Here is an 85,131-nt window from a genome sequence, read left to right on the forward strand (position 1 = left end):
AACTACTTAAAAGCCAAGTGAATGGTACAAGATAGTTCGGATCAATCAGTTCATCAACAAGATCCATTTTTTGCTCATTTTATCTCATCGCTTTTTTCATACTCCGAGGCCCCCCCCCCCCCCCCCAGTTCAGTTCCCTTGCACACAGTTGAATCGAAAAAAACAATGTGGGGAACATCAAAAAAATACAATCAAATCATCCCTTCACCTACTGTTCCCCAATTTGTTTCCCAAAAACACCAAAAGAAAAGCAAAACAATTAAAAACAACAACTTAAAAACATAATGCAGATTACGCCAGCTCCACCAAACGTTTGGAAAGGGCCAACTCGAAAGGGTTGGCCCTTTTTGTATCTGCAATTTGTACCTCACCTCAACTCATCGCTTTGATTCCAAGCCAAAATCTCTTAGTCTGTGGTTAAGCATTCATCAATGGACATGAGATCATGCTAAAAGGCAGTGAATACCCTTCTATTCGTGCACTTCGAACCTTTGTTGCGGTTGCCAACCAGCTGAGCTTTTCTCAAGCGGCAGAGAGTTTGTGCGTCACTCAAGGTGCCGTGAGCAAACAGATTGCGACGCTAGAGCAACTGGTTGGGCTGCCTTTAATTCAACGTGGTATCAACGGTATTGAGCTCACCGAAGAAGGAAAACGTTACTTACCCAAGGTAACCGAAGCGCTGGAGATCATCCAACATGCGACGGCAAGCTTGATCCAAACCGACACAGAGCAAGAATTATTGGTAGTCGATGTCACGCCTTCTTTCGCCAGTTTGTGGTTGGTGCCGAACATTGATGCATTCCATCAAATCCATCCTGATATCCGCGTTAAAGTTCGCACCAGTGATGGTCCAATAAATCAGTTAGACGTAGACAGCGACATCACCATCCGTTGCCTTCCTCTTTCTAGTCACTACGAGCATGGTCGATTGTTGCGTCAAGAAACGCTGCTGCTAACGGGCTCAACAAGTTCTTCAACGTGTAACCACAAACAGTCCATTACGGATTTCGCATTTATTCCGCAAACGACACGCCCGCAATTGTGGGAGCAGTTCAAACTAGAACAATCTCTGCAAAGCGCGATTTATTATCACCCCGTCGGTCATGAGCATTTCTATCTTTCTTATGAAGCGGTCAAGCTTGGCAAAGGGCTTGCTCTTCTGCCTGATTTTATGGTGCAACAGGCGATGTCGAGAGATGAGGTCTACCACATCCAACAACTGAGTATGCTTAGCCATTATGGATATTACGTATTTGTGCCGAACTACCGCCTCGCAGCACGAAAAGTATCACTGTTCAATGATTGGCTATTTACTCAGCTTGGGGAAGGCGTCGGTTAAATAACGACTCCGCTTCAATTTTTCAATCTGTGGTTGAAGCCAGCACATCAAAAGATATTCGCGTTACACTGAAGGTGTTGCCAACTGTAATGAGGGTTTATGACGTTATCTCCTGCCTTTCTGCGTAAAATCTGGTACTCCCCTTCTGTCAACCTTGGTCTGCGTGCCACCAGCGCGATTGTTCTGTGCATGGGGTTGGGTGTGTTATTCAACCAAATCAATCTCGCCATGACAGCTTTAATGACCATGCCTGCAGCATTGATCAGCGGTTTAGACACTGCCGGTCCTAGGCGTTGGACACGCTTTGCAATTACCGCTTTCACGTGGAGCATTACGCTCGTCATCAGTTATGCTCTGCTGAATATGGCCTTACCGCTGTGGCTGACTTACGGCGCGATGGGAGCAGTATTGGCGAGTACAGCAGTGAATGGTCCGTTTTGGGGACGCCTTGGCATGTCGAGCTTACTGATCGCGGTCGTGAGCTTGTCACTACATAATTCCAGCGCGGTACTTGGTCTCTATCCTATGTTGGTGTTGGGACCACTCATTTTTGCGCTGTTCAGTTGGCTTTGGTTTGCCTTATGGAAGCATTACGCGCTGCGTGTATGTCTTTCTGCGATTTACGAGACGCTAGCGGACTACATTCAATATCGCCAAGCTTTTTTACTTGGAAGCGAAAACGATGCCCCGAAGCGACGCATCAAATATCATTTGATTGAACTGTTTCAGCAAGCCCTACAATCGGAATCTTTTCGATCGAAACATGAAGACGCAAACTCTCTACGTCAGGCTTTGTTTTTGGCGCTCGATACATTTGAAGTCGTCTTGAGCAGCCATACCAGCAACCCTGATCTGCTTAAGCAATTTCAATCCAGTAAACCGAAGCGAGATCTGCTCTTGGTTTGGAGCCAACACTGTCAGCAAAGATTAAGACACAAAGCCAAGCAGCTTTTGCATAACACGCATGAAGAGATGGAACACTTAAGCTCACTGGAGCAGGAAGCCCATGATTTGATTGAGGCAGTGAAGCTAGAAGACCAACCTCGTTTTCGCTACTGGGCATACGCGGTCAAGCATATTTCTCGTCGTATTGAGCTTAATGAACCTGCTTATGAACGTTCCTTTGAGGTACAACCATTCGAACTGTCTTTCCGTTTACCAAGTCGAGACAACCCGATTTGGCGCCACGTGACTCGCGTTGGTTTGATGTTTGCTCTTGGCGCTGGGATTGCCGAATACTTTGAATTGATTCGCCCGGATTGGGTGTTGATTTCCATGTTGATGGTGATCCAGCCGAGCTTCTTGGCAACCCGAAGTAAAACTTGGCAACGCTGTTTAGGTACGGCGCTTGGGGTATTGTTCGCCACCTCATTGATTCATCTAGGCGTACCAACGACCATCCTGTTTGTGTTGATCGCAGTTCTATTACCTGTCGCAATGCTCAATATTATGCGTCATTATTCGCTGGCGATTGGCTGTATTACCGCACTGTTGATTTTGGTTTATCAGACCATGGCACACCAAGGGCTCGACTTTGCTGCACCGCGCCTGATAGACAATGTCGTCGGTGGTGCAATTGTCTTGCTCGGTTATGGCTTATTGTGGCCGCAGTGGCGAGGTAAAGAGATTCATACCCAAGCATTAAAAGCACTCGATAGTTCAAAAAGCTTATTTGTGTATTGCTATGAGCAGTTACAAGTCGACACAGAGCAACGTGATCACATGGCGCTCACTAAGCAACGTGCCGCTATGCTCACTGCTGAAAGCGACCTTGAACTGATTTACAACGAGATGCAACAAGAGCCAAGGCACACTCGTGCCGATCCGCATTATTATGAAGATATGTTGAGCCATTATCGCTTGTTGAGCCACTACCTCTGCTTGCTGATTCCTCTAGTGAGAACGGGGGCTCATTACCAAGGCTCACCGCAAGTCGAGCGCCTGATTCATGATGCGATGGATGCGTTGATCAGTACGATTCGTGACAATCGCGTGCATGAACTGCCAGCGCTGAGCAATAAAACCGATGCCGATCATCCCTCCTCGACCACAGGACAGCGCTCTGTCGAAGAGATCATCTGGTTAGCATTGATGACCATTAAACAAATGCACGACTTAGTAAGGCGTAACCTAAAAGACTAAATACGCAGCACTATTATCAACGGCGTGTCAGATTTTACTGACTGAGAACAACGTCGATTGACCAAGCTAACTAACAGGAGTATCACTCCAGCTTCGTTCCACTTTTGTTAGAGGAAAGCGTTTGGAACACATAAATGAATTATTGATGGCGATGAAGCCGCTGCTTGAGCAATATGGCTATCTCGCCCTTATCGTCAGCATCTTTCTTGAAGGCATTGGTATTCCGATGCCGGGACAATCGCTGATGATTGCAGCGTCTATCATCTCATCTGAGCATGTCATGAACCTTAGCTTAGTGATGATAGTCTCTTGGTTGAGTTGCTTTTTTGGCAACACGTGCGGCTACCTGATTGGCTACTACTTTGAAGGTTGGTTAGACAAGAAAGGCTATATTTCTGGCCCCAAAATGCAGAAGCTACAAAATACGATTCAGAAGTATGGTCCTGCTTGTTTAGTTGTCAGTCGCTTTGTTGAAGGGATGAAGCAGTTTATGCCTCTTGCTTGTGGTATTGCTAAGATGCCGCGCAAAGAGTTCTTGCTGGGTAACGCCCTTGCAACCACCATTTGGGTTGCCGTATTCAGTTTGCTCACCAACTTTACGTTTGAGCACTTGAGCGTCCTTAGCCAGTTCTATACCGATCATCGCTATGTGGTTTGGTCCAGTGCAGCACTGCTGTTCTCACTGATGATCTTCGCGCTTCTCAAACGAAAAAAAGCGTAAATGCCCTAAATAAATAACATCCCACAAAGGCTCACGGTATCAATAAGATATACTATGTGAGCCTTTTATATTGGTCTTTTACACTTAAAATAACCAGCCATTTAGACGTCTAGACGTTGACAAGTCTTTGGTGTCAGATTAGTCTGCTCGCCTTATTTATTGATTATGTTGTCGTTCACATGTCTGGTTCTAAAAATTCTAATAAAGCAATCGCACCATCAGCGGTCGCACTTTTACCTTTAGTGCTATTCCTTGCGCTGTTTATTGGCGTAGGCACTTATCTTTCTTTTCAGGGTGTCGCTCTGGCATTCTATCAATTCCCAGCACCAATCGCTGCTTTGCCAGCGGTGATTCTCGCTCTTATTCTAAGTAAAGATAAGCTCAATAAAGCAATTGAACATTTTATGCAGGGTGTTGGTCATTCCGACATCATCGCCATGTGCATGATCTACTTGCTTGCAGGCGCTTTTGCATCGGTAGCAAAAGCATCTGGCGGTGTCGATGCAACGGTTAATTTTGGCTTGGCTACCTTACCCTCTGGCTTAATCTTACCGGGTATCTTCGTGATTTCTGCATTTATTGCGACCGCGATGGGTACGTCAATGGGCACCATTGCCGCTATAGCTCCAGTAGCATTGGGTATTGCGCAGTCTGCTGGCATGAGCATTCCTCTTACCGCAGGTGTAGTACTGAGTGGAGCCATGTTTGGTGATAACCTGTCGATAATTTCGGACACTACAATTGCTGCAACACGCTCTCAGGGATGTCAAATGAAGGATAAATTCAGAGAGAATGTCCGCATAGCAATACCAGCAGCCTTAGTCGCTATTGCAATTTTTACTTACTTTAGTACGGAAGCGGTATTACCCGAGACTGGGGCTATTGAATGGCTTAAGATTTTACCTTACATCTCTATTCTTGTACTAGCCGCTTCCGGAGTGAACGTCTTCGTCGTATTGACAATAGGGATAGGCTTAGCAGGAATTAGCTGCTTGACCTTTGTGAAAGATTACGCCGTTGCTAACCTTGCAAATGATGTTTATTCTGGCTTCACTAATATGCAAGAGATCTTCTTACTATCGATGTTAATCGGTGGTTTAAGTGAACTCATGCGCCGCCAGGGTGGCTTAGCATTTCTGACAAATCTTGTAAGTAACATGATAGCTAAATTTAGTTCAAAGCATTCTCTGAACGTCAGTAGCCGCGCAAGTGAGTTAGGTATTGCTGGCCTGGTTGCGATGGTGAATACCTGTACCGCCAACAACACCGTTGCCATCATTGTATCAGGTAGCGTGGCTCGTCAACTGGCAGAAGAGAACAACGTATCACCACGTCGCTCTGCAAGTTTGTTGGATATCTTCTCATGTGTTATCCAAGGTGTATTGCCATACGGCGCACAAGTTCTGCTACTGGGCTCGGTATTTCACCTTTCTCCACTAGAAGTCGTCGCGAACTCTTACTACTGTTTCGCGCTTGCAATTGCAGCAATCGTGGCGGTGTTTATCAAGCATCCAGCGCGTCAGTCTGTAACTCAGGCTGAAAGCTAAAATTAGATTTGAAGAAGGCTCCGATTGGAGCCTTTTTTGTGTCTTAAGAAAAGAAGAGATTCCCTACTCGCTCCTTCGTCGCTCTAGGGAATGACGTGGTGAGGGGCTGAGCATCTAACTGGCGGAGGTAAACGCTGAACCGAAAAGTTGTTAGTTAGAAGAGTAGCCCGCAAACAGATATGACCGACTTGATCCTTCATCGCTCTAGATAATGACGCTATGTAAAACCAAGCATCCACCGAGGCTAATTCCGTCATTCTCGAGAAGGAGGAACGACTGAGTCGGGAATCTCTCTCATGCGCGTAATTATTTAAATCTGCTCGTACAAATCATCCCACTTGGGATTCGTTTCATTTATTAACCTTTCCTTCCAACTCCGATTCCATTTCTTCAATTGCTTTTCTCTACTTATCGCAGTGTAGAAATCATCAAAAAGCTCAAAATACACCAGCTTGTTTGTCTTATGCTTCCTAGAAAATCCCTTCTCAACCGCATTTTTGTGCTGCCAGATACGTTTTTTTAGATTCCCTGTAACACCGATATATAAAGCACTTTTCGTTTTGCATGTAACTATATAAACCGCAGGTTGCTTCATACTTTTAGTCCTCAGCCTTTTTATCGAGCTAAGGCTACAAAAATAAATACAACTCAAGGTGTGATAAAAGAGTGGCGAATTATGAGTTTGAAAAAGATTCCCTACTCACTCCTTCGTCGCTCTAGGGAATGACATGGTGAGGGACTGAACATCTAACTGGCTAAGGTAAACGCTGAACCGAAAAATTTTTAGTGAGAAGAGTAACCCGTAAACAGATATGACCGAATTGCTCCCTCATCGCTTTAGAGAGTGATACCCTGAGAGACTGAGCATCTAGCTGACTGAAGGAAACGTTGAACCGAACAAATCCACAGTTAGAAGAGTAACTCGTAAACAGAGGTGTCCTAATTGCTCCTTCGGTACATTAGGAATGTGACGCTGTTAAGGACTGAGTATCGATATAGCTTAAGCAAACGCTGAACGGAACAAACTCCTACCATGATAGCGCAGGTTGCTAATATGGAGCCGCTCTAGATAATGACGCTATGTAAAAGCAAGCATCCACCGAGGCTAATTCCGTCATTCTCGAGAAGGAGGAACGACTGAGTCGGGAATCTCTCAAATTAACTACCACTCAGGCTAAAGCGAAAACTCTCCACATCATGCAGTGGTACACCTAGCAATTCACTGACCTCTTTTAGTCGTTGTACTTGCTCTGCATTATTTTTAGCGAGTTGACCATCCGAACTCAAATGGTTGTTCTCAAAGCCTACCCGAACATCCAATCCCAGTAACATTGCATGGGTTAAACAGTCTTGCTCTCTCGTGCCAAACGCGCACACGGCACATCTAACGTTCTCTTCGATAAAGCGCTCCAAATACAGTGCCCGTAAATCCCATGGTGAAGATTGTTGAGCCTCATGATATCGACCAAGAACCACTAACGCGTGTTGGTTGTGCTTGGGTAAAACACCTCGATCTCGTAGGGAGAAATAGCGTTCGATGTCTGCCTGATCATACAAAATGATTTGGCTGAGAATGCCCTGAGCAGCGACCCAATCAAAAAAGGCAAAACCTTGCTCCTCACTCTGCTCATCAGGAATCAGTTCACGCAAAGCAAAAGAGGCGGCTTCTGGTTTTACCGCTTTGATCAGCGCCATTTGCTGTTGTGGTGAATACATACCAACAGCCTCAGTTGTGAGCTGAACAATCATCGAATCCCCAACCGCAGCTTTCACCGCGTGGTAGATTTCTAAGTTGTCATCAACCTCTAGAGAATGCCTGCCTTGCGCATCTCTCGCGTGCAAATGGATCATGGTAGCCCCTGCCGTTTGACATGCTTTCGCCTCGGCCACCATTTCTTCAATAGTCATCGGCAATTGATCATGGTCTTGCTTGGTTTTTCTCGCCCCATTGGGCGCAACAATAATCGCGATTCGAGCTATTTCAGTTTGGGAGTTCACTACCATTTCTGCGACACCTCTCTAAGTGTACGAGTGAGCTTTTCCACCAGCTCGTCAATATGGCTTCGTTCAATGATAAAAGGCGGAGCGAGAAGGATATGATGCCCATTTACACCATCAATCGTGCCGCCCATTGGGTAGCACATCAGCCCATTTGCCATCGCTTGTTGTTTTATGTTTTTGTCTGCCAAGGTTGAATTAGACAGCGGTGTTTTACTTAATTTTTCTGCGACAAGCTCAATGCCAAGAAACAGCCCTTTACCACGAATATCCCCAACATACGGGAAGTCTGAAAGCGCTGACTCGAGTTCTCTTTTTAACATTGCTCCTTGTTGATTGACGGCTTGCAGGAGCTTTTGGTCACCGATGGTCTGAATGGTTGCAACGGCAGCCGCGCACGCAACAGGGTGCGCCATAAAGGTATGCCCGTGCTGAAAGAAGCCACTACCAGACGCAATCGCTTGATAGACTCTATCGTTGGCAACAACGGAACCGATAGGTTGATAACCCGCCCCTAATCCTTTCGCCATGCAGACTAAATCCGGGAAGGCCTGCTCTTGTTCAAAAGCAAAAAAGCTACCGCTGCGCCCAACACCACACATAACCTCATCCATGATCAGCAACACATCATAGCGATCGCAAATCTCTCGTATTCGTTTGAAGTAACCTTGAGTGGCAGGTACTGCACCAGCTGTTGCGCCAACAATCGGCTCTGCAACAAACGCCATGACGTTATCCGCACCCAGCTCTAAAATCTTAGCTTCAAGTTCATTGGCAGCTCTCAGTGAATAATCGAGTTCTGATTCGTCTTCTCTTTGATGACGATAGGCATAACACGGCGCAATGTGATGGCTTGGGTGCAAAATGGGTTTAAAAGGCTCACGCCGCCATTCGTTACCACCAACAGCCAACGCACCAAGCGTATTACCGTGGTAGCTTTGTTGGCGGGCAATAAACCGCTTTTTCTCTGGCTTACCGCATTCCACAAAGTACTGCCTTGCCATCTTTAGTGCCGATTCAACCGCTTCAGAGCCCCCACTGACTAAGTAGACGTGATTGAATTGTGATGGCATTTGCTGGCAAATCAGCTCAGCCAACTGCTCACTTGCTTCACTAGTAAAAAAGCCAGTGTGAGCAAAAGATACTTTTTCGATTTGGTCGAGCATGGCTTGTTTAACAGCTTGGTGGCTGTGCCCAAGGTTTGATACGGCAGCGCCACCGCAAGCATCGAGATATTGGTTGCCTTGATTATCGAACAGATAAACCCCTTCCCCTCTGGCGATAGTGGGCAATTTGGCGTGGCAATGACGGTGAAACACGTAAGACATGAACGTCCCTTCCTAGTGACTATTTTCTAAGCATAGTCAGGAAGATACGATTTATAAGCAAGGTAAGAAAAGTGCACCGCCATGAGCATTTGGAATACCATAACCCAAACACTAAAAAAACCTTATAAATAAGAACCTTAGAAAAATATACTCAGCTTTATTCAAGGGAGGACTACAGGTGACCGAAAGCTATATTAATAACGGATAAAGCCCCTTCGCTTCCCTTCTAAAACTAAGCTTCTAAAACTCAGTGCTTGCTAGCAAATTCCACATAAGCATCACTCATTTATCTGATCTGGATTAAAGATCAAATCAACATCGCAACGCTCTTCTTCAATATACACTAGATTGATTAAAGCATATGCCATTACGGAGCCTTTATATGAAATCAACATGGATTCCTTTCGCCCTCTCCAGTCTTGCACTAACGGGCTGTTTTTCAGACGAAACTAAACAAGCAGAAGCCGTTGCCGAGCCAATTAAAGTGACCGCTGCCGATAAGATATTCTTTGGTGGCGATATCCTCACAATGGCCGGAGATACCCCAGAATACGCCGAAGCGATTGCAACATTAGGAGAGAAAATCATCTATGTCGGCAGCAAAGAAGGCGCAATGGAGCATAAATTTGGCAAGACCCAGTTGGTTGATTTAAAGGGGAAAGCTTTACTCCCCGGCTTTATTGATCCTCACAGCCATGTTTATGGTGTTGGCTTGCAGGCAATGGTGGCAAATGTGCTTCCTTCTCCTGATGGTCAAGCAGACACAGTAGATGACATTGTGGCCATTCTAAAGTCGGCCGATCAAGACGATACACAACGCCTGTTCATAGAAAAAACAGGTTGGATCCTAGGATTTGGTTATGACGATGCACAGCTTGATCGCTACCCTACCAAAGCAGATTTAGACAAAGTCAGCACTGACAAACCCGCTCTTATTATTCACACCTCTGGGCACTTAAGTGTCGCGAACAGCAAAGCGCTTGAGTTAGCCGGCATCACAGCAGAATCTCAAGATCCTCAGGGTGGTGTAATTCGTCGGATGGAAGGCAGCCAAGAACCAAATGGGGTATTAGAAGAAAATGCGCACTTTGCTATGCTCTTCGGCCTCACTAAAGTTATTGACCTCGAGCTACAAGACATGATGCTCGAAGCGGCTCAAAAGATGTATGCCGAATATGGTTACACGACCGCTCAGGAAGGTCGCGCGACCACCGAAGGTTATGAAGCAATGAAGCGTGCGTCCAAAGAGAGTAAGTTACTTATCGACTTGGTGGCTTATGCGGATATGGTTTCAAGCAGCGATTTTATGAGCTCTGAATACAACTCTCTCACTTACACAAATCACTTCCGTATTGGAGGCGTTAAACTTAACTTTGACGGCTCACCACAAGGAAAAACAGCATGGTTAACACAGCCATACTTCCATCCACCTCATGGACAGTCCAAAAGTTATCTTGGGTATCCGACCTTCAAAGATGAGCAAGCTTATCAATACGTTGAAACCGCGTTTAAAAACGATTGGCAGGTACTGACGCATTCCAATGGGGACGCCGCCATCGAGCAGTTTATTGATGCTGTAGAAAAAGCGAACGAAAAGCTCGGTAAAAAAGACCGACGTCCAGTTCTAATACACGGGCAAACCATTCGCCAAGATCAAATTGACCGTTTGGCGGAACTGGGGATATTCCCATCTCTCTTCCCAATGCACACATTCTACTGGGGTGATTGGCACGCTGAGTCTGTTCTGGGGCACCCTCGAGCGGACTTTATCTCGCCAACTAAAGCGGTACGAAATGCAGGTTTGATGTTCAGCACTCACCACGATGCACCTGTCGCTCTACCAAGCTCATTCCGAGTGTTAGATGCAACCGTAAACCGAACCACTCGAACCGATAAAGTGCTGGGACCAGATCAAAGAGTAGATGCCTATACGGCACTGCAAGCCATGACGATTTGGCCGGCATATCAACACTTTGAGGAAACAACAAAAGGCAGTTTAGAAGTCGGTAAAAACGCTGATTTGATCATCTTAGATAAAAACCCACTCAAGGTAGAACCTGACACTTTGAAGGACTTAAAAGTCCAACAAACTATCAGCCGAGGTGAAACCGCTTATCAACGCTAAAGCTATCAAACGTTTGAATCAAAACCGCCTCAGATGAGGCGGTTTTGTTTTGTTAAGCAGTTTACATATCGGTTAGCTCGCAATCTACACGAGAGAATGCTGCCCTTTGTTATCTAACCTAATATTTTAGCTAGACTTATTAGGACAAGAACCAAGGCTAGGAAAGGCACATGACAAAAATCGCATCATGGATGATGGGGGCTCTGCTCTTGCTCTGCAGTCATTTAACTCAAGCAAGTGACCCTTTTCCACTTTCTCCCCCAAACTTTTCGACGCCACAACAAGCGATAATAAGCTTCAATGACCTAGTGTCTGAAGCGAATCAAGAGCTCAATCTCATACTGGCTGATCAAAAGCACAACACTGAGCCTAATCGACAGAAAGTGTATGCACTTTTCGATAAAGCAACTCAAGTCTTTGACTTAAGTGATGTGCCTGATTCTAGCCAAAATAGAGTGGCACTCGAGTCCGTGATGCTAATGAAAGAGATTCTCGACCGAGTGCCTCTCATTGAGCTTTCCAAAATTCCAAATAGCAATGCACTAGCACAGTGGAGAGTGCCAGAAACAGGTTTAGAACTAGTGAAGCAGGCCGATGGTCAATATCGCTTTTCCCAGCAAACCGTAAAAGGGTTGTATCGCGACTACCTTCTAGTCAAGCACTTACCCTCTCATTCCGAAGCATCCCTCGACTACTTTAAATACTACTCACTGAGTGCTGGACGTTTAATTCCGCCACACTGGTTTTATCTTATCGAATCCTTGCCGGACGTATTTATGGTCGAGTATTGGAGCCAAGCCCTCTGGCAATGGCTGGGGTTAACCATATCGTTCATGGCAATGAGCGGCGTTCTCATTCTTCTGTTCCACAATGTTAGTGCGCCTGTAACAAGATCAATTCTCGCCGTATTAACCTTGAGCGGTTTTCTATACCTTGCAGACTACCAACTTAATTTAACGGGCACGTTAATGTCGACGTTGAATATAGTTATCGAACTCATCTGTTGGCTCTTGCTCGGCCAAGTCGCTTACCTTGTTATCTATCAAGCTTGTCGCCTACTGATGAAGAAACAACGCTCGAATTCAACATTACGTCATAGCCTGGCACAAATTATTGGTACTCTTTTGGGCTCAATGGCTGCGATCGCTTGCCTCGGTTACGGTTTAAATCGATTAGGGGTACCTGTATACGGAATCGTAACAGGATTGAGTCTTGGAGGGATGGCCATTGCACTCGCAATTCGCCCCACAATGGAGAACTTAATTGGTGGTGTCATTTTGTTTTTGGACAAATCTTTGTCGGTTGGGGATTACTGCCAAATTGGTAATCAATCAGGCATTATAGAGCAAATAGGAGTGCGCTCGACTCGTATCAGGGCAAAAGATAGAACCCAAATTACCATCACCAACGGGGACATGATTAAGCATGAAATCATCAACTTTAGCCGTCGAGACCGTTACCCGTTCAAGGCAACCATTGGATTACGGTATGAGACCAGTATGTCTCAACTCCAAACGATCACGAAGAAGATAGCAAACTTGCTCCAAGAGCACCCTAACGTTTTAGATTCACCTATTCGAGTACACTTTGATACCTTCAATGCCTACAGTTTGGATATTAAAGTTCTCGCTCACCTGAATACAACGAGTAAAGAGACATTTCTTAATTTGCAGCAATCGCTACTGATATCGATTAATCAGATTATTGAAGCGGAAGACGCAAAGTTCGCTTTGCCTTCTCATACCACTTATCTCGCCACCGATTCTGTACAGCCGGCAGCTACAGCCCAAGTTCAAATTAAAGCTCAAGCAATAGATCAAAACACATAATGTAAAACCGCCTCAGACGAGGCGGTTTCTACGAGACTAAAAAGTAGTTTTGAGCGCGGCTTTAACGGCTTTATTCAATTTGCCCAAGACCAACTCAAATACCCAACGAATGAACGAATAGGTAAATTTAATGGCAATCTGGGCAACTTTTCCTGCAAACACCAACATGTGGCCAAGTAAACCTTTCACTCGCTCAGTAAACTCGGTGGAGAGCTCTGAAATTTTGACCATAGAACGCGCCATTGCATCATAGATGGTCGCGATGGCCGCGCCACCACTCTGTAGGGCAAAAACCGTCGCTGCAAAGCCACCATCGATTAACAACGTGAGGATTGCAGCTGAAATCTTATCTGCCCAGTCAGCGGAAGGTTTCGCTTGCAACCGATTCTCGTAGTTCAAAATAACACGCTTAAAAGCTGAGTTTGCAGTTTGAAGTCCTAGACTATCCCACGTTGCTGATTGCGTGTAAGAGCTATATTCCGACATAAAATGTGCGCTGGGGAGAAGCCCCTGCGCGCGACTCAATATGTACTCAGAACCATCATAAGGCACGTGATAAAAAGGCCATACAGGTGCTTTGGTCACTGGGTCTGCACCATTGACGCAACGGTAGTGCGACGAAATACGCGATGATGAATTCATCGAAAAAGCTTTCATACCGACTCTTGGTGAGCCAAAGGTATACAGGTTCACTTTTCCTTTAAACTCTGGGGAGGCCGATATCCAGTTAGCAGCCAACGTAGCTAATGCACCACCTAAGCTGTGTCCAACACAATGGACCGTGCCACTACCAGTTACCGGATTTTCGCGCAGAAAGCGAGTGAGACCTTTTTTCATGGAATAAAAAGTCGTTTGAAACCCCGAATGCACGATCTCTCCGGTGCCCGTTCCTTTTCCACTACACGTTAGGTCAGTAATTCCATCCGCTAAACCCGCAGTGCCTCTAAAAGCTAAAACAAGGTCATTCTTATGGCGCTGACTTTTTCCTTTCCCTAAAAGAGCAAATCCCGTTTCAGGCCGAAAGAAAAAACCACCAGATGTACCTGTAACCATGTTTTGGAAAGAGAAGTCATTTCGAAGCGAAAGAGGAACTTCTAAATCTTCTAAGTTCTTTTTGATGGAGTAAGCTGCTGATGCCAAGTAGCTGGCTTGCTTTGGAGAAATGTCACTCATAACTATTTAGCCATATCCTTTTTTGCAATGTAAGTATCTGAGTCTTCGTCATATAAGTAAGTAGTCACCCTCTCGTGATTCCAATCACAAACCGAGTAAACCGAAATAGGTGCACCTTTTTCCGGAGCGATCTCTACTTCATGGATACGTTCAATATTTTTTAGTTCACAGTTAATATCAGAGAGCATTGATACTAGAGGTTTTCTTCCATCGGTAGGTGACCAGACACCCCAAAGCTTCTTCTGTTCGCCGTTATAATTAAGAAAAACCTTCTGATGAACCCTTAAGCTTCCGCCAAAGATATCTCCTGGTGCACTGGAACGAACGGTGACAGGCTCGAAGGAAAACTCTCCATATTCATTGGTTCGAGTTTCGTCGGTTAAGGTTTTGCCCTTCTTATAGCCTTCATAATAAAGCTCTCGATAAACCGTTAATCCTGCTTGTGGTACGCCATCTAGCTTGATGACACCACGCACTTCTGGGGACATTTCCACATCGTATTTTTTAAACGGCCAAAACATTGCACTTGCTCCTACCGAAAATAGAGCTAAGGCCAATATAAGTAAGGTTCTTTTAGCCATACTCTTTCTCTATCCATTGATTCTTTTTGGGATGATATGGAAAAAGACGAGGGAGTGAGAGGAGTTAATAAACGGGAAGTAATTTGTGGGAAGCAATTCGAAGTATCATGTAATTAAGACATTTGTTTTTATTAATTCTTAAACACTCGTGCCAATTATCTCTCTACATTGATGATTGGACTTGCTGTAAAAGCCAACGTCTAAATCGTGCTGTAGGCTCACTTTTGGTATTAATGATCAGGTAGTAGCCTGCGTTAGCATCCACAGATTCAAATGGCGAGACTAAGCGACCAGATGCTAACTCGTCTTCCACCAGCGCCATGCGTGCCATTGCGATACCCACTCCGGCTTCGGCCGCTGACATTGCCATATCAGTACGATTAAAGAAGTGCCCTACATCTGTTTTAAAATCGAATCCCATACTTGATGCCCAATACAGCCATTCATAGTCACGCGGAGCCTTATCCCATGGCATAGCATCGTGCAGTAACGTCGCGTCTCGCCATTGTTCTGGCGACGCTTTAAGAGTTTTTAGCCACCTATGATCCTCAAGGTATTTGGGGCTCATCACCGGTAGAAGTTGCTCATCGAGAATCCGCTCTGCACTTTTATCTCGATAGGGGTGAGAACCGTAGTCTATCGCAACGTCGTAGTCTTTTAGCTCGCTATTCACCAACGCCCCCTCAGCAAAAATCTGTACTTGGAGATCGGGATTTTCTAGGTGAAAGCTTTCAAGACGTGGGACCAACCATTTAAACGCAAACGAAGGCGTCAACTTGAGGCGAATTTCATTGTGGAGCTTTTCAATCTGTAGCTCTTCAAGTGTCTTCCCGAGCTCAGTGAAGTGAAATTGCGTAGATTGAGATAATTGTAACCCTTTGGGTGTTAGTCGAATGCCACGCGAATGGCGTTCAAACAAAGTAAAACCTAGCTGCTCTTCTAATTGAATGATTTGCTGACTGATCGCACCAGTCGTCAAGTGCAATGCTTTTGCAGCACTGGTGAAACTGCTGTGTTCTGCCACTTGGCTAAATAGCCACAGCCCGCTAACAACACTACTTTTCATTCTTGAGCCTATAGTTTTTCTAAACGCTGAATGTAATTTATATCGATTGTTAACAAAAGGTAAAGAAGACAAACTGCGCAACATAGAAAATGTGTGGAGTGCATCAATGGAAGTCATCGTGTTAGGCAGTGGTGTTATCGGTTTAACCTCAGCTTGGTATTTATCTCAGGCTGGCTATCAGGTCACCGTTATCGATCGCCAAGCAAATAGTGCGATGGAAACCAGCTTCGCCAACGCCGGACAAATCTCTTACGGTTATTCTTCACCATGGGCTGCGCCGGGGATACCACTCAAAGCCATAAAGTGGCTCACTGAAGAGCATGCACCACTTAAAATAAAGCCATCTCTCAGTCCAGATCTAATTCGCTGGGCAACGCAAATGGTGTCGAACTGCACCTTATCCCGCTATCAGATCAACAAAGCAAGAATGCTCTCTATCGCCAATCATAGTCGCGCGTGTTTGGAGCAGTTACGCCGTGATCATGCGCTTGAATACCAAGGACGCCAATTGGGCACCCTGCAAGTATTTCGCTCTCAGCAGCAACTCGATGCTATAGAGAAAGACCTTAAGCTGTTAGAGCAAAGCGGTACACGCTTTCAGTTAATGAATGTCGAACAGTGCATCAAACAAGAACCGGGGTTGGCATTAGTGAAAGAAAAGCTGGTCGGCGGGTTATATCTACCTGATGACGAAACGGGTGATTGTTTCCAGTTCTGTCAGCAGTTAACAGAGCTTGCGAAAGCCCATGGCGTCAGGTTTGAATTCAATACGGAGGTGAGTAATTGGGTTACTGTAGGCAAAAAGATCATGGGTGTCCAAACGAACCGTGGTTTGTTTAAAGCAGACCAATTTGTGCTTGCCTCCGGCAGTTACTCGACAGCATTACTCAAGCAGCTTGAGATCAACATTCCTGTTTATCCCGTCAAAGGCTATTCACTGACGGTGCCGATTAAATGCGAGCAATTTGCGCCACGTTCTACCGTCATGGATGAAACCTATAAGGTGGCCATGACGCGCTTTGATGATCGCATTCGCGTCGCAGGAACCGCAGAGCTAGCAGGCTTTGATCCTTCATTGCCACAAAAGCGCAAGAATACGATTGAAATGGTGATTCGTGATTTGTTTCCGCAAAGTGCCGACTTCACTCAAGCCGAGTTCTGGAGCGGTTTTCGCCCCATGACACCAGATGGTACGCCTATTATTGGTGCAACACCTTACGAGAACTTATTTACCAATACGGGACATGGCACCCTCGGTTGGACAATGGCGTGTGGCTCAGGACAAATACTTGCAGACATCATGCTGAATTCGGATACCAAAGTAACAAATCACTCAGAATTAAGCTTGAACCGTTACGCCTAAACACCTGCAATCCAATTCAAACAGCGTATTACTCCACAAGTTGAATAACATTTAGAAGATATGACTTTCTATATTAGCAGTACATTTTCATGACAATGTGCTGCATATTCAATCAATTCATTGTAATTTCCAATAAAAACCACCCATACACATAACAAGAACCAATTTTTAACAATATTTAAGCATTCTGTGTCCACCATCACGCTACAAAGGATTTTTAGTTAAAAAGGTTAACAATTGCATTACAAAAAAGGGTAATGTGTTGTACGAAAAACAACCACAAACATAACAAACAGGGAAAATACTCATGCAGTCATTAGTTGATTTTCTGAATGGAATTATCTGGAGTCCGGTACTAATTTATTTGTGCCTTGGTGCTGGTTTGTTCTATTCGATCATGACGCGCTTTGTGCAGATTCGTCACTTCTTTGAAATGTGGCGCTTGCTACTTAATGGTAAGAGTTCAACCAAGGGGATTTCATCATTTCAGGCATTGGCCGTTTCACTATCTGGCCGTGTTGGTACAGGTAACATTGCAGGTGTTGCAGCAGCTATCGGTTTCGGTGGTCCAGGTGCCGTTTTCTGGATGTGGGTTGTTGCCTTCTTTGGCGCAGCAACAGCATATGCAGAATCAACACTAGCACAGATTTATAAAGAGGAAGACGAAGGCGAATTCCGCGGCGGTCCAGCTTACTACATTGAGAAAGCGATGGGTCAGAAGTGGTACGCATGGATCTTCGCAATTGCAACCATCTTTGCATGTGGTGTTCTACTGCCTGGTGTTCAATCGAACAGTATTGGTAACGCAGTAGAAGCAGCCTTTGGCTCAGGTGACATGATTGAAACCGCTATTGGTACCTTCAGTTTCGCTAAAATTTTCACTGGTACGGTTGTCTGTGTCATTCTTGCCTTCATCATCTTTGGTGGCGTAAAGCGCATCGCGAACTTCACTCAAATTGTCGTTCCGTTCATGGCGCTGGCTTACATCATCACCGCGTTCGTTATCATCCTACTTAACATCGGTGAGATTCCACGCATCGTTGGCATGATCATTGGTGATGCATTCACGCCGATGGCTGGTATTGGTGCTGCGATTGGTTGGGGTGTAAAACGTGGTGTTTACTCTAACGAAGCAGGCCAAGGTACAGGCCCTCACGCAGCAGCAGCGGCAAGTGTTGATCACCCAGCACAACAAGGTCTGGTTCAGTCGTTCTCTATCTACATCGATACGCTGCTAGTATGTTCTGCAACCGCGTTTATGATTCTTATCACTGGTGCTTACAACGTACAAGGTGCGGTGGAAGGAACATTCCTTGTACAAAACCTACCAGCAGACATCGGCGCGAACGGTCCTGTATTTACGCAAATGGCGATTGAAAGTGCCCTACCTGGCGTTGGTAAACCGTTTATTGCTATTGCACTGTTCTTCTTCGCTTTCACAACGATTCTGGCTTACTACTACATCGCAGAGACCAATATCGCGTACATCCGCCGTACGTTCAAAGTTAACGGCTTAATGTTCGTCTTAAAGCTCGTGCTTATCACAGCCGTATTCTACGGTACGGTTAAGACAGCCAATCTCGCATGGGCAATGGGTGATGTCGGTGTTGGCCTAATGGCGTGGCTGAACATTGTCGGTATTCTGATCATCTTCTTCATGTCGAAGCCAGCCCTAAAAGCGCTGGCTGACTATGAAGAACAACAAAAACGCGGTGTGACTGAATACACATTCAACCCTGTAGCACTGGGCATTAAAGGCGCGGATTACTGGGAAGAGAAGTACAAACGTAAGACAGGCAAAGCACCAACTGCGGACAGCGATGCAACAGAAACGGTAGAGCAACCATCTACCTAATGCTTCACTTAGCGTCCTCCCCCAACAGGTTGGCAGGTATATAAGAAAAAGCAGTGGTCCGAATAACGGACATTAAAAAAGGGTTAGCCAGTGGCTAACCCTTTTCTTTTGCATTCAAATCAGAGCGATTAAGCTGCGATTTCTTGCGTTGCAACTTGAGGCTTTTGCTTTTCGCCGATTGGAAGCACTGTACGACCGTATTCGTTGTTCAGTACTTGAGCCATTGCAAAGTAGATTGCGCTCGCGCCACAGAAGATACCTTCGAAGCCTGCGATAGTGCCGATAAGCGTGCTGCCAGTGAAGTCACGTGCCGCAAGTAGGAAGAACAGGATAGTAAGAGAACCAAACACAACTTGCTTCGCTACTGGGTAACATAGAGAACCAATAAACATGAAGCCAGTGAAGATGCCCCATAGTAGCAGGTACCAACCCATGAAGTGTGCTGGGCTAGCTGGTAGGCCCATGTATGGCATTACGATTAAACCAACCAATGTTAGCCAGAATAGACCGTATGAAGTAAACGCAGTTGTACCGAAAGTATCACCACGTTTGAAGCACATCATGCCAACAATAACTTGGCTAAGACCACCGTAGAAGATACCCATTGCTAGGATCATTGAGTCAATTGGGAAGAATCCTGCGTTATGGATGTTAAGCAGAATCGTGGTCATACCGAAACCCATTAGGCCTAGCGGCGCTGGGTTAGCCAGTTTAGTAGACATGTAAGCGTACCTGTTTTCAAAAATGTTGATAAAAATTGCGCGCGAATTTTAATGGACAAAAAATCAAAAGAGAAAAGACGTTATTGAAAACTTAGATTGCATAAACAGGCAAGCAAACGAATAAAAAAAGACCCTGCTAAAAAGCAGAGTCTTTATAGTTACTTAGACTATTTATTGTTCAATTACTGGCAAGAGATCTCATCCCAGAACCAATTGCTCTGAGTTGGCGTTTCCCATACTCCTGGGCCATTTTTCGCAATAAAGCATTTACCTTGATAAGTCACTTTGTCGCCATTCGCTACTTGAGTGACACCCGGTTCCCATGCAATAAAGTCACCTGATACTGGTGGTTCAGGTTCTGTGACTGGTGGCTCTGTCACAGGCGGTTCAGTAACAGGAGGCTCAGTAGCCGGTGGTTCTGTTGCTGGCGGCTCTGTTGGTGTACCTGAAACTAACTTCCAAGGGTCTCCTTTCGTAGGCTCATTACCTTGTGACCACCACTTCGCTTCATACACAGCACCTTGGTAAGAAACTTGATCACCCGTGTTGTATACCTTGCCTGAATCCCAAGCAGCGATACCATCCACTGGCGGATCAACCGGATCGACTGGATCTAATTTATCGACAACGCGAACTTCAGGCCAACCAGCATGAGATTGGTAGAAGTTGGTAACACATTTCTCGTAATCACCAGCAACCAGTGCCGAATACGCGGTTTGGAAACCAACCAACTCACATTCAAATGAGTGACCGCCCGGGCGATCTGAGTAGTATTTCCAGTTACCATCCCAGTTGGTGTAAAGCACGTCAGTCGCGCCGTTAAGGTTTAAGCTACCGTAAGGCGTTTGTTGCCAACAGGTATTGGTTTCATCAGCTTCGATAGGAATTTGATAGTGCGCCGCTAGACCTTCCCAGTAACGAATGCGGTTAACTGGCTGGCCTTTGTCTTTGTTCTGCTCACCACACTCTATACCGCCATTGATGACGTTGATCGTAGTACCAAAGCCGTAACCAATGCCCGCATCAATTTCACGCTGCGATGGTACCCAAGTACGATCAATTACGTGCAGCATTGCTGGTTTTGGCGCTTGAGGGGTTAAGAAGAACCAAATTGCAGAAGCTAGGTTCAACCATGAGTCAGCGACTAAGCCCGGGTTTTTCAACAACACCGATGCATCGCCATCAAACATCACTTCAGAGAACGCGCCGTAGTTAAAGTGGTAAGAAAGCTGTTTTGCACCACGACCAAAATATCCCTGACCAGGCTCACAAGGCCAACGCTTGTTTTGCCAATCGTTCTGACCACATCCGGTGGTGTAGCCTTCTTGACCTTCAGACCACCCCATTTCACGTACGTGCACGAGTGCCTGCTGCCACTCTTCCAGTGCAAGCGGGTTGTCCGATACGTTATCAACCGCAATGTGGCCACCGGTTTCCTGAGCAAAGTGCGCGAATGCTGTCACGATGGATTTCTTACAAATCGCGTCTGAATCACGCCCGTCTGTGTACTCACCACAGAATGCAGGGAACTTACCAATCGCGCGTAGGAAGCGAGTATATGTGTACTCTGGTGCAGCCATCTGAGTTAAGAAGTCCCACTCAGCTTCAGGGAAAACACGCTCAACACGTTGAACGTTTTCTGGGTTACTTGCTGCGCCTGGAACAATCGCTTCAACAACCGTATTTGGACGAGTCTCTAACGCTTGTGACCAGATAGTATACATAGGGTCAGAGGTTTTACTTTGCTCCATAGCTTGGATGTCACCACGAGCAATCACGTAACCATTTGGATTTTGTGGGTCAGGTTGGATATTCATGCTGGCATGAGCATGTGCAGCAAGTACACAACCTAATGCAAGAGGCAGATGTTTGAGTGCAAACATGTCTAATCTCCGTATTGAACAATACAATATACAAGGAATAACTAGACACATAGTGGATCATGTAGAAAAAACACCGAGCGAAGTGAATTAATTCTGCGACGCAAATTTCATAAATAAATACTGTTACACAGCGAGTATCACAAAAACTGTTACCTCGACTCAAAAGAAAACGGGGGATAATCCCCCGCTCTCATTTATTGCTATTGCTCTGCTATTACTTGCTCTGACATTGGTGAAGATTGCTGCTTAGAGAGCACCAAATAAATGGCAAACTGCGCCACTATTGCCACCAGCACAATCAAAGGAGAAGCCATTACCCCTGCAACAAGGAAGCTTGTCAGGGCGATAGCACCGTTGAGTACCGCATAAGGCAACTGGGTTCTAAAGTGCTCATACTGCTCACAACCTGCACCAGTCGAAGACAAGATGGTGGTTTCCGAAATTGGCGAACAATGATCACCAAATAAGCCGCCAGATAGCACCGCACCAATACACACCAACAATGGCGCATCAATCGCGACAGCGGTTGGAATGACCAATGGCATCATGATGGCAAAAGTACCCCATGACGACCCTGTAGCAAAAGAGATAATACCCGCCAATAGAAAAGCCACGGCAGGCAATAACCAGTAAGGGAAGCCAGCTTGTGCTTGCTCTGCAATGTAAGCCGCAGCGCCAAGCTCTTTACCGACAGAACTCAGTGACCACGCCAACACCAAGATCACCGCAACGGACATCATGTTCGACATCCCTTTCAGGTAAACCTGAATGCCATCAGAGAGCTTTCTCACGCCATAAAACGCCATCAAACTAATTAGGGTAATTGCAGCAAAGAAATACGCCGACGACAATGCAGCACGGAAGGTGGAGCCTGCCACTTTCTGAAATGGAAAACCGTGAGGAACCAATATTGAACAAAGCACAACTAGCATGACAAGCAGCGGTGCCCAGACAAAACTTGTTTTTGCATTTTTATGCTCAAAAACATTCAACGAATCTTGCACCTTTCCAAAATCAGAACCCTGCTCTGCAAGCTGTTCGGCTTTCGCCATTGGTCCAAAATCCAGTTTGAAGAAAGAGACAATCGGCACAATCGCGATCGCTAAAAAGGCATAAAACTGATAAGGAATCGCACCAATAAAGGCATCCCAATCACTGATCCCCACATCCAGGGCTGCGAACTCTTTCTGAATCAATCCCATAATGTAAACACCCCAACCGATGAAAGGAATTAGGATAGCGACAGGTGAAGAAGTGGAATCGATGATAAAGGCAAGCTTCTGGCGAGAGACTTTCAGTTTATCAAAAAGAGGACGAAAGACAGGGCCAACAATTAACGGCGTACCAAGGTCTGAAAAGAAAATAACAACGCCGCCGAACCAAGCAGAGAGCTGCGCTTGGCATTTACTGGCAACCCACTGTGTGACCTTTTTAGCGAACGCCACGCCACCGCCAGATTTCTCCATCAAGGAAACAAAGCCACCAATGAAAACCAAAAGAAGGATGACGCCCGCGTTGTAACTGTCAGTCAGTTGCGGCAACAGGTAACTTTTCATCAGTGCGCTAAACGAATCGAGCGGACCTTTGTCAACGAATGTGCCTTCTAACATAGCCACACCGCTAACAACGCCGGCAAAAAGACCGACGACAACGTTTCTTGTGGTTAGCGCAAGGACTAACGTAATAATAATGGGGATAAGGGAGGTAACTTCTGCCTGTTCCATAGCAATACCAACTTTAATATTTAAACACTAAAAATGAATATACATTCAACCATCTCGCATGTATATATCTGCTAATAAAAAAGTTGAGATCTGCGTTCACACTTTTCAGGCATAAAAAAACCAGCCCGAAGGCTGGCTTTACTATTTTAATCTTTACGTCAAATACGAAAGCTAATTCCCAAAATAGTTGGAGTTGCAACTAGGCGACAAGCCATTTCAGCCCTATGAGCATAGGTTTACTATGTGATTAGGGTGAAATGGAGAAGTCAACAACGTTGCTACTTCAAATATGAAGGGAATATTATTCCCATTCGATTGTCGCTGGTGGCTTACCAGAGATGTCGTAAACTACGCGAGAAATACCGTCAACTTCGTTGATAATGCGGTTAGAAACCTTACCTAGGAAGTCATATGGTAGGTGTGCCCAATGCGCAGTCATAAAGTCGATAGTTTCTACCGCACGTAGAGAAACAACCCAATCGTACTTACGACCATCGCCCATTACACCTACAGAGCGAACTGGTAGGAATACCGTGAACGCTTGAGATACTTTGTTGTATAGGTCTGCAGCGTGTAGTTCTTCAATGAAGATAGCGTCTGCACGGCGTAGCAAGTCACAGTACTCTTTCTTGATTTCACCAAGAACACGAACACCTAGACCAGGCCCCGGGAATGGGTGGCGGTAAAGCATGTTGTACGGAAGACCAAGCTCTAGACCGATCTTACGAACTTCATCTTTGAACAGCTCACGTAGTGGCTCAACAAGACCCATTTCCATGTCATCTGGAAGACCGCCCACGTTGTGGTGTGATTTGATCACGTGCGCTTTACCAGTCTTAGATGCAGCAGATTCGATAACGTCTGGGTAAATCGTACCTTGAGCTAGCCATTTCGCGTTTTTCAGCTTCTTAGACTCTTCATCAAATACGTCTACGAATACGTGACCGATTGTCTTACGCTTCTCTTCTGGATCCGACTTGCCTTCAAGTGCTTTTAGGAAGCGATCTTCAGCATCAACTTTGATGATGTTCAGACCAAACTGGTCGCCAAACATATCCATTACTTGTTGACCTTCGTTTAGACGAAGAAGACCGTTATCTACGAACACACACGTTAGCTTGTCGCCGATTGCACGGTGAACCAGCATCGCTACTACCGATGAATCAACACCACCAGATAGACCTAGGATAACTTCGTCGTCACCCACTTGCTCTTTAATACGAGCAACCGCGTCTTCGATGATAGATTCAGAAGTCCATAGACGCTCACAGCCACATACGCCAAGAACGAAGTTCTCTAGCATTTGTAGGCCGCCTTTCGTGTGCGTTACTTCTGGGTGGAACTGAACGCCGTAGTACTTCTTCTCTTCGTTCGCCATCGCAGCGTACGGACATGTGTCTGTCTCACCAACTTTCACGAAGTCAGCAGGAATTTCTACTACTTTGTCACCGTGACTCATCCACACATCTTGAGTTAGCTCAAGATCTTTAAACAGTGCAGATTCACCAGAAACTTTAACTTGTGCGTAGCCGAATTCACGTTCAGTAGAACCCGCTACTTTACCACCTAGCTGCTCAGCCATAGTTTGCATGCCGTAACATACACCTAGTACTGGCACACCAGAGTCAAATACGTATTGAGGAGCGCGTGGAGAGTTATCTTCCGTTACGCTTTCTGGACCACCAGATAGGATGATACCGTCTGGATTGAATTCACGAATATCCGCTTCTTCAACGTCCCAGCTCCACAGTTCACAGTAAACACCGATTTCACGTACACGGCGCGCTACTAGCTGAGTGTACTGAGAACCGAAGTCCAAGATCAGAATACGTTGGTCATGAATATTTTTAGTCATTTTGAGCAGTCTTATAAGCTAGGTTATTAAAACGGAGGCGAGTGTACTCGCCTCTTATTAATGCTTCAAGGAAAAAAGCAAACGTTTACGTCGGGTATATAGGTTTTATTTTTACAACAGTAAAAAATTAACCGCGACGGTAGTTTGGCGCTTCCTTAGTGATTTGAACGTCGTGTACGTGTGATTCAGCCATGCCCGCACCTGAGATACGAACAAATTCAGCTTTAGTACGCATATCTTCAATCGTTGCAGAGCCAGTAAGACCCATGCTTGAACGTAGACCACCCATTTGTTGGTGTACGATTTCTTTTAGACGACCTTTGTATGCGATACGACCTTCGATACCTTCAGGTACTAGCTTGTCTGCTGCATTGTCAGACTGGAAGTAACGGTCAGATGAACCTTGAGACATCGCGCCAAGAGAGCCCATGCCACGGTAAGACTTGTAAGAACGACCGTTGTAAAGAATCACTTCACCCGGTGCTTCTTCTGTACCTGCGAACATTGAACCAACCATCACACAAGATGCGCCAGCCACGATTGCTTTACAGATGTCACCAGAGAAACGGATACCGCCGTCAGCGATAACTGGAATGCCGAATGAATTCGCCACTTCCGCTGCGTCTGCGATTGCTGTTACTTGAGGAACACCAACGCCCGTTACGATACGAGTAGTACAGATTGAACCAGGGCCGATACCCACTTTCACTGCACTAACACCCGCTTCGATAAGTGCTTTAGCACCAGCACCTGTCGCAACGTTACCGCCGATGATGTCTAGATCTGGGTAAGCAGCGCGAGTTTCGCGGATACGGTTTAGTACACCTTCAGAGTGACCGTGTGAAGAGTCGATAAGTAGAACGTCAACGCCCGCTTCAACTAGAGCAGCAACACGCTCTTCGTTACCAGCACCTGCACCAACGGCTGCGCCAACACGAAGACGACCGCGCTCATCTTTACATGCGTTTGGTTTACGCTCTGCTTTGTGGAAGTCTTTCGCAGTGATCATACCGGTTAGTTGGAACTCATCGTTCACAACCAATACTTTCTCAACGCGTGCTTCGTGCATCTTCTCTTGCACTTCTTCACGTGTTGCACCTTCTTTTACTGCTGCAAGGTTTTCTTTTGCTGTCATTACTGAAGACACTTTCTTAGAAAGGTCAGTAACAAAGCGCACATCACGACCAGTGATAATGCCTACAAGCTCGTTGTTCTCTGTGATTACAGGGAAACCAGCGAAGCCGTGTTTGTCAGTCAGTGCAACCACGTCAGCGATTGTCGCTTCAGGGTTTACTGTTACTGGGTCAGAAACAACGCCAGCTTCAAACTTCTTAACTTTACGAACTTCAGCAGCTTGCTGCTCAATAGACATGTTTTTGTGGATAAAGCCAATGCCACCCTCTTGCGCTAGCGCGATAGCTAGACGAGCTTCAGTAACAGTGTCCATAGACGCTGAAATCATTGGGATGTTTAGGGTGATGTTCTTGGTCAACTGAGTGCGAAGATCAGCTGTGTTTGGGAGAACAGTGGAGTGAGCTGGCACGAGTAGTACGTCATCGAATGTCAGCGCTTCTTTGGCAATTCTTAGCATTTGCAATATCTCACAATTAGAGGAGTAGAAAGAACAATCCAATCTCATCGTTTCGCATAATGAGGGTAACCAATTTTAGGTTGTTGGCTACATTTGGATTAGATATTGCGGAGGGATTATACGGTTAACGCAATCGCTTGACCACAAATTTTTTAATTTTTTTCTTGCAATTACCCCCTTGCTATGTATTATATTGCCGCTAATTTCCATACTCACGTCTACGGAATTAGCTGTGCTCTCCCAGACCAATCAAAACATCTTCACGGTTTCTCGTCTCAATGCCGAAGTGCGTCTGCTGCTCGAAAACGAAATGGGGATCGTCTGGCTTGTCGGAGAGATATCCAACTTCTCAGCTCCCGTCTCTGGTCACTGGTACCTCACTCTTAAAGATTCTCGCGCTCAAGTAAAATGTGCCATGTTCCGTGGTAACAATCGTCGCGTCACTTTCAAACCTGCTAACGGCAATCAAGTTCTAGTTAAAGCACGCCTGTCTTTGTACGAGCCGCGTGGTGACTACCAATTGATTATTGAAAGCATGCAGCCAGAAGGCGATGGTCGTCTGCAGCAAGAGTTCGAAGCACTTAAGATGAAACTGGCAGCAGAAGGTTTGTTTGCTCAAACTAATAAGCAGCCTTTACCTGAGCACCCAAAACGCGTTGGTGTGATCACCTCAAAAACCGGTGCCGCACTGTACGATATCCTAGATGTATTGAAACGCCGAGATCCTTCTCTACCCGTGGTGGTTTACCCAACCATGGTGCAAGGTGAAGAAGCAGCCATTCAAATTGCGCAGGCAATCGGCCGTGCAAACAGTCGTGATGAATGTGATGTATTGATTGTTGGTCGTGGTGGCGGTTCGTTAGAGGACCTTTGGTGCTTTAACAACGAAATCCTTGCTCGCACTATTGCTGCAAGCCAAATTCCGATCATCAGTGCAGTTGGTCATGAAGTTGACGTGACAATTGCTGACTTTGTTGCGGACATGCGAGCGCCGACGCCATCAGCGGCGGCTGAATTGGTAAGCCGCGATAACAGCCACAAAGATCAAGCTTTGGTGACTCGCCAACATAAGCTAGCCAGTGCAATGCGTTACTACCTAGCGCAACAAAAACAGCAATCGGCTCAACTGATGCACCGTTTAGAGCGCCAGCATCCAAGCTATCAATTGCAGCGCCAGACACAACAACTTGATGAGTTGGAGATGCGCCTGCAACGCGCGATGCAACGATTCATCACGACACGCCAACAAGCGGTGGAACGCAAACATCATCGCCTACAACTGAACTCACCAGTAAAGCGCTTGGCTGAGCAGAAGTCGAAGCTTGACCGAGTTGAGCAAAAATTGCTGGATGCGATGGACCGTAAGTTACTGACCATGCGCCATCAACTGGCAATTGCAGCGGAGAAGTTAGATACGGTAAGCCCACTGGCAACGCTAAAACGTGGTTACTCGATTACTCAAACTGAGCAAGGTCAGGTTGTTACCCAGGCGAAAGATGTAAAAACGGGCGACGTATTGGTCACCCGCTTATCTGATGGTGAGCTTCGCTCTACCGTTAACTGATTTTTTGAAACTCAAATCGAACTCGTGATTTCGATTTGAGTTCATTACAACTGTTGCAAAAGTAGTTTGCCGCGCCGCAAGCCTGTAGTTTGTCCAACTCAGCATCACAATCTGGACAAAATCCCACTTTCTTATAATCCGACTCACATTTATTGCAATGGTATTGCCCTGTCCATTCCAATTCGATGTCGCATGTTGGGCAAATATTCGGTTGCATGACTACCCCTAAAAACTTCAATTTACTGACTTACAGTCTAATCATAAGCCAGCTTAGTGCCTTGATCTTAATCACGCTCGTTTGGCGCGTTTGTTCTGATACATAGCAACATCGGCTTGTTGAATAAGCTGCTGTAATACTGCTCGCTCACTGGCAGTACTGCAAGCAGCACCAATACTGGCTTTTACTTTATACTCTTCAAGTTGACACACTTGGTTAAGCTCATCTTCTAAGCGATCGACAAAAGATTGATAAGTATGCTGGTTTGGGAAACAGCAGAAACCAACAAACTCATCGCCACCATACCGCCCTATTACGGAACATGAGCGAAACGCCTGCTTCAAGTGCTCAGCCACTAGCACCAAGACTTGGTCACCAGTCTCATGACCAAAGCGATCATTGATGTACTTAAACTCATCAATATCAACAAAGAAACATCCAACTACAGCATTGCGACCACATTTACCGTTAATTTTTCGGTCAACTTCCGTCAACAACGCTCGTCGATTGAAACAGTGTGTGAGTGGATCTCGACTGGCATGAAAATGCAGTTGCTCTTCTAAACGATACTTCTCTAATGCTACCGCATACAAAGCAGCCAACATTTCGAGCACTTCGAGCTCATAGGGATGCGGCTCAGAAGGCGTATTGCTGTATACAGCGAATGTCCCCAACACATAGCCATCCGAAGCAATGATCGGAACAGACCAACAAGCCCGGAGTTGAGCCTGCTGAGTCAGTTCAAGGAAAGGTGCCCAGTTAACATGGTGATCGATATCGCTGACAACGACGGTTTGCTTCAAAAACGCGGCAGCGCCGCATGAACCGATTTGCGGCCCAATCGCAACCCCTTCAATCGCTTGATTGTAGAAATCAGGTAAATGCGGGGCAAATTCCAAATGCAATGTGTTGGTATCGGGGTGCAATCGTAAAATGGAAGCTTGCCTCTTCCCAAATAGGTGTTCACTTAACTTGATAACTTCATGATTGAGACTATCGCGTTCCATTCCCAGAGCAAGCTTACCTAAAAGACGATTGACTGCTCGGTGAGCATCTAACAGTCTATCTTTGTCCATTGTGGCGTATTCACATCGTTATTATGTTTGTTAGCCTGCAATATAATAAATCTATAAATATGGCACAGGTAACTAAATCACATTATGCGAACGCGACACTATAAAAGATCGTATGCTGATCTTCGGATATTTCCCTTTTGATCAGCGATCACCCCCTAAAAGAATATTTATATAACCACATACCGAAAGCATAAGTTACATATTCTGTCTTTCAATTTAAAACAGAACTAAAAGCTATAGGCTTAATTCAAAACCAAACAAAACAGGATTTAATAAAAAGATCAAAATCTGAATTTAGCGTATTACATCGGTGTGCATTTCAATTGTCTGTGGGTCTATTTCCACCAGTGTTACTTGGATAGAACCAAAGTCACTTAAATGGCTCGCATGCGTTCCCCCACAAGGGATGACCGCGATTTCACCTTCACCTAAATCACACTGCCAGTAACGTGAATCGGTAAGGTGCTCACCATGACAATCGATGGTGATCGCCATGTCTCTTTTTAGCCAATCTTCCAACAGAACATTCACCTGTTGTTCGATGCTTTTCAAGTCAGACAGCATATCTGCACTGTTTAGCCCTCTTTTACGAAGAGTTTTGCCTAAACGATAGGTATCCAGACATTTATCCGGGGTAACAAAGCTGGTCTCTTGGGCGTAGCTATTGAAATCGTAATTACCGTGTGGATCTTTGCGGTCAGCGTCTTTACGCCAATAGTTTTGCGCCAGCACCTTATTGAGCGCAAGGTATGCAATGTGCCCTGCGCTATGTCCACGGCTTAACGACAACTGGTACTCTTTGTCGACTTCCAATAATGCAGTATCACCAACCTTAATAGCATCAGTTCGTGACAATACGTGCACCACCACAAACGCCCATCCTTCCGTATCGCGTTTTACAGGAATTGCTGTACCGACATGCAATTCTCCACTTGCAAGCTCTACCGCTCCAACTTGGCAATCCGCTACTTCATAGCTTATGCCCTTGATAGTGAGCGTACCTTTGTCTGCTGGATGATCAGGCCAAATGTGGCTGACAGGATGGAAAGGTGTGATTTCTGTAAGTACATAAGTCACTTCTTCTGTAGAGTGAACAAGTTGCACTGGCGCTTCCAGTCGCCAAGTTTGATGACAGAAGCGCGTCTTGGTAGCTGTGATGGTCATGGTCTTCATACTTCTAATACATTGCTTAGAGCAAAATTCTGCTTATAAAAAAATACCCAAGTCGAAACTTGGGTATTCATAAAATCTTAGGCGATTACTTGTTGCGGTTCTTCACTGCAGACATCATACGCTTGCGCTTACGCTCTTGAGATAGCGTTAGCTTGTTTGTACGGTTCTCGTACGGGTTGTCGCTGTTCTGGAAGTTAATACGGATTGGTGTACCCATGATTTCCAGAGACTTACGGAAGTAGTTCATCAAGTAGCGCTTGTACGAATCTGGTAGATCGCGAACCATGTTACCGTGAACAACCACGATTGGTGGGTTGTAACCACCCGCGTGCGCATACTTCAGCTTAATACGGCGGCCACGAACCATTGGTGGTTGGTGATCGTCTGTTGCCATCTTCATGATACGAGTCAGAACAGAAGTACCAACACGTGTCGTTGCCGACTTGTACGCTTCTTGAATCGATTCGAACAAGTGACCAACACCTGTACCGTGAAGCGCAGAGATAAAGTGAATGCGAGCGAAATCAACGAAACCTAAACGACGGTCGAGTTCTTTCTTCACGTTCTCTTTCACTTCGTTATCTAGACCATCCCACTTGTTCACTGCTAGTACGATTGAACGACCAGCATTCAATGCGAAGCCAAGTAGACTCAGGTCTTGATCAGAAATGTTTTCACGTGCGTCGATAACCAATAGAACCACGTTTGCGTCTTCTACGGCTTTCAGTGTTTTAACAACAGAGAATTTCTCTACTGTTTCGTTGATACGACCACGGCGACGTACACCAGCAGTATCGATCAATACGTACTCACGACCATCACGTTCCATTGGAATGTAGATTGAGTCACGCGTAGTGCCCGGCATGTCGTATACCACAACACGCTCTTCACCAAGAATACGGTTTGTCAGTGTCGATTTACCAACGTTTGGACGACCAATGATCGCCAGTTTGATTGGCTGGTCTTGTAGACGTTTGAACTCTGCTTCTGCGTCTTCTTCGGTGTAATCTTCAACCGCTAGCTCTTCATCTTCGAACTCAGTCAGATCTTCAATCTCACCTTCTTCAGATTCACTTGCCAGCAGATCATCAAAGAATGGCGCTAATGCGCGTTCTAGCAATGCCGTCACACCACGACCGTGTGCTGCAGCAATTTGGTACATATCGTCAACACCAAGTTGCCAGAAGTCGGCACAAGCGGCGTCGGCATCAATACCATCGATCTTGTTTACTACCAGCATTGCTGGCTTTTCGATTTTGCGCAGATGCGCAGCAATCGCTTCATCCGATGGCGTTAAGCCAGCGCGACCATCAACAAGGAACAGTACTACGTCAGCTTCATCAATCGCAGCGAGCGATTGTTCTGCCATCTTCGTTTCTACGCCTTCTTCTGTGCCGTCAATACCGCCGGTATCAATAACGATAAATTCGTGTTCTTCACCAAGGCGAGCTTGGCCATATTTACGGTCTCGCGTTAGGCCAGGGAAGTCCGCAACCAACGCGTCACGTGTGCGTGTCAATCGGTTAAATAGTGTAGATTTACCTACGTTCGGACGCCCTACTAGAGCAACAACAGGTACCATAACAACCTCTACAATAATCTTTCTTCTGTAGTTATAGGTAACGACTTGCTTGATGCCAAATCAAACCAGCTTTTTACCTATAACCACGTCAGGAATAACGGTTAATAAATAATAATTTCAAACAACAAAACGGCTCCTAACTGTTACCAGCCAGGAGCCGAATGTGAATTATATCACGATATTATTCGTTAATGGTTAGTTTCTTTACATCGCCATTGCGAGTTGTAATCACGTAACCATCAGACAATAACGTCGGACCAACAGCAAAACCACTGTCATCGACATATTGTTGTGCAACGAATTCGCCCGTTGAGCGATCGATCCAGTGTAGGTAACCCAATGTATCACCCACCACTAGGTAGTTATCTACGATAACTGGAGCAGTAAGCTGACGGTATTCCAGCTTGCTGTTTTCCCAAAGCTCAGTACCGCTGCGAGCATCGACTGCCACTACATGATCTTTCTCAGTGATCACGAAAATACGGCTACCATCTGTCGCGATATCGTTCGCCGATGAGTAGTTGCGCTTCCAAATTGGGTTTGCGCTGCGCAAGTCGATAGCAATAAGCTGACCGTTATAGCCGATGGTGAAAAGAGTGCCACCTAGAACAACCGGTGAAGAATCTACGTCTACCAGACGATCGATTTCCGTTGCACCTTTTGGTGTACCTACTGGTTGTTGCCAAATAAGCTGACCACGTTCAACAATCGCTGCTGCCAGTCGGCCGTTTGCCGTACCCCAGAATACACCACCACCGATCGCCGTTGGCGTGCTATCGCCACGTAGCGTTAGGTTTGGTACTTCGGTACTCAGTGCCCAGCGTTGTTCACCCGTGCTTTCATCTAACGCAATCAACGTGCCACGGCTCGTGTTTACGATGATCATGCCCGAATCCGCAACCGGTCGAGCTAGAACTTCACCACCAACTTCGATACGCCAAATGATTTCACCAGTTTCTTGGCTAAGCGCAATAACTTCACCATTTTCAGAACCGATGTACAGGTTACCGTAAGCGGCAGTGATGCCACCAGAAAGACGCGCAATCACATCTTCTTCTAGGTCAATTTGCCATTTTTGCTTACCGTTTTCTGGATCCAGCGCTTTAACTAGACCATCACGGCTTGCAACAAACAAAGTGTCATTTGCCACAACAGGCGACAGTTTTGAGAAATAGTGCCCTACGCCATCACCAATCGACGTCGACCATTTCGCGCTTGGCGTAAACTCGCTGTCTACCTGAGGTAGTGGAGCCATGACAATGGTATCTTCCTCGCCAGCACAACCAGCTAGGATTCCCACTGTTAATGCCCCTAACAAGGCTTTCTTAAAGACTCTTTTCATCCAATGCGGTCCTTATTTCGCCAAGTCGTCCAATTTCATTTGTAGCGTTGGGCTAGCGTCTGCAGCTTGTTGAGCTTCAGTGTACGCTGCGTATGCTGCTTCTTTGTCACCTTGACGAAGAGCGATATCACCACGCAGCTCAGCAATACGACCAGTCCATGCTGCATCAGTCACTTTGCCTAACTCAGCGTTTGCTGCGTCAAAGTTACCCATTTCAGCTTCAATGCGCGCAATACGGTAGCTGATAAGTGGAGATAGCGCGGCATCTTTGGTGTTGCTTTGAGCCCATTTCAGTTGCTCAAGTGCAGCAGAAAGATCTTTCGCGTCCACTTGTACTTTCGCTAGCTGAAGTGCTGCGAGTACTGAGTACTCTTTGACTTCGTTTGAGTCGATGAACGCTTGAATGTCCGCTTGTGCGTCTGCACCTTTGGTTTGCAGAGCGTTCATTACTGTTGTGTAGCTTTGAGAAGCTGCTTCACTCGCCTGAATCACAGAATCCTGGTAGTAACGCCAGCCAAATAGACCACCTAAACCAACAACCGCACCGATGATGACGGCTTTGCCGTTTTCCTTCCACCAGTCTTTAATGGCTTCAACTTGTTGTTCTTCAGTATCGTAAAGTTCCACTTCCTGTCCTCTTAAAACATGTAAATGACAGCGAGGCTGCCATTGTTCCTATTTCGTCGAAAGGCTCCTATCTTGGGAGCCTTACTATTACGAATTAGGATTTAATCTTTAGCTTATTAAAAGACTTAAATCAGTGCTGCGATCTTCTCAGCAACTTCTGCTTGGTTGTAAGTCTCTTGCTCACCACCCACCAAGTCTTTTAGTACTACGGTGTTTTCTGCAACTTCATTTTCGCCCAGAACCAATGCTACTACAGCACCCACTTTATCTGCGCGCTTAAACTGTTTCTTGAAGTTACCACCACCGAAGTGGCTCATCACGCGAACGCCTGGGATTGCTTCACGAAGCTGTTCTGCTAGCTTCATACCCACCATCATTGTGCCTTCGCCTGCTGTCACAACGTAAACATCGACACTGCGACGAACGTCTGTTAGCTCTAGTGTTTCTAGCATCAGTACAAGACGCTCTAGACCCATAGCAAAGCCAACAGCTGGTGTTGCACTGCCGCCTAATTGCTCTACAAGACCATCGTAACGACCACCGCCACATACTGTGCCTTGAGCACCTAGGCTCTCAGTGATCCACTCAAATACCGTGCGGTTGTAGTAATCCAGACCACGAACTAGACGCTCGTTAACTGTGTATTCGATACCTGCAGCGTCTAAAAGTTCACATAGACCTGCGAAGTGTGCTTTAGATTCTTCACCTAAGTACTCAGAAAGACGAGGTGCATCACCTAAAATAGCCTGAACGTCAGGGTTCTTCGTATCCAGAACTCGCAGTGGGTTCGTGTGCATGCGACGCTTACAATCTTCGTCTAGCACATCAATATGTTGCTCAAGGAATGCAACCAATGCCGTGCGGTAGTCTGCGCGGTCTTCTTGAGAACCGATAGAGTTAAGCTCAAGACGAACATGTTCATTGATACCCAACTCACGCCATAGACGTGCTGTCATCATGATAAGCTCAGCATCAACATCTGGACCATTTAGACCGAACACCTCAACACCACACTGGTGGAATTGACGGTAACGACCTTTCTGCGGACGCTCGTGGCGGAACATAGGGCCCATGTACCATAGACGTTGCTCGTCACGGTTAATCAGGCTGTTTTGAATACATGCACGTACACAGCCCGCCGTACCTTCAGGGCGAAGTGTTAGGCTGTCTCCGTTGCGATCATCAAAGGTATACATTTCTTTTGAAACGACATCTGTCTCTTCACCAACCGCGCGGCTGAATAGGTTTGTTTCTTCAACGATTGGCATGCGCACTTCGTTGTAGCCGTATGCGCTCACAGTACTTTTTACTGCGTTTTCAAGTTTCTGCCACAGCGGAGACTGAGTTGGAAGGCAGTCGTTCATGCCTCGGATTGCTTGGATTTTCTTTGCCACAATTATTACCGTCGCTTAGTAACCCGAGCACACTTAGCGTGCTCAAGCTATGAGATTAATCTTCTTGTTTGATATCGATGCGGTTAGCTTGGTCTAATACAGACGCTTTCGCACGGATTTTCGCTTCTAGCTGGTTCACTAGATCATCGTTGTCGAAACGCTCTTTCTGACGTTTGCCGTCTTCGTAGAATGCGCTCTTCTTGTTGCTGCCAGCTAGACCTAGGTGTGAAACCTCAGCTTCACCAGGGCCGTTTACGACACAGCCGATGATAGACACATCCATAGGTGTGATGATGTCTTCTAGGCGCTCTTCCAGTGCGTTCACTGTATTAATCACGTCGAATTCCTGACGTGAACAGCTTGGACAAGCAATAAAGTTGATACCTCGTGAGCGAATACGCAGAGACTTAAGAATATCAAAGCCAACTTTGATCTCTTCTACCGGATCTGCCGCCAACGAGATACGCAGCGTATCACCGATGCCTTCAGCCAAAAGCATACCAAGACCAACCGATGATTTCACTGCACCAGCGCGAGCACCACCCGCCTCGGTGATACCAAGGTGCAAAGGTTGGTCAATCTGTTTGGCCAATAGACGGTATGAATCCACCGCTAGGAACACATCTGACGCTTTCACACTGACTTTGAACTGGTCAAAGTTAAGACGGTCTAGATGATCCACGTGACGCATCGCCGACTCTACCAATGCCTCTGGCGTTGGCTCACCGTATTTCATCTGCAGATCTTTTTCCAAAGAACCGCCGTTTACACCGATACGGATAGGGATGTTTTTGTCACGGGCACAATCAACAACAGAGCGAATACGCTCTTCGTTGCCGATGTTTCCTGGGTTGATACGCAAACAATCAACACCGTACTCGGCCACTTTCAGGGCAATACGGTAGTCAAAGTGAATGTCCGCAACTAACGGCACAGACACTTGCTGTTTGATGAGCTTAAAGGCTTCCGCAGCATCCATAGTAGGAACAGAAACACGTACAATGTCTGCACCCACTTTTTCTAATGCTCGGATTTGTGCGACTGTGGCTTCCACATCAGTCGTGCGAGTGTTTGTCATTGACTGTACTGCAATTGGTGCACCATCACCAATTGGCACATCACCCACATAAATACGCGTCGATTTACGACGAATAATTGGAGATTCGTGTTGCATAATATTTATAACGGTAAAGTGAATCTAGCTACTTTGCCTGAAGTATACCCAGAAAGGTCGACAGGTTCACTTGCAAATGTCATTGTGACGCCTTCAGGTGCGCCTAATATCACTTTAAACGGTGCTTTTCCGGCAAGTTCTACGTCTTGGCCCGGTTTACGAGTACCGCTTACTAACGTTTTGCCATTCGCGTCTTTGACTTGAATCCAGCAATCCGCTTTGAATTTCATAGTTAGCAGTGTCATGCCTTCTGGCACAACTGGGGCTGCTGGTTCTTCTGCCTCTTGCGCATCTTCAATCACCGCAACAGGTTCTTGAGTGGCTTCTTCTGTCACTTCTGCCGCTACTGCAGCAACGACTGGCTCAGTCACATCACCCGCCGCACTCATCGCCGTATCAGCTTCAGAAACCGCGGTTAGCGCAGCCGATACTGGCGCAATCTCAGCAGGAGTGCTGGCAATAAGCTCATCGGCACTCATTTGGTCGATGTCTGCATCATCAGCAACTTGCTCTGTTTCCGCAGTTTCTGCACTTAACTGCGCAAGGCTGTTTTCTTGTTGGTTCTGCCACCACCATGCCCCCGAAATACCGGTGATCACGATAGCAATCGCCCAAGTGAGTAACATGATGCGGCTGTTGTGTTTCTCGTGTTTGGTTTTACGAGAGAAACTCTGCATCTCTGTCTCTTGTGGCTTAACATGCACTTCAGATGTCTGCTCTAAAGCTGCCAAAACAATCTTTTCATCAAGGCCAACAAGCTTGGCATACGAACGCAAATAACCACGTGTAAACGTTGTTACCTGTTGCTCTTCAAATCGATTGTTTTCAATGTCTTCAATAACAGAAACGCGAAGTCTAAGGCGATCAGCAACGTGCTTCTGAGTCATGCCTAGAGATTCGCGTTTGTTTTTAAGTAACGTGCCCGCTTCCATCGAAAGTGGCACTTCATTCGTATTTTCGTGTTCTGTCATAATGGCGGTATTTAATCTGTTTGGTGGCTAACGCAGTTATTTATTTTCGTTTTTGTTCTAATTAAGCCTTACTTAAAGATAGCTAGCCTAAACGCGTTAACCAAAATAATCTTTTAGAAATTCTCAGTAGTCAGAGTAAGAATGCTCGTTTTGCAATGGTTCAGCAAAGCGTATTGGAAAAATACTGAGAATAGTCAGTGTCGTAGTTTTATTTCACTTACCATGATAAGCGAATGTTTAACGAAGACAAAAACTCTTTGCTCTCAAATTAACAGATAGCTCAAGCTTTTGTCCAAAAATTGACACAGTAACGCGAAATAATCGCCGATACGATTGTCAGTGTCAGATTACATTCCACCTTCGAGAAACAAAATAGCCAGAGCAAAAGGCTCTGGCTATTTTTCTATTCTTTGCGAATTACACCGCTTTTACGTCGATGGTTTCTGCACCACGTGCTGCTTTTAAAGCTGCGGTACGTTTTGTGCGGTCAATAACATCACCAACCAACTGACCACATGCTGCATCGATATCATCACCGCGCGTTTTACGAACCGTTACTGTGTGCTCGTATTGCATTAGCGTTTTCTGGAAACGGTCAATGCGCGAGTTACTTGGCTTCTTGTAAGGAGAACCTGGGTACGGGTTAAACGGAATCAGATTGATCTTACATGGGGTATCTTTCATCAATTCAGCCAATTCACGTGCGTGGTCCATGTCATCGTTCACATGATCAAGCAGTACGTACTCAACGGTTACTTTACCGCGGTTCGCATTTGAAGACGCAATGTAACGACGAACAGACGCTAGGAAGTCTTGGATATCCCAACGGTCGTTGATTGGCATGATTTGGCTACGTAGTTCGTCGTTTGGCGCGTGTAGAGAAATCGCCAATGCGACGTCGATTTTGCCCGTCATCTGATCAAGACCAGAAACCACACCTGAAGTTGATACGGTTACACGACGTTTAGAAAGACCGAAGCCCAGATCATCAAGCATGATTTCTAGTGCTGGGATTAGGTTCTTCATGTTAAGAAGTGGCTCACCCATCCCCATCATCACTACGTTAGTGATTGGACGACGGCCTGTTTCTTTCTGCAAACCGATTTCACGTGCTGCACGCCATACCTGACCAATGATTTCAGATACTTTTAGGTTACGGTTGAAGCCCTGTTGTGCTGTTGAACAGAACTTACATTCCAACGCGCAACCTACCTGAGAAGACACACATAAGGTTGCACGGTCATCTTCTGGGATGTAAACCGTTTCTACGTCTTGGTCACCTACCTTCATCGCCCACTTGATTGTGCCGTCTGAAGAGTGCTGAGCTTCTGCCACGGTAGGTGCTTTGATTTCACACTTGTGCTGCAGTTTTTCACGTAGCTTCTTGTTGATGTTCGTCATGTTGTCGAAGTCATCAACACCGAAATGGTAGATCCACTTCATAACCTGATCCGCACGGAACGCTTTTTCGCCTAGCTCATCCGCGAAAAATTGACGCATGCCCTTGCGATCAAAGTCGAGTAGATTGATTTTTTCAGTGGTCATGTTGCCTCTCAATGACTGAAACAAGAATAAGGGCGCGAATTGTACAGCCTTTATGCAGCTACAACAAGGGCTGTAAGACCCTGACTTCGCTAAGGCATTAAAATCTTAATGATTAAATTTTAGCCAATTATTCTTCTTCACTCTTTCTGAGTAACGGATAATAAAAAGCCCCGGAAAAAACCGAGGCTTGGTAATCAAACTAGTACAAGATTAACGAGGGCAAATCTCTGACTCTGGGAAGAAAAACTCGATTTCACGAGCCGCTGATTCAGGACTGTCTGAACCATGAACAGAGTTATGACGCATGCTCAGTGCGTAATCAGCACGGATTGTACCGCATGCCGCTTCTTCTGGGTTTGTTTTGCCCATTAGCTCACGATAACGAGCGATTGCATCTTCACCTTCAAGAACCTGAACCATGATAGGGCCAGATGTCATGAACTCTTTCAGTGCAGGGAAAAAAGGTTTGCCTTCATGTTCTGCGTAAAAACCGCTCGCCTGTTCTTCTGTCAGATGAACCATTTTTGCAGCAACAATACGCAGACCCGCCTTTTCGATACGGTGGTAGATTTCACCAATCAGATTGCGTTCTACAGCGTCAGGCTTAACAATTGAAAACGTTCTTTCTAGAGCCATAAGGTTTCCTTTTTGTACTTGTAATAATAGTTTTATATGAGTGACTTGCGTCTCTCCAAGTTATACCAGTACAGACAGGAGGTCTGCACTGGTAAAAGTGTTATTTTGCGGCTTGTTCGTTCAGGAAACGAGCAAGTGTGCGCACACCCATGCCTGTCGCGCCAGCAGCCCATTTATCAGATGCTGACTTACGGTACGTGCCTGCGCAGTCAAAGTGCAACCAACCTTTCTTGTAATCTTCAACAAAGTAAGACAAGAATGCTGCCGCTGTACTTGCGCCTGGCGAGTAATCACCAGAACTGATGTTAGATAGGTCAGCAAAGTTTGATGGCAGCATGCCACGGTGGAAATCAGCAAGAGGCAGTGGCCATAGACCTTCTTTCTCTTGGTTTGCCGCCGTTAGCGCTTGATGAGAAAGCTCATCATCAAAGCTCATCAGTGCATGGTAGTCATTACCTAGTGCATTCTTCGCTGCGCCCGTTAGGGTTGCACAGTCAATGATCAGCTCAGGGTTCTGCTCACTTGCGTAGATAAGACCATCAGCAAGAACCAAACGACCTTCTGCGTCAGTGTTCATAATTTCTACTGTCTTACCGTTTTTGTAAGTGATGATGTCGCCAAGTTTAAGTGCACGACCCGAAACCATGTTTTCTGCACAGCAAAGGATCAGCTTCACGCGCTTATTAAGACCGCGAAGAATAGCAAGACCAAGACCGCCGGTAATCGTACCTGAACCGCCCATATCCGCTTTCATTGCTGTCATGAAGTTTGATGGCTTAAGGCTGTAACCGCCTGAATCAAAGGTGATGCCTTTACCCACTAGACACGCAAACACTGGTGCGTTTTCATCGCCTGTTGGGTTGTAATCAAGTTGCAGCATTGCTGATGTGCGCTCAGAGCCGCGACCCACTGCATAAATGCCTTCCCAACCTTCTGACAACAGGTCTTTATCTTTAACGATACGAGCCGTTACTGTGCCTTGTGGTGCGATTGATTTGATGAATTCAGCCGCCATGGTTGCCAATTGACGTGGCGCCACTTCTTCAGCTGTTTTGTTGATGATATCGCGAGTAAAGTCCGTAGAAGTGATACGAGCGTGTAGCTCTGCTTGGTCTTGCTCAGAAAGCGCAACCCACTCTAGCGTGCCGTGTTTTTTCGGGTTGCGGTAACCTTGGTGGAATGCCCAAATGCTCTCCAAATCCCAGTTATCACCAGCAAGTAAAATTGAACGAATTCCTTGGCCATCGAGTTGACGCGCTGCACGTTGAATCGCACCAAGATCGTGACCTTCACCTAGGTGAATGGTTGTGCCATTCTCAGCGAAAGAAAGCAGCGCTTTGTCGCCCCAATGTGGTGCCGCTGGTTCTTGGCTTAGAAATACAGACATCTGTGTAGACATGGTTTCTCCTTGTCTTATAACGGCGTTGCCTACGCCTCTTCTTTTTTAATAACTACCGGATGTTAGCATTATGTAGGGTAAAAATGTCAACTTGATAAAAAAACGGACCTTAAGGTCCGCTTTTTTTAGTGAGAATTGTTAACTCTGCTGCGTTTTACCGCCGAATCGAGCATTAATCCGCTTCGTCCATCCAACACAAGATGACCGCTTCTAGAATCTTTTCATTACAATGGTTTGGCTCATCGTCAAACTCATCCAATTCCATGATCCATTGGTGAAGATCGGTAAAACGTACGGTTTTAGGATCTAAGTCGGGAAACTTGTCACAAAGCTCAATCGCGATATCGCGAGAATCTGTCCATTTCATTGCTCATCTTCCTTTTGCTTCGCCCCTATATTGGGGAGATAGTATTAGTGATCTTCCGACGCGTGGTTTAGCGTGTATTTTGGAATCTCAACAACCAAATCTTCATCCGCTACTTTTGCTTGGCAACCAAGACGAGATTCAGGCTCAAGACCCCATGCTTTATCCAGCATGTCATCTTCTAGCTCTTCACTCTCTTCTAGCGAATCAAAACCTTCACGAATGATCACGTGGCAAGTCGTACATGCACATGACTTTTCACATGCGTGTTCAATACCAATGCCATTTTTTAGCGCTACGTCTAGAACGGTGTCACCAGTGTTTGCTTCCAACACTGCACCCTCTGGGCACAAATCTTCGTGTGGTAATACAATAATCTTAGGCATAACTACTTATCTCTTATATATCATTAACTGACTGACCTGACAGTGCAGCTCGAATCGATTTATCCATACGGCGCGACGCAAAATCTTGGCTTGCTTTGTCGGTGTCTTTGATGCCTTGCTCGATGGCGTCTGCATCTTCGCCGTTGCGCAGTTCAATCAGCGCTTCAATCACTTTAACTAGGTCTTGTTTCTCTTGGTCTGATAGTAGTTCATCACCATCAGCTTGCATCGCTGCAATCAAGCCTTCAATCACACGATCCGCTTCTACGCGCTGCTCAGCCAATGCACGAGCCTGCATATCTTCTTTCGCGTAAGTCATCGAGTCACGAAGCATGTTTGCGACTTCATCATCGCTTAGGCCGTAAGAAGGTTTCACTTGGATTTCAGCTTGAACACCCGTGCTCTTTTCCATCGCGGTGACAGACAATAGACCATCAGCGTCCACTTGGTACGTCACGCGAATGTGCGCAGCACCTGCTGCCATTGGTGGAATGCCTTTCAATGAGAAACGAGCCAGTGAGCGGCAGTCATCCACCATTTCACGTTCACCTTGTACGGTGTGTACGCTCATGGCTGTTTGACCATCTTTGAACGTCGTAAATTCTTGAGCGCGAGCCACAGGGATGGTGGTGTTACGTGGAATGATTTTCTCAACCAAACCACCCATGGTTTCAATACCAAGGGACAAAGGAATAACGTCCAGAAGCAACATTTCCGAGTCAGGCTTATTGCCCGCCAGGATGTCTGCTTGAATACCCGCGCCGATTGCAACAACTTCATCTGGGTTAATGCTTGTCAGTGGTGTACGACCGAAGAACTCGCCCACCATTTCACGAACAAGCAATGTGCGAGTTGAACCGCCAACCATAACTGCTTCAAGTACATCTTCCGCATCCACATCCGCATCTTTCAGTGCACGGCGACAAGACATCAGAGTTTTCTTCACTAGCGGACGAATCAGATCTTCGAACTGCTCGCGAGTCACAGAGCCTTTCCAACCAAATACATCCACATCAACACTGTCTTGCTCAGAAAAAGCAATCTTAGTTGCTGTTGCAATGTTCAGTAGTGCACGGTTTTTCTCAGCAGAAAGCGGCGCTTCTAGACCAGCCTGCTCCATTAGGTAATCCGCTAATAGGTGGTCAAAATCATCGCCGCCTAGCGCAGAGTCACCGCCTGTTGCTAATACTTCAAATACACCTTTCGACAAACGTAGGATAGAGATATCGAATGTACCACCACCTAGATCGTAAACCGCAATCACGCCCTCTTGACCAGAGTCTAGACCGTAAGCGATTGCTGCAGCTGTCGGCTCGTTAAGCAGACGCAGTACATGAAGCCCCGCCAATTTCGCCGCATCTTTTGTACCAGCACGTTGAGCATCATCAAAGTAAGCAGGAACAGTAATAACCACGCCAGCTAACTCGCCACCTAGTGTCTCTTCTGCACGTTTGCCTAGTGATTTAAGAATGTCGGCAGACACTTCAATCGGGTTCTTGTCACCTTGCGCAGTTTGCAGAATAGGCAGACCGTTGTCGCTTTCTTTAAATTGGTAAGGCAAAGATGGGTAGCGAGCTTGAATGTCTTTTAATGAACGACCAATTAGACGTTTTACCGAAATAATGGTGTTTTCTGGTTCTTGCTCTGCTTTTGCTTTGGCCTCGTAACCAACTAACGCCGTATCTTGTGCGTAGTTCACCACAGACGGCAAAATGCTACGACCTTGGTCATCTGTCAGTGTTTTTGCGTCGCCGCTGCGAACAGATGCAACCAAAGAGTTGGTGGTACCTAAGTCGATACCCGCTGCTAACTTGTGCTCATGAGGTGCCGAGCTTTGGCCCGGTTCTGCGATTTGAAGTAGTGCCATGATGGGTCCTTGTCGCGCTAACTAGCCGAGGAGTTTATCTTCAACCAGTTCAATTTCGTTCTTTAGCTTGGCAATAAATTTGAGTTTACGAACTCGGTCTGCAGCTTCCGCCCAAAGACCTTGGTCAAGTTCTTGTTCTACACTCGCCAAATGCTGTTTGTACATTTTGCTGACCTTAGAATCGAAGTCAAAAAGCGCTGATTCAGGATCAGAGCTGTCAGCAATGTCTTCCAGTTCTTCACGCAATTCCATTTGCTCCATTAGGAACATCGGGTCTTGCATGGTTTGTTGCTCACCACGAATTTCTGTGCCGTTTTCTGCCAGAATGTATTCAGCGCGAGAGATAGGATGCTTAAGTACTTGATACGCATCGTTGATTTGCGCTGCTTTTTGGACAGCCATCAAGCGGTCGCGCTCAGAGGCGGTCGCAAAATTGTCTGGGTGGAAGCGTTTTTGTAGTTCTCGGAACTGAGAAGAAAGAAGGCTACCATCCAGCTGAAACTGACTTGGTAGCCCAAATAATTCAAAGTGATTCATTAAGATCGGGTCCTAGTAAAGCCTTCTGGACTCGTTTGCCCAGAAGGACAGTCAATTAGACGTTGAAGCTTTCACCACAACCACATTCACTTTTTGCGTTAGGGTTGTTGAATTCAAAACCTTCATTCAACCCTTCCTTAACGTAATCCAGCTCAGTACCGTCTAGGTATACTAGGCTTTTCTTATCAATGATGATCTTCACATCTGACAGTTCAAACACTTCGTCTTCTTCGTTTAAATCATCAACAAACTCAAGGACGTAAGCCATGCCGGAACAGCCTGTCGTCTTCACTCCAAGACGCAAACCGATACCTTTGCCTCGGTTATCTAGGAATGCTTTTACGCGACTTGCCGCTGATTCTGTCATTGTGATGGCCATACTGCACCTTAGTCTGTCTAAATTACGTTTTGGAATGGGAGCATTTTAAGGGCTCCCATTATATACGGAATAATTATTCCTGGTGTTTTTTCTTGTAGTCAGCAACTGCTGCTTTGATTGCATCTTCCGCTAGGATTGAGCAGTGAACTTTCACTGGTGGAAGCTCTAGCTCTTCTGCAATCTCAGAGTTTTTGATAGATGCCGCTTCGTCGATAGACTTGCCTTTTACCCATTCAGTTACTAGTGAGCTTGAAGCGATTGCACTACCACAACCGTATGTTTTGAATTTCGCGTCTTCAATGATGCCTTCTGGCGTCACTTTGATTTGAAGCTTCATTACGTCACCACAAGCTGGTGCGCCAACCATGCCGCTACCTACTGATGGGTCTTCTTTATCGAACGAACCAACATTACGTGGGTTCTCGTAGTGATCAATTACTTTTTCGCTGTATGCCATGATAAATTACCTCGAATCCTCTATTCAGTCCGTGAGATTAATGGTGAGCCCATTCAACAGTGCTCAGATCAACCCCTTCCTTGTACATATCCCATAGAGGAGACATGTCGCGTAGCTTAGTCACTGCAACGCGGATTTGTTCAATTGCGTAATCAATTTCTGCTTCAGTCGTGAAACGACCAAATGAGAAACGTACTGAGCTGTGTGCTAATTCGTCGTCTAGACCAAGAGCGCGAAGAACGTAAGATGGCTCTAGGCTCGCTGATGTACAAGCACTACCAGAAGATACTGCTAGGTCTTTCAGTGACATAAGTAGAGATTCGCCTTCTACGAATGCAAAGCTCACGTTTAAGTTGTGCGGAACACGCTGCTCTAGGTCACCGTTCACCGTTACAGCTTCTAGATCTTTAACGCCATCTAGAAGACGGTTACGAAGTGCTAGCGCGTGATCGTAATCTTTTTGCATGTCTTCTTTTGCTACGCGGAACGCTTCACCCATACCCACGATTTGGTGAGTTGGAAGTGTGCCCGAGCGGAAGCCACGCTCATGACCGCCACCGTGCATTTGCGCTTCAAGACGGATACGAGGCTTACGACGTACGTAAAGTGCGCCAATACCTTTAGGACCGTATACTTTGTGCGCAGACAGTGAAATTAGGTCAACTTTCATTTCTTGAACGTCGATTGGCAGTTTGCCCGCAGACTGTGCAGCATCCACATGGAACACAATCTTACGTTCACGACATAGCTCGCCAATTGCTGCGATGTCTTGAATGACACCAATCTCGTTATTTACGTGCATGATTGAAACTAGAACAGTGTCTTCACGCATTGCTGCTTGAAGTTTGTTTAGATCAACCAGACCGTTTGATTCTGGCTCTAGGTAAGTCACTTCAAAGCCTTCGCGTTCTAGTTGACGACATGGGTCAAGTACCGCTTTGTGCTCTGTTTTACAAGTGATTACGTGTTTACCCTTTTTAGAGTAAAAATGTGCTGCACCTTTAATAGCAAGGTTGTCAGACTCTGTCGCACCAGATGTGAATACGATTTCGCGAGGATCTGCATTTAGAAGGTCAGCAATTTGCTCACGAGCAGTATCTACAGCTTCTTCTGCCTGCCAGCCGTAACGGTGCGAACGCGAAGCTGGGTTGCCAAATGTGCCATCCATTGTCATGTACTGAACCATTTTTTCAGCAACACGTGGATCTACTGGACATGTAGCGGAATAATCAAGATAAATCGGCAGTTTCATTCTCTACTCCAATGTAAAATGCTGACCGCTAAGAGCGGACGTTTACACCGATGGGCGCGGCGGTTGTATTTTTGTTTGAAAGCCCATGAGTTACCGCCAGATCAATGTCCTGACGGTCAGAAATTTCTAAAACTTCGTTGTCTGTCATTAGCTCACCGAGCGTAATGTTGTTCAAGAAGTCGCTAATACGAGAGCTCAGGTCACGCCATAGTGTGTGAGTTAAGCAACGAGTGCCACCTTGGCAATCGCCTTTACCTTGGCATTTGGTTGCGTCTACTGACTCATCAACCGCAGCAATCACAGTGCCAATGGCAATGCTGTGCGCGTCTGCACCAAGTCGGTAACCACCACCAGGACCACGAACGCTGGCTACAAGGCCTGCTTTACGCAATTTTGAAAAAAGCTGCTCTAAGTACGAGAGCGAGATACCCTGACGCTCTGAGATATCTGCAAGAGGTACTGGGTTTTGTTGCGAATGCAGTGCCACATCCAGCATGGCTGTCACCGCATATCTTCCTTTAGATGTAAGTTTCATACCACACCGTATCCACATGGTTTGTAATGATTAGGATTTTTCCATACCCGACTAAAACGGTCAAGTATTTATTTGACTATTTTAGTCAGGTATTCATCCTTACACCTAAAATGGTTATTATTTGTTCAAAGTTTCTTTTCGATCGCTGTCAAAACACCACGCAGAATATTCAATTCTTGCGCCTCTGGTCGTGCACGTGAGTACAAACGACGTAGTTTGTTCATCACCTGACCTGGCTGCTCTTTGTTGATAAATTGGGTATCAATCATCACCTTTTCAAGGTGCTCAAAGAACATTTCTAGCTCTTTATGGCGTGGGTACTCTTCAGGTTCACTTGACGCGTATTGGCTTTGCTCTAGGTTAAGGTGTGCAACACGAACTTCATAGCTCAGCGTTTGTACCGCCATAGCTAAGTTGAGTGAACTGTATTCAGGATTAGCTGGAATGCAAACGTGGTAATGACACTTCTGCAGTTCGTCATTAGTCAGGCCTGTTCTCTCACGGCCGAAGACTAGTGCAACAGGGTGTTTTTGGCCTTCAACAGCAAATTTCTCACCACATTCGCGTGGCTCAAGCATTGGCCATTCAAGTGTGCGTGAACGAGCACTAGAACCGACGACAAGACCACAGTCTTCAATGGCTTCCTCTAGCGTACTTACGACTGTTGCGTTTTGAGCAATATCACCAGCACCAGCGGCTAGAGCAAGAGTTTGGTCATCCACTTCACATTGCGGATCCACCAATACAAGTTGGCTTAAACCCATGACTTTCATTGCTCGTGCAGCTGAGCCAATGTTGCCTGAATGAGAAGTCCCGACGAGTACGATTTTTACTTGATCCAACATCTGTGTTTGCTACCTGAATTAAAACCGAGGGATATTATCATAATTTTCTAATACACCCTAGAGCGAAGCAGGTTTCTATTCGCATTCTCATCAATTGTTTTCCTCTCTATCGAGAGAGCTATCACAACGCCTTTCTCTAACGAGCAAAAAATAACCACTTCCCTTTTGCTTTGACTCTGGTATACTCGCCGCCGCTTTAAATTGTTCTTTAACATCCGTTGGGAAATTCGTATGCATCCAATGCTAAACATTGCTATTCGCGCTGCGCGAAAGGCAGGCAATCACATTGCTAAATCATTAGAAAACACAGATAAAATTGAATCTACGCTAAAAGGCACTAATGACTTTGTTACTAATGTAGACAAAGAAGCAGAAGCTATCATCATCGATACTATCAAGCACTCTTACCCAGAGCACTGCATCGTTGCTGAAGAAGCTGGTCTTATCGAAGGTAAAGATAAAGACGTACAATGGATCATCGACCCAATGGATGGCACTAATAACTTTGTAAAAGGTTACCCTACTTTCGCAGTATCTATCGCGGTTCGCTTCAAAGGTAAAACTGAAGTGGCTTGTGTATACGATCCAATGCAAAACGAGCTATTCACTGCACAACGTGGTGCTGGCGCTCAGCTAAACAACGCTCGTATCCGTGTTACTCAACTTAAAGACCTACACGGTACTGTTCTAGCGACTGGTTTCCCATTCAAACAGAAGCAACACTCTGAGTCTTACATCAAGATCGTAGGTTCTCTATTCACTGAGTGTGCTGACTTCCGTCGTAGCGGTTGTTCTGCTCTTGACCTATGTTACGTGGCTGCTGGCCGTGTAGATGGTTACTTTGAGCTAGGCCTAAAACCTTGGCAAATGGCTGCTGGTGAGCTTATCGCTCGTGAAGCTGGCGCAATCCTAACTGACTTCGCTGGCGGTACTGAGTACATGAAGTCTGGTAACATTGTTGCTTCTAGCGCTCGTGGCGTGAAATCTATCCTTAAGCACGTTCGCGAAAACGGCAACAGCGCGATCCTTAAGTAAGATTCTCAAGTCATACTAAGCCCGTCACGCTGATGACTTTTGAATAGCCCCGCTCATTGAGCGGGGCTTTTTTATATCGAACAATCTGCCTGTTTATAGAAGCGGTCGTAGTCAGATAAGTGGTCTATTTTTACGTGCTTAACCTTCCATACTTATTCCTTCATTAGAAACTGCAACGAGACCGTCACTGGCTGGTATACATCACCAAAGCCGTTTACGGAAAGACACCCAACGCCTCCATCCTCACTGTATGCTTCAAAGTAAGACAGCTCCGTAACCAAACTTGATGGGATGGATGATAAAAATGGGAATTGATGACCAAATTTTATTGGATGAGACTGAATTTCTCGTTTTTCTTTGGCAGAAAGATCTAGCTCTGCAATCACCTTCAACACTTCTGCATATTGCATCTGATACAAGTCGTTTCTGATCGTTAGGTAGGTATCATAAAGCTGCCCAGCAACAGCAGGTGCATTCATGGTAAACAAGCAGAAAGAAAACAATCCGGACTTAACCATCATTTTTACATCGAGCTTTTGGAAGCCCAACTCTCCTATTGGCCTTGAAATAAAGCAACATAGCGATTCCTATTTCACCGTTCAAAATGGGTCATCAGTGCCTCGAAACAGTTCAAAGAAAATTGAAAGGCAGAATTTTGGATACAAAAAAACCGCTGACTGCTCAGCGGTTTTTGTTTGCGATTCTCAATCTGCCTTATGGCATCTCGTCGAACTCTGCACCTTCTTTTTCTACTTGAGGTGGCATTAAGTGCTCTTTCTGGATACCCAGTTTCAGCGCTAGTGCTGATGCTACGTAGATAGAAGAGTAAGTACCTACCGTGATACCAAGTAGAAGTGCGGTTGCGAAGCCGTGAATCATCGCACCACCTTGCATGAACAGTGCAATTACTACGAACAAGGTTGTACCCGACGTAATCAATGTACGGCTCAATGTTTGAGTGATTGATGCATCCATGATGTCTGAAGGTTCGCCCTTACGCATCTTACGGAAGTTTTCACGAATCCGGTCGAATACAACGATGGTATCGTTGAGCGAGTAACCGACTACCGTTAGTAGCGCCGCTACGATGGTAAGGTCAACTTCGATTTGTAGGAACGAGAACACACCCAGTGTGATGATGATATCGTGTGCTAGTGCCATTACCGCACCAGCCGCTAGACGCCATTCAAATCGCATCGATACGTAAATCAGGATACAGATCAGCGATACAAGAATCGCTAGACCACCCGCTTCTGTTAGCTCATCACCAACGTTTGGACCTACAAACTCGATACGACGCATTTCTACGCTTTCACCCGTACCTTCTTTGATAGCACCAATGATTTGGTTACCTAGTGTTTCACCAGACATATCGTCACGAGGACGAAGACGAACCATTACATCGCGAGCACTACCAAAGTTTTGTACTGTCGCATCACCGAAGCCTTTTGAATCTAGCGCTGCACGAATCTCTTCAAGGTTTGCAGGTTGTTGAAAACCTACCTCGATGAGCGTACCACCAGTAAAGTCTAGACCCCAGTTCAACCATTTGGTTGATAGCGTGAAGATAGAAGCAGCGATCATAAAGATAGAGAATACGAACGCGACTTTCGACCAACGCATAAAGCCGATCGTGTTTTCTGCTTTTAGAATTTGAAACATATTAATTCCCAGCCTTAGATCGACAATTTATCAACGCGTTTGCCACCGTAAATCAGGTTCACGATACAACGTGTACCCACAATAGCGGTGAACATTGAAGTTAAGATACCGATAGATAGTGTTACTGCGAAGCCTTTCACCGCACCTGTACCCACTGCAAATAGAATGATCGCAGTGATAAGCGTTGTGATGTTCGCATCGGCAATAGTACTGAATGCGTTTGCGTAACCTTGGTGAATCGCTTGCTGAGGACTGCGTCCATCTCGAAGCTCTTCACGGATACGCTCGAATATCAGCACGTTCGCATCGACCGCCATACCGACGGTTAATACGATACCGGCAATACCAGGCAGCGTCATGGTAGCACCCGGAATCATCGACATAACACCAATGATAAGAACCAAGTTTGCCATCAACGCAATGTTAGCAATCAGACCGAAGCCACGGTAGTAAAGCAGCGTAAACAGCATTACCGCAACCATACCCCAGATACATGCTTGGATACCCATATCGATGTTTTGCTGACCCATTGATGGACCAATGGTACGTTCTTCAACGATAGAGATCGGTGCGATTAGAGCACCAGCACGTAGTAGAAGTGCTAAGTTGTGCGCTTCTGCTGCTGAGTCGATACCAGTGATACGGAAGTTACGACCAAGAGCCGATTGAATCGTTGCTTGGTTGATGACTTCTTCGTGCTTATCAAGGATAACTTTGCCTTCTGGCGTACGACGGCCACTGTCTTTGTATTCTGCAAACACGGTAGCCATTAGCTTGCCGATGTTCTTCTTAGAGAACGCAGACATTTTGTTACCACCTTCGCTGTCTAGCGAGATGTTAACTTGTGGACGACCGTATTCATCAACACTTGAACTTGCATCCGTGATGCTTTGACCACCAAGAATAACGCGCTTCTTAAGCACAACTGGGCGACCATCACGGTCCATCTTGATTTCGCTACCTGCTGGCGCACGACCATTTGCCGCCGCTGACAGGTCAGCTTTATCATCAACTTCGCGGAACTCTAGTGTTGCCGTAGCACCTAGAATTTCCTTCGCACGAGCGGTGTCTTGAACACCAGGCAGCTCAACTACGATGCGGCTAGCACCTTGACGTTGAACCAGTGGCTCAGCAACACCCAGTTCGTTAACACGGTTACGAAGAATCGTGATGTTTTGTTCAACTGCGTAGTTACGTATCTCTTGTAAACGTTGCTCGGTAAAGGTGGCAATCAACGCGTAACGACCATTAGAATCAGAGTCGACAAAGTTCATGTCTGGGTGATTCTTTTCTAGCGTTGCTTTCGCTTCCGCTAGTTGCTCCTCGTTACGTAGCAAGACTTCCACACCCTCTGTACCAGAAGGACGGATTGCACGGTAACGAATCTTAGCTTCACGAAGTTCGCTACGGAAAGCTTCTTCTTGCTGACCAACCAGCTTCTCCATCGCCGCGTCCATGTCAACTTCCATTAGGAAGTGAACACCACCACGTAGGTCAAGACCCAGCTTAAGTGGCGACGCACCGATTGCTTCTAGCCAATCTGGCGTAGATGGAGCAAGGTTTAGTGCAACAATTTTATCTTTGCCAAGCGCTTCGCTGATGATATCGCGGGCACTGATTTGAGTGTCCGTGTCATTGAAACGAACAAGGATTGATCCATTCTCGAGAGCAATGGATTTATGAGAGAGATGCTCTTTATCAAGAGCTTTGGTGACAGCATCCAGCGTTGACATATCTACAGAGGCGCCACGCGCCCCTGTAACTTGAATAGCCGGATCTTCACCGTAGATATTTGGAAGTGCGTATAACGCAGCGGTGATGATGGCAAAAAATACCATCAAGTACTTCCATAATGGATAACGGTTTAGCACAGCGAGGATCCTTTAGCTGTTTTATAGAGACTTCAGCGTACCTTTTGGTAGCACTGCAGTTACGAAGTCTTTCTTGATTACAACTTCATTGTTTGCGTTTAGCTCAATTGAAATGAAATCGTTGTCTTCAGCAATCTTAGTGATTTTACCCACTAGGCCGCCGCTTGTTAGAACTTCATCGCCTTTGCCCATAGAAGACATTAGGTTCTTGTGTTCTTTAACACGCTTAGATTGTGGACGGTAGATCATGAAGTAGAAGATCACCGCGAACATGCCTAGCATGATTAGCATTTCAAAACCGCCGCCTGCTGGTGCGCCTTCTGCTGCTGCGTGAGCTTGAGAAATAAACATTAAAACATCCTCATTATATTTTATTGATAATCCAACAAGTTGGGCTTTCGTAATTTAGATTCAAGTTTGAGATTAAGTAATAGAGATCACCTTCTCAAAAATAACGTACGTTAGCCTACTTTATTAGCAAAAGCCTCTGGCAACATGCCAAAGGCTTTAATTCTTTTAATCTGTCAATTACTGCTCTTTTGCTAGTGGTGGTACTTCACGACCACGACGCTCATAGAACTCAGTAACGAACTCATCGAAACGATCTTCATCAATCGCCTTACGAATGCTTTCCATCAGACGCTGGTAGTAACGCAGGTTGTGGATAGTGTTCAGACGAGCACCTAGGATTTCGTTACAACGCTCTAGGTGGTGAAGGTACGATTTGCTGTAGTGCTGACAAGTGTAACAGTCACAATGCGGATCTAGCGGAGTTGTATCCGTTTTATGTTTCGCATTACGGATCTTGATCACACCACCAGTCACAAATAGGTGACCATTACGCGCGTTACGCGTTGGCATTACACAGTCAAACATGTCGATACCACGACGAACACCTTCAACCAAATCTTCCGGTTTGCCTACGCCCATTAGGTAACGAGGCTTGTCTTCTGGAAGCTGTGGACACGTGTGCTCAAGGATACGGTGCATGTCTTCTTTCGGTTCGCCTACTGCAAGACCACCAACCGCGTAACCATCAAAGCCGATTTCTGTCAGACCTTTGATAGACACATCACGTAGATCTTCGTAAACACCACCTTGAACGATACCAAATAGGTTGTTCGGGTTTTCTAGCTTATCGAAGTGGTCACGTGAGCGTTGTGCCCAACGTAGTGACATTTCCATCGATTTTTTCGCTTCGTTGTGTGTCGCTGGGTATGGCGTACACTCGTCGAAGATCATTACGATGTCAGAACCTAGGTCTTTTTGGATTTCCATCGACTTTTCAGCGTCCATGAAAATCTTGTCGCCGTTTACAGGGCTACGGAAGTGAACACCTTTCTCAGTGATCTTACGCATTTTACCTAGGCTGAATACTTGGAAACCGCCTGAATCAGTAAGAATAGGACCGTGCCAGTTCATGAAATCGTGCAGGTCACCGTGCATTTTCATCACTTCTTGACCAGGACGTAACCATAGGTGGAAAGTGTTGCCTAGCAGGATTTCTGCACCCGTGCCTTTTACTTCTTCCGGAGTCATGCCTTTAACCGTACCGTAAGTACCTACTGGCATGAATGCTGGAGTTTGAACAGTGCCACGTTCGAAGGTCAATTGACCACGACGCGCATTGCCGTTTTTCTTTTTAAGATCGAATGATAATTTCACGATGCCTCCGAGTGTCAGAGAAACAGTCTGACTATGTATCTTGGGGTTTCCCCCACTTTAAGGAGCGGTCGCCTTCCGTGCGAGAGACAAAGCAGAGGTTCTGCTCTGTTTCCTAGCCTACTGCTAGCACTCGTAAATCGTTAGCTTTCTAACCCCTCCTAACCGACCCCCTCACAAGGAAGAGGGCTAGAGAGGGCTTAAAACATTATGCTGTCTTCTTTTTAATAAACATTGAGTCACCGTACGAGAAGAAACGGTATTTGTTTTCCACCGCGTGCTTGTAAGCATTCATGGTGTTCTCGTAACCAGCAAACGCGCTCACCAACATGATCAGGGTTGATTCTGGTAAGTGGAAGTTGGTGATCAAGCAATCCACCAGCTGGTACTCGTAACCAGGGTAGATAAAGATTTCAGTATCGCCAAAGAATGGAACCAGTTCTGTGCCTTTCTTTAGCGCGTCTTGTGCTGCACTTTCTAGTGAGCGAACAGACGTTGTACCAACAGCGACGATACGGCCACCGCGCGCTTTGGTTGCGTTAATCGCATCCACTACGTCTTGCGGAACTTCTACGTATTCTGCGTGCATATGGTGATCGTTGATGTCATCGACTTTAACTGGCTGGAACGTACCTGCACCTACGTGCAGAGTAACGTACGCAAACTCAGCGCCTTTCGCTTTGATTTTCTCAAGCAGAACATCATCAAAGTGAAGACCCGCCGTCGGTGCTGCAACCGCACCTGGCTTTTGGTTATAAACCGTTTGGTAACGCTCTTTATCCGCGTCTTCATCTGGGCGGTCGATGTATGGAGGAAGTGGCATGTGACCAATTTCTTCCAGAATCTCGAGTACCGTCTTATCAGAGTTAAATTTCAGTTCAAACAGTGCATCATGACGAGCGACCATTTGCGCTGAGTATTCATCGTTTTCACCAACCAAGATCGTTGTGCCTGGTTTTGGCGATTTAGAGCAACGAACGTGTGCCAGGATGCTTTTCTCATCGAGCATACGCTCCACCAGCACTTCTAGCTTGCCGCCTGACTCTTTGCGACCAAACAAACGCGCAGGAATAACGCGAGTATTGTTGAAAACCACTAGGTCACCGGCTTGAACTTGCTCCAGCACATCGGTAAACGTGCCATCAATAAGTTCACCAGTATTGCCGTCCATTTGCAGCAGTCGGCTAGCGGTACGCTCTGGTTGAGGGTAGCGAGCGATGAGTTCATCTGGAAGGTCGAAATGGAAATCTGATACTTGCATGTTACTTGTCTTATCTATTGGTCAAATCACGTCAAAGACGACGATAAAATTGCGACGAGTTTTTCGCAGCAGACTAGTATATGTTTACATGCTGCAATAGCAAGCAAATCCCCTTAGATTGACTGTAAAAGCTTTCACTAAGAGTGTAATAAAACGTGAAAGGTGCAGGATACACACACATAAAAAAAGCAGCGAAGTGCGCTGCTTTTTAAAATGTCTAATTACGTTTATCAGTTACTGAAAGTTTAACTTTTGCGTCGGCGCATCCACGCTAGTGGAGCCAGCAAACTAAATAGCCAAGCGCCTAAGCTACCACCGTCGTCTTCAGAGCCTCTGAAATCACAGTTATTGGTCGCAATCCCATCATGGCACTCTTCTTCCCCACCACCATTTCCACTATTCGCTTCTTTGATGAAGTTCGGCTCAATGATGTAACTGCTCGGTGGACCATCGGCGGTGATGTAGGACTGTACCCAATCGTAATATTGCCCCACTTTAGTGTAGAAGCTTGGGATCGTTAAAGAGCCACACGTTGGTAGAATAAGAGGCGCACCACTTACGATACCGATCTGCTTACCCGTTGCGACATCAATGAGCGGACCACCACTGTCACCTTTACACGCGGAGTTACCATATTGAGTATGACTATCCGGCTCCAATACGCGGTTCTTCGTTGGAAGTGTGCAAATTTTGGTTTGGTTTTCTCTTGAATCAATGACTCCCGGAAAACTGCTGCCAATTTCTAAACGCTCATAACATTTGTCGATCGGCAAAAATGTGCTGATGGTGGTTTTGAGCGTATTGGAAGGTTCAGAGGCATCGGGCTGAGTGGTCCCCCACCCAAATACTTGCACGTTTTCGACACGTTGATTCGTCAGATAATTATCGTTCCAATCCGCAGCCAAACGTGCTTCGATATTTTCCATATCAGCTTTATTTGCTAAGTCAGCAACGCGCGCGTTCGCCACTGGGCGCGTGAGGTACAACAACGCGATGTCTGAATCTAAACCAGTTTGGATAGGTTTCACGTTGCCGTTGCTATCAATCTCAGCTTTTGAAATTCGCGTATAGTCAGGGTGAACCACAACGTGAGAGACAGGATAAAAGTTATCAAGCCCTGCTGAATTGAGTTCATACACATTGGCGTTCACCGACAGTTCTCCCGGCGGAGTAACATAATAGCTCGCTTCGTTCGTTCCCTGCCCCATCACCACACAGTGTGCCGCAGTTAATACCCACTGTTCCGTCACCATGGTACCGCCACACAGCGGAAACTCTGCCATGTTACTTGCGCGTAGGGTCACACGATCAACCGGGTCGGTTTGCTCATCTCCTAACACAATCGCTTGAGCGGATTGCACACTGAATGCCGCCACTGCCAAAGCAATGAGCTTGTTGCATGTCGTTCGTTTCATTTAGGTTGTAATCTTCAATCTGGTAAGCCTGAGCGTATCTTCTTCCACAGGCTTATCTTGGAAAATCAAGCAAGTAAAAATGTGCGATTCAACTCATTAGATTACATTCTGACCACATACCTTATCAGTGAAAAATGCAAACTGACTCGCATTGAGTTTTTCAACGGCAAATAGCAATAATTAACAAACCAATCAGTAGTAATTTCTATGAACTATAGTGAAGGTGAGCATTTGCTCTTTAGACATTTATTGAGGTAAGTATGAAGATGTTAACTCTAGCGCTGAGTGCTGCCGTACTCGCGTTTTCATCTGGAGCAATCGCAAGTTCCAGCAATGATCGACTCAAAGTGTTGCAAGATGCCTGTTACCTAAAACAGGTCCCTCGCTTATGTGCCGTAAACCTGCCAGATAAAAGCTACATCGGTCGCTGTGTCGATGCGAAAGCTTATGGTCTTATCTGTGTGCATTTTAAGCAACGTTAAGAGTAACCAAAGCTAAGGTTTAAACGCCTTAGCTTTGGTTATTTATGATAGCGCTTACATCCTAGACTCACCCCGAATGAGTAGCTGGAATTATAGAAAACACCAGTCCATTTTCACCTCTGATTGATCTCCATCTAATCGTTTTATTTTATTAGTGAAAAACGAGTTAGCTCCCAGATATGCAGCAAAATATTCTCTATATTTAAGAGAAGGACAATGCCGCTGGAGGTCTCTATGATCAAGGTTGAAGACATGATGACTCGCAACCCTCATACCTTGCTGCGTGAGCACACATTACGTGACGCAAAAAGCATGATGGAAGCGCTTGATATTCGACATATTCCGGTTGTTGATGCCAATAAACACTTAAAAGGCTTGGTGACTCAACGCGATATTCTTGCAGCACAAGAATCCTGCTTGCACCCAGATGAGGCTGAACAATCTTTTACCCTCGATACTCCGCTTTACCAAATGATGCACACCAACATCATGACTGCCGAACCAAGAGCAGGTTTAAAGGAAAGCGCAATCTATATGCAAAAGCACAAAGTCGGCTGTTTGCCAGTGGTCAATAAAGGTCACTTGGTCGGCATCATCACCGATACCGATTTTGTAACTATTGCAATTAACTTGCTGGAATTACAAGAAGAGACCGAGCCGGAAGAGATCGAAGTGGATTAATTCGCTACTAAGTTTCATTCTCTCAAATCGCAGGCAAAAAAAGAGCGGCTCAATTGCCGCTCAAAGATGTCATTACTAACGTAGTAATTGTGGACTCAATGCTGATTAGAATTGGTCTTCTTCAGTAGAACCTGTCAGTGCTGTCACTGACGAGTTACCACCTTGAATTGTGTTGGTCATTCTATCGAAGTAACCCGTACCAACCTCTTGTTGGTGCGCTACGAACGTATAACCTTTTTCTGCCGCTTCAAACTCAGGACGTTGAACCTTCTCAACGTAATGACGCATGCCTTCGCCTTGAGCGTAAGCGTGTGCCAGTTCGAACATGTTGAACCACATGTTGTGGATACCTGCTAGCGTGATGAACTGGTACTTGTAGCCCATGTTAGCTAGCTCTTGCTGGAACTTAGCAATGGTTTCTGCGTCTAGGTTCTTCTCCCAGTTGAATGAAGGCGAGCAGTTGTATGCCAACAGTTGGTCTGGGTACTCTGCATGAATTGCTTCTGCAAACTTGCGTGCTTCTTCTAGACATGGCGTTGCTGTCTCACACCAGATTAGATCCGCATATGGCGCGTAAGCTAGGCCACGAGAGATAGCTTGGTCGATACCTGCACGTACACGGTAGAAGCCCTCTGGCGTACGCTCTCCTTGAATAAAGTCTTTATCGTATGGGTCACAATCAGACGTTAGTAGGTCTGCTGCGTTTGCATCGGTACGCGCAATTACCAGCGTTGTCGTGCCTGCAACGTCTGCTGCAAGGCGAGCCGCTACCAGTTTTTGCACCGCTTCTTGAGTTGGAACCAGTACTTTACCGCCCATGTGCCCACACTTCTTCACTGATGCCAGTTGGTCTTCAAAGTGAACACCTGCCGCACCTGCGTCGATCATCGATTTCATTAGCTCGTAAGCGTTCAATACACCACCAAAGCCTGCTTCCGCATCCGCTACGATTGGTAGGAAGTAATCAATACCGCCTTCGTCTTCTGGTGACTTACCTGCAGACCACTGAATTTGGTCTGCACGACGGAATGAGTTATTGATGCGTTTTACTACCGACGGTACAGAATCTACTGGGTACAGAGATTGGTCTGGGTACATAGTCGAAGCGGTATTGTTGTCCGCAGCTACCTGCCAGCCAGATAGGTAAATAGCTTCAATACCCGCTTTCGCCTGCTGTACGGCTTGACCGCCCGTCAGTGCACCAAGACAGTTTACATAGCCTTTCTTTGAGCTACCGTTGACCAGTGACCAAAGTTTGTCAGCACCACGTTGTGCGATTGTGTTCGCAGGCACCATAGAACCACGCAGTTCTACTACTTCTTCTGCTGTGTAAGTGCGCTTTACGTTTTTCCAGCGTGGGTTGGTTGCCCAATCTTTTTCCAGAGCTTCAATTTGTTGGCGGCGAGTTAAGTTAGTCATTGGTCTATCCCTCTTATAATGTGCACTTTTGCGTGTGCGTTGAGTTTTCCGTTCTCAGGCAGTACATCCTTATCTGCCTCGAATCCTTCACGTATTGGTTAAATGAACATGTATTAGTTAAATAAATTGAGTGTTTGAAATCTTTGGATTAATCCAAGTAGTCATAACCTGGAATGGTTAAAAAGTTGGTCAGTTCATCACTGGTGGTGAGCCTAGCCATCAAGTCTGCTGCTTCTTCAAATCGACCTGCTTGGTAACGCTGCTCGCCAATTTCTTGCTTCACGACTTCAATCTCTTCTTTCAGATACAGCTCGAACAGCTCTTTAGTGACCTTCAATCCGTTGTCGAGCGACTTACCGTGTTGAATCCATTGCCAAATAGAAGCGCGGGAGATTTCTGCCGTTGCAGCGTCTTCCATCAGTCCGTAAATCGGCACACATCCGTTGCCAGAGATCCAAGCTTCGATGTATTGCAGCGCAACGCGGATGTTGTGGCGCATACCCTCTTCTGAACGTTCACCCTCGCACGGTTCAAGTAACTCTGCGGCGGTGATTGGTGCGTCTTCTGAGCGGCTCACATCCAATTGGTTAGTGCGCTGCCCCAGTGTGGCACTGAACACTTCCATTGCGGTGTCTGCCAACCCCGGGTGAGCAACCCAAGTGCCGTCATGACCGTTGTTGGCTTCTAGTGATTTATCGTTGTGGATCTTATCCAGCACTTTTTGGTTTTCTTGTGGGTCTTTAGCCGGAATAAAGGCTGCCATGCCGCCCATTGCAAATGCGCCACGTTTATGACAAGTGCGCACCAATAATCTTGAGTAAGCATTGAGGAATGGCTTGTCCATGGTCACAACTTGGCGATCCGGAAGTACGCGATCTGGGTGATTTTTCAGTGTTTTGATGTAGCTAAAGATGTAATCCCAGCGACCACAGTTCAAACCAACGATGTGCTCTTTCAGAGAGAACAGAATCTCATCCATTTCGAATACGGCTGGTAAGGTTTCAATCAATACAGTCGCTTTGATGGTGCCTGTATCCAAACCGAAATATTCTTCAGTGAAATGGAACACTTCGCTCCACCACTTCGCTTCATGATGCGATTGCAGTTTCGGAATGTAGAAGTATGGACCGCTTCCCTTTTTCAGTAGCGCTTTATAGTTGTTGTAGAAGTACAGAGCGAAATCGAATAGCGCTCCTGGAATGATCTGACCGTGCCACGTTACGTGTTTTTCTTTTAGATGCAGTCCGCGAACACGGCAGATCAACACCGCTGGGTCTTCTGCCAGCTGATAGTGCTTGCCATTGCCAGGATTGGTGTAGCTGATGGTGCCATTAACAGCGTCGCGCAGGTTGATTTGACCATCCAGAACTTTACTCCACGCAGGGGACATCGAATCTTCGAAATCTGCCATGAACACTTTTACATTCGCATTCAGTGCATTAATCACCATCTTGCGATCGGTTGGTCCAGTGATTTCCACTCGGCGATCTTGCAGATCTTGCGGGATTCCAAGGATCTTCCAGCTTCCTTCACGAATGTCTTGTGTCTCTGGTAGAAAGCCTGGCAGTTCACCAGCGTCGATGCGTGCTTGCTTCTCTTCTCGTGCTTCCAGCAACTGTTCAACACGTCCGGCAAATTTTTCACACAGTAGAGATAAAAAGGTTTGGGCTTCAACAGGGAAAATTGCTTGATGTTCAGGAGCAACGACTCCATTCACCTCAAGCATGCCTTGGGTTTGCTTTAGTTGTTGTGTTTTTTGTTCTGTCTGAGCAAGCATAATCATTCATCCTTAACGTGCTTTATCCATCTTGGGCAGTCAGCCTAAAGCTACATTTGTAAGTTATGAACAACAAATTACATCCTTCGATTTGGTGTTCACTTCGCTTCGTTGTGTCTATACATTGCGCAACCTAAATTGCTTTTTCAATCTAGACATAAGTCTTAAAAGCCTTTAATTAAGCTAACCCAACAAAGGTTTAAGCGAAACCCCTCAAGTAAACAAAACGTTAAATTCAAAGTTTTATTCGGTATCAAACAAGTGTTTGATTTTTGAGTTTAATTTGTAAGTTATTACGTAATTTAATTACATCAATTTTACAGGTCATTTTTGAATTCAAACAAGTGTATGAATAGTGAGGCAAGAGAAAAATCCTTGTATTCACAAGGGCTAGAAAGAGGAAATCAAACGCGACTTAAACGCGTTACATAGGCAGTTGTGTAAAATTAACATTGTGAAATTTCACTATTTTATGAAAGCTTCATGAAAGTTCATCTGTAAAATTTTACAAGTCAAAGTTCACGCGCAGAATAAAATGCTAAAAAGCGCACTATTTCTAGTGCGCTTTTTGATATTAGATCGGGAGTAGCAGGCTAATACTAATAGCTAAAGCAGTTCAGAGACGACTTCCGCCAATTGATTGAAAGTGTTTGATCGTGACGAGCTCGGGCGCCAAACCAAACCAATATCGCGATACGCTTGCTGACCAGGAGGGTCGATCACCACTAAGTTCTGGTTATGTAGCAAACCATGATCAATCGCCATTTGCGGAATAAACGTGGTGCCCAGACCATTCGCTACCATTTGCACCAATGTATGAAGACTGGTTGCGGTGAATGGGTTGATCTTCTCTTTGTCCGTCAACTTACATGCTGAAACCGCGTGCTCTGTAAGACAGTGCTCTTTCTCTAATAAGAAGACGGATTCATCTGGCAAATCTGCATAACGGATCGGCACAGGAACGGAATCCGCTTGATTGGCACTGATCACCATGCGGAACGGGTCTTGTCCCACTACTCGGCTTTCCATTCCCTCTATCTCTACAGGCAGAGCCAGAATCAACACGTCCAACTCACCGTGGCGAAGTGCTTGCAGCAAGTTAGTCGTCGTGTCTTCTCTTAATAGAAGGTTTAATTGAGGGAAGCGGTAGTTCACCTCTTGGACAAGGTCGCACAATAAGAAAGGAGCAATGGTCGGAATACAGCCTACTTTTAGCTGCCCTTCCATATCATCGCCTTGGCATAGACGACCCAGTTCAACAAGATCTTGCCCTTTAGCGAGCAGTTCGCGACCTTGCTGCACGACCATTTCACCCGCTTGAGTGAAAACCAGTGGGCTTTTCTTATCTTTCTTTTCGTAAAGTGGACAACCAATCAACTCTTCAAGGTTTTGGATGCCTTTACTCAAGGTAGATTGACTGACAAAACAACGCTCAGCAGCATCACTAAAATGTCGAGTTTCATGCAGAGTGACCAAATAGTGTAACTGCTTCAAGCTAGGCCATTTATTCATAATTCTATTTGTATCTATTGCTGTTCCAGTGATCGAGATAATAGTTTCGTTATTATCGCTTTTTTCGATGAACTCAATCTATTTATTTCGCTTTTTTCAATACTACAATCTGTACTATAGTTTGTCTCGCACAAACAAGGACCAAACCTAAATAACTGAATGTAGGTTTGGATCAAACCAAATTTTTTAGGAGCAAAAAAATGGTACTAGTAGGTCGTCAAGCCCCTGACTTTACTGCAGCAGCTGTTCTAGGTAACGGCGAAATCGTTGAAAACTTCAACTTTGCAGAATTCACTAAAGGTAAGAAAGCAGTAGTATTCTTCTACCCACTAGATTTCACTTTCGTTTGCCCATCTGAGCTAATCGCATTCGACAACCGTCTAGCTGATTTCCAAGCTAAGGGTGTTGAAGTAATCGGTGTTTCTATCGATTCTCAGTTCTCTCACAACGCATGGCGTAACACTGCTATCGAAGATGGCGGTATCGGTCAAGTTAAATACCCTCTAGTTGCTGACGTTAAGCACGAAATCTGTAAAGCGTACGATGTAGAGCACCCAGAAGCAGGCGTTGCTTTCCGTGGTTCTTTCCTAATCGACGAAGACGGTCTTGTACGTCACCAAGTAGTTAACGATCTACCACTAGGTCGTAACATCGACGAAATGCTACGCATGGTTGATGCACTAAACTTCCACCAGAAGCACGGCGAAGTATGTCCTGCACAATGGGAAGAAGGTAAAGCAGGTATGGACGCATCTCCAAAAGGTGTTGCAGCGTTCCTATCTGAGCACGCAGACGACCTAAGCAAGTAATAGACACTGCCGCCCAAGCTCAACGGGCGTGTTGGTTGGATGTATATATAAAGCAAAAAGCTATAGCGGAAAAACCGCAAACGCCAATCAGTCTAAGTAAAGTCATAAAAAAGCCCAGAGTTCGCTCTGGGCTTTCTTTTTATCTGCGGTTTTGAAAAGCAAAAGAGGCAAGCATCGCGCAAAAAATTTACCTCTATTTCCTTCGCCCTCAGTACAGATTCTCCCCTTTCGTCCTGCTAGTATTTGCTGTAATTACAATAATTCAGGACAACCTCGTGAACACTCAACTTGAAGTCTGTATTGATAACATTGAATCTCTCCATAACGCGATTGCTGGTGGTGCAACCCGCATCGAACTCTGCTCTTCACTTGCTTTAGGTGGCTTAACGCCAAGCTATGGCTTTATGCAGCAAGCAGCTAGACGCTCTACTATTCCGGTTTACGCGATGATTCGCCCGCGCCAAGGCGACTTCTTCTACAGTGAGGAAGAAATCGAAATGATGCGCTGGGATATTGAAGCTGCTAAACAAGCAGGCTTGAATGGTGTCGTGCTCGGCGTGCTCACTCAAGACGGCAACATTCATATGCCTTACGCAACAGCATTGTGTGAATTTGCACAAGCGCTTGGTCTAGGCGTAACCTTCCATCGTGCCTTTGACCAATGTCGTGACGCTGAAAAAGCGTTAGAAGAAGTGATCAGCCTAGGCTGTGAGCGTATTTTGACTTCTGGCCTTGCACCTTCGGCACCGCAAGGTATCGATGTGCTTAGAGCTTTGGTCGAGCAAGCACAAGGACGCATTGCGATCATGGCAGGCGCCGGTGTGAATGCAGACAATGTTGGCCAGCTTGTTGAACAAGCCAAAGTCATCGAAGTGCATTTATCTGGCAAGACAACTCGCCCTAGTCACATGACCTTTATTGCCGAGCAAAGCAAAATGGGCGCTGCCGATGTGGATGATTTTTCGATTCCTGTCACCAACACCGATGCTATCGCGAACATGGTAACAGCTCTCAATTAAGCGCTTTCAAATCCCGTCTTTAGTTATTGAGTGCTAACATATTGATAACTAAGGACGGGAGGAAACATGGCGAAACTAAAGAAAAAGGAATACGAAGAAGCACTAGAACAGCTGCAAATTGAGTTGGTTAAGCTCCAAGAGTGGGTCAAACACAAAGGGCTTAAAGTCGTGGTACTGTTTGAAGGACGCGACGCCGCTGGCAAAGGTGGCACCATCAAGCGCATCACTGAAAAACTCAACCCTCGTGTCTGCCGTATCGCGGCTCTTCCTGCCCCAACAGAAAAAGAAAAAACACAATGGTACTTCCAGCGCTACGTGGCACATCTGCCTGCTGCTGGGGAAATCGTGCTGTTTGACCGCAGTTGGTACAACCGCGCTGGCGTAGAGAAAGTCATGGGCTTTTGTACCCCGGAACAATATGAGGAGTTTCTCCGCTCTTGCCCAGAGTTCGAGCGCATGCTGCAACGCTCTGGCATCATCTTAATTAAGTATTGGTTTTCAGTCTCCGATGAAGAGCAAGAAAAGCGCTTTCTGGAGCGCATCAATACCCCTATCAAACGCTGGAAGTTCAGCCCGATGGATTTAGAGTCACGTAATCGCTGGGCGGAATATTCACAAGCAAAAGACAAAATGTTTGCTTACACAGATACAAAAAACTGCCCTTGGTGGGTAGTGCCTTCTGATGATAAAAAGAAAGCACGTTTGAATTGTATCAGCCATCTGCTCAGTCAAGTCGAATACGAAGAACTTGAGCATCCAGTTATCGAATTGCCAGAGCTGAATAAGGAAGGCTACGTCCGAGCCCCCATAGACGATCAAACCTTCGTTCCTGATAAATACTAGAGATGTACCATGGCGAAAGACCTGTTTCATACCCTTGACCTAAATCTGCTCAAAACCTTTATGGTTTTGATGCAAGAGAAAAACATGCGTAAAGCTTCTCAGCGCTTGTTTGTCTCTCAACCCGCCATCAGTCAAGCGTTACAAAAGCTACGTAATCACTTCGATGAAGAGCTGTTTGTAAAGGTTAAAACAGGTCTTGAACCGACACCTTTCGCAGAATCTCTCGCCAACGATATTACGCCCCACCTCGATGGTTTAGCGGCAGCGGTTAACCGCTCTCATCAGTTTGATCCTGCCGAAGTGGACAACAAAATTCGAATTGCACTGGCACCAATCACAATGACTTGCTTGCCCGGTTTCCTCTTCGAACAAATGAGAGCGTTAGCCCCTAACGCGCAACTTGAATTAGTCAGTTGGTCAAACAGTACGGTTGATGAAATCTTGAAAGGCGAAACGCTGATAGGGGTAAATTACGAGTTACTTCTAGCAAATAAAGAGATCTACACGCCTAAGCTAATCGATTTAAAGGGACGGATTCTTGTTCGTGAAGGCCACCCAATCAAACAGTCTCACGTAAAACCGCATGACTTGAGTGGCTACCCTATCGCATCTTTGATTTCCCCTGGCTGGAACGACAAATTCAGCTATGCTTCGCAGTTACTGACTGATTTAGGGATCGAGCATACTGTTGGATTTCGTTCTGAGTTAGTCATGGCAATCATAGATGTGGTGAAACATACTGATATGTACCTTCCACACTCCGACTTATTCCCAATAGAGCAATTTCAAGGACTAAGAGCTGTCGATGTCACGATTGATGGACAGCCACAAATGAAGTCTGTCCATGCTCATATACATGTTAGAAATCGAAACAACCCACTTGTAAAATGGCTGGTCGATTTAATTCAACAAGGCCTAGTACAGCAAGCTGACAAGGTCTCTTAACGATAAGTTTTAGTTATCACCTAGATAATGATAGCCATTTAGTCATAAACCTTACTTCTCAATAAGATTGTTTATCGCAAGTTAACTGAAAAGGAGTTCAGCTTACCTCGGCAAGGAAGCTTCTGAGTAGATCCCTTGAGAAGTTATATGAAAAAGATCCTCCCTTTACTGACACTCTTCATACCTCTATCGATAAACGCATCTGGGTTATTTGTTTCTCCAGAAGTGAAAGTTGGCTCATTTCGCGGTGCTGGTATTCAGCTTGGCACTAATGACGTCGCTGGCTTTGACGCGCTCTATTTTGATTACTCACGAGTGACCTACACCAGTGGAAACTTTGACGAAACTATCGATGCCTATCGCGTTGGTTTTCAACACATGTTTGACCACCAGCCACAAATGGGATTTCAAGCCAGCCTTGGTATAGCCAGTTATGATGGCACTTATAGAGAGGAAAGAAGAGATACAACAGGATTGAGTATCGGTGGTGCTTATGTGTATCAGGTAAATCCGATTCTCTCAGTCAGAGCAGGGGCGGATTTGGATATCTTTAAAGACGACAAAACCCACACGTTTACCGATACGGCCGTCAACTTCTCTGTGGGTTTTGGTCTGCGCTTATAAGGTTACTTCAGTACGTCATCAATGCTTTGATCGCCAAGGTGGCGTACATCTTTCCCTTTCACGAAGTAGATAATGTATTCACAAATGTTCTGGCATCGATCACCTACGCGTTCAATGGCACGCGCTGACCACATCACTTGCAGAATATGTGGAATGTTTTTCGGATCTTCCATCATGTAAGTCATCAACTGACGAATCACCGCTTCGTATTCCGCATCCAACTTATCATCAAGCTTGTGTACTTCTGCCGCTGCTTCTACGTCCATACGCGCAAACGCATCGAGCACTTGGTGCAGCATTTGGATCGCTTGACGACATAAAGGCTCTAATGAGACTTGGAATTGACGCTCTTGCGATGACGGGCTTTCAATCGCCACATAGGCAATACGCGTTGCAACATCACCAATGCGCTCAAGATCTGTGATGGTCTTAATGATCGCCATGATTAAGCGTAAGTCTTTTGCCGTAGGCTGACGCTTAGCGATGATGCGAGTACAAGCGTCATCAATCGACACTTCCATCGCATTAACTTTGTGATCATCACGTACAACTTTACGCGCTAGTTCGATGTCTTCTTTGTGCAAGGCTTGAATAGCATACGACAACTGCTGTTCTACCAAGCCTCCCATGGTGAGTACATGGGTACGAATCGATTCTAGCTCTACGTTAAATTGTCCTGAGATGTGACGTCCAAAGTGCATGGCTTTCCTTTAATCCTTGAAAGGTCGCGGCTTAGCCGTAACGACCGGTAATGTAATCTTCGGTTTGTTTCTTCATTGGAGAGGTGAAGATCGAATCCGCATCCGAATATTCAATCAGTTTACCCATATGAATGAATGCCGTGTGGTCACTGACGCGCGCCGCTTGTTGCATGTTATGGGTAACGATAACCACAGTATATTGAGTCTTGAGCTCGTTGATAAGCTCTTCAATAGTTAAAGTTGAGATTGGATCCAAAGCCGACGTTGGTTCATCCAATAATAGTACTTCTGGCTCAATCGCGACGGCGCGAGCAATCACCAAACGCTGCTGCTGGCCTCCAGAAAGTCCGAATGCATTTTCATGTAGACGATCTTTTACTTCGTCCCATAATGCCGCAGAACGCAGTGAACGCTCGACCGCATCGTCCAACATGCGACTGTTCTTCACACCTTGTAAACGAAGACCGTAAACCACGTTTTCGTAAATCGACTTGGGGAATGGGTTTGGGCGCTGAAACACCATACCTACTCGGCGGCGCAGTGTTGCCACATCCACACTTGGGTTGTACACATTCTTACCGTGCAAACGTACTTGCCCCGTCACCTTACAACCTTCGACTAAATCGTTCATGCGGTTGATACAGCGCAGCAATGTGGATTTACCACAACCTGACGGTCCGATGAATGCGGTTACGCGCCCTTTCGGGATACGCATGGAGATATCATGCAGCGCCTGAGCCTGACCATAGAAAAGATTAAGGTTCTCGATCGAGATAGCCGTTTGTTCATCCGTCAGGTTATGCACATCCAATGGTGGCTCATAACCTAATGTATTATCAAAGTTAAACATGCTTAATCTTGTCCTAAAGTTCGGTATTTCTCTCGCAGATTATTACGAATACTGATTGCTGTTAAGTTTAGTCCGACAATAACCGTCACGAGTAAGAAGGAAGTCGCGTAAACCAACGGACGCGCAGCTTCGATATTCGAGGTCTGGAATCCAACATCATAAATGTGGAAGCCTAGGTGCATAAACTTTCTGTCCAAATGCACGTAAGGGAATTGCCCATCCACTGGCAAGCTAGAAGCCAGCTTCACAACTCCCACTAGCATCAAGGGTGCAACCTCCCCCGCAGCACGAGCAATCGCTAGAATCAAACCAGTAATGATCGCAGGGGTTGCCATAGGCAAAACCACACGCCACAGTGTTTCGAACTGCGTTGCGCCTAAGGCTAGCGAACCATGACGAACAGAGCTTGGAATACGGGTTAAACCTTCTTCCGTGGTGACAATCACCACCGGTAACGTCAATACAGCTAACGTCAATGCTGACCACAACAAGCCCGGCGTACCAAAGGTTGGAGCGGGTAATCTTTCAGCGTAAAACAGGTTATCGATCGAGGCACCAATGGTGTAAACAAAGAAGCCCAAACCAAATACACCGTAAACAATCGAAGGAACACCAGCAAGGTTAATAACCGCAATGCGAATGACTCGAGTAAGCGCATTGTTCTTAGCGTACTCGTGCAAATAAATCGCCGCCACCACCCCCAATGGCATCACGATGATCGACATAATGATAACCAAGAAAACTGTACCGAAAATCGCTGGGAAAACACCACCTTCAGAATTCGATTCGCGTGGGTCTTCTGAGAGGAACTTCCAAACCTGTTTCCCCCAATGAGCCACCTTTTCAGGCAGTGACATTTGGTTGGGATACCAGTAGTCCAAAATGTCTTCTAACGGAATCGAAACTTGAGTCCCAGTCATGTCTTCAACAATGAGAGCATAATCCGAGAAGCCTAGGCGCAACCCGTCAAGTTGCATGTCTAGCTTGGCTAACTCTGCTTCAATTTCTGCTTTGCGTTGGCTGTTATTTGCCAAAAACTCTTCAGTGATGGTGTCATTAAGCTCATGCTTGCGCTTGTCTAAGCGAAGTTGTTCTAGCTTCCAACCTAAGTCTTTTACTTGATCATCCACCAGCATATCAATTTCATGGTGCAAGGTTTCTGCATCATCGAGCTTCTGGTCCAAAAGCGCTGGAATGTTGTTTTCATAGCGCGTTTCGCCATCTTGAAAAGCAACAAACTTACCGAAGAAGTAGCCACCGCTGCTGCGTTCAATCACCGCCCATTCACCGGGTGTCGTCGGCTCATCCAACTGCATTTTCAGAACCGAGATAAAGTCAGCTGGATACAACTCACGGTTGGCAATTTTGATGTTCAAACGTGTCGCAAATTCTTCGTCATCCGCGAGTTTATTCGCCGCTTCTTCTGGTAGGTAACTTCTTGGCACAAAACTGCGCTCGTAAACCTGACCAACCAGAATCGAGTTTTCATGCAGCACTTCGCCCTGCACCGGAGTCAGCGCAGCAACATTCCATTGATAAAGTGGCGCAGGCCAGAAGTAAGTCAGCCCCTTCCAGCCAATCAATAGCAATAAACCGAGGACAGAAAGCAAGCTGATGCTTACCGCTCCCCCGGTTAACCAAATCCAAGGTGCGCCAGAACGAATCCAATTTAACACGCTATTACTCGCTCTTTCGTTAACTGATTACAACGCACGATATTTATCTCTTAGTCTTTGACGAACCCATTCCGCCAAGGCGTTCACCGCAAAGGTGAAGACAAACAAAATTAATGCCGATAAGAACAACAATCGGTAGTGCGAACTGCCTACTTCCGATTCTGGCAACTCAACCGCAATGGTTGCCGACAAGCTACGTAAGCCTTCTAGTACGTTCCAATCCATTAATGGCGTATTACCCGTCGCCATTAATACAATCATGGTTTCACCTACAGCACGACCAAGCCCCATCATGATTGCCGAGAAGATACCCGGACTGGCTGTCAGTAGGACCACATAAATCAGGGTTTGCCATGGCGTCGCACCCAGCGCTAATGAGCCATCCGATAAGTGCTTAGGTACAGAGAAAATCGCATCTTCTGCAATGGTAAAAATCGTTGGAATAACCGCAAAGCCCATCGCCAAGCCAACCACCAGCGCGTTACGTTGGTCAAAGCCAATGCCATGGTCAGTCAGGAACAAACGCATGTCCCCGCCAAAGAAGGCTTGCTCAAGCATTGGTGATACCCACACACCCAAACCGATCAGTAGCAAAATCAAAGGCATTAATACCAAAGCATGCCACCCGTTTGGCAGGCGATTACGTATCGGTTGTGGGATCAGTGCCCATAGGCCGCCCATCACCATAGTGCTCAAAGGCAAAACAAACAGCATCACCACAACGGTAATTAGATGGTCTTCCACAATCGGAGCGAACCAGAGCCCGGCAAGGAAACCAATGATAACCGTAGGCAAAGCTTCCATTAACTCGATTGATGGCTTCACCACACGACGCATACGTGGCGACATAAAGTAGGCGGTATAAATTGCGCCTAAAACTGCCAGTGGTACCGAAAACAGCATCGCGAACATCGCCGCTTTGATGGTACCAAACGCAATTGGCACTAAGCTGAACTTCGCTTCAAAATCGTCACTAGCTGAGGTGGATTGCCACACAAATTCGGGCTCTGGGTAACCTTCATACCAAACCTTCTGCCACAAGGAGGACAGAGAAACTTCTGGATATGGGTTATCAACAAATGCGACCGTCAGTTTGTCGTTTTGCCATGTGATCAGGTAGCGCTCGTTATTCGACATTCCTGCCATCACTGGCGCTTGTTTGTAGGCACGTTTAAACAACACCAACTTCTCACTGGTGGTGTAGTGGCTTTGCAAAGTACCGTTGGTGTAAAAGCTGTAGAAACCTTTGCGGTGTGAATCGGGAAGTAAATACTTCAGCTCAGACGCCAACTTAAAGTCGCGAATGTGAGTCAAAGTACGCTTGTCGCCCTGCAACGTATCAAACCATTGTGATACACGACCATCGTTATGCGTAACGAGCAAAGAATACGCCCCCGCCAGCAAATCCATCGTTCTCACTGAGTGCTTTTTATCACCCTGAGTCAGATCGATAACCTCGCGCACTGAGAATTTATTGTCACCTTTCACCAAAACAATCAGCTCTGATCCATGTCGCAAATAAAGGTTATTACCATCTGGCGTCAGCAGCATTTGGTCTGGCGCATCAAAACCTGAAGAGAAGGTGTAATCATGGGTAACAGGTGATGCATCTAATAGTTGAGGCACTTGCCAACGCGCTTTTATTACGCCGCTTTGTGTTTGCCAAACAAGGGTTGGAGCTTGTGTGGAAGTACTAAAAACAAACTTCTTAACTGGATCGGATGCATCTGTCAGTTGCATGTCCATTGAGGTTCGAAACGGCACCACTTCTGGTGGACGAGTGTTTTCGCGCAGCGTCGCGTTAAACTCCGGCTTGAAGATGTGCGCTTTACCTTGGCCATCGACTAAACCATACCAACCCAATCCTGGTGCAGACTGAGAAAATGCCACTGGGTTATTAGCTATCTGCTGAGTGTAAAGCGCGGGCTTGCTAGAATCGTCAAGAGGTAGAAAACGCACTTCACCGGATTGGGTTAAAACCAAACCGATTTGGGAGTAATCATCAACGGAAATTGCGAGTGGCTTCCCGCTTTGGGTTGCACGAGCGGCATAATTGGTTTCGATCTCTGCATCAGAAAACAGAGGAATGATCACCATCGCAAGGTAAACGAAGATCAACACAAGAGCAGCAAGAACGCCTACACCACCTGATGTCACTGCAAAACGAACCAAACGATCTTTGATCAATCGTTTTTTATCTTTTTCCTGCAATGAAAACTCGGCTTGTGCCATTGATCTCTCTACCCTTTTTGACTTAGTACTAGAATATGTCGTTAAGATGACAATTATATTACAGATCACATTAAACAACTGAAAAGAATACAACTCTTATGCAGGCCGTGTTATGAAATAAAACTGTAACGTAAACCTCATAGTGTTCAGGCTCATCTTTTTTATCCCACAGATGAGTGCGGATTTACTTCATTTTAGGCTAGGTAAGGTTATGAGCGCAGAAAAACTCTATATAGAAAAAGAACTTAGTTGGTTGTCTTTCAATGAAAGAGTACTGCAAGAAGCCGCCGATAAAACAGTCCCTTTAATCGAACGTATTCGCTTTCTGGGGATCTTTTCCAATAACTTAGATGAGTTCTACAAGGTACGCTTTGCAGACGTAAAACGTCGGATCTTGATCAGCCAAGAACGAGGTGGAAGCGATAACTCTAAGCACTTGTTAACTAAGATGCAAACCAAAGCATTGAAGCTTAACGAACAATTTGACGAGCTGTACGGTGATTTGATCCGAGAGATGGCACGACGCCGCATTTTCTTGGTTAACGAAAACCAGCTGGATGACACGCAGAAACGCTGGATCACCAAGTACTTTCGCAAAGAAGTCATGCCACACATCACTCCGCTATTGATTAAAGATGACATCGATGTGTTGCAGTTTCTTAAAGACGAATACGCCTACATTACCGTCGATCTGCGCAAAGACGATCATTCCCAATATGCTTTACTCGAAATACCAACTGACCACCTGCCTCGCTTCGTTATGGTACCGGAGCAAAAAGGCAAACGCCGCAAAACCATCATTCTGCTCGACAACATTATCCGTTACTGTCTGGATGAGCTGTTTAAAGGCTTCTTCGATTATGACGAACTAAATGGCTACGCGATGAAGATGACTCGCGATGCCGAATACGATTTACGCCTAGAGATCGAATACAGCTTGCTCGAACAGATGTCTGAAGGAGTGAACCAACGCTTAACCGCTATGCCAGTGCGCTTTGTTTACGAGCGTGAAATGCCGCAAGAGATGCTCGATTTCTTGTGCCGTAAACTGCAAATCTCCAACTACGATAGTTTGATTCCCGGTGGTCGTTACCACAACTTTAAAGACTTCATTGGGTTCCCAAATGTTGGTCGTGAGTACTTAGAAAACAAGCCCATGCCACCGATGAAGTGTGCCGACTTCGAAGGCTACGCCAACAGTTTCGATGCGATCAAAGCCAAAGACATTTTGCTTTACTACCCTTATCACACCTTTGATCACATCTCTGAACTGGTTCGCCAAGCTTCCTTCGATCCTAAAGTATTGGCAATTAAGATTAATATCTACCGCGTTGCCAAAGATTCGCGCTTGATGAACTCATTGATCGATGCGGTACACAATGGCAAAAGCGTAACTGTGGTGGTGGAACTGCAAGCCCGATTCGATGAAGAAGCCAATATCGAATGGTCAAAGGTTCTCACCGATGCAGGCGTACACGTTATCTTCGGTGCGCCTGGTTTGAAAATTCACTCAAAACTGCTTCTGATTAGCCGCCGCGAAGAAGGTGAAATCGTACGTTACGCGCATATAGGAACAGGTAACTTCCACGAGAAAACTGCACGTATCTACACCGACTTTGCGCTGCTAACCGCAGATCAGGAAATCACCAATGAAGTTCGTAACGTCTTTGGCTATATCGAGAACCCATATCGCCCAGTCAGGTTTAACCACCTCATCGTTTCACCACGCAATTCGCGTAAACAACTCTACCGTTTGATTGATGGGGAGATTGCCAACGCAAAAGCTGGCAAGAAAGCCGCGCTGACGATCAAAGTGAATAACTTGGTCGACAAAGGCATCGTCAATAAACTCTATGGTGCGAGCAATGCCGGGGTGAAAATCAATATGATTATCCGCGGTATGTGTTCACTCGTACCGGGTATTGAAGGTGTGAGCGAAAACATTCGCATCATCAGTATTGTTGACCGATTCCTTGAGCACCCTCGCGTCGTCATCACTCACAATGATGGTGACCCACAAGTTTACATCTCATCGGCGGACTGGATGACACGAAATATCGATCATCGTATTGAAGTTGCAGCTCCAGTTCGTGACCCACGTTTGAAACAACGCATTATTGATATAACTAACATTCACTTTACCGATACAGTAAAGGCTCGTTTGATAGATAAAGAGATGAGCAACAGCTACGTACCGCGAGGTAATCGTAAAAAAGTTCGATCACAAGTTGCCATCTACGACTATCTTAAAAATATAGAGAAACAAACAAGAAAACAAAAAGCAGATGCCTCAGATACTTGAACAAGATGTACGCCACATTGCAGCCATTGACCTTGGGTCGAACAGCTTCCATATGGTGGTGGCGAAAGTTGTTGGAAGTGACCTGCAATTAGTCAGCCGCCATAAACAGCGAGTGCGCTTAGCTGCCGGGCTCGATTCAGAATTAAACCTCAGTCACGCCGCGATGGAGCGAGGCCTTGAGTGCCTCGCGATGTTCGCCGAGCGCCTGCAAGGCTTTGAAACGTCAAACGTAAGAATTGCAGCGACCCATACCTTAAGGCGTGCCAACAACGCTCATCTGTTTATCAAACGAGCAAAAAAGGTGCTGCCTTTCCCAATTGAAATCATTCCGGGCGAAGAAGAAGCTCGCCTCATCTATCTCGGCGTCGCGCACACCCAAGCGGAGTCTAACTCCAAGTTAGTTGTCGATATCGGTGGCGGCAGTACCGAGATGATCATTGGTCAAGAGTTTGAGCCAGAGCTTCTCAACAGTAAACAAATGGGTTGTGTGAGCTTTACCGAACAGTTCTTCAATAATGGCAAACTGTCACGGAAGAACTTCAGCAAAGCGATTCTCGCCGCAGAGCAGCGTATTGAATCCATTGCTGTAAAATACCGCAAGAAAGGTTGGGATATTGCCCTAGGCTCTTCTGGTACGATTAAAGCGATTCGCGAAGTCTTGATTGGTTTAGGTCATGAAGATGGACTGATCACCAACAAGCGTTTGGGTAAGCTCATCGACACATTGTGCGAGTTTGAGTCCATTGATGATATCGAGCTTATTGGTTTGACCGATGAACGCAAGCCAGTCTTTGCAGCAGGTGTAGCCATTTTGGCTGCCATCTTCCAATCACTAAAAATCAACCAGATGTTTTTCTCGGATGGCGCGTTGCGAGAAGGTCTGCTCTACGAGATGGAAGAACGTTTCGCTCGTTCTGATATTCGTATGCGCACCACAGAAAACCTAGCGAAAAAACATCGCGTTGATATCGAACACGCGGCACGCGTAAAAGGTCATGCAAGAGAGATGCTGTGCAATGTTCGTTCTGAACTTGGTATCAAGAAGAAGAGTGAGCTGTTTGATTTACTGGAATGGGCGGCTTTGCTACATGAAGTCGGCTTGAGTATCAGTCTGCGCGGTTTCCATCGTCACTCATTCTACATTCTGCTGCACTCCAACTTACCGGGCTTTAACCGCGAACAGCAATTGGTATTGGCGACCTTAGCTCGCTTCCAACGTAAATCCCTTAAGCTGAATGAGTTCCCAGAGTTTAACCTCTACAAAGAGAGTGACATCATCAACTTAATTAAGATTCTGCGTCTAGCCATTGTGGTCAACGGTCAACGCAATGATGACCCGTTGCCAGAGCTGACACTATCGATACAAGAAGATAAGTGGGTACTTACCTGCACAGAAGAAGATTGGCTGGAGAATAACAAACTGCTCGATGCCGATTTGCAAGAAGAGCAACAACGCTGGGAAAGCGCAGGATGGACATTGAGCTTCTAACTATGAACTCAGTTAACTATGAACTCAGTGAGACAAAGAAAAAGGTCGGCTTACAAACCGACCTTTTTTAATTCCTCGGCAGCGAAATCAGCAGTAATCGGAACATAACCGTCTTTCGCAACCAGCGCTTGCCCTTGGGCAGAGAACATAAAACGAATGAACTCAGATTCAATTGGGCTTAACGGATAATCAGGATGTTTATTCACGTATACATAGAGATAACGCGATAGTGGGTACTTACCTGAGATAATATTTTCACGCACTGGGCTAACGTAATCTGTGCCTGTTTTCGCAATAGGAACTAAACGAACCCCAGCAACTCGATAACCCACACCGGAGTAACCAACACCGCTAATCGTTGATGCCACAGACTGCACCACTGATGCTGATCCTGGCTGTTCATTCACACGAGTTTTGAAATCACCGCCACACAAGGCGTTACTTTTAAAGTAACCGTAGGTACCCGATACCGAGTTACGCCCAAACAACTGCAAGTTACGTTTTGCCCATTCAGCTTTGATGCCTAACTCACGCCAGTTAGTGATGAACTCACTTTCACCGCAGCGCAATGTCGCGGAAAACATCGCGTCCAGCTGATGGAAGTTAAGCCCTTTGATTGGATTATCTTGGTGCACAAAAATACCAATTGCATCAATCGCAACGCGAAGCGCCGTTGGTTTGTAACCATGCACCCGCTCAAATGCTTCGATCTCTCGCATACGCATTGAGCGACTCATTGGCCCGAATTGCGCAGTTTGCTCTGTTAACGCCGGTGGCGCAGTCGATGAGCCAGAAGCTTGTACCTGAGCATTAATGTTCGGGTAGATAGATTTAAATTCTTCCACCCAAAGCGTGGTCATACCCGCTAACGTATCTGAGCCGACAGACAATAAGTTACCGGCTATGCCAGTTGTCTTTTGATAATTCGGCAACGGTTCATCTTGTGCAAAAGCCACGCTGGAGAGTACCAGTGTGGCTAGAGTAACTTTCTTGATTACTTTGGATACGACGCTCATTACTTCACCACCAAACGACTTGGTAGAACGAAAGAGAACTTACTGCCAACGCCAACTTCACTGTGGATTTCGAGATGAGAATCATGGTGGCTCAACGCGTGCTTCACGATGGCCAAACCTAGACCACTGCCGCCGGTATCGCGTGAGCGGGCTTTATCGACGCGATAGAAACGCTCGGTCAATCGATGTAAATGTTGCGGCTCAATACCGTCACCGCTGTCTTCCACCTCAAGGCAAGCGCCTTGTGCGGTTTGATACCAACGAACGTTAATGTGTGCACCGGGTGGTGTGTATTTCACCGCGTTGTACACCAAGTTAGAGATCGCACTACGCAGTTGGTCATCATCGCCAAGCACGCGCAGACTAGAATCAACATCGAACTTCAACTGATGCTGATCATCACCACTTAAGCTTACCGCTTCCTTCTCTAGCACTTCTAACATGCTAGGGACATTGACCACATCTTCCAACTCATGCATTGGTGCCGCCTCAATCTTAGACAGCGTCAGAAGCTGATTAACCAAGCTGTTCATGCGGTTGAGCTGCTCTGTCATCACCCCATGCGCTTTCGTCCACATCGGGCCAACAATCATGTCTGGATCTTCCGTCATCTCAAGATATCCTTGCAGTACCGTCATCGGTGTACGAAGCTCATGAGATACGTTAGCGAAGAAGTTACGACGCATACCTTCAAGCTGTTTAAGTTGGCTAACATCACGCACCACCATCAGATGTTCCCCTTCGGTGTAAGGTACGATACGCAGTTCCAACATTCGCTCGACATTCAATGGTGAGCACATTTCTAGCGGCTCTGAGAAGTCTTGTTTATTGATGTACTTAATAAAGTCTGGAGTACGGATGAGGTTAGAAATAGGTTGCCCAGAATCTTCCGGCCAGTGGAAACCCAAAAGGTGTTGTGCGAGCTTGTTACACCATACGATGTTACCTTCAGCACGAAACACCACCACCGCATCCGGCAGCGATTCAGCACCATTACGGAAACGGCGAATCAAATTGGTAAGCTCTTTACGCTTACGACGCTGACGTTGTTGCAATCGGTATAAGCCGTTGAATAACGATTCCCAGTTGCCACTGCCTGACGGTGGCGTAAGACGCTTTTCATCCCACAACCAAGCCGACAAGCGCACCTGATTATGCAAATGCCATACAAGCTGCAAAGCCGTGGCCGCCAATAGCAACCACGGCATATAACCGAATATCCAACCTATGATCACCCAAGGGGTGTAAAAAAAAGCCAGCTCCCAGGCCAGCTTTTTCCAAGTCAATCTTTCAACCACTCATTACTCCAGAAATGGTATTGATAAGCTGCTAGCGATGTTATGCCTTCGTCGAGAAACGGTATCCTGCGCCACGAACGGTTTGGATTAGTTTGTCGTGACCTGCCGCCTCAAGCGCTTTACGCAAGCGACGAATGTGTACGTCAACGGTACGGTCTTCTACATACACGTTGGTACCCCAAACGTTGTTTAGCAGTTGTTCACGACTGTAAACGCGCTCTTGGTGCGTCATAAAGAAGTGCAGCATTTTGAACTCAGTTGGTCCCATATCTACTGCTTCATCATTTGCAGTCACGCGGTGAGAAACAGGGTCCAACTTCAGACCTTGTACATCAATCACATCTTCAAGCGCAGTCGGTGTTACGCGGCGAATAACGGCTTTAAGACGAGCAACCAACTCTTTTGGTGAAAAAGGTTTGGTGATGTAGTCATCCGCGCCAACTTCTAAGCCGCGCACTTTGTCTTCTTCTTCACCACGAGCTGTCAGCATCACAACGGGAATATTGCGAGTTAACTCTTCGCGCTTCATGTGTTTGATGAAGTTAATACCACTGCCACCTGGTAGCATCCAGTCTAGTAGCACTAAATCCGGGAAGGGTTCAGCCAGTTTGGTTACCGCAGAGTCGTAATCTTCTGCTTCTACTGCTTGATAACCTTTCTGTTCAAGCACGAAGCATAGCATTTCGCGAATCGGAGCTTCGTCTTCAACAACCAGAATCCTTCTAGACATAATTGAATAACCTTATGTGAGTTGAGCTAATGAATTTAAAGGACAAAGCGCCCCTCTATGCATAAGCATTATTACTACCAATTATGACACTTTTGTGACCTTTGAAAACAAATTTTCATATAAGTTTCTTTTGAGATTCATCATGATCTTTTTCAATTCAATTAGGACAACGCCGAGAAAATTCCCTATGATTAGTCCCTTGTCATCAAGCCTAGAGAAGATTTATGTGGTTTAAAAACTGTCTGGTATACCGCGTTAACCGCGAGGTTAACTTCAACGCCGATCAACTGGAAACTCAACTAGCCGAGTTCCGATTCACCCCTTGTGGCAGCCAAGATAAGCAAAAGTTTGGTTGGGTTAGCGCGATGGGTAGAAATGGCGACATGATGACGCACGTTTCTGAAAACCGCATTCTGATTTGCGCTAAGAAAGAAGAGAAAATGCTGCCAGCTTCAGTGATCAAAGATTCACTAAACGCGAAAGTAGAAGCAATGGAAGCACAAGAAGGTCGTCCTCTTAAAAAGAAAGAAAAAGACAACCTTAAAGATGACATCGTAATGGATCTGCTGCCTCGTGCATTCAGCCGCAGCAGCCACACTTACGTACTTATCATGCCAAAAGAAGGCTTCATCCTTGTTGATGCAAGCAGCTACAAAAAAGCAGAAGACGTGTTAGCACTATTGCGTAAAACAATGGGTAGCCTACCTGTTGTACCAGCAATCCCAGAAGTAGCTATCGAAACGACGCTAACGGAATGGGTGAAAACCGGTGATACGCCACAAGGCATTTCTATGATGGACGAAGCTGAGCTTAAGTCTGTGCTAGAAGAAGGCGGCGTGATTCGTTGTAAGAAGCAAGAGCTGACAACCGATGAAATCCGCAACCACATCGCTGCAGACAAAGTAGTGACTAAGCTAGCACTGAACTGGCAAGATCGTATCGAATTCATCATGGCAGAAGATTCTGGCATCAAACGTCTGAAGTTCTCTGATGAACTAAAAGATCAAAACGATGACATCCCACGCGAAGATCAAGCTGCTCGCTTCGACGCAGACTTCTCTCTAATGTGTGGCGAGCTCAGCGCTTTCCTACCAAATCTATACGAAGCATTGGGTGGCCTGCCAAACCCTAACGCTTAATTTAGTACAAAGATTAATCATAACGCCCTCACTTTTTTTGAGGGCGTTTGTTTATCTAAACCATAATTCTCCTAGTCACAGGTCACATTTTGACGTAAAATTTGCGCCCCATTTCCATGAGGTGGAATTGGCCTGACTTGTGATCAGATACTAAGAGAATTGAGCAATGACAACAGAGAAAGCATTCGTACCAGAGCTACTGTCTCCTGCAGGTAGCCTTAAAAATATGCGTTACGCATTCGCCTACGGCGCAGATGCTGTATACGCTGGCCAACCTCGCTACAGCCTTCGCGTACGTAACAACGAGTTCAACCACGAAAACCTACAAATCGGTATCAACGAAGCGCATGCCCTAGGCAAAAAGCTTTACGTGGTATGTAACATCCAACCGCACAACTCTAAGCTTAAAACTTTCATCCGTGACCTTAAGCCAGTGGTAGAAATGGGCCCAGACGCACTTATCATGTCTGATCCAGGTCTTATCATGATGGTCCGCGAAGCGTTCCCAGAAATGCCAATCCACCTGTCTGTACAGGCGAACGCAGTAAACTGGGCAACAGTGAAGTTCTGGGCTGCTAACGGTGTTGAGCGTGTGATCGTTTCTCGTGAGCTTTCTCTAGAAGAAATCGAAGAAATTCGCGAGCACTGTCCTGAAACTGAACTAGAAGTTTTCGTTCACGGTGCTCTATGCATGGCTTACTCTGGCCGTTGCCTACTTTCTGGTTACATCAACAAACGTGACCCTAACCAAGGTACATGTACTAACGCATGTCGTTGGGAGTATAAAGTTGAAGAAGGCAAAGAAAACGACACTGGCGATATCGTAGAAAAATTTGACCCAACGGAGGCGCAAGCAATCGAAGTTGCTGACGAGCGCCCTGAGACAACCATCGGTCGCGGCAAACCAACCGATGAAGTCGTTCTGCTTTCTGAAGCGCACCGTCCAGAAGAGAAGATGGCAGCTTACGAAGATGAGCACGGCACTTACATCATGAACTCGAAAGACCTGCGTGCAATCCAACACGTGGAACGTCTAACTAAGATGGGTGTTCATTCATTGAAGATCGAAGGTCGTACTAAGTCATTCTACTACTGTGCTCGTACTGCTCAGGTTTACCGCAAAGCGATTGACGACGCAGTTGCTGGTCGTCCATTTGATGAAAGCCTAATGGGTACGCTAGAAAGCCTAGCTCACCGTGGCTACACAGAAGGTTTCCTACGTCGCCATACTCACGACAGCTACCAAAACTATGATTACGGTTACTCTGTATCTGATGCTCAGCAATTCGTTGGTGAATTCACTGGCAAACGTCGTGGTGACATGGCGGAAGTTGAGGTGAAGAACAAATTCATCGTTGGTGACAGCCTTGAGCTAATGACACCAAAAGGCAACGTAATCTTCACGCTAGAAGCGATGGAAAACCGTAAGTCAGAATCAATTGAAGACGCAAAAGGTAACGGACACTTCGTATTCATCCCAGTTCCAGAAGACATGGATCTAGAATACGGTCTGTTGATGCGTAACTTAAATGCAGGTCAGGATACCCGTAACCCAACTGGTAAGTAATCATGGCACTACTTATTACCGATAAGTGCATCAACTGTGATATGTGTGACCCAGAGTGCCCTAACGGTGCTATTACTATGGGTGACAGCATTTTCGAGATTGACCCAGCGCTCTGTACTGAGTGTAAAGGTCACTACGAGAAGCCAACATGCCAGTCAGTGTGTCCTATTACAAAGTGCATAATTACCGACCCTAATCATGTTGAAACTGAAGAGCAATTGCTAGAGAAGTTTGTGATTATTCAAGGGTTAGCGTAATCAAAAGAGGTTCAACTTTGCAGTCAAAGTTGAACCTTTTTTTTAACCCGATTTTTCGATAGGAATGATGTTGCAAAACAGTTCTTTCTCGAAATGATACTCTAACTTTTCGCGCCAGTTTTCAGCTTGAGATACCGGTATCAAATAAAAATTTTCACGGCTCGTATCAGTAACGAAAGCTATTCCGTATTGCATCAGTTCGTAATGCACATCATTAACAAAACCTGGATCAAGGCGCTGACGCCCTGTCAGGTGATTAACATCCTCTCGAGTCAAATAGACCCCTTTAATATCACTGCTAAATCTGTGTCTTAACCACTCTGCAAATTCTTTTGCACAAATCATAGTCATGGTTTTGTCCTTGATTAACTCTTTGGTGGGGAGACCGCCTCCTTTCCCACCTTAATACAGTAGTCTGCGTTGTCGTTTGTCCTTCACCAACCAACAGACATATTGCTAAGAAATCAGAGAATCGCGACGAAAAGATCTTTCTTGAAATTAAAGTTGCGAGTAACGAAAGCGAACACAACCTTTTGTTTATGTTAGATTTCTATAATATGCCACCAAAACTAATCAGGTTAGTTTTTGTACTGGTATTATTCACTGTAGACAAAAGAATGATCTTTCTCCAGTTTCATAAAAAGAACTGGAAAGGGCATATTTATAGATTAACGAGGGGCAAAGGTCTTTAGTTCTTAGTGATCAACGATTGACACTGTGCTGGTATCACCTTTTGTTTTTTCGGTTTTGGTGTCACCTTAGGCTTGTTCTTCGCCACTGGAGGCGGCGTCGTTTTAGGTTCCCAACTAGCCAATTCAGCACCACAGCCATCACCCATAGGAGGAGGGGCTTGGTTTACACAATTAGAGCTCGACTCAGGGCAAGTTAACCTGACATGAAAATGGTAGTGGTGTCCCCACCACGGACGCACCTTACGCAACCAAGCTCGGTCATTCTCTCCTTCCTGCTTACATAGCTGCTCCTTAATCACTGGATGAACAAAGATACGAGCCACGTCCTCACTTTGTGCCGCACTACGAATAAGCTCAAAGTGCCGAGCCTCCCAGCGATGCTCTAGGATCTTGTATTTCTTGAGATCCACGACACTCATTGGCTTAGGAAGTTGAAGCTCATTATAGGAAAGCGGTTGATCAGCCAAACGCAGCCAAATATCAATGTCTAATCCTGTTTGATGGCTAGAATGGCCAGAAGAGAAGCGCCCGCCTCTTGCTAATGACAAATCACCAATAAGTAACGTTGTATTCAGATCTTGGTTTGCTTTCAGCGCTAACTCTTCAACGAAATTTATTGTATGGGGGTGCCCATAGTAACGTTTCGTTTTACTTCGTAGTACCTGATAACCAATACCATCAAGAGGGAGAGGAGAAGCGCCATCTAAGCAGCCGTTTGCATAACTGCCAATAGAAGAAGAAATGTTTTTTGTGGGACCAGAGACCTGCTCCCACGGGGATGCATAGAGTGAAGCTGAGAATAAAAAACTTAAACAAAAAGAAAGACTCAGCTTCATCACGCTCATTCCTTAGTAGTGCTCACCATTATCATAGTAGCCTTTAGGAGAGAGTGCAGAGAAAATTACCGCAACGTCGATATCTTCACCTACGATGCCACGTACTTGCTTAGTAATCGCTTTGGCAACTTCGTCCTGAGTATCTTGTCCACGGTCGAACCACAACACCTCAACAAAAGGATAAGCGCTGCTTACTTCACCTTCACTGAAAAAAGTGGTGTAAATGTACTCAAACGTGAAATCTTCACGAGGGCAGTCCATTAATGGCTGTAATTCATCAGTAAGAGGTTTTGACAGTGCTTGAACCGTTTGAGGTTCTACCGCTCTAAATCGAAGATGTGGCATAGACTTGCTTCCTAATTATTAGAATTCAGCGCCGATAATAACAGGAAGTCACCTTCTAATCACGCTGAGCGCTAGCTATCCGCCACAAAACTGGAGGATACCTTAAAGCCATAGTGGTGATTCAAAAGCTTCGACCCAACACTGCTATTTTGGTATTAGGGGGATCCGCTACTCTTTTAACTAGGTTGATGCTCTTTTCTTCAAACGTAAAAAAGCCCCAGCATTTCTGCTGGGGCTTTAGAAAATGGCAGGGGTGGATTGGACCAGCACTCTGGAAATTCGATAAGACTTGCAACCAAGCGGGTTGACGCTCCAGCCGTCCAACTAGATTAGTACTCTTTTCTTCAAATACGAAAAAGGCTCTAGCATTTCTGCTAGAGCCTTGAATATGGCAGGGGTGGATTGGACCGGCACTCCGGAGATTCGATATGGCTTGCTACCAAGCAGGCTGGCGGCTCAGCTCCCAACACGCACTATTTGGGCATTAGGGGAATCCGTAGATCTTCCAACTAGACTGGTACTCTTTCCTTCATATACGAAAAAGGCTCTAGCATTTCTGCTAGAGCCTTAAATATGGCAGGGGTGGAGAGATTCGAACTCCCAACACGCGGATTTGGAATCCGCTGCTCTGCCAATTGGAGCTACACCCCTGTAGTTCGTGTTTAATGAGACGACTCTCGAATAAGTGGCGGAGCGGACGGGACTCGAACCCGCGACCCCCGGCGTGACAGGCCGGTATTCTAACCAACTGAACTACCGCTCCGCACTGGTTAGACCTAAAGTCTAAATTTAAAGCCTGGCGCTGTCCTCCTCTCACATG

The 85,131-nt window shown here is 45.9% G+C and carries 74 protein-coding genes and 2 tRNA genes; 22 read left to right on the plus strand and 54 right to left on the minus strand.

The features are described from left to right. Window positions 1–445: 445 nt before the first annotated feature. From KIO97_RS06755 to KIO97_RS06770, 4 genes are all read left to right on the plus strand, one after another. On the plus strand, window positions 446–1,339 hold the full coding sequence (locus KIO97_RS06755; protein ID WP_285381655.1) for a LysR family transcriptional regulator: 894 nt from the start codon (window positions 446–448) through the stop codon (window positions 1,337–1,339). A 99-nt stretch (window positions 1,340–1,438) separates the two neighbouring features. Further along, window positions 1,439–3,481 carry an FUSC family protein gene (locus KIO97_RS06760; protein ID WP_285381656.1) on the plus strand — a complete coding sequence of 681 codons (2,043 nt, stop codon included), beginning with the start codon at window positions 1,439–1,441 and terminating at the stop codon, window positions 3,479–3,481. Window positions 3,482–3,626: 145 nt separating this feature from the next. Then, window positions 3,627–4,202, plus strand: a complete 576-nt coding sequence (locus tag KIO97_RS06765) for a DedA family protein (protein ID WP_012127117.1) — start codon at window positions 3,627–3,629, stop codon at window positions 4,200–4,202. Window positions 4,203–4,381: 179 nt separating this feature from the next. Then, window positions 4,382–5,749, plus strand: coding sequence for a Na+/H+ antiporter NhaC family protein (locus KIO97_RS06770; protein WP_212582090.1), 1,368 nt, complete (start codon window positions 4,382–4,384; stop codon window positions 5,747–5,749). A 310-nt stretch (window positions 5,750–6,059) separates the two neighbouring features. Here KIO97_RS06770 and KIO97_RS06775 read toward each other — a convergent pair whose 3' ends face one another. From KIO97_RS06775 to KIO97_RS06785, 3 genes are all read right to left on the minus strand, one after another. Next, on the minus strand, window positions 6,060–6,344 hold the full coding sequence (locus KIO97_RS06775; RefSeq protein ID WP_285381660.1) for a GIY-YIG nuclease family protein: 285 nt from the start codon (window positions 6,342–6,344) through the stop codon (window positions 6,060–6,062). Window positions 6,345–6,907: 563 nt separating this feature from the next. Continuing rightward, entirely contained in the window at window positions 6,908–7,753 is an 846-nt protein-coding gene (locus KIO97_RS06780; protein WP_285381661.1) for a 3-keto-5-aminohexanoate cleavage protein, read from the minus strand. Next, window positions 7,747–9,075: an aspartate aminotransferase family protein gene (locus tag KIO97_RS06785; protein ID WP_285381662.1), complete on the minus strand. Its 1,329-nt coding sequence runs from the start codon at window positions 9,073–9,075 to the stop codon at window positions 7,747–7,749. Before KIO97_RS06785 ends, KIO97_RS06780 begins: the two co-directional genes overlap by 7 nt. Before the next feature lie 382 nt (window positions 9,076–9,457). Between KIO97_RS06785 and KIO97_RS06790 the strand changes: the two genes are divergently transcribed. Continuing rightward, window positions 9,458–11,200, plus strand: a complete 1,743-nt coding sequence (locus KIO97_RS06790) for an amidohydrolase (protein WP_285381663.1) — start codon at window positions 9,458–9,460, stop codon at window positions 11,198–11,200. A 170-nt stretch (window positions 11,201–11,370) separates the two neighbouring features. After that, complete coding sequence (locus KIO97_RS06795) at window positions 11,371–13,029, plus strand: mechanosensitive ion channel family protein (RefSeq protein ID WP_285381665.1); 1,659 nt, start codon at window positions 11,371–11,373, stop codon at window positions 13,027–13,029. Window positions 13,030–13,065: 36 nt separating this feature from the next. Here KIO97_RS06795 and KIO97_RS06800 read toward each other — a convergent pair whose 3' ends face one another. From KIO97_RS06800 to KIO97_RS06810, 3 genes are all read right to left on the minus strand, one after another. After that, complete coding sequence (locus tag KIO97_RS06800; RefSeq protein WP_045455352.1) at window positions 13,066–14,202, minus strand: lipase family protein; 1,137 nt, start codon at window positions 14,200–14,202, stop codon at window positions 13,066–13,068. Between the two features lie 2 nt (window positions 14,203–14,204). After that, window positions 14,205–14,783 (minus strand): DUF6795 domain-containing protein, encoded by a 579-nt coding sequence (locus tag KIO97_RS06805; protein WP_285381668.1) that lies wholly within the window; start codon window positions 14,781–14,783, stop codon window positions 14,205–14,207. 163 nt (window positions 14,784–14,946) lie between these two features. Next, on the minus strand, window positions 14,947–15,849 hold the full coding sequence (locus KIO97_RS06810; RefSeq protein ID WP_285381670.1) for a LysR substrate-binding domain-containing protein: 903 nt from the start codon (window positions 15,847–15,849) through the stop codon (window positions 14,947–14,949). A 106-nt stretch (window positions 15,850–15,955) separates the two neighbouring features. On the opposite strand from KIO97_RS06810, the gene KIO97_RS06815 reads away from it, so the two are divergent. Further along, the gene (locus KIO97_RS06815; protein ID WP_285381672.1) at window positions 15,956–17,212 is read left to right on the plus strand and encodes a D-amino acid dehydrogenase; all 1,257 of its coding nucleotides are present in this window, start codon (window positions 15,956–15,958) and stop codon (window positions 17,210–17,212) included. 307 nt (window positions 17,213–17,519) lie between these two features. Beyond that, the gene (locus tag KIO97_RS06820; RefSeq protein ID WP_045370392.1) at window positions 17,520–19,067 is read left to right on the plus strand and encodes a sodium:alanine symporter family protein; all 1,548 of its coding nucleotides are present in this window, start codon (window positions 17,520–17,522) and stop codon (window positions 19,065–19,067) included. A gap of 128 nt (window positions 19,068–19,195) precedes the next feature. Here the strand turns inward: KIO97_RS06820 and KIO97_RS06825 are convergent, their stop codons facing one another. From KIO97_RS06825 to guaB, 5 genes are all read right to left on the minus strand, one after another. Continuing rightward, window positions 19,196–19,789: a GPR1/FUN34/YaaH family transporter gene (locus tag KIO97_RS06825; protein WP_005424684.1), complete on the minus strand. Its 594-nt coding sequence runs from the start codon at window positions 19,787–19,789 to the stop codon at window positions 19,196–19,198. Between the two features lie 182 nt (window positions 19,790–19,971). Continuing rightward, a complete protein-coding gene (locus KIO97_RS06830) occupies window positions 19,972–21,672 on the minus strand; it encodes a chitinase (protein ID WP_285381673.1) in 1,701 nt (566 codons plus the stop codon). Between the two features lie 200 nt (window positions 21,673–21,872). Further along, the gene (locus KIO97_RS06835) at window positions 21,873–23,396 is read right to left on the minus strand and encodes a Na+/H+ antiporter NhaC family protein (RefSeq protein ID WP_285381674.1); all 1,524 of its coding nucleotides are present in this window, start codon (window positions 23,394–23,396) and stop codon (window positions 21,873–21,875) included. Between the two features lie 301 nt (window positions 23,397–23,697). Beyond that, window positions 23,698–25,251: a glutamine-hydrolyzing GMP synthase gene (guaA, locus tag KIO97_RS06840; RefSeq protein ID WP_005424749.1), complete on the minus strand. Its 1,554-nt coding sequence runs from the start codon at window positions 25,249–25,251 to the stop codon at window positions 23,698–23,700. 127 nt (window positions 25,252–25,378) lie between these two features. Further along, entirely contained in the window at window positions 25,379–26,842 is a 1,464-nt protein-coding gene (gene guaB / locus KIO97_RS06845) for an IMP dehydrogenase (protein WP_045383352.1), read from the minus strand. A gap of 232 nt (window positions 26,843–27,074) precedes the next feature. Here guaB and xseA point away from each other — a divergent pair, with 232 nt between their 5' ends. Continuing rightward, window positions 27,075–28,406 (plus strand): exodeoxyribonuclease VII large subunit, encoded by a 1,332-nt coding sequence (gene xseA, locus KIO97_RS06850; RefSeq protein WP_045397159.1) that lies wholly within the window; start codon window positions 27,075–27,077, stop codon window positions 28,404–28,406. On the opposite strand, the gene KIO97_RS06855 is transcribed toward xseA, so the two are convergent. The 21 genes from KIO97_RS06855 to trmJ form a co-directional block, all read right to left on the minus strand. Beyond that, the gene (locus tag KIO97_RS06855; RefSeq protein ID WP_285381678.1) at window positions 28,399–28,623 is read right to left on the minus strand and encodes a zinc ribbon domain-containing protein; all 225 of its coding nucleotides are present in this window, start codon (window positions 28,621–28,623) and stop codon (window positions 28,399–28,401) included. The genes xseA and KIO97_RS06855 overlap by 8 nt on opposite strands. Window positions 28,624–28,694: 71 nt before the next feature. Beyond that, window positions 28,695–29,699 carry a sensor domain-containing diguanylate cyclase gene (locus tag KIO97_RS06860; RefSeq protein WP_285381680.1) on the minus strand — a complete coding sequence of 335 codons (1,005 nt, stop codon included), beginning with the start codon at window positions 29,697–29,699 and terminating at the stop codon, window positions 28,695–28,697. A 294-nt stretch (window positions 29,700–29,993) separates the two neighbouring features. Further along, on the minus strand, window positions 29,994–30,863 hold the full coding sequence (locus KIO97_RS06865) for a metal-dependent hydrolase (protein ID WP_047482233.1): 870 nt from the start codon (window positions 30,861–30,863) through the stop codon (window positions 29,994–29,996). 94 nt (window positions 30,864–30,957) lie between these two features. After that, on the minus strand, window positions 30,958–32,454 hold the full coding sequence (gene der / locus KIO97_RS06870) for a ribosome biogenesis GTPase Der (protein WP_038890727.1): 1,497 nt from the start codon (window positions 32,452–32,454) through the stop codon (window positions 30,958–30,960). Window positions 32,455–32,635: 181 nt separating this feature from the next. Further along, on the minus strand, window positions 32,636–33,796 hold the full coding sequence (bamB, locus tag KIO97_RS06875) for an outer membrane protein assembly factor BamB (protein ID WP_005424650.1): 1,161 nt from the start codon (window positions 33,794–33,796) through the stop codon (window positions 32,636–32,638). A gap of 12 nt (window positions 33,797–33,808) precedes the next feature. Then, complete coding sequence (locus tag KIO97_RS06880) at window positions 33,809–34,423, minus strand: YfgM family protein (RefSeq protein WP_005424701.1); 615 nt, start codon at window positions 34,421–34,423, stop codon at window positions 33,809–33,811. Window positions 34,424–34,548: 125 nt separating this feature from the next. After that, the gene (hisS, locus tag KIO97_RS06885; RefSeq protein WP_005424690.1) at window positions 34,549–35,817 is read right to left on the minus strand and encodes a histidine--tRNA ligase; all 1,269 of its coding nucleotides are present in this window, start codon (window positions 35,815–35,817) and stop codon (window positions 34,549–34,551) included. Window positions 35,818–35,872: 55 nt separating this feature from the next. Next, entirely contained in the window at window positions 35,873–36,991 is a 1,119-nt protein-coding gene (gene ispG, locus KIO97_RS06890) for a flavodoxin-dependent (E)-4-hydroxy-3-methylbut-2-enyl-diphosphate synthase (RefSeq protein ID WP_005424674.1), read from the minus strand. A gap of 5 nt (window positions 36,992–36,996) precedes the next feature. After that, complete coding sequence (gene rodZ, locus KIO97_RS06895) at window positions 36,997–37,962, minus strand: cytoskeleton protein RodZ (RefSeq protein ID WP_285381685.1); 966 nt, start codon at window positions 37,960–37,962, stop codon at window positions 36,997–36,999. Window positions 37,963–38,379: 417 nt separating this feature from the next. Further along, complete coding sequence (locus KIO97_RS06900; RefSeq protein WP_005532587.1) at window positions 38,380–39,507, minus strand: bifunctional tRNA (adenosine(37)-C2)-methyltransferase TrmG/ribosomal RNA large subunit methyltransferase RlmN; 1,128 nt, start codon at window positions 39,505–39,507, stop codon at window positions 38,380–38,382. A 210-nt stretch (window positions 39,508–39,717) separates the two neighbouring features. Beyond that, window positions 39,718–40,143: a nucleoside-diphosphate kinase gene (gene ndk / locus KIO97_RS06905; RefSeq protein WP_005532589.1), complete on the minus strand. Its 426-nt coding sequence runs from the start codon at window positions 40,141–40,143 to the stop codon at window positions 39,718–39,720. A gap of 100 nt (window positions 40,144–40,243) precedes the next feature. Further along, complete coding sequence (gene pepB / locus KIO97_RS06910) at window positions 40,244–41,542, minus strand: aminopeptidase PepB (RefSeq protein ID WP_010648382.1); 1,299 nt, start codon at window positions 41,540–41,542, stop codon at window positions 40,244–40,246. Window positions 41,543–41,714: 172 nt separating this feature from the next. After that, window positions 41,715–41,909 (minus strand): Fe-S cluster assembly protein IscX, encoded by a 195-nt coding sequence (gene iscX / locus KIO97_RS06915; RefSeq protein WP_005424887.1) that lies wholly within the window; start codon window positions 41,907–41,909, stop codon window positions 41,715–41,717. A 44-nt stretch (window positions 41,910–41,953) separates the two neighbouring features. Next, entirely contained in the window at window positions 41,954–42,292 is a 339-nt protein-coding gene (gene fdx, locus KIO97_RS06920; RefSeq protein ID WP_005424889.1) for an ISC system 2Fe-2S type ferredoxin, read from the minus strand. A 13-nt stretch (window positions 42,293–42,305) separates the two neighbouring features. Then, window positions 42,306–44,159: a Fe-S protein assembly chaperone HscA gene (gene hscA, locus KIO97_RS06925; RefSeq protein WP_045455382.1), complete on the minus strand. Its 1,854-nt coding sequence runs from the start codon at window positions 44,157–44,159 to the stop codon at window positions 42,306–42,308. A 21-nt stretch (window positions 44,160–44,180) separates the two neighbouring features. Continuing rightward, the gene (hscB, locus tag KIO97_RS06930) at window positions 44,181–44,696 is read right to left on the minus strand and encodes a co-chaperone HscB (RefSeq protein WP_005424897.1); all 516 of its coding nucleotides are present in this window, start codon (window positions 44,694–44,696) and stop codon (window positions 44,181–44,183) included. 55 nt (window positions 44,697–44,751) lie between these two features. Further along, a complete protein-coding gene (gene iscA, locus KIO97_RS06935) occupies window positions 44,752–45,075 on the minus strand; it encodes an iron-sulfur cluster assembly protein IscA (protein ID WP_005424893.1) in 324 nt (107 codons plus the stop codon). A gap of 73 nt (window positions 45,076–45,148) precedes the next feature. Continuing rightward, a complete protein-coding gene (gene iscU / locus KIO97_RS06940) occupies window positions 45,149–45,532 on the minus strand; it encodes a Fe-S cluster assembly scaffold IscU (RefSeq protein WP_005424883.1) in 384 nt (127 codons plus the stop codon). 37 nt (window positions 45,533–45,569) lie between these two features. Continuing rightward, the gene (locus tag KIO97_RS06945) at window positions 45,570–46,784 is read right to left on the minus strand and encodes an IscS subfamily cysteine desulfurase (protein ID WP_038890722.1); all 1,215 of its coding nucleotides are present in this window, start codon (window positions 46,782–46,784) and stop codon (window positions 45,570–45,572) included. Between the two features lie 28 nt (window positions 46,785–46,812). Next, complete coding sequence (gene iscR / locus KIO97_RS06950; protein WP_005381720.1) at window positions 46,813–47,319, minus strand: Fe-S cluster assembly transcriptional regulator IscR; 507 nt, start codon at window positions 47,317–47,319, stop codon at window positions 46,813–46,815. A 125-nt stretch (window positions 47,320–47,444) separates the two neighbouring features. Then, a complete protein-coding gene (gene trmJ / locus KIO97_RS06955; protein ID WP_285381690.1) occupies window positions 47,445–48,164 on the minus strand; it encodes a tRNA (cytosine(32)/uridine(32)-2'-O)-methyltransferase TrmJ in 720 nt (239 codons plus the stop codon). A gap of 231 nt (window positions 48,165–48,395) precedes the next feature. Here trmJ and suhB point away from each other — a divergent pair, with 231 nt between their 5' ends. Then, window positions 48,396–49,199 carry an inositol-1-monophosphatase gene (gene suhB, locus KIO97_RS06960; RefSeq protein ID WP_005424885.1) on the plus strand — a complete coding sequence of 268 codons (804 nt, stop codon included), beginning with the start codon at window positions 48,396–48,398 and terminating at the stop codon, window positions 49,197–49,199. Window positions 49,200–49,351: 152 nt separating this feature from the next. Here the strand turns inward: suhB and KIO97_RS06965 are convergent, their stop codons facing one another. The 7 genes from KIO97_RS06965 to KIO97_RS06995 form a co-directional block, all read right to left on the minus strand. Further along, on the minus strand, window positions 49,352–49,720 hold the full coding sequence (locus tag KIO97_RS06965; protein ID WP_285381692.1) for a hypothetical protein: 369 nt from the start codon (window positions 49,718–49,720) through the stop codon (window positions 49,352–49,354). Between the two features lie 193 nt (window positions 49,721–49,913). Continuing rightward, window positions 49,914–50,861, minus strand: coding sequence for a protein translocase subunit SecF (secF, locus tag KIO97_RS06970; protein WP_038890720.1), 948 nt, complete (start codon window positions 50,859–50,861; stop codon window positions 49,914–49,916). Window positions 50,862–50,875: 14 nt separating this feature from the next. Continuing rightward, on the minus strand, window positions 50,876–52,732 hold the full coding sequence (gene secD, locus KIO97_RS06975) for a protein translocase subunit SecD (protein ID WP_005447728.1): 1,857 nt from the start codon (window positions 52,730–52,732) through the stop codon (window positions 50,876–50,878). Between the two features lie 21 nt (window positions 52,733–52,753). Further along, complete coding sequence (gene yajC, locus KIO97_RS06980; protein WP_005424903.1) at window positions 52,754–53,083, minus strand: preprotein translocase subunit YajC; 330 nt, start codon at window positions 53,081–53,083, stop codon at window positions 52,754–52,756. 177 nt (window positions 53,084–53,260) lie between these two features. Beyond that, window positions 53,261–54,397, minus strand: coding sequence for a tRNA guanosine(34) transglycosylase Tgt (tgt, locus tag KIO97_RS06985; protein WP_005424899.1), 1,137 nt, complete (start codon window positions 54,395–54,397; stop codon window positions 53,261–53,263). Window positions 54,398–54,602: 205 nt separating this feature from the next. Further along, window positions 54,603–55,655 carry a tRNA preQ1(34) S-adenosylmethionine ribosyltransferase-isomerase QueA gene (queA, locus tag KIO97_RS06990; protein ID WP_005424901.1) on the minus strand — a complete coding sequence of 351 codons (1,053 nt, stop codon included), beginning with the start codon at window positions 55,653–55,655 and terminating at the stop codon, window positions 54,603–54,605. 245 nt (window positions 55,656–55,900) lie between these two features. Beyond that, window positions 55,901–57,070, minus strand: a complete 1,170-nt coding sequence (locus KIO97_RS06995) for a trypsin-like serine protease (protein WP_285381695.1) — start codon at window positions 57,068–57,070, stop codon at window positions 55,901–55,903. Window positions 57,071–57,330: 260 nt separating this feature from the next. On the opposite strand from KIO97_RS06995, the gene KIO97_RS07000 reads away from it, so the two are divergent. Further along, window positions 57,331–57,552 carry a hypothetical protein gene (locus tag KIO97_RS07000; protein WP_010648399.1) on the plus strand — a complete coding sequence of 74 codons (222 nt, stop codon included), beginning with the start codon at window positions 57,331–57,333 and terminating at the stop codon, window positions 57,550–57,552. A gap of 234 nt (window positions 57,553–57,786) precedes the next feature. Then, the gene (locus KIO97_RS07005; RefSeq protein WP_306417134.1) at window positions 57,787–58,233 is read left to right on the plus strand and encodes a CBS domain-containing protein; all 447 of its coding nucleotides are present in this window, start codon (window positions 57,787–57,789) and stop codon (window positions 58,231–58,233) included. A 105-nt stretch (window positions 58,234–58,338) separates the two neighbouring features. Here KIO97_RS07005 and aceA read toward each other — a convergent pair whose 3' ends face one another. The 3 genes from aceA to KIO97_RS07020 form a co-directional block, all read right to left on the minus strand. Next, window positions 58,339–59,652: an isocitrate lyase gene (aceA, locus tag KIO97_RS07010; RefSeq protein ID WP_005424793.1), complete on the minus strand. Its 1,314-nt coding sequence runs from the start codon at window positions 59,650–59,652 to the stop codon at window positions 58,339–58,341. A 148-nt stretch (window positions 59,653–59,800) separates the two neighbouring features. Beyond that, complete coding sequence (aceB, locus tag KIO97_RS07015) at window positions 59,801–61,429, minus strand: malate synthase A (protein WP_285381699.1); 1,629 nt, start codon at window positions 61,427–61,429, stop codon at window positions 59,801–59,803. A gap of 606 nt (window positions 61,430–62,035) precedes the next feature. Beyond that, the gene (locus KIO97_RS07020) at window positions 62,036–62,941 is read right to left on the minus strand and encodes a hydrogen peroxide-inducible genes activator (protein ID WP_005424789.1); all 906 of its coding nucleotides are present in this window, start codon (window positions 62,939–62,941) and stop codon (window positions 62,036–62,038) included. Window positions 62,942–63,141: 200 nt separating this feature from the next. Here KIO97_RS07020 and KIO97_RS07025 point away from each other — a divergent pair, with 200 nt between their 5' ends. The 5 genes from KIO97_RS07025 (at window position 63,142) to KIO97_RS07045 (ending at window position 67,181) form a co-directional block, all read left to right on the plus strand. Next, window positions 63,142–63,750 (plus strand): peroxiredoxin C, encoded by a 609-nt coding sequence (locus tag KIO97_RS07025; protein ID WP_005424820.1) that lies wholly within the window; start codon window positions 63,142–63,144, stop codon window positions 63,748–63,750. Window positions 63,751–64,025: 275 nt separating this feature from the next. Next, complete coding sequence (locus KIO97_RS07030; protein ID WP_285381701.1) at window positions 64,026–64,769, plus strand: copper homeostasis protein CutC; 744 nt, start codon at window positions 64,026–64,028, stop codon at window positions 64,767–64,769. Window positions 64,770–64,835: 66 nt separating this feature from the next. Beyond that, window positions 64,836–65,612, plus strand: coding sequence for a polyphosphate kinase 2 (gene ppk2 / locus KIO97_RS07035; RefSeq protein WP_005424773.1), 777 nt, complete (start codon window positions 64,836–64,838; stop codon window positions 65,610–65,612). A gap of 9 nt (window positions 65,613–65,621) precedes the next feature. Continuing rightward, complete coding sequence (locus KIO97_RS07040; RefSeq protein WP_005424822.1) at window positions 65,622–66,557, plus strand: LysR family transcriptional regulator; 936 nt, start codon at window positions 65,622–65,624, stop codon at window positions 66,555–66,557. Between the two features lie 147 nt (window positions 66,558–66,704). Further along, window positions 66,705–67,181, plus strand: a complete 477-nt coding sequence (locus KIO97_RS07045; protein ID WP_050904834.1) for a hypothetical protein — start codon at window positions 66,705–66,707, stop codon at window positions 67,179–67,181. Window positions 67,182–67,183: 2 nt separating this feature from the next. On the opposite strand, the gene phoU is transcribed toward KIO97_RS07045, so the two are convergent. Genes phoU through KIO97_RS07065 form a run of 4 tightly spaced genes read right to left on the minus strand, consistent with a single transcriptional unit; the run spans window position 67,184 to window position 72,640 of the window. Continuing rightward, window positions 67,184–67,882: a phosphate signaling complex protein PhoU gene (gene phoU / locus KIO97_RS07050; RefSeq protein WP_005424791.1), complete on the minus strand. Its 699-nt coding sequence runs from the start codon at window positions 67,880–67,882 to the stop codon at window positions 67,184–67,186. 31 nt (window positions 67,883–67,913) lie between these two features. Beyond that, window positions 67,914–68,732: a phosphate ABC transporter ATP-binding protein PstB gene (gene pstB / locus KIO97_RS07055; protein WP_010648411.1), complete on the minus strand. Its 819-nt coding sequence runs from the start codon at window positions 68,730–68,732 to the stop codon at window positions 67,914–67,916. A gap of 2 nt (window positions 68,733–68,734) precedes the next feature. Then, the gene (gene pstA, locus KIO97_RS07060) at window positions 68,735–70,408 is read right to left on the minus strand and encodes a phosphate ABC transporter permease PstA (RefSeq protein WP_005424815.1); all 1,674 of its coding nucleotides are present in this window, start codon (window positions 70,406–70,408) and stop codon (window positions 68,735–68,737) included. Window positions 70,409–70,435: 27 nt separating this feature from the next. Beyond that, window positions 70,436–72,640, minus strand: a complete 2,205-nt coding sequence (locus tag KIO97_RS07065; RefSeq protein ID WP_285381705.1) for an ABC transporter permease subunit — start codon at window positions 72,638–72,640, stop codon at window positions 70,436–70,438. A 211-nt stretch (window positions 72,641–72,851) separates the two neighbouring features. Between KIO97_RS07065 and ppk1 the strand changes: the two genes are divergently transcribed. Continuing rightward, the gene (gene ppk1 / locus KIO97_RS07070) at window positions 72,852–74,942 is read left to right on the plus strand and encodes a polyphosphate kinase 1 (protein ID WP_045370351.1); all 2,091 of its coding nucleotides are present in this window, start codon (window positions 72,852–72,854) and stop codon (window positions 74,940–74,942) included. Further along, on the plus strand, window positions 74,926–76,431 hold the full coding sequence (ppx, locus tag KIO97_RS07075; protein ID WP_285381708.1) for an exopolyphosphatase: 1,506 nt from the start codon (window positions 74,926–74,928) through the stop codon (window positions 76,429–76,431). The genes ppk1 and ppx overlap by 17 nt, the downstream gene beginning before the upstream one ends. Window positions 76,432–76,481: 50 nt before the next feature. On the opposite strand, the gene KIO97_RS07080 is transcribed toward ppx, so the two are convergent. The 3 genes from KIO97_RS07080 to phoB are packed head-to-tail and all read right to left on the minus strand — an operon-like array spanning window position 76,482 to window position 79,475. Further along, complete coding sequence (locus KIO97_RS07080; protein ID WP_285381710.1) at window positions 76,482–77,447, minus strand: PstS family phosphate ABC transporter substrate-binding protein; 966 nt, start codon at window positions 77,445–77,447, stop codon at window positions 76,482–76,484. Next, window positions 77,447–78,745, minus strand: a complete 1,299-nt coding sequence (phoR, locus tag KIO97_RS07085) for a phosphate regulon sensor histidine kinase PhoR (protein WP_285381712.1) — start codon at window positions 78,743–78,745, stop codon at window positions 77,447–77,449. The genes KIO97_RS07080 and phoR overlap by 1 nt, the downstream gene beginning before the upstream one ends. A gap of 40 nt (window positions 78,746–78,785) precedes the next feature. Further along, on the minus strand, window positions 78,786–79,475 hold the full coding sequence (gene phoB / locus KIO97_RS07090; protein ID WP_005424836.1) for a phosphate regulon transcriptional regulator PhoB: 690 nt from the start codon (window positions 79,473–79,475) through the stop codon (window positions 78,786–78,788). Window positions 79,476–79,699: 224 nt separating this feature from the next. On the opposite strand from phoB, the gene rdgC reads away from it, so the two are divergent. The 3 genes from rdgC to KIO97_RS07105 all read left to right on the plus strand — a co-directional run bounded on the left by rdgC (window position 79,700) and on the right by KIO97_RS07105 (window position 82,438). Continuing rightward, a complete protein-coding gene (gene rdgC, locus KIO97_RS07095; RefSeq protein WP_285381713.1) occupies window positions 79,700–80,614 on the plus strand; it encodes a recombination-associated protein RdgC in 915 nt (304 codons plus the stop codon). 166 nt (window positions 80,615–80,780) lie between these two features. Then, complete coding sequence (gene yegQ, locus KIO97_RS07100; protein WP_005424818.1) at window positions 80,781–82,181, plus strand: tRNA 5-hydroxyuridine modification protein YegQ; 1,401 nt, start codon at window positions 80,781–80,783, stop codon at window positions 82,179–82,181. Between the two features lie 2 nt (window positions 82,182–82,183). Continuing rightward, window positions 82,184–82,438 carry a YfhL family 4Fe-4S dicluster ferredoxin gene (locus KIO97_RS07105; protein WP_005445273.1) on the plus strand — a complete coding sequence of 85 codons (255 nt, stop codon included), beginning with the start codon at window positions 82,184–82,186 and terminating at the stop codon, window positions 82,436–82,438. A gap of 42 nt (window positions 82,439–82,480) precedes the next feature. On the opposite strand, the gene KIO97_RS07110 is transcribed toward KIO97_RS07105, so the two are convergent. The 5 genes from KIO97_RS07110 to KIO97_RS07130 all read right to left on the minus strand — a co-directional run bounded on the left by KIO97_RS07110 (window position 82,481) and on the right by KIO97_RS07130 (window position 85,074). Then, on the minus strand, window positions 82,481–82,789 hold the full coding sequence (locus KIO97_RS07110; RefSeq protein WP_285381714.1) for a hypothetical protein: 309 nt from the start codon (window positions 82,787–82,789) through the stop codon (window positions 82,481–82,483). Between the two features lie 337 nt (window positions 82,790–83,126). Continuing rightward, entirely contained in the window at window positions 83,127–83,966 is an 840-nt protein-coding gene (gene mepA, locus KIO97_RS07115; RefSeq protein WP_285381715.1) for a penicillin-insensitive murein endopeptidase, read from the minus strand. A gap of 12 nt (window positions 83,967–83,978) precedes the next feature. Then, entirely contained in the window at window positions 83,979–84,311 is a 333-nt protein-coding gene (locus KIO97_RS07120; protein WP_005424824.1) for a DUF1904 domain-containing protein, read from the minus strand. A gap of 574 nt (window positions 84,312–84,885) precedes the next feature. Further along, window positions 84,886–84,962, minus strand: a tRNA-Trp gene (locus KIO97_RS07125). A gap of 35 nt (window positions 84,963–84,997) precedes the next feature. Further along, window positions 84,998–85,074, minus strand: a tRNA-Asp gene (locus tag KIO97_RS07130). Between the last annotated feature and the right edge of the window lie 57 nt (window positions 85,075–85,131).

The organism is Vibrio sp. B181a (genome assembly GCF_030248375.1).
GTDB classification, from domain to species: Bacteria; Pseudomonadota; Gammaproteobacteria; order Enterobacterales; family Vibrionaceae; genus Vibrio; species Vibrio campbellii.

What these genes read in the sequence shown, in the direction of transcription:
- KIO97_RS06755 (WP_285381655.1), top strand. Translation starts at nt 446, where the DNA reads ATGCTAAAAGGCAGTGAATACCCTTCTATTCGTGCACTTCGAACCTTT.
- KIO97_RS06760 (WP_285381656.1), top strand. Translation starts at nt 1,439, where the DNA reads ATGACGTTATCTCCTGCCTTTCTGCGTAAAATCTGGTACTCCCCTTCT.
- KIO97_RS06765 (WP_012127117.1), top strand. Translation starts at nt 3,627, where the DNA reads ATGGCGATGAAGCCGCTGCTTGAGCAATATGGCTATCTCGCCCTTATC.
- KIO97_RS06770 (WP_212582090.1), top strand. Translation starts at nt 4,382, where the DNA reads ATGTCTGGTTCTAAAAATTCTAATAAAGCAATCGCACCATCAGCGGTC.
- KIO97_RS06775 (WP_285381660.1), bottom strand. Translation starts at nt 6,344, where the DNA reads ATGAAGCAACCTGCGGTTTATATAGTTACATGCAAAACGAAAAGTGCT.
- KIO97_RS06780 (WP_285381661.1), bottom strand. Translation starts at nt 7,753, where the DNA reads ATGGTAGTGAACTCCCAAACTGAAATAGCTCGAATCGCGATTATTGTT.
- KIO97_RS06785 (WP_285381662.1), bottom strand. Translation starts at nt 9,075, where the DNA reads ATGTCTTACGTGTTTCACCGTCATTGCCACGCCAAATTGCCCACTATC.
- KIO97_RS06790 (WP_285381663.1), top strand. Translation starts at nt 9,458, where the DNA reads ATGAAATCAACATGGATTCCTTTCGCCCTCTCCAGTCTTGCACTAACG.
- KIO97_RS06795 (WP_285381665.1), top strand. Translation starts at nt 11,371, where the DNA reads ATGACAAAAATCGCATCATGGATGATGGGGGCTCTGCTCTTGCTCTGC.
- KIO97_RS06800 (WP_045455352.1), bottom strand. Translation starts at nt 14,202, where the DNA reads ATGAGTGACATTTCTCCAAAGCAAGCCAGCTACTTGGCATCAGCAGCT.
- KIO97_RS06805 (WP_285381668.1), bottom strand. Translation starts at nt 14,783, where the DNA reads ATGGCTAAAAGAACCTTACTTATATTGGCCTTAGCTCTATTTTCGGTA.
- KIO97_RS06810 (WP_285381670.1), bottom strand. Translation starts at nt 15,849, where the DNA reads ATGAAAAGTAGTGTTGTTAGCGGGCTGTGGCTATTTAGCCAAGTGGCA.
- KIO97_RS06815 (WP_285381672.1), top strand. Translation starts at nt 15,956, where the DNA reads ATGGAAGTCATCGTGTTAGGCAGTGGTGTTATCGGTTTAACCTCAGCT.
- KIO97_RS06820 (WP_045370392.1), top strand. Translation starts at nt 17,520, where the DNA reads ATGCAGTCATTAGTTGATTTTCTGAATGGAATTATCTGGAGTCCGGTA.
- KIO97_RS06825 (WP_005424684.1), bottom strand. Translation starts at nt 19,789, where the DNA reads ATGTCTACTAAACTGGCTAACCCAGCGCCGCTAGGCCTAATGGGTTTC.
- KIO97_RS06830 (WP_285381673.1), bottom strand. Translation starts at nt 21,672, where the DNA reads ATGTTTGCACTCAAACATCTGCCTCTTGCATTAGGTTGTGTACTTGCT.
- KIO97_RS06835 (WP_285381674.1), bottom strand. Translation starts at nt 23,396, where the DNA reads ATGGAACAGGCAGAAGTTACCTCCCTTATCCCCATTATTATTACGTTA.
- guaA (WP_005424749.1), bottom strand. Translation starts at nt 25,251, where the DNA reads ATGACTAAAAATATTCATGACCAACGTATTCTGATCTTGGACTTCGGT.
- guaB (WP_045383352.1), bottom strand. Translation starts at nt 26,842, where the DNA reads ATGCTAAGAATTGCCAAAGAAGCGCTGACATTCGATGACGTACTACTC.
- KIO97_RS06855 (WP_285381678.1), bottom strand. Translation starts at nt 28,623, where the DNA reads ATGCAACCGAATATTTGCCCAACATGCGACATCGAATTGGAATGGACA.
- KIO97_RS06860 (WP_285381680.1), bottom strand. Translation starts at nt 29,699, where the DNA reads ATGGACAAAGATAGACTGTTAGATGCTCACCGAGCAGTCAATCGTCTT.
- KIO97_RS06865 (WP_047482233.1), bottom strand. Translation starts at nt 30,863, where the DNA reads ATGACCATCACAGCTACCAAGACGCGCTTCTGTCATCAAACTTGGCGA.
- der (WP_038890727.1), bottom strand. Translation starts at nt 32,454, where the DNA reads ATGGTACCTGTTGTTGCTCTAGTAGGGCGTCCGAACGTAGGTAAATCT.
- bamB (WP_005424650.1), bottom strand. Translation starts at nt 33,796, where the DNA reads ATGAAAAGAGTCTTTAAGAAAGCCTTGTTAGGGGCATTAACAGTGGGA.
- ispG (WP_005424674.1), bottom strand. Translation starts at nt 36,991, where the DNA reads ATGCAACACGAATCTCCAATTATTCGTCGTAAATCGACGCGTATTTAT.
- rodZ (WP_285381685.1), bottom strand. Translation starts at nt 37,962, where the DNA reads ATGACAGAACACGAAAATACGAATGAAGTGCCACTTTCGATGGAAGCG.
- KIO97_RS06900 (WP_005532587.1), bottom strand. Translation starts at nt 39,507, where the DNA reads ATGACCACTGAAAAAATCAATCTACTCGACTTTGATCGCAAGGGCATG.
- ndk (WP_005532589.1), bottom strand. Translation starts at nt 40,143, where the DNA reads ATGGCTCTAGAAAGAACGTTTTCAATTGTTAAGCCTGACGCTGTAGAA.
- pepB (WP_010648382.1), bottom strand. Translation starts at nt 41,542, where the DNA reads ATGTCTACACAGATGTCTGTATTTCTAAGCCAAGAACCAGCGGCACCA.
- iscX (WP_005424887.1), bottom strand. Translation starts at nt 41,909, where the DNA reads ATGAAATGGACAGATTCTCGCGATATCGCGATTGAGCTTTGTGACAAG.
- fdx (WP_005424889.1), bottom strand. Translation starts at nt 42,292, where the DNA reads ATGCCTAAGATTATTGTATTACCACACGAAGATTTGTGCCCAGAGGGT.
- hscA (WP_045455382.1), bottom strand. Translation starts at nt 44,159, where the DNA reads ATGGCACTACTTCAAATCGCAGAACCGGGCCAAAGCTCGGCACCTCAT.
- hscB (WP_005424897.1), bottom strand. Translation starts at nt 44,696, where the DNA reads ATGAATCACTTTGAATTATTTGGGCTACCAAGTCAGTTTCAGCTGGAT.
- iscA (WP_005424893.1), bottom strand. Translation starts at nt 45,075, where the DNA reads ATGGCCATCACAATGACAGAATCAGCGGCAAGTCGCGTAAAAGCATTC.
- iscU (WP_005424883.1), bottom strand. Translation starts at nt 45,532, where the DNA reads ATGGCATACAGCGAAAAAGTAATTGATCACTACGAGAACCCACGTAAT.
- KIO97_RS06945 (WP_038890722.1), bottom strand. Translation starts at nt 46,784, where the DNA reads ATGAAACTGCCGATTTATCTTGATTATTCCGCTACATGTCCAGTAGAT.
- iscR (WP_005381720.1), bottom strand. Translation starts at nt 47,319, where the DNA reads ATGAAACTTACATCTAAAGGAAGATATGCGGTGACAGCCATGCTGGAT.
- trmJ (WP_285381690.1), bottom strand. Translation starts at nt 48,164, where the DNA reads ATGTTGGATCAAGTAAAAATCGTACTCGTCGGGACTTCTCATTCAGGC.
- suhB (WP_005424885.1), top strand. Translation starts at nt 48,396, where the DNA reads ATGCATCCAATGCTAAACATTGCTATTCGCGCTGCGCGAAAGGCAGGC.
- KIO97_RS06965 (WP_285381692.1), bottom strand. Translation starts at nt 49,720, where the DNA reads ATGATGGTTAAGTCCGGATTGTTTTCTTTCTGCTTGTTTACCATGAAT.
- secF (WP_038890720.1), bottom strand. Translation starts at nt 50,861, where the DNA reads ATGTTTCAAATTCTAAAAGCAGAAAACACGATCGGCTTTATGCGTTGG.
- yajC (WP_005424903.1), bottom strand. Translation starts at nt 53,083, where the DNA reads ATGTTTATTTCTCAAGCTCACGCAGCAGCAGAAGGCGCACCAGCAGGC.
- queA (WP_005424901.1), bottom strand. Translation starts at nt 55,655, where the DNA reads ATGCAAGTATCAGATTTCCATTTCGACCTTCCAGATGAACTCATCGCT.
- KIO97_RS06995 (WP_285381695.1), bottom strand. Translation starts at nt 57,070, where the DNA reads ATGAAACGAACGACATGCAACAAGCTCATTGCTTTGGCAGTGGCGGCA.
- KIO97_RS07000 (WP_010648399.1), top strand. Translation starts at nt 57,331, where the DNA reads ATGAAGATGTTAACTCTAGCGCTGAGTGCTGCCGTACTCGCGTTTTCA.
- KIO97_RS07005 (WP_306417134.1), top strand. Translation starts at nt 57,787, where the DNA reads ATGATCAAGGTTGAAGACATGATGACTCGCAACCCTCATACCTTGCTG.
- aceA (WP_005424793.1), bottom strand. Translation starts at nt 59,652, where the DNA reads ATGACTAACTTAACTCGCCGCCAACAAATTGAAGCTCTGGAAAAAGAT.
- aceB (WP_285381699.1), bottom strand. Translation starts at nt 61,429, where the DNA reads ATGCTTGCTCAGACAGAACAAAAAACACAACAACTAAAGCAAACCCAA.
- KIO97_RS07020 (WP_005424789.1), bottom strand. Translation starts at nt 62,941, where the DNA reads ATGAATAAATGGCCTAGCTTGAAGCAGTTACACTATTTGGTCACTCTG.
- KIO97_RS07025 (WP_005424820.1), top strand. Translation starts at nt 63,142, where the DNA reads ATGGTACTAGTAGGTCGTCAAGCCCCTGACTTTACTGCAGCAGCTGTT.
- ppk2 (WP_005424773.1), top strand. Translation starts at nt 64,836, where the DNA reads ATGGCGAAACTAAAGAAAAAGGAATACGAAGAAGCACTAGAACAGCTG.
- KIO97_RS07040 (WP_005424822.1), top strand. Translation starts at nt 65,622, where the DNA reads ATGGCGAAAGACCTGTTTCATACCCTTGACCTAAATCTGCTCAAAACC.
- KIO97_RS07045 (WP_050904834.1), top strand. Translation starts at nt 66,705, where the DNA reads ATGAAAAAGATCCTCCCTTTACTGACACTCTTCATACCTCTATCGATA.
- phoU (WP_005424791.1), bottom strand. Translation starts at nt 67,882, where the DNA reads ATGCACTTTGGACGTCACATCTCAGGACAATTTAACGTAGAGCTAGAA.
- pstB (WP_010648411.1), bottom strand. Translation starts at nt 68,732, where the DNA reads ATGTTTAACTTTGATAATACATTAGGTTATGAGCCACCATTGGATGTG.
- KIO97_RS07065 (WP_285381705.1), bottom strand. Translation starts at nt 72,640, where the DNA reads ATGGCACAAGCCGAGTTTTCATTGCAGGAAAAAGATAAAAAACGATTG.
- ppk1 (WP_045370351.1), top strand. Translation starts at nt 72,852, where the DNA reads ATGAGCGCAGAAAAACTCTATATAGAAAAAGAACTTAGTTGGTTGTCT.
- ppx (WP_285381708.1), top strand. Translation starts at nt 74,926, where the DNA reads ATGCCTCAGATACTTGAACAAGATGTACGCCACATTGCAGCCATTGAC.
- KIO97_RS07080 (WP_285381710.1), bottom strand. Translation starts at nt 77,447, where the DNA reads ATGAGCGTCGTATCCAAAGTAATCAAGAAAGTTACTCTAGCCACACTG.
- phoB (WP_005424836.1), bottom strand. Translation starts at nt 79,475, where the DNA reads ATGTCTAGAAGGATTCTGGTTGTTGAAGACGAAGCTCCGATTCGCGAA.
- rdgC (WP_285381713.1), top strand. Translation starts at nt 79,700, where the DNA reads ATGTGGTTTAAAAACTGTCTGGTATACCGCGTTAACCGCGAGGTTAAC.
- yegQ (WP_005424818.1), top strand. Translation starts at nt 80,781, where the DNA reads ATGACAACAGAGAAAGCATTCGTACCAGAGCTACTGTCTCCTGCAGGT.
- KIO97_RS07105 (WP_005445273.1), top strand. Translation starts at nt 82,184, where the DNA reads ATGGCACTACTTATTACCGATAAGTGCATCAACTGTGATATGTGTGAC.
- KIO97_RS07110 (WP_285381714.1), bottom strand. Translation starts at nt 82,789, where the DNA reads ATGACTATGATTTGTGCAAAAGAATTTGCAGAGTGGTTAAGACACAGA.
- mepA (WP_285381715.1), bottom strand. Translation starts at nt 83,966, where the DNA reads ATGAAGCTGAGTCTTTCTTTTTGTTTAAGTTTTTTATTCTCAGCTTCA.
- KIO97_RS07120 (WP_005424824.1), bottom strand. Translation starts at nt 84,311, where the DNA reads ATGCCACATCTTCGATTTAGAGCGGTAGAACCTCAAACGGTTCAAGCA.